This is a genomic window from Mesorhizobium sp. P2_F5, from assembly GCF_056403715.1.
This window is the reverse complement of the sequence record NZ_JBFUEY010000003.1, coordinates 232,495-347,091: the sequence shown is the minus strand read 5'-3', so window position 1 is coordinate 347,091 and position 114,597 is coordinate 232,495. Positions and strand designations below refer to the sequence as shown.

Here is a 114,597-nt window from a genome sequence, read left to right as displayed (position 1 = left end):
GCAAGGACCTCGTCGCCCGCGCCCATATGATGAGTGCGGCGGCGATGGGTGCCGCCGCCTTCCAGAAGGGGCTGGGCGCCATCCACTCGCTGTCGCACCCGATCGGCGCGCTCTATGACACCCATCACGGCATGACCAATGCGGTGTTCATGCCTTATGTCTTGGCCTTCAACCGGGACTCCATCGAGGAGCGTATCGCCCGGCTCGCCGCCTATTGCGGCATCAGGGGCGGTTTCGACGGCTTCGCCAAGGCGATCATCAAGCTGCGCAAGGAATTGAAGGTGCCGCATGCGCTGCCGGGCCTGATCAAGGGCCTCGACATGGACAAAAAGCGCAAGGGGCTGATCGCCGACATGGCGGTGGTCGATCCGACCGCCGGCGGCAATCCTGTCAAGCTGACCAAAAAAGCGGCGCTGACGCTGCTCGAGAACGCCATAGCCGGCACCGTCTGAGGCGGAGTTTGGTGCCGGAACTTGATCTGGAAACGAGGGGAAAGGAAAGGGCAAGGGGGCAAGAGACAAGGCGATAAACCATTAGCCGGAAAATTAAGTGAGGGCTAATTGCTACAGCCTGTTAAAAAGAGTTAACTTTTTGTGCGCCGGGGGCCAGTTTCAAAAAGCTTTCATCTGGCTGTCACATGAAAACGATACCCGCATCGGAGGCGTCCTGCGACGCCAGTTCAACGGAGAGGACACATGTTCAAGTTCACGGGGAAAGTGCTTTCCCTATCGGCCGTCGCCCTTATGGCGACCTCTGCTATCTCGTCGGCCCAGTCCATGGATGAACTGGTTGCCGCGGCGAAGAAGGAAGGCCAGCTCACCACCATCGCACTGCCGCATGACTGGTGCGGTTATGGCGACGTCATCGCCGGCTTCAAGGCGAAGTATCCGGAAATCACCATCAACGAGCTCAACCCCGACGCCGGTTCCGGCGACGAGGTCGAAGCCATCAAGGCCAACAAGGACAATAAGGGCCCGCAGGCTCCCGACGTCATCGACGTCGGCCTGTCGTTCGGCCCGACCGCCAAGGCCGACGGCCTGTTGATGCCCTACAAGGTGTCGACCTGGGATTCGATCCCGGATAGCGCCAAGGATGCCGACGGCGCCTGGACCGGCGACTATTACGGTGTGCTGTCGTTCGAAGTGAACAAGGATCTGGTCAAGGAATCTCCTGCCGACTGGGCTGACCTCCTGAAGCCGGAATTTGCCAACGCAGTCGCCCTCGCCGGTGACCCGCGCGCTTCGAACCAGGCCATCCAGGCGGTTTATGCTGCTGGCCTGTCGACGGGCGCCGCCGCTGGTGAAGCTGCCGGCACCGCAGGTCTCGACTTCTTCAAGAAGCTCAACGCCGCTGGCAACTTCGTTCCGGTCGTCGGCAAGGCCGCAACGCTCGCCCAGGGCCAGACCCCGATCCTGGTCACCTGGGACTACAACGCGCTTGCCGGCCGCGATACGCTGAAAGGCAACCCGCCGGTCGACGTCGTCGTGCCGAAGACCGGCGTTGTCGCCGGCGTCTACGTGCAGGCGATCAGCGCCTACGCACCGCATCCGAACGCTGCCAAGCTTTGGCTGGAGTATCTCTACTCCGACGAAGGCCAGATCGGCTGGCTGAAGGGCTACTGCCACCCGATCCGCTTCAACGATCTCGCCAAGAACGGCAAGATTCCGGCGGACGTGCTGGCCAAGCTGCCGCCGGCAGAGTCCTATGCGGCCGCGGTGTTCCCGACGCTCGACGAGCAGGGCAAGGCCAAGGAAACCATCAGCAAGAACTGGGACGCCACTGTCGGCGCCAACGTCAAGTAAAGTTTGAAATCCACCGGGCGGCCAAGCGGTCGCCCGGCCTTTCCTCGAAGACGGTAGCCGGCGCATGACCGATCTCTCGCTTTCAAATCAGGCTTTTGCCACCAAGCCGGCGTCGCCCAAAGAGGCGACCGCTTTCCGCTTTCCGACGCATTGGATCGGCGTGACGCCCTTTTTTATCTTTGTCCTGATGTTCCTGATCCTGCCCACGCTCTATCTGGTGTTGGGCGCGTTCCAGAACGGTGAAGGCCAATTCACCTTCGACAACATATTGCAGCTGGTGAGCGACCCCTCCATCAGCAATTCATATTGGGCGTCGATCTGGATCAGCTTCTGGTCGGCCATTATCGGGGCGTTTGCCGGGCTTGCGCTGGCGATTGCGATTGTGCGCGGCGGTCTGCCGAGTTGGGTGCGCTCCGCGACGCTTACCTTCTCAGGCGTGGCTTCCAATTTCGCCGGCTTGCCGCTCGCCTTTGCCTTCATAGCGACGCTCGGGCGGGTGGGCATCGTAACGATCATCCTGCGCGACGTGTTCGGCATGAACATCTATGCGATGGGCTTCAATTTTCTGACCAGTTCGGGTCTCATCGTTGTCTATCTGTTCTTCCAGATACCGCTGATGGTGGTGATCATCGTGCCGGCGATCGACGGCCTGAAAAAGGAATGGAACGAGGCCGCCGCCACGCTTGGCGCCACCCAGTGGCAGTACTGGCGCATGGTGGTGATCCCGGTCCTGTTCCCGAGCTTCCTCGGCACTGTCATTTTGCTGTTTGCCAACGCCTTCGGGGCCATTGCGACGGCCTATGCGTTCACCGGTCCGACGCTCAACATCGTTCCCATCAAACTGTATTCGCAAATCAACGGCGACGTGCTGCATAATCCGCAACTCGGCTATGCCATCGCCTTCGGCATGATCGTCATCACCGGGCTGGCCAATGTCTTCTATATCTGGTTCCGGACCCGTTCCGAGAGGTGGCTCAAATGAAGTCGGGTAAGTTCTGGGCCTGGGTCGTCTTTATTGTTTCCGCGGCCTATTTCTTCATTCCGCTGATTGCGACGTTCGAGTTTTCGCTGCGCCTGCGGCGCGGCGTCCATTCTTTCGACGCCTATCAGATCGTGCTTGGTGATCCGCGCTTTCAGGCGACGTTCCTGTATTCGGTGATCGCGGCCGTGTTCACCATCATCCTGGGCGTGCTGGTCGTGGTGCCGGCGGCCTACTGGATCCGGCTGCGCTTGCCGCAACTGCGGCCAATCGTCGAATTCATCACGCTGTTGCCGCTGGTCATTCCGGCCATCGTCATCGTCTTCGGCTATATCCGGATGTACGGCTCGAACTCGCCGCTGCCGTTCCTGGCCAGCGATTTCGGCGCCAGCGCCTTGCTCGTGATCGGCTATGCGACATTGGCGCTGCCTTATATGTATCGCGCCGTCGATACCGGGTTGCGTACCATCGACGTGCGCACGCTGACCGAGGCCGCGCAGATCCTTGGCGCCGGCTGGGGCACGATCATCACCCGCGTCATCCTGCCCAATGTGCTGATCGCCGTGCTGTCGGGCGCGTTCCTGACTTTCGCCATCGTCATCGGCGAGTTCACCATGGCCAGCCTGCTCAACCGGCCAGCCTTCGGCCCCTATTTGCAGAACATCGGCGCCAACCGCGCCTATGAGCCGGCAGCCCTTGCCGTCATCGCCTTCGCCATTACCTGGGGCTGCATGTCGTTGATCCAACTCCTGTCCCGCTTTGCGCCGAAATCGGCGAACCGCCCGAACTGATCGCCGCGAACTGATCGAAAGAAAAAGCCATGGCCGAGCCATTCCTCTCCATCCAGCATGTGCGAAAGTCCTACGGCACCAACACGGTGGTCCAGGATTTCAGCCTCGATGTCGAACCGGGCGAGTTCGTCTCGTTCCTCGGCCCATCCGGTTGCGGCAAGACGACGGTGCTGCGCATGGTCGCCGGTTTCGAGGAGCCGTCGGGCGGCAAGATCGTCGTCGCCGGCAAGGACATTACCAGGTTGAAGCCCAACCAGCGCAATGTCGGCATGGTGTTTCAGGCCTATGCGCTGTTCCCGAACCTGACGGTGGCGCAGAACATTGCCTTCGGGCTGAAGGTCGGCGGCATGAACAAGCCGGACGCCGACCGCCGCGTCGCCGAAATGCTCGACATGATCAAGCTGCCGCAAATGGCCGATCGCTATCCCTACCAGCTCTCGGGCGGCCAGCAGCAGCGCATCGCGCTCGCCCGCGCCATTGCGCCGAAGCCGAAGCTGCTCTTGCTCGACGAGCCGCTGTCGGCGCTCGACGCCAAGGTGCGCGTGTCGCTGCGCGAGGAAATCCGCTCGATCCAGAAGAAGCTCGACATCACCACCATCTTCGTCACCCATGACCAGGAAGAGGCGCTGTCGATCTCCGACCGCATCGCGGTCATGTATGGCGGCAAGGCCGAGCAGGTCGGCACGCCGTTCGAGATCTACAACCGCCCGTCGACGAAGTTCGTCGCCAATTTCGTCGGCACGCTGAATGTGCTCGAAGGCAAGGTCACCGATGCCGCGGCCGGCACGGTTCAGGTCAACACGCAAGAAGTCTCGCTCAAGGGCAAGCTCAACGGTTCGAAGTCCGGCGACATGCTGTCGCTGGCGCTGCGTCCCGAGGCGATTTCGCTGGGGCGCCAGCCCGGCCGCGACTCCAGCCTTTCGGGCGAAATCTCCGAAGTGCACTTCCTCGGCTCGGTGATCCGCGTTCGCGTCGGCATCGGCGGCAACACGGTGTCGCTCGATACGTTCAACAGCCCGGCGACGCCGCCGCCGGCAGTCGGCGAGAAGGCCGACATATCGTTCTCGTCGAGCGATATGCTGGTGCTGCACTAGTAAAAGCAGCATCCTCAGGAAAACTGAGGCGGTCGATTCAAGCCGGCGCGACGAGCGGCTGTAGGCCAGGGCCGGGAGTGCACTGGACAATCAACAGCATCTTGTCATCCAGCCACTGCCCACGATGCCGCTTCGCCGCTACCATGGGCCATGGCGCTTTTCGAACTCACCCTTGTTCTGCTGCTGACTGCCGTCGCGCTGACGGCGCTGTCGCGACAGCTGGAGATTCCCTATCCCTCCCTGCTGGCTCTGGCCGGGGTCGCGATTGCCTTCGTGCCGGGTGCGCCGACGATCGAGATCGATCCGGAACTGGCGCTTGCGCTGTTCATCGCGCCGGTGCTTCTCGACGCCGCCTATGATACCTCGCTACGGGACCTGAAACGCTACCGGCTGTCGCTGGCGTTGCTGGCGCTTGGCGCGGTCGTCTTCACCACCGTGGTGGTTGCCTTCGTCGGCTGGAAGATGGCCGGCCTGCCGATCGCGGCCGCGATCGCGCTCGGCGCCATCGTCGCGCCGCCGGATGCAGTGGCGGCTAGTGCTGTGCTCAGCCAGTTCAAGGTGCCGCACCGCATTACCGCCATCCTGCAGGGCGAGAGCCTGCTCAACGATGCCACCGCACTCTTGATCTACCGGCTGGCGGTTTCGGCGGCGCTCGGCACGATCATGCTCAGCAACGCCATTCCGGTGATTCTGCTGGCAACGATCGGCAGCGTTATCGCCGGCTATTTGTTTGGCCGCGTCTCGCTGCTGACGCTCGGCCGGATCGAGGACGCGGCGAGCAGCACGGTGGTGCAGTTTGCCGGGACCTTTGCCGTCTGGATCATCGCCGACAAGCTCGGCCTGTCCGCCATCATCACCATTGTTGTCTACGCCATCACCATCGCGCGCAGGGCGCCGCGCCGCATGTCGGCCCGACGCCGCGTCAGCACCTATTCGGTCTGGGAATCGGCGGTGTTCGTGCTCAACGTGCTGGCTTTCGTGCTGATGGGCCTGCAGGCACGCTCCATCGTCAGCCGGCTTGCCGGCGACGGGCAGGGCGAAGCCTTTCTCTTTGCCGGAACGGTGCTGGTCGTCGTCATCGTGGCGCGTCTTGTCTGGGTGGGGAGTTATGTCGCGATCATCCGATGGCTTGCCCGCCTCGGCAGCGAAGAGGCAAGGCGCGACCTGCCGACATTCGGCGGCGCCGTGCTGGTCGGTTGGTGCGGCATGCGGGGACTGGTGACGCTGGTGGTGGCGATTGCCCTGCCGGCCGATTTTCCCGGCCGCGATCCGATCGTGCTCGCCGCTTTCGCGGTGGTTCTGGGCACGCTGGTGCTGCAAGGCATGACGCTGAAGCCGCTGCTGCGCTGGATCAACTTCGATCCGGACAGAAGCGTCGACAACGAGGTCGCGCAGGCGCGCGTCGCCGTCATGCAGGCCGCACTCGACGTGCTGAGCCGCAAGACTTCGGCGGCCGCCGCCGTCGTGCGCGAGCAATATGAGGCCCAGCGTGTGATCGCGGAAAACCCCGAAGACGCTCAGGCCGCAACCGAATATGACCGGCTGCGCCTCTATGCCATCAACCGCCAGCGCGACACGCTCGAGGAGTTGCGCCGCAACGGCACGATCGGCGACGAGGCCTATCACCGGCTGGAGGAAGAAATCGACTGGGCGGAACTGGCGGCATCGCCGGCGGGGAGTTTCCAGCCGCTGACGACGTCATAGAAGCTGGACCAGTTCCGCCATCCGCCCGGCACATTGTAACCTATCCAGCGAACCGTTACTGCCATCAGCGAAAGTGAGCCGGGTAAGCAATGAAGCTGGTCAGCTACAACATTCAGTACGGGTTCGGCGGCGACGGTCGCTATGACCTTTCGCGCCCGGCGCGGATCGTTGATGGCGCCGACATCATTGCGCTGCAGGAGGTGGAGCGGCACTGGCAGCGGAGCAATGAGGACGACCAGCCAGAGATCCTATCCAGGCTGCTGCCTAGCTATTACTGGGTCTACGGTCCGGCCTTCGACATGGACGCCAGTGAGCGGCGCGACGGCCGGCTCGTCAACCGCCGCCGGCAGTTCGGCACCATGCTGCTGTCGAAACTCCCGATCGTCTGGTCGCGCCTGCACACGCTGCCGATGCGCCGCACTTTGCGGCCCCTCAACACCCGCAATGCGGCGCTTGAATGCATGATCCGAACGCCGGCCGGCCCGTTGCGTTTCCTGTCGCTGCACCTCGCCCATATCGCGGCGGAGGAGCGACTTGAACAGATCGACTATCTGCTCAACGAACATCGCCGGGCACCGTCCGAGGGCGGCCCGTGGAGCGGCGTCGATGACGAGCCTTCGCGCAACTGGACCAGTGGCGAGGTCGAGCCGGAAAATCCGCAGGCGGCGATCTGGCTCGGCGATTTCAACATGGAGCCGGGCAGCGCCGAATATCGCCGCATCGTCGGTAGCACGCCCTATCACCGTGGGGCCGCCTATCTCGACGGTTTTGTCGATGCGGCTGCCGTTGCCAGCGAGCCGGCGGCTGACTTCCACACCCATGTGAAGACCATCGACGGCAAGGTGGCCAAGCGCAGGCTCGACCATTGCTTCGTCGGCGGCTTGTTCGCGGACCGCGTCCGCTCGGTCAGCGCCGATATCGGCGAGTTGGCGTCCGACCATTTTCCGGTCCGGGTCGACATCGATCTCGAAACGCCCATGGGCTTGGGAGGCCGGTGAGCCCTCCATGACGCTTTTCGTCTTCTTCGCGGTGCTCGCCGCTGCCGCCATGCATGCGATCTGGAACGCGCTGGTCAAAGTGCATCTCGACCGCTTCCTGTCGATCACGCTGATGACGCTGGGCATGGGTTTTGCCGCGCTGTTCGTGCTCCCCTTCGTCGAGTTTCCGAAGGCCGAAGTGTGGCCCTACATCATCGCCTCGGTGATCTTTCACATGGGCTATCGGACCTTCCTGATCGGCGCCTACAAGGCCGGTGATTTCGCCCAGACCTATCCGCTGGCGCGGGGCACGGCGCCGCTGCTGACCGCGCTCGGCGGCGTTGTTGTGGTGCAGGAGATGCCGGCGCCGTTCGCCATCCTCGGCATCCTGCTGCTGTCGGCCGGCACGCTGGTGATGTCGTTTCGCGGCGGCGCGCATCTGGAGCGGATCAATCTGCGCGCCGTCGGCTTTGCGCTCGGCACTTCGCTCTTCATCTCCAGCTATACGCTCTCCGACGGCAGCGGCGCGCGGCTGGCAGCAACCGCGCAGAGCTATGCCGCCTGGCTATTCATCTGCGACGCCTTTGGCGCGCTGGTGCTCTGTCTTTTCTTCCGTGGACCGCAGGCACTGCCTGTGCTGGCGCGCGACTGGAAAGCCGGGCTGTTCACCGGAGTGCTCAGTGGTGCCGCCTACTGGATCGTCATGTGGGCGATGACCAAGGCGCCGATCGCGTCGGTGGCATCGCTGCGCGAGACCTCGATCCTGTTCGCCATGATGATCTCGGTCTTCGCGCTGGGCGAGAAAATGACGGGCTGGCGCGGTGCCGCCGCGCTCAGCATTGTTGCCGGTGTCGTGGCGCTGCGGCTTGGCTAGCCGCCGTCAGCCGAGCACCGTCATCACCTGGCCGCGCCGCTCCGGACTGAAGCGGATGACGACGATGATGCAGACGGCGACCACGCCGGCAAACAGCGCCAGCGCGTAGCCATAGCTGCCTCCAGGCGCTTCAGCGATGCCTGCCTGGTAGGGACCGCCATAGGACGCCGCGAGGTTGCCGGCCTGGTAGATGAAGCCTGGCAAGGTCGCGCGCACCGCACCGGGCGACAGCTCGTTGAGGTGCACAGGGATGACGCCCCAGGCGCCCTGGACCGCGACCTGCATGACGAAGGCGCCGATGGCCAGCATGAAGGGCGTCGAGCTGTAGGCCCAGAGCGGGATCGACGGCAGCGCGATCAGACAGGCCAAGGTGATGGCATTGACGCGGCCGATCTTCTCCGACAGCGCGCCGAACGCCAGGCCGCCGACGATGGCGCCGATATTGGCGACGATGGTGATCCAGCTCACCGTGTGCGGGTCGAAGCCATGCTGCTTCTTGAGGAAGGTCGGATAGAGGTCCTGCGTGCCGTGGCTGAAGAAGTTGAAGAACATCATCAGCACGACCGCATAGACGGCGACGCCCCAGTGCTTCTGCAGCGTTTCAAGCAGTCCCGGTTTGACGGATTTCTGCGCCTCGACGAAGGCCGGCGATTCCGGCACGTGCGAACGGATGAACAGCACGATCAGCGCCGGCAGAAAGGAGAGCAGGAACATGGCGCGCCAGCCGATCGTGTAGCCGCCGATCGTCTGCTGGTAGAGCAGGCCATAAACCACCGCCGCCAGCAGATAGCCGGTGGGATAGCCGCATTGCAGGATGCCCGAGACCATGCCGCGGGCGCTGGGCGGAATGGACTCCATGGCGAGCGAACTGCCGAGCCCCCATTCGCCGCCCATGGCGATGCCGAACAGAGCGCGCAGCGCCAGGAAAATGCCGAGATTAGGCGAGAAGGCGGCCAGCGCGCCGATCACCGAATAGCTGACGATGTTGAGCATCAGGATGGGCTTGCGGCCATATTTGTCGGCCAGCATGCCGAAGAAGAACGCGCCGATAAAGCGCGTCGCCAAGGTGAGGAACAACGCCTTGGAGACCGCCGGGACGTCGGTGTTGAATTCGGTTGCGATATCGGTGAGCAGGAAGGTCAGAAGGAAGAAATCGAAAGCGTCGAGTGTCCAGCCGAGGAAGGAGGCAAGGACGGTTTTCTTCTGCTGCGAGGTGAGGGTCACGACGGTACTCCAATGCATCCCCCGGGGAACGATATGTTCCTCGGTCCGCAAAAGAGAACAGCGATCAGCCGGCTTTCGAAAAGACGGGGGTCACTTTTTCGTAATATCCAGATCGAAGACCATCAGCCCGTCGGTGCCGCCTTCGAGCGCCGCGACCAACCGGGCGCCGGCGCGCTGATGGGCCTCATCCACCAGATAGGCGTCGCGGGCGGCGGCATCGCGGAAGTCGATGGTGAACCCATGGTTGAAACCGCGCGCGAACGGTTCCGGGCTGGCATTGGCGCTGAAATGGACCGTGTCCATGCCGTCGACAACGGAGCGAAGCGCTTCGAGGTCGGCGTGGATTGCCGTCCGTTCGGCGCCTGGAACATCGCTGCGGAATTTGACGAAAACACAGTGCCTGATCATCTGAGAGCCCTTCATGAACATTGTTACGCGGCGCGATTGCCGGAGAAAACGGCCGGCGGCAGCGGTTCGCGGCCGAGGATGATGTCGGCGCCTTTTTCGCCGACCATGATGGTCGGCGCATTGGTGTTGGAGGAGGGCACGCGCGGCATCACCGAGGCATCGCAGACGCGCAAGCCTTCGATGCCGCGCAGCCGCAGGTCCGGCCTCACCACCGCCATGGCGTCATTGCCCATGCGGCAGGTGCCGACCGGATGATGGTCGGTCTTGGCGGTGCGGCAGGCATAGTCGATCAGCTCGTCATCGCTGGCGAGCAACGGTCCGGGCAGCACTTCGCGCAGCACGTAAGGCGCTAGCGCCTTCTGCCGCATGATTTCGCGTGCCAGCCGCAGGCCCTTGATCGACATGGCGCGGTCGTAAGGATCGGACCAGTAGTTGGGATCGATCAGCGGGTGGTCGGCCGGATCGCCGCTCTTCAGCCGCACCGTGCCGCGGGAGCGCGGGCGCAGGAAGGCCGAGTTCAAGGTGACGCCCGGATTGTTCAGCTTCTCGACGCCGGCTTCGATGCCGGAGCCGAGGCCGAGATGGAACTGGATGTCGGGCGAGGCGGCTGTCGGGTCGGCGTACCAGAAGCCGCCGGTCTCGAACAGGCTGGAGGCGACCGGCCCTTTCTTGAGGAGCAGATACTGCAAGCCGGCCCATGCCGTGCGGTGCAGCTTGGCGTAGTTGTCGTAGGTGTGGTCGCCGGTGCATTCGGCGATGACGAACAAATCGAGATGGTCCTGCATGTTGGAGCCGACACCGGGCAGATCATGCACCGGCGTCACGCCGACCGATTTCAGGTGATCGGCCGGGCCGATGCCCGACTGCATCAACAGCTTCGGCGAACCGATGGCGCCGGACGAGACGATCACTTCGCGCTCGGCGCGCAGGATGGTCTTCTGGCCGCCGGGTTTGTCGACGATCTCGACGCCGATGGCGCGGCCCTTCTCGACGACGATGCGGGTGACCAGTACGTCGGTTCGGACGGTCAGGTTCTTGCGAGCGTGGATCGGCTTCAGATAGGCGACCGAAGCAGAGGAGCGCCGGGCGTCCTTCTGGGTCAGTTGATAATAGCCGACGCCTTCTTGGGCGGCGCCGTTGAAATCCGGGTTGAAGGGGATGCCCATCTCCTGGCCGGCGCGAAAATAGGCCTCGCAAATCGGCAGCGGCGAAATCGGGTTCGACACGCCGAGGGGCCCCTGGTCGCCATGAAAATCATTGGCGAAGCGCTGGTTGTTCTCGGCCCGCTTGAAATAGGGCAGCACGTCGCGGTAGCCCCAGCCGGCGAGACCCTCTTCCTTCTCCCATGCGTCGTAGTCGCGCGCATTGCCGCGCGTGTATATCTGGGCGTTGATGGAAGAGCCGCCGCCGACCACCTTGGCCTGCGTGTACCAGAAGACGCGGTCCTGCATGTGCTTTTGCGGCACGGTCGACCAGCCCCAGGAAGCGATGCCCTTGGTCATCTTGGCAAAGCCCGCCGGCATGTGGATGTAAGGGTGCCAGTCCTTGCCGCCAGCTTCCAGCAACAGAACCGAATTTGAGGGTTCCTCGCTCAACCGGTTGGCCAGAACGCAGCCGGCCGGGCCGGCGCCCACGATGATATAGTCGGTCATGACACTGTCCACCTACAGTCGCGGCACGGAGAGCGCGCCGTCGACATTGATAATCGAGCCGGTCGAAAAGCCGAGCTTGCCGGCGGCAAGCGTCGCCACCACCGCACCGATGTCGGAGGCCTCGCCCCAGCGCTTTGCCGGCACCAGCCCGCCATCGATCAGCGCGTCGTATTTGGCGGTAACGCCCGCCGTCATGTCGGTGCGGATGATGCCCGGCCGCAGCTCGAACACGCCGATATTTTCCGGCGCAAGGCGAATCGCCAGGTTCTTCACCCACATGGATAGGCCGGCCTTGGAGATGCAGTAATCCGAGCGTTCCGGTGAGGCCATTTCGGCGCTGACCGAGGTGATGGTGATTATCGAGCGCGGATGATCACCCGGTGCGGCCAGCATCGCCTTGGCGACAGTCTGGCTGAGAAAGACGGTGCCGCGCAGGTTGATGTTCAGTGCACGGTCGAAATTCTCCGGCTTCAGTTCCAGCAGGTCGCCGCGCACCACGGCGCCGACGCCGGCATTGTTGACGAGGCAGTCGATACGACCGAAGGCGCTCATTGCGGCGTCGACCAGCGGGGCATGGCCGGCGAGGTCGGCGATATCGCATCTGATGTAGGCGAACTTCGCACCGCGTGCCGCGATGTTTTCGGCCAATCCGTCTGCGGCTTTCTCGGCCAGATCGGCGACCAGAATGTCGAAGCCCGCATCGGCCAGCGCTTCGGCACAGGCCAGTCCAATGCCGCGCGCGCCGCCGGTGACAATGGCCGCCGGGCGGGTCATGCCGCGAGGTCCGTCCGGCGGATATGGTCAGCCACCCGCAGCGCCTGTGCGGCGATCGACAGCGCCGGGTTCACGGCGGCCGAGTTCGGCAAAAAGCTTCCGTCAACCACAAACAGGTTCTGATGATCAAACGCGCGGCAGAAGGGGTCGAGCGGCGCGGTCGCCGGATCGTCGCCCATTTTGACCGTGCCGCACTGATGCGAGGGCGTGCGCTTGTCGAAGGGGCGCGACAGCACGATGGGGTAACCGCAGGCGCGGAAGTGTTCGCGCATCACCTTGGTCAGTCCGTCGAGCGACTGCATGTTGGAGCGACGCCACTGCATGACGATGTCCTTGCCGTCGACCATGATGCGGCTTTCGGGATCGGGCAGATCCTCGCACATCAGGTACCAGTCAACGGCGTGGCCGGCCATGTAATCGAGCGCGAATTTCGGTACGCGCTTGACGTTGGCCTTCAACATATTGCCGTCGATCTTGCCGAGAAGCTGGACGTTGCCGAGCGGCTTGCCGCCACTGCCGTCGGACAGATAATAGTCGTTCAGCATCAGCGTCTTCTGGTAGACGGCATCGTTCCTGCGGCGCGGATCGATCGCCAGCATGGCGCTCGAATTGTGGTTCATGAAATTGCGGCCGACCTGATCCGAGCGATTGGCAAGGCCTTTGCCGTCTGATGATTGCGAGCGCAGCAGGATCACTGCGGAATTGACCGCGCCGGCGGACAGGATGACCAGCTTCGGCGCGACTTTCTTAAGCTCGCCATTCTGCCGGTAGTGGATGGCAGCGATAGTTTTGCCGTCGGAAGACGCTTCAAGATATTCGACATAGCAGCCGGTCTCGAGCCGGATGTTGCTGTCCTTTAGCGCCGCCGCCAGCGGCGCCGTCTGGGCGTCCATCTTGCCTTGGCCTGTGTTCGGGAAAGCGTCCCAGCCGGTCTTGCCCTCTTTCAGCCAGGTATCGATGTCGACGCCGAGTGGCAGCGAGGCCGGATGCAGGCCCAGCCCCTTGAGTTCGGCGCGGGCGCGCGCGATCGGCGCTTCGTCGGGCACCGGCTTGAATGCATAGGGGATCGAGTGAAACGGCTCGGTCGGGTCTTCGCCCAGCGTGCCGCGGACGCGAAACAGCTGCTCGGCTTTCGAATACCAGGGCTCGAATTCGTCATAGGAAAACGGCCAGGCGGGCGAGACGCCGCCAAAGTGCTCCATGGCGGCAAAATCTTCCTTGCGATAGCGGATCAGCACCGCGCCGTAGAATTTCGAATTGCCGCCGACATAGTAGTAATTGCCGGGATTGAAGGCAGCGCCGCCGGCTTCGCGCCACATCTCCTTGGGACGGTAATGGCCATCGACGAAGATCGAGCGCGTGTCGCGCGCATGCGGCGTTGCCGGCAAGGGTTCGCCGCGCTCCAGCATCAGGATCGAGGCGCCGCTGCCGGCCAGACCGGAGGCGATCGTGGCCCCGCCGATACCGGAGCCGATGATGACGACATCAGGATGTGTCATAGCCTAAATCGCGTCCTGACGCGCTTTAGGTTTTTTGTTTTGATGCATGTCGTTGCCCCAAAACCGGATCCACTTTTGGGCGACATACATCAGCGAATGCGGCTCTCGGTCGCCGGATCGAAGAACACTGCCTTGGTCAGGTTGAAGGCCAGCGGCGTGCTGGTGCCCGGCTGGATGTTGGCGTCGGCGCGCAGCCGTGCCACAACGGGCTTGCCGCCGAGATTGGTGACCGCGAAAGTGTCGGAGCCCGCTGGCTCGACCACTTCGATGTGCAGGTCGGCGGTGGCAATGTTCGAGGCGTTGCGTTCAGCACCCTCCGGATCGGTCAGCGCTTCGGGCCGCACGCCGAAGATGATCGGCTTGCCCTGGAAGGCCGAAAGACCCGCCGGTGCATTGGCCATCGGCAACGTGATCGGCTCGCGCGCCTCGCGCTGCAGCACCACGGACAGCGCATTGCCCGAGGTGGCGATGGTCGCCGGGATCAAGTTCATCGCCGGCGAGCCCATGAAGTCGGCGACGAACAAATTGGTTGGGTTGTTGTAGATCTCGGCCGGGGTGCCGAACTGCTGCACCTCGCCGTCGCGCATGACGGCGATCTTGGTGGCCAGCGTCATCGCCTCGATCTGGTCGTGGGTGACGTAGACGATGGTGGTGCCGGTGGTCGCGTGCAGGCGCTTGATCTCGATGCGCATGTCGACGCGCAGCTTGGCGTCGAGGTTGGACAGCGGCTCGTCGAACAGGAACAGTTTGGGGTCGCGCACCAGCGCCCGGCCCATGGCGACGCGCTGACGCTGGCCGCCGGAAAGCTGGCTCGGCTTGCGCTGCAGGAGATGGCCGATCTGCAAGACCTTGGCCACCTTGTCGATCGCCTTCTGGCGCTCGTCGGCCGGCACGCCGCGCATCTCCATGCCGAAGGAGATGTTTCCGGCCACCGTCATGTTCGGATAGAGAGCATAGCTCTGGAACACCATGGCGATGTCGCGCTTGGACGGATGCAGATCGTTGATGGCGCGGCCGTCGACACGGATCTCGCCCTCGGTGATCTGCTCCAGGCCGGCGATGGTGTTGAGCAAGGTGGACTTGCCGCAGCCGGACGGGCCGACCAGAACCAGGAAGCCGCCCTTTTCGAGCTCGACATCGATGCCCTTCAGGATTTCAACATTCCCGAAGCGCTTCTTCAGCCCATCAATTTCCAGAAAAGCCATGGGTCGTTCCTTCCTGATAGCTTAGCCTTTGACCGCACCGGCCATCAGCCCGCGCACGAAATAGCGGCCGGCGACGACATAGACGATCAGGGTGGGCAGAGCCGCGATCATCGCGGCCGCCATGTTGACGTTGTATTCGACGACGCCGGTCGAGGTGTTGACGACGTTGTTCAGCGCCACCGTCATCGGCATCACGTCGCCGGAGCCGGCATAGGCCGAGGCGAACAGGAAGTCGTTCCAGATGTTGGTGAACTGGTAGATCACGGTGACAACGATGATCGGCAGCGAGTTGGGCAGCATGATGCGGCGGAAGATCTGGAAGAACGAGGCACCGTCGACCTGTGCCGCCTTGATCAGCTCATTGGGGAACGCTTCGTAATAGTTGCGGAAGAACAGCGTGGTGAAGCCAATGCCGTAGACCACGTGGACGAAGACGAGATTGACGGTCGAATTGCCAAGGCCGAAATTGAAACCGGTCGCGTTCTGCAGGGTAACGCCGAAGCGGCCGAAGCTGCCGAGGATCGTCGCCATCGGCAAGAGCACCGACTGGAACGGGATAAAGCAGGCAAACAGCATCATCGCGAAGACCAGCGTGTGGCCGCGGAAGCGCCATTTGGTCAGCACGTAGCCGTTGAGCGCGCCGAGCAGCGTTGAGATCAGCACCGCCGGCACCACCATCTTGATGGAGTTCCAGAAATAGCCCTTCATGCCGACGCAGGTCAGGCCCGAGCAAACTTCGCTCCACGCCTTTATCCACGGGTCGAAGGTCGGCGCCTTGGGCAACGCTAGCATGTTGCCGTTCTGGATCTCGTCCATGGTCTTGAACGACGTGACCAGCATGACGAACAGTGGCATCAAATAGAACAGCGCAAACAGCGCTAGCAGCCCGTAGATGACGATGCGGTTGAGGGTCTTGGTGCTCATGCCGCCGGTGGCCTGGCGGGCAGGGGTGGCGACAGCGCTCATCGCGGCTTCTCCCTCAGTTCCGAATAGAGATAGGGGACGATAATGGCGACGATGGTCATCAGCATGATCACGGCACTTGCCGAGCCGACCGCCATTTCGTTGCGCTTGAACGTGTACTCATACATGAAGTTGGACGGCAGCCAGGCCGAGCCGCCGGGGCCGCCGCTGGTCAGCGCGACCACCAGATCGTACGACTTGATGGCAAGGTGCGCGAGCACGATGAAGGCCGACAGGAAGATGGGCCGCAGCAGCGGAATGACGATGCGGCGGTAGAGTTGGAAGGTGGTGGCGCCATCGATCTGCGCCGCCTTCATGATCTCGCCGTCGATGCCGCGCAGCCCGGCCAGGAACATCGCCATGATGAAGCCGGAAGCCTGCCAGACGCCGGCGATGACCACCGTGTAAATGACGAAATCCTTATTCTTGATCCAGTCGAAGTGGAAGCTCGTCCAGCCCCACTGATGCAGGGTCTGCTCGAGGCCGAGACCCGGATCGAGGAACCATTTCCAGGCGACGCCGGTGACGATGAAGGACAGCGCCATCGGGTAGAGATAGATCGGCCTTAGCACGCCTTCGCCGCGGATCTTCTGGTCGAGCAGGATGGCCAGGAACAGGCCGAGCGCCAGGCAGATGGCGATGTAGAGAAAGCCGAAAATGCCCATATTGACGATCGACGTGTACCAGCTCGATGGCGGGTCAGAGTCGAAAGTCCAGCCCCACAGCCGTTGATAGGCGCGCGGTCCGGTGATGACATAGGACGGGAAGGTCTTGGAGTTGGTAAAGGACAGATAGATCGTCCACAGGATGAAGCCGTAGACGAAGACGATCGTGATGGCGAAGCTCGGCGCCAGCACGATCTTCGGCAGGGCGTCCTGCAGGCGCGAGCGCACCGAGGGGCGCGACCGCTCCGGCGTCAGCTTGATCTGGGTTGTCGCTACACTGCTCATGAGGCTCCTCCCGTTTCGGGTCGTCCATGCTCTGCCGTCAGGCGGCAAGGCGGCCCCGTGCATACGGGTCTTTGGTCGGCATGGTGTTCAAGAGCGTTTTCACCGTTTCACGGAAACGGCGAACCGCTCTATCTCTTCTTTTGCGCAATTCCGGACGGAAAACCGCTCACACTTTTCCTGGAATTGCGCTAGCCGGCCAATCCTGAGGTGAAACCTTCCCCGCCGAAGCGGGGAAGGTGTTTTGTGGCTAGCGCTTACCTGGCGTCGTCGATCGCCTTGACCAGTTCGGTCACGGCCTCGTCCGAGGTCTTGATCTGGCCGTGGACGAACTTGGTCACGACATCTTTGTAGGCATTGGCGATCGCGGGCGGGGCGCCATAGCCCTGGGCCAGCGAACCGAACAACGTGCCCTTCTCGTTGGCGGCCTTAAGGTCGGCGATGCCCTTCTTGCCGCAGGCGTCGAAGTCGGTGTCCGGTACGTCGGTGCGGGCCGGAACCGAGCCCTTGACGACGTTGAAGGCCGACTGGAAGCTCTTCGACAAAGTGGCGGTGGCAAGTGCGGCTTGGGCGGCCTTGCGGTCGTCAGACACGTCGAACATGCCGAACACGTCGGAGTTGTAGACGACGCTGCCGTCGGTGCCCGGGAAGCGGTAGCACAGGAAATCGGTACCCGGGGTCTTGTTGGCGGCGTGGAACTCGCCTTTGGCCCAGTCACCCATGACCTGAACCAGTGCATCCCCCTTGATGACCATGGCGGTGGCGAGGTTCCAGTCGCGGCCCGAGAAGTTCGGGTCGACATAGGTGACCAGCTTGGCGAGGTTGTCGAACGACTTCTTCATCGTGTCGGACTTCAGCGATGCGTCATCGAGGTCGTTGAAGGCCTTCTTGTAGAACTCAGGTCCGCCGGTCGACAGCACGACCGAGTCGAACATGGTGGCTTCCTGCCAGTTCTGGCCACCAAGGGCGAGCGGAATGACGCCGGCCGCCTTGGCTTTGTCGAGCAGCGCAATAAGGTCGTCGAAGGTCTTGGGCTCGGTGCCGCCGATCTTGTCCATCACCGCCTTGTTGATCCACAACCAGTTGACCGAATGGACGTTGACGGGCACCGCGACCCATTTGCCGTCATAGACGGTAAACTTCTGCAGCGCCGCGGGAACAACCTTGTCCCAGCCCTCCTTGACGGCGATGGCGGTGATATCGCCCATCTTGCCGGCCGCCGCATAGTCGAGCGCGGTGTAGCCGAGCATCTGCGAGGCGGTCGGCGGATTGCCTGCAGCAACCATTGCCTTCAGCGCAACCATTGCGGGGTCACCGCCACCGCCGGCCACCGGCACGTCCTTCCAGGCATAGCCTTCCTTGGCCAGATCCTGCTTGAGCACGTTGAGAGCAGCCGCTTCGCCGCCCGACGTCCACCAATGCAGCATCTGGACTTCCTTGACGTCCTCGGCATGGGCCGCGAAAGTAAGGCCCGATGCGAGAGCCGTTCCGATAAGCAGTTTGCGCAACATGTACTTCCTCCCTTGTTGCAGTTACACGACCGGTGGATGTCCACCGGGTTCTTCCCAACTCAGCCGACCCACCATCCGGTGCGCTGGCCGCGATGAAACTGGATTGTCTTTTCCTCGGTATAATCCTCGACGGCGCGTTTGCCGAGTTCGCGTCCGAGACCGGACTGCTTGTAGCCCCCGAATGGCAGCTCGGGGTAGCCTTCCATGAATGTGTTCACCCAAACCGTCCCCGAACGCACCCCACGCGCCACCGACATACAGGTGTCGATGCTGGCGCTCCACACCCCTGCCGACAGACCATAAGGCGTGTTGTTGGCGATGTGCAACGCCTTTTCAATCGTTTCAAAAGTCAGCACGGAGAGCACCGGCCCGAACACTTCCTCACGCGCAATAGCCATGTCGTCGGTGACGCCGCGTATGATGGTCGGATCGAGGTATTGGCCGGCATTGGAGGCCAATTGGCCGCCTCCGCTATAGACATTGCTGCCGTCTTTTGCCGCTGCCGTGACGTAACCCGCGACTTTGTTCAGATGATCAGCGGAAATCATCGCGCCGACCTTGGTTTGGTCGTCGAGCGGATCGCCGACCCTCACCTTGGCGGTCAGGGTCTTTACAGCGGCCAGGAAATCATCGGCGATCGCCTCATGCACGATCAGCCGGCTGCCGGCATTGCAGCACTCGCCGGCGTTGAAAAAGCCTCCGAACACCGCCGCATCGGCAGCCGCCTCGAGATCGGCGTCGGGGAAGACGATCTGGCCGTTCTTGCCGCCGAGTTCCATCGAGACCTTCTTCAGTGAATCCGAGGCTGCCGCCATGGTCATCTTGCCGACGCGGGTCGAGCCGGTGAAGGACACCATCTCGACGAGCGGATGGCTGACCATCGGCGCGCCGACATCGGCGCCCAGTCCGGCCAGGATGTTGACGACGCCGGCCGGCAGGCCGGCCTGCATCAAGATGTCGCCGAGCACGAAGGTCGAGGCCGAGGTCATTTCACTGGGCTTGACCACTGCCGTGCAGCCGGCGGCGAGCGCGAAAGGCAGTTTCTGGCTGACGATGAGGAAGGGGAAATTCCACGGCGTGATGATAGAGACGACGCCGATCGGTTCGCGCAGCACGACACCCAGCATGGCGTCGCCGAGATTGGCGTAGCTCTCGCCGTGCAGCGTGCGGGCGAGCGAGGCGGCATAGCACCAGATGTCGACGGCGCCGCCGATCTCGCCGCGCGCCTGGGCGATCGGCTTGCCGGATTCCAGCGCATCGAGCCTGGCGATGTCTTCTAGTCGGGCTTCGATGAGGTCGGCCGTCTTGAGGAGGATGGCTGCGCGCTCGGCCGCTTTCATTCGCGGCCAAGGTCCGGTCTCGAACGCCTTGTGCGCGGCCTGCATGGCCGCTTCCACCTCGGCCTCGCCGGCTTGCGCATAGCGCGAAACGGTGAAGCCGTGGCCGGGGCTGTTGCGCTCCAGAGTGCGGCCATCGCGGGCATCGACGTGTTTGCCGTCGATCAGGAGCTTGTAAGCCTTTGGCGCCTTGGACGCCTCGGCCGGCATGGAAATGTTGAGCGGTGCGTTCATCGTGCTTTCTCTAGGATCTCGAAAAGGCCGGCTTCTGCTTGGCCTTGAAGGCGCTCACGCCGGCCTTGAGGTCGCCGGTGAGTGCAATGAAACCGCTGGCTAGCGCCTCTGTCGCGGCGGCACTTTCCTCGCCTTCGGCGACGGCAATCATCAGCTTGGCGGCTTCGGTTGCGAGCGGCCCGCGCTCTGCAATCTTTTGCGCCCATGTCTTGGCCTCGGCGAAGGCCTGGCCGGTCTCGACCACGCGGTCGACGATGCCGAGGGCGAGCGCCTCGGGGGCGGCAAAAACCTCACCGCCGAGCGCCATGCGGCGCACGATCTGGGCACCGAAGCGGCGTACGGCGCGCTGCGTGCCGGACCAGCCGGGCACGACGCCGATCGATGTCTCGGGAAAGCCCAATTTCACCTGTGTTTCGGCGACACGGAAGTCGCAGGCGACCGCCAGCTCCAGCCCGCCGCCCAGCGCATGGCCCGAGAGCACCGCAATGGTCGGCTGCCGCAGCCTGGCCAGCCGGTCGAAGACGCGGTGGCCATAGCGCACCCATTGCACCTGGAAGTCGGCAGCACTCATCTCACCCCAGGCCTCGACATCGCCGCCGGCGCAAAAGCCTTTGCCTTCGCCACGGACGAGCACGACGCGCACGCCATCGGCCATCTCCGCCTCGTCGAGCGCTGCTTCGAGCGCGCGCAGCATCGGAATGTCCAGCGCGTTGAATTTTTCCGGCCGGCGCAGCGTCACGGTGCCGATGGCGCCGTCCTGCTCGAAGCTGACGAGGCGCTCAGCCATGCGCGCCTCCGAGCGAAGCGCCGCCATTCAGTGACAGGCCGATCGGACGGTCATGATAGAGGGCCGTCGGCGTCACCTTGAGGTCGTTGGCAACGCCGAGCGGTGTTTCCGACTGCGCCAGCACATCGCGCTCGAGGTCGATGCCCGGCGCCAGCTCGGTCACCATCAGGCCGTCCGGCGTCAGCTTCATCACGCAGCGCTCGGTGACGTAAGTGATGTCCTGGCCTTGCGCGACGGCGCGCTTGCCGGAGAAAGAAATGTGCTCAACCTCGTTGACCACCTTCTTGACCTTGCCTTCGGCGTCGATGCGGATGCCGCTATTGGCGAGCGACAGTTTGGCGCCGGCGTTGAAGAAGCCGGAGAAGACGATCTTCTTCGCCCGCGCCGTGATGTCGACGAAACCGCCGGCGCCGGCGGTGACATGCGGCCGTGCTGAAAGCTTCGACACGTTGACCGAGCCGTGGCGGTCGATCTGCAGGAAGGACAGCAGCGAGGCGTCGAAGCCGCCGGCCTGGAAATAGATGAACTGGTGCGGCGAAGGCATGATCGCCTCGGCGTTCGAAGCGCAGCCGAACTTGAAGTCGAGCAGCGGCACGCCGCCGACCGCACCCTGTTCGATCACCCACGTGACCTTGCCGTGCTGGCCTTCCTCGAGAAGGATGCGCGGCACGTTGGCGGAGATACCGAAGCCGATGTTGACGGCCATTCCGTCGCGCAATTCCATGGCAACGCGGCGCGCGATGACCTTTTGCACGTTCATCTCGGCATTGCGGAAGCTCGACAGCGGCCGGAAGATCTCGCCCGAGATGGCCGGGTCGTAAGGCGTCAGCGTCGTCTGCAACTGATCGGGCGCAACCACGATGTGGTCGACCAGCACGCCGGGAACGCGCACGTCGTGAGGCTTCAGCGTGCCGTTTTCGACGACGCGCTTGACCTGCGCGATGACGATGCCGCCATTGTTGCGCGCGGCGAGCGCCTGTTCGAGGCCGCCGAGATAGGCGCCTTCATGCTCATAGGTGAGGTTGCCGCGCTCGTCTGCTGTGGTCGCCCGGATGATCGAAATGTTGGGCACGATCGAGCGGAAATAGAGCCATTCCTCGCCGTCGAACTGCTGCACCGAGACGATCGGCTCGCTGGCCGCCGCGTTCATGGCGCAACCCTGGTGGCGCGGGTCGGCAAACGTGTCGAGACCGACCTTGGTCAGCACGCCAGGGCGCTTGGCGGCGGCCTCGCGGTGCATGTCGAACAGAATGCCGGACGGCACATTGTAGGCGGCGACCGAATTGTCGCCGATCATCTTCCAGATCTGCGGCGGCTCGGACGAAGAGGGACCGGACGGATAAGAGCCGCACAAAGTGCGCTTCAGCAGGCCGGGCTTGGCCAGATGGTCGATGCCCTTGATGCCATACATGTCGCCGGCGGCGATCGGGTGAAGTGTGGTGATGTTCTTGGGATGACCTTCCGCATCGAAGCGCTCGCCGATGGCGGCGAGCACCGCGTCCGGGCAGCCAAGACCGCTCGACGACGAGACGGAGACGGTCATGCCATCTCTGATCAGGCCGGCTGCCTGCTGTGCTGAGACGACCTTGCTCACTTCACGCTCCCGAGCTTCGGGTCGATGGCGACCGCCTTGCCGGATTTCTCCGACTGCAGCGCGGCTTCGGCTGACGCCAGCGACCAGACGCCGTCTTCTCCGGTGGCGGAGGGCTGACCCTTGCCGCCTATGGCGGCATGGAACTGGCGCAGCGACCTGACATAGAGGTTTTCGCGGTCGAAGCCCAGTTCCTCCTCGCCCTTGGCGGTGCGCAACAGCACCGAGCCGACAGGCTTCTGCGTCATCACATTCTTGGCGATCAGCGAACCTTCCGAACCATGCACCTCGAAGCCAGTGTCGGCGTACTTCGTGGTGAAACCTTCATGCGACTGGGCAATCACGCCGGACCGGAAGCGCCAGATGCACATGGCGCCGTCTTCCAGGCCGCTGCCGGCCATGCCGGCCGACTGGGTGAAGGCCGAGATCTCGACCGGATCGTCGCCAAGCACGAAGCGCAGCGTGTCGGCATCGTGGACGGTGATGTCGAGCACCACGCCGCCGCCGGCCTCAGGCTTGGTGATGCGCCAACCCTGCAGGTTCTCCGGCAGGTAGACGGAATGGAAGACGCGGGCGGCGATTGGCTTGCCGATGCGACCGGCTGATATGGCGTCGCGCATCGTGCGGTGGGCGCCGGCATTGCGCAGATGGTGGTTGGTGCCAAGCACGATTCCGGCTGCCTTCGCCGCTGCGACCATGGTGCGCGCATCGGCGCTGGTCAGCGCCAGCGGCTTTTCACACAGAACATGCTTTCCCGCCCTGATCGCGGCCAGCGCCTGTTCGAGATGCAGTTCATTGGTGGTCGAGATGTAGACGGCGTCGATGTCGGCGCCGAGAAGGTCGTCGAGCGTCGAGACGGCAAGCGGAATGTTGTTTTCTCCGGCATAGGTCTTGGCGCGCTCCGGGCTGGAGCTCATCACCGCTGATATCTCGCCATCTGCTTGCGCTCGGATCGCGTTGATCATGAACTGTTTGGCGATCGTGCTGGCGCCGATCAGTCCCCATCGGACGCTCATGCCGCGTCTCCCATTCCTGCTGATGTGTTCTCGGCGCGGCGATCGGGACCGCAGCTTTCCCTGACGACCAGATTGACGGCGCCGATATGATCCTCGGCACGCGTGGTGCGCGACTGGATCATCTTCAGCATGACGTGGGCGGCGCGCTCGCCAAGGCCTGCCGTGTCCACCGAGACGCTGGTCAGTGCCGGCATGTAATGCTCGGCCTCGACCACGTCGTCGAAGCCGACGACGGCGAAATCAGCGCCGGGTTCCAGCCCGCGCTTGCGCAGCGCCAGCATAACGCCGAAGGCGACGGCGTCGTTGAAGCACAGGGCCGCCGTCGGCGGCTCGGCCATGGCAAGTGCGGTTTCCAGGCAGGCGATGCCGCCCCTGCGACTGGTCTCGCCTTCGACGACGAGCACGTCGCGCCTGGCAATGCCGAGTGTCTCACACGCTTCGCGAAAACCGCCCAGGCGCTCCTGATAGACGACCAGATCGGAGGTGCCGCCGAAGAAGGCCAGCCGGCGATGGCCCTTGCCGATGAGATGGGCGGCGGCGAGGTACGCGCCGCGATGATTGTCGGGCGCGATGACAGGGATGCGGCTGTCCGGCAGGCGGCGCATTGCGAAGACCACGGGCACGCCCGCCGTCTCGAGGCGGCGGAAGGCGCCCGGCGTGGTGCCGCGCGCCGGCGACACGATCAGCCCGGCGACGCCCTGTTCCATCAGCGACTTCAGCACTTCTTCCTGGCGCACCGGATTCTCCGCCGTATTGGCGATGAAAGGCACGATGCCGGCCGACTGGAAGACGCGCTCCATGCCGACCGCCAGCTCGGCGAAAAACGGGTTGGTGAGATCGTTGATGACCATGCCGATGACGTTGGAGTGGGCCTTGCGCAGATTGGCGGCGCCGCGGTTGTAGACATAGCCGACATCCTCGATCGCCTTGCGCACCTTGACCGCGGTCTCAGGCCGGATCAGCCCGCTGCCTTGCAGCACGAGCGACACCGTCGATTTGGACACACCGGCCTCGCGGGCGATGTCCAGGATCGTTGCCTTGGCCCGGCTGGCCATACGCTTGTTTCCTCCACCTGAATTGGCAAATCTATTGGAACGTTCTAATCACTGTGCCAAACGAGAGTCAATCGGAATTCTGACGAGGGCTGAAAAATTGATTGATGTGGTGCACAACAAGGGTTTTAGCCTCCTTTTGGTGTTTGGACCGGTTCAATCGCCGGAATCATAAAGGTTCTTGATTTATTGGAACGTTCCATTTATAGAGTGCCGCAAACGGAGGTTGCCATGGATATCACCCTGCCTGCGGAGAATGGCGGCCGCGTCAGCTACAAGCTCGTGGGCCACCCGGTGGAGCCCAGGATCGGTGCGGTTTTCCCACGCATCGCCTATGCCGCGGCCCATGTCGTCGCCGATCCTTTTGCCATGACCGATCCGTGGTCGCGCCCTGTGGTCGACTGGGACAAGACAATGGCGTTCCGCCACCATCTGTGGCGGCTTGGCTTCCGCATCGCCGAAGCGATGGACACCTCGCAGCGCGGCATGGGCTTCGACTGGACAAATGCCAAGGAATTGATCCGCCGTTCGATCGCCGAGGCACGCAGCGTCGAGGGCGCCGATCTGGCATCGGGCGCCGGCACCGACCATCTGGCGCCGGCGGCTGCCAGAACGCTCGATGATGTCATCGGCGCCTATGAGGAGCAGTTCGCTTTCATCGAAGGCGAGGGCGGCAAGGCGATCATGATGGCCAGCCGGGCGCTGGCCGCGGTCGCCAAAGGCCCGGATGATTATGTCAAGGTCTATGACCGCATTCTCGGTCAGGCCTCCGGCAAGGTCATCCTGCACTGGCTGGGCGACATGTTCGATCCGTCCTTGAAGGGCTATTGGGGCAGCGGCAATTTCGAGGCCGCGCTCGACACCGTCGTCGCCATCATCGGGCGACATGCCGGCAAGGTCGAGGGGATCAAGATATCGCTGCTCGATGCCGGCAAGGAAGTTGCCTTGCGCAACCGGCTGCCGGAAGGCGTCGTCATGTTCACCGGCGACGACTTCAACTATCCCGAACTGATCGCCGGCGACGGCGAACGGCATTCGCATGCCTTGCTCGGCATTTTCGACGCCATCGCCCCGGTCGCCAATGCGGCCCTGGCGAAACTGGCCGCCGGCGACCGCACCGGCTATAACGCGCTGATGGCGCCGACAGTGCCGCTGTCGCGAAAAATCTTCGAGGCGCCGACCGAGTACTACAAGGCCGGCATCGTCTTCATGGCCTGGCTCAATGGTCACCAGGATCATTTCGCCATGGTTGCCGGCATGCAGTCGGCGCGCGGCATCCTGCACTATGCCGATGTCTTCCGCCTTGCCGACCAGGCAGGCTTGCTCGCCGATCCTGAGCTTGCGCTGGCCAGAATAAAGCATTTCTGCGCGGTTGCGGGTGCCTGAGAACAACGCAATCGCTGGCTGAAAAGTATCCCCCGTATGGGGGATTTGCGTTCTCGCGCCAAATCTGTATTCGGTTGCCGGGATTTAATGCGGACGAACGCGGCAATGACGGAAAAAGTGGCGCTCATCACCGGTGTAACCGGGCAGGACGGGGCCTATCTTGCAGAACTGCTTCTGCGGAAGGGCTATATTGTCCATGGCGTCAAACGCCGCTCATCCTCGTTCAACACCGAGCGGGTCGATGATATCTATGTCGACCCGCACGAGCGCGGCGCACGCTTCTTCCTGCATTATGGCGATCTGACCGACGCCACCAACCTCATCCGCCTGGTGCAGGAGACGCGGCCCAGCGAGATCTACAATCTCGGCGCCCAGAGCCATGTCCAGGTGAGTTTCGAGACGCCCGAATATACCGGCAATGCCGATGCGCTGGGCACGCTCAGGTTGCTGGAGGCGATCCGCATCCTCGGCCTGGAGAAGACGGTGCGATTCTACCAGGCCTCGACCTCGGAGCTCTACGGCAAGGCGCGCGAAATCCCGCAAAACGAGACGACGCCGTTCCATCCGCGCTCGCCTTATGCCGCAGCCAAGCTCTACGCCTACTGGATCACGGTCAATTACCGCGAGGCCTATGGCATGTTTGCGGCCAACCGCATCCTGTTCAACCACGAAAGCCCGACGCGCGGTGAAACCTTCGTCACCCGCAAGATCACGCGGGCCGTGGCCTCGATCCATCACGGCCTGCAAGATACGCTCTATCTCGGCAACATCGATGCCAAGCGTGACTGGGGCCATGCACGCGACTATGTAGAGGGCATGTGGCGCATTCTGCAGCACAGCGAAGCCGACGATTTCGTGCTGGCGACCGGCGAGGCGCATTCGGTGCGCGAATTCGTCGAACTGGCGTTTGCCGAGACCGGCCGTAGCATAGACTGGCAAGGCGAGGGTGTGGACGAGGTCGGTGTCGATACCGACTCGGGCACTGTCCTGGTGCGCGTCGATCCGCGCTATTTCCGGCCGACCGAAGTCGACCTTTTGCTCGGCGACTCCGCAAAGGCCAAGGCAAGACTCGGCTGGTCGCACACGACCGGGTTCAGGGATCTGGTGGCGGAAATGGTGCAGGCCGATCTGGCGCGCGCGGCCGGCGGCACGCGGCAGAACAGCCGCTCTGCGTGAGGCACGCCGATGGACGCGACATTTGAACTGAAAGGCAAGCGTGTCTTCGTCGCCGGGCATCGCGGCATGGTCGGTTCGGCCGTCGTGCGACGGCTGGCGAGCGAGGATTGCGAGGTGCTCACCGTCTCCCGCGACAGGCTCGACCTGCTCGACCAGGCAGGGGTGCAGCGCTGGATGGCCGACCACAGGCCGCATGCGGTGGTGATGGCGGCTGCAAAGGTCGGCGGTATAATGGCCAATGACCGGTACCCGGTCGATTTCCTGCATGAAAATCTTGTCGTGCAGAGCAATGTCATCGACAGCGCATTTCGCAGCGAGGTCGGCAAACTGCTGTTTCTCGGCTCGTCCTGCATCTATCCCAAGCTCGCGCCGCAGCCGATCCCGGAAGACGCTCTGCTGACCGGCCCGCTCGAGCCCACCAACGAATGGTATGCGATCGCCAAGATCGCCGGGCTGAAACTCTGCCAGGCCTATCGGCGCCAATACGGGGTCGACTACATCTCGGCGATGCCGGCCAACCTCTACGGTCCAGGCGACAATTTCGATCTGCAGAGCAGCCATGTCGTGCCGGCGCTCATGCGAAAGGCGCATGCGCTGGCACTGAGCGGGGGCAACAACCTCGAGGTTTGGGGGTCGGGCACGCCGCGGCGCGAATTCCTGCATGTCGACGACGCCGCCGATGCGCTGGTCTGGCTGTTGAAGAATTATGCCGGCGACAGCCACGTCAATGTCGGCTCGGGGGAGGATGTCACCATTGCCGAGCTCGCCAAAACCGTCGCATCCGTCGCCGGCGTTGAAGCCACGATCACCTTCGATGCGACCAAGCCGGATGGTACGCCGCGCAAGCTGATGGATGTGTCGCGGCTGTTTGCAACGGGATGGCGCCCGCGATACGCGCTTCGCAGTGGATTGGAACAGACATATGCGTGGTTTCTCCAGCATGTTGAGAAAGGTGATGTCCGCCTCGGCGCGGCCTGATCCCAATTCTCAGCATGCAAAGTTGATTGCCGCGACCAGGGATGACGGGCTGGGCGGGCGGCTTCTTGCGATGGTCAACGCAAAGGCGCTTGCCGATGCGACAGGCCATCGCTTTGGTTTCACCTGGAAGAGAGCCGTTTCGGACAAGACGTTTCACATTGTCGATACGGTCGACAAAATCTTTAATCCCGACTTCATCGAAAAACACTGGCTGGGCGAAAAGATCAGAGAGACGGATCTCGAGGTTCTAAAGAAAGGGAAATTCACCCGCGCAAGCCTGACTGCGTCAGCCCGCCGAAGCTTTTTTCGTGGCTGGCTCTGCAACGATTTCAACGTTCTGGAGTCTTTTCGCGACAAGGGAAGGCCGCTCGCGACATCCGAAACGATCAGGACGATCGGCTTTGCCGAGCCGGTGAACCATGCGCTGCGCGCCGCCCAGTCCTGTCAATTTCCGGGGCAAATGGTCGGACTGCATTTGCGCAGCGGCGATATCGTTCGCGGCAAATACCGTTCGATGCTGAATTTTAACGGCAAGGTGATCCCTTCTACGCTGGCCAAGGCGATTGTCGCCGAGCTCGCGTCACAGGGCATGGCGACGCTGCTGGTCGGCCAGGATCGTGCGACGCTCGACTATCTGAGGTCGCAAACCGGCGCGTTGCTGACCGACGATTTCGGCGCCAACGAATTCGAGGATCAGACGCTGAGGGCATTTTTCGAGATGGCGCTTCTGGCGCGCTGCCAGCGCATCTATGCCGGCAGCAGCGTGTTCGCATCGGTGGCCTCGGTGATGGGTGGCTCTGCGCACGTCAGGACCACCAAGCTGTTCAGCCCGCCGCAGGCTGCGCAACTCATGCTCGGAGAGCTGGCCCAGAGTCACGCCGATTATCATCCGCGCGAGGCGGCCTTCGGCTATCTGTCGGCGTTCCTGGCCATCGAGGACGAAATCAGCCCGGTCAGGGCAAGGGAGATTCTTGGCAAAGGCTACGCGCTCGATCCTGAAAACGATGTCTATGCGCTCAAGATCGTGGCCTCCTACTTTCGCGACAAGGATTACGCTGCCGGCGAAGCCATTTTGAAATCGCGCATGACGGCACAATTCGAGGCGCGTCCCAAGGTGCCGCTGCCAATGCTTTTGGCCCTGTCGCGCAAGACAGTGCACGGCCACACCATGGGCAAGGATTTCGCGTCCTACTTTGCCGCGGCGAGGGCCGGTCATCCCTATGCCACGGCCTGCTCGGCCCATATTCTGCATGACGGGTTCGGCGAACTGAAACCGGCGCTTGAGATGATCGCCAGATCGCAGGCTGCAGAACCAGCCAATGCATTGTTCCGGACGATCAGGCGCTACATCCGGCCGATCGCGACGCGTGAATCCAGCCCGCTGCTGAAAGCGCGGCTTCGGCTTTGGAAAGCCGGGATCAGGATTTAGTCCATCACCGCCTTCGCCAGAACCAGAACGGTGCGATGCCTTGGTCGGGATGGAAAAGCGATCTCCCGGCGCTGACATCGGCAACCGCTGTCGTCGCGGGGTCGTGGCATGCGAGATCGAACAGCAATGGCTGAGCCAGATCCCTGTCGATGGTCTCAATGTCTTGCCTGCCAATATCGGCTGCAAACCGGCGCAGCGCGGTGACCAGCCCCTGTCCCTCGGCGGCCCTGTGCCGCCATAGATCGTCGCCGACCGAGGACAAGAGCCGTGCCAGGGAAGTCCAACCCTGCAAGGCGAGCATGGTGTCGTGCAGGCTCGACGTTTGGTTAAAAAGCGAGCCATCGGCTGCGATCTCGGCCGCCAGCCTTTCGCGGGCGTGGAGGCGGACCCTGGCCAGCGTTGCGCCGTCGTTCAGAAACATTGCGATCGATGCCCGTTGCAGATTGCTGACAACACCGTGATTACCAAACACCGTCGCCTGCGCGGTGGCCAGCCATTTGCCGTAGCCGCCAAGCCAGGCCCGGAAATCCTCCCGGTCCTGTCCGGTCAGCACCCCGGCCCGTTCGACAAGGCGGACGGCATCGAGGAAGAAGTGGAGATCACCAAGCTCGAAGACACCGTGCTTTGCGCGAGACGGGTTCATTCTTGTGTCGGGGGCGATGAACCATGCGCGGATCCGTCGCGCGGCATCGGCGGCAAAGCGCTGCTCACCGAGCACCGTCGCCGCCAGCGCCAACACGGTGGTGTCGTGCAGGACACGGCGCAGGCGGGTGCGATCGCCTGCTTGATGGAGATCGGTGCCAGAAGCGCGGGCGAGCACCTCGCTAGCGGCAGTTTCGAGACGGCGGTGAAGCTCGACATCATGGTTTTCGGATGCCGCGGCAAGGGCGGCATCGTCGTAAAAAACCAGGCGCGACGGGTCGAGCCTGGCTGCGGTCGCCAGGGCATCGCAGCGGTCGATCATATCGACGATCGCTTCGTCGCGGCTGGTCCAGCGGGCGAGGAAACCGGCCTTGCCGATTTCCAGATGCGAGCGCCCGGAATCCAGGCGCGCCACCCAGCCGGCATTCTGGAAAAGCCCGGCCTCGGGGGCCGGCGACGGGCGTGGGAAATCCCACGGGTCGTCGCGGAAACGGTCCCATGGTCCGGGAACGCCGAGTCGCCACAGCAGTTCGACCTTGGGCCGGCGGCCATAGGCATAGTCTTCGTCGAACAGTTCGGTCGTATCGGCGCGGAAGATGATCTGGGGCTCTTCCCTGGCCGGCGGCTTGAAATTCTCGTCGAGCAGAGCCAGGTTTTCGACGATGCGCGCCATCGGCACGATGACATAGGGCAGATACGGCCTTGCCTCGATTGCGCGGCGTATCTGCCGGAATGCCTGCTCGGTCAGAAAACAGTTTCCGTCCCACGGCATCAGCCACTTCGCTCGCTCGCGGGCGATCTCGAGCGCTTTGTTGCGCGCGCCGTTGTTGTTCATCAGATAGCGGTTCTTGCTGCGCCTGATGAGCGTTTCGTAGCGCGCCGCGGTCAGCTCAGCCGATTGGCGGCTCTTGCCGGAAAACCGGAGTTCCTTTGCCGCCAGCCTGTCGATGTCCCACGCAATCCTGCCATAGGCCTCCAGGTCGAAAGGGATGCGCAGAAAGCTCTGGCCGCGGCCCTCCAGCAGCCTGACGATGCGGGCCTCTTCATCCGGATCGGCTATCCGATTGACGATCCAGATTTTGTCGCAGTCGGGAAAGGCCGGCTCATTGTCCAGGATGAAGCGGGCATTGTCGAAAGACTGGCCTTTGCGGTGCCGCGGCTCGAGATCGTTGCCGATGATGCGGACGAGCATGAAGCTGTCCTTCGCCGCTGCAATGGGCAAGGCCGGGTATGCGTCACGCGCCGCCCGGATTCGAAGCCTGACATCGCGCCTGTGTTCGAGCGTTCGCTTTGCCGCAACCAGCACGCCGCCAGGGCTCGAGCCTGGCGATTGGAGATATTTCCTGGCCCGTTTGAGCTCAAGGTAGATGCGTTGCCAGGCCGACTTCCGCGCCGCCGGAGTTGATGTCATGGCCACCCGCCGGAGCGGGCGCGCCAATGGTCGGCGATCATCGACCATCCTGATCTAGTCATTCGCATTGTTCCCCCCGAACATCGCGTCTGCCCCAGCTTTAAAGCCATCGCGCCCGGTCGTCACGACTGAAAATTTGTCCAGGCATTGGCGCGCCTGCCTCGCCTGCGCCGGGAAGGCTTTGCCGGCGATTTCAGTTTTGCTCGTGAACCATTTCGTTGCCGCCCGCGACCAAGCGCCGTGTAGCAAACACGGTCCATCAAGGAGAACGTCCATGTTTATCACTTCAAGAAACGTCCTTCTCGCCGCCATCGCCGTTTCGGTGCTGGCGGGGTGCTAGACGGCGCCGCCGAGGGAATGCGAGAAGACCAAGCCTGGTGTCACCTATAACGGCAAATGCTGCGGCATCGGCACCCCGTGCCGTGAAGGCGACAACACTCCCTCATGACAAGCCCGACAGGCCCGATCCGCGGCCGCAATGATCCGGCCGAGAGGCCACGCCGTCCCGGCTCGCGCCGGGGCGGTTTTGCATTCCTTGAATTGGCAAGGTGGACTCGGCGGTGATCCCGTTGGTATCTGTCATACATGCCGATCAGCCCGCCCACAGGTTGGAAACCTCCTGGCAAGACACTCATTATCGCGACCTTGCAGCGATCCGGCAGCACGCTTCTTTGCGAAAAGATGCGCAGCACAGGCGTGCTGGGAAATCCGGAAGAGTACTTCAACAGGGAAGAGAAGACCCCGACCGTCGAGCGTTGCGCCCGTATCGCCGCCAGCGCTACGCCGAACGGAGTGGCCGCAACCAAACTGTTTCCGTCCCATTTCTATGAGCTAAGCAGGGATATCAGGCTTACAGAGTGGTTTCCTGACCCGGGGTGGATATACCTTGAAAGACGTGATCGGCTCGGCCAGGCAATTTCCTGGGCGAAAGCGTGGCAGGACGGCGCCTGGACCAGCAAGACTGCTGCGGTGAAAAAAGCCGAGTACTCGGCGTATGGCATCGACTTCGCCCTTGCCCAGATAGCCATCGGCACCGGTCGCTGGAATTCGTTTTTTGCCAGGACGGGGATCGAACCGCTCCGTCTTTTCTACGAAGACACGCTTGATGATTTCGACAGCATCAGCCAGCGCATCGGCCTGCTGGCGGGTTGGATGCTCCCGTGCCTCGCGAGGGCAAGGTGAGTCTCAGGCCGCAGCGAAACGAGGAAAGCGACGAATGGCGGCGGCGGTTTCTTGCCGAGTCCGGCAACCCGGATGATTTCGACAGGCCGATTGTCCGGCTTCGCAAGCGCAGAAGGTCCAAATGGATGTTCTGGAGGAAATGGTTCCGCGGCGCGGCTGCCAAACGTTGATCTTGCGCCATAGCGGAGCCATGAACAGTGAGTTCCGATGAGCGCATGCGGAACAAATCAAGCCGATTTTGGTCTGGATGGTGGGCGTGACAGGGATTGAACCTGTGACCCCTGCAATGTCAATGCAGTGCTCTCCCGCTGAGCTACACGCCCATCCGAAGCCGCGCATACACCATTTTTGATCCAGCGCGTCAATAGCCGGAAAAGGGAAAGAAAGGCTCGTTTTGTCGCGCCGCCAGGCAAGCGGCGGCATCGCGTCCGAATTGCTTCAGGCGGCCTGCAGCATTTTTTCGACCTCGTTGACGAGATCGCGCAGGTGGAACGGCTTCGACAGCACCTTGGCGTCTTTCGGCGCCTTGGAATCGGGATTGAGCGCAACGGCCGCGAAACCGGTGATGAACATCACCTTGAGGTCGGGATCGATCTCGGTGGCGCGGCGGGCGAGCTCGATGCCGTCCATCTCCGGCATGACGATATCGGTCAACAGCAGGGAGAAGGGTTCCTCGCGCAGCCGCTCATAGGCGCTGGCCCCATTGTCGAAATCGCTGACTTGGTAGCCGGCCCGCTCCAGTGCCTTGACCAGGAACCGGCGCATGTCGTCGTCGTCTTCCGCCAGCAGAATGCGTGCCATCTTGTCCCGTCCGAATCACCCCACCCAAGCCTGCCGTCCGGCAAACCCGTTAACCATCCTGTATATGAGGAGGTGACGGTAAACATCAAGTGAACGCTGGCGGCATTAATCCTGATTTGACGGGGTTCCTGACATGCCGAAATGCTGGACATGCGGCCGATGAGGTGGCAGTTTCCCATCATGATGCATTGCTGTTTCCGGGTTCGTTCAAATTGACGACGGCAGCCGAGGATTTTTCGGTCGTTCCACCCTTCGAAATCCGATCGGGCGCCGAGCAGCGCGTTCCCTTCGTCTTCAACTCACCGCATAGCGGCCGCTATTATCCCGACCGCTTCCTGGCCATGGCCAGGCTCGACCGCAACGCCATCCGCCGTTCCGAGGATTGCTATGTCGACGAGTTGTTCGGCGGCGCGGTGGCACTCGGCGCGCCGATGCTGGCCGCGAATTTTCCGCGCGCCTATCTCGACGTCAATCGCGAACCCTGGGAACTCGACCCGCGCATGTTCGCCGAGCCGGTGCCGTCCTTCTGCAACATCCGCTCGGCGCGCGTCGCCGGCGGGCTCGGCACCGTGCCCAAGCTGGTAGGCGAGGGGCTCGACATCTATTCCGGCCGCTTGCCGCTGGCGGAGGCCGTCCAGCGCATCGAGGCCGTTTACAAACCCTATCACGAGACGCTGAAGCGGCTTTTGACCCGGACCCATGCCAGGTTCGGCTATGCCGTGCTGATCGACTGCCATTCGATGCCGGCGAGCATCAGGGTGGGCGACAACGGCCTGCGGCCGGACTTCATCGTCGGCGACCGTTTCGGCATCTCGGCCACCGCCGCGCTCACCGAGACGGCGATCGGCCTGCTGATCGGCATGGGCTATACCGTCGCCCACAACAAACCCTATGCCGGTGGCTTCATCACCGAGCATTACGGCCGGCCGGCGCGCCATCTCCACGCGCTGCAGATCGAGGTCAATCGCGGGCTCTACATGAATGAGCGGACGTTCCAGAAATCGGCCGGTTTCGATGCGCTGGCCGACGATATGGCGCGCTTTTCGGCCGACCTGATGGCGATGCCCGACCATCATTTCATCGACCTGCCGCTGGCGGCCGAATGAGGCCAAAAAGGGCGACGAGTGATGGTTCTCGCGCCGAGCATGCGGCGGCGTAAAAAAAGACCGCATCGTTTGCACGACACGGTCGAAGTCTAGGGAGGAAACGCCCAAGGAGGGCATGGACAGGAAAACCTGTCCGACAACAAGGTTATTGTGCGATGCACAAATGTCAACCGACTCCACGCTTTTTTAATTCACTCTGATGTGGAAATTGCGTTTGCATGGCGCCGGCGTGACATTTTGGCAACAATTATCTCACTGATAAATCGATAAACCGGCTTGTTTTGGCGCAAAAGTGTCGGCAGACCGGCTCAGGCACTCTGCAATGCGGGAGAATCAGGTGGACATCAGCATCGATTTCATGCGCCGGATCGCGCAAGCGGCGGCGGCTGAAACCTTGCCGCGTTTCCGCGCACAAGGCGCGGTGGCCAACAAGGAAAAAGGCAGTTTCGATCCAGTCACGGAAGCCGATCGCGAGGCCGAGCGTGCCATCCGGGCGCTGATTTCAGCCGAGTATCCCGATCACGGCATTTTGGGTGAAGAGCATGGCAGCGAAAACATCTCCTCGAGGCATGTCTGGGTGATCGATCCCATCGACGGCACGCGCGCTTTCATATCCGGCCTGCCGGTGTGGGGGACATTGGTCGGGCTCACGGTCGACGGCGACGCTGTCGCCGGCATGATGGCGCAGCCCTTCACCGGAGAGCTGTTCTATGCCAACGCCTCCGGCTCCTACTATGAAGGCCCCGGCGGCCCGCGGAAGCTCTCGACCCGCAAAACGACGAAGCTTGACGAGGCGACCTTGTTCACCACCACGCCGGCGCTGTTCAAGGGCGAGGCGCGCATGCGCTACGATGCGTTCGAGAAACAGATCCAGCTCGCCCGCTACGGAGCCGATTGCTATGCCTTCGCCATGATCGCGTCTGGCAGCGTCGACATCGTCGCCGATCCCGGATTGAAGCCTTACGACATCGTCGCGCTGATCCCGATCATCGAGAAGGCCGGCGGGGTCGTCACCACCTTCGAAGGCGGTCCGGCGGAAAAAGGTGGCGACATACTGGCCGCGGCGACGCCGGAACTCCACGCGGCGGCAATGGCGGCCCTGCGCGGCTGATAACTTTTTGTTCGACGCAATTCCTCAGGGAAAGCGCTACGCGCTTTTCCCGGGAAAACCGCTTCACACTTTTCCTGGAATTGCTTTTAGCGCGGCTTGATCGAGCGCTGGAATTCCGCCGGCGTTCGTCCATAGACCTGCCTGAACGCTGAACTGAAATGGCTGTGGCTGGAGAAGCCGAGATCCATGCCGAGCGTCGTCAGATTGTCGTAGCGGCCAAGCAGGTCGAGCGCACGCGCCAGCCGCAGGCGCAGATGATAGCGATAGAGCGGCATCGCCTCGACCTGCTGGAAAACCTGCGTGAGATAAACCGGCGAGACGCCAACTTCGGCGGCAATCTCGGCCAGCGTCCAACGCCGCGACAGGTCCGAGGACAGGACGAGCTTGGCGCGGTCGACCAGCTTTTGCCGGCCAGCGCTGGCGCCGGCGGCGTGGGAGGTGCGCTCGCCGAGGGCGCGCCGCACCAGCGTCAGCGCCAGGGTTTCGGCCTCCAGCGTTTCGGCAATGTTGCGGCTCAGGCTGTGGCGCAGCACCGCCACCAGAGCCTGGGCCCGCGGGTCGATGCGGCGGCGCTGGCGACGAAACGCCAACGCGCTGCCCGAGCGCAACTGCTCCTTCGGCGTCAGTTCCTGCAATTGCGCCTGCTCAACGACGAGATCGAGGCAGGAATCGCCACCCTCGACAGGGTGGCTGATCCGGTAGGGCTCCGCCTCATTGAAGAACAGCAACTGGTTGGCTTCGGCGACCGCATCGTTGCGGCCGACATGGCGCACGAAGACACCGCGATACGGAAACACCAGATGCGTGGCCGCGGTGCATTCCTCGTCGCTCTTGTGCCGGCATTCGCCGCTGCAGACGACGTCCCGGACCCTGACGGTGCCGGTGTCCAGAAGCGTCAGTACCGCGAACTGAGACATGGTCGTTGCGTGCCCCTTTGCGCCGAAAGCTGTCCCGGCACTTTAGGCGATCGGCCTGCCCAGACCTGTCAGGAGACTTCACCTGTCAGCGCCTTCGCAACGGCCATGGCTCAGTCCCACAAATGGCGCATGTATTCGCAGTGGGCTTCGCCCCGCGACAAGCCAATGTCCTTGAGCTGCTCGTCGGTCATTTCGAGCAAGGCAAGGCGGCTTCGGCGCCTTTCCAGCTGGCGGCCGATCCAATTGGCGGCTGCAATGCCTTGTGTTCGCAAGGACCGCCAGAAAGTCGCGGTTTGAGTTGTCGGCGCGTGTGCCAGGCATTGCGCCGTCGTCGCATGATCGGGGTGCATCGCTCAGGCCTCCCCGTTGCCGACCACTGAGGCGCCGGCCACCGAGGCGCCGGCTTCGTTCAGCGCTATCGCGCATTCCTCGCAGCAGACCTCGACGGTCTTGCCGCCGACCTTGACGCGGATCGGGTTGGCGTCCAGCTGGCAATCGCAGGCAGCGCAGGTTTTCTCGGTCATGATATCATCTCCTTGGCGTTCAGTTCGACGCGCAGAGATGATCATTCCGGGGCGGCACCGGCTGTCAGAATCTTTAGCTCTTTGCGTACTGCGGGCACTGCCGGGCGGTCCTCCTGACAGAAGGCTGTCAGCAGGAATGAATTCAAAGCGCCGCACCCCTGCGGCGCTGGCGGCATCAGGCAGTCGGGTCGTCGTTGCCGGGAATGAAGGCGTCGAAGGCGGCGAGCAACTGCTCGCGATAGACATCGGCCTCCTGCAGGATCTCGTGCTGGGCGCCATCGATCATCAGCAGCGAGCCGAGGCGCAGACGCCTGGTGTAGGCTTCCACCGCCTTGGTCGAAACGACCCGATCGGCGCCGGCGGCGATCATGAGGAGGGGGACCTGAATCTTCGCCATGAAGTCCGGCTCGCTGATGGCTTCGCTTGCCTTGATGGCGGCCCGCAGCCAGCGGATCGTCGGGCCGCCGAGCGCCAGTTGTGGATATTCCTCGTAGATTTTCGTGTTGCGCTGATAGCGCTCAGGGTCCGATGTCACCTTGTTGACGGCAAAGGGCAGGGTCTGCCTGGGTCTGGGACCCCAGGCGGCATAGAGCCGGCCAAGGCCGAGAAAGCACAATATCGAGCAGACGCGGCGCACCGTTTTTACGGACAGCGGAAAATCGGGCACCGTCAGGAATGGCGCGATCAGCACCATGCGGCGCACCCGGTTGACCATCGACGGCGCGGCGAGCAGGGCAATCACGGCTCCGGCTGAGTGGGCGAGGATGTAGTACGGGCCGCGGCAGTCGGGCAGCACGATGTCCTCGAAGAACTGTTCGAGATCGCCGGTGTAGTCGTAGAAGGAGCGGACATAGCCGCGTTGCGGGTCGCGGATCAGGCGGTCCGAACCGCCCTGGCCGCGCCAGTCAAGCGTGGCGACGCCGAGGCCACGATCGGTAAGGTTGCGGATGGTCTCGAAATATTTCTCGATGCACTCGTTGCGGCCGGGCAGCAGGACGACCGTGCCCTTCAGCGGCCGGGTGACCGCGGCAAACAGGCCGTAGCGGATCTTCTTGCGGTCGCGCGTGGTGAAGAAGCCGCCGGCGATATTTTGCGGCGGCGGGTTGCCTGGCGTGGGATGGAAGAGGTCCGTCATTCGGCGCTTGCGTCTTCGTGGTGTCTCGCCTGCGGGCGTTGGCATGGTGATAGACGCCAATGGATGAAAAGCAAAGGGAGGGGCGCCAAGGGGGCGGACGAACAACGAGTAAGGCCGGAAGCAGCCTGTGGCGGCGTGCTTCCGGCCTCTGTCGATCCGGGAGGAAGGGACGTTACACCCGGTTCGGCCTCGTCGCGGCGCCTTCATCCGGCGCCGCCTGGTTCTTTATCCTGGCTGCACTCTAGCGCCGGCCGGCTGAACGGGCGCCGAAGCGGCGGTTCATTTGCCGTTCATCGACGCCTCAATTCACGGCTCTTCAAAAATCCTTGAAATGCGCTTTTGCGCTCCCCAAATGTCGAATGCAGCCGCCGATGTCGGGGCTGCTGGTCCACCCGAAACGCCTTTCACAGGGTTTCGCACCGGCCATACGCAAACCATGTTGCTCAACAGGAGAACACCTCATGCGTCACGTTGATTTTTCCCCGCTCTATCGCTCGACCGTCGGCTTCGACCGCTTGTTCACCATGCTCGACTCGCTGGCTCAGCCCGATGGCGCGCAGACCTATCCGCCCTACAATATCGAGCGCACCGGCGAGAACGCCTATCGCATCTCGATGGCGGTTGCCGGCTTCTCGGATGAAGAGATCTCGATCGAAGCCCATCGCAACGTGCTGACCGTCAAGGGTGAGCGCAAGGAAGAGGGCAATGGCGAAGGCTCCGAGCTGCTCTATCGCGGCATCGCCTCGCGTTCCTTCGAGCGCCGCTTCCAGCTTGCCGACCATGTCGAAGTCGTTGGCGCCACGCTGAAGAATGGCCTGCTCTTCGTCGATCTCACGCGCAACATCCCCGAGGAGTTGAAGCCGCGCAAGATCGCGATTACGGCGAGCTCCGAGAAGGCCAAGCAGATCGAGGCCAAGAACGCCGCGTAATCAAAACGGCGGCGTTACTCAGGATAGAAGCGTCTCCTCCCGAGACGAAAGCGGCGCCGCGAGGCGCCGCTTTTTTGTTGTGCCGAAGCCTCTGTCACCCCAACCGAAGGGCTCTGGCTCTTTTGCAGCGCGCGCCGCCTTCCCATGAAGGGCGATGTCTGATTTCTCCTTGACCCTGACAGCCACCGTTGCCGTCACCTTCCTGCTGGCCGGCATCGTCAAGGGCGTTACCGGCATGGGCCTGCCGACGCTGGCGATGGGCCTGCTTGGCACCATCATGCCGCCGGTGGCGGCGGCCTCGCTGCTGATCGTGCCGTCCTTCGTCACCAATATCTGGCAGCTGTTTGCCGGCCCCAGCTTCGCGTCGATCCTCGGGCGGCTTTGGCTGATGATGATCGGCATCGTTGCCGGCACGTTGGCCGGCGCGTGGCTCTTGGCCAGCGACAACGTCAAATGGACAACCGCCGGCCTCGGTGCGGCGCTGATCATCTATGCCGTCTATACGCTACTGGCGCGGCAATTGACGGTTCCAGTATCGGCAGAGCATTGGTCGTCGCCCATTGTCGGTTTTCTCACCGGCCTCGTTACCGGCGGCACCGGCGTGTTCGTCGTTCCCGCCGTGCCCTACATCCAGGCGCTCGGCCTGAGCCGCGACGACCTGATCCAGGCGCTCGGCCTGTCCTTCACCGTGTCGACCATTGCGCTCGCCGCCGGCCTTGCCTCGCATGGCGCCTTCCAGGTCGAGCACATCGCCATGTCGTCGCTGGCGGTCCTGCCAGCGTTGCTCGGCATGTGGCTGGGGCAGTTGCTGCGGCAGCGGATCAGCCCGGCGACCTTTCGGCGCTGGTTTCTCATTTTCCTGATCCTGCTTGGCCTGGAGCTTCTGCTGCGGCCCTTCCTGGCCTAGTGATCGGTACCGGCTGCGATAACGGCCTCGACATTTTGCCGGTGAACGGGCTCGTACAGCGCGAAATACTCGACCGCGCCGGTGGCGAACATGTCGGCGCCGAAGGTTTTCAGATCCTGCTCCGCCAGATCGGGCTCATGCCGGCAGCGGAGCAGTTTCTGGACATAGGCTTGCGTCGCCGTGATGAGGCCTTTGTCGTAGCCGCCTCGTTCTATCGTTTCGAGCGAGCCGTGGTTGGGCAGGATGCGGTCTATCGGCCAGCCGGCCATGCGTTCGAGGTCCACCAGATGTTGCGCCAGTCGATCCGCCTCGCTGACATAGGTGATCGGATCCTCCAGCGTGTCGCCCGCCAGCAGCAGGCCGGTCTCGGGCATGAACAGCACCGTGCCGTCATGGCTGTGGATCTCGACCTGGCGCAATTCGACGGCGATCGATCCAACGGTAAGGTCAAGGCTGCCTTCGAAGGTCCTGTTCGGCAGCACGAGCGGCTTGATCGGCGGAACACCACCTTCGATTTCGGCACGGTTGTTCGCCAGCGCCGAGGCAGTGAGCGTGTTGGCGATGATTTCGCAATCCTGAAACACCTCATTGCCGGCAATATGATCGTCATGCCAGTGGCTGAGCACGACGCGGATCGAGCCTACGCCCATGTCTTCGAGCGTCTGCCTGATGGTGCGCGCATGGGGCAGCGAAATATGCGTGTCGTAGACAAGCGCCTGCGGCCCGTCGACAACAGCATAGGTGCAGATGCCTAGCGCATAGGCGCCGTCATCCAGCCAGTTCGGCTCGTCCGACCAGGCGCGAACGCCGTCGATGCGGCCGTCGTAAAACCCCAGCACGTTTGGCGCCGGGCGAACCAGCCGCATGGTCGAGCCGAGGGGAGGTCTGGTCATCGGAAAAGCTCAGGTGATCATGTGGCGAAGGTGGTCGACTTCTTCAGCGGTCGTCGCGAAGCTGGCGACGAAGCGGTAGATCGCTTCATTGTCGCCGAGATGGCCGTCGAAGCTCTGCGGCACGCCCCATTCATAGAATTTGGCGCCGTCGCCTTGCATTTTTTCCGCCTTGGTGCGGTCGAAAATGGCGAACACTTCATTGGCCTGCGGCAGCCAGGCCAGCCGGCCGGACGGCGCATCCTCGATCGTCGCGGCCAGCCTTGCGGCCATCGCATTGGCGTGGCGCGCCATCCTCAGCCACAGATCGTCGGTAAAATAGGCCTCGAACTGAGCCGAGATGAAGCGCGCCTTGGAGAAGGTCTGCCCGGCGCGCTGGCGAAGCAGGCGCAGGTCGCGCGCCATGTCGGGGTTGAGGACCACGACCGCGTCGGCCATCCAGCAGCCATTCTTGGTGCCGCCGAAGGAGATGATATCGACACCGCTCTTCCAGGTCATTTCCGCAGGGCTGATGTCCGTCGCCGCAACGGCATTGGCGAAGCGCGCGCCGTCCATGTGCAGCGGCAGCTTGTGACGGCGAGCCACCTCGGCGATCGCCTTGATGTCGTCGACGGCGTAAATGGTGCCGACTTCAGTTGCCTGGGTGATCGTTACCGCCATTGGCTGGCCGGCGGGGGCGAGATCCTGCGAATAGCGCTTGATGGCCCGGTCGAGCGCCTGCGGAGTGATGCGCCCCAGAGGTCCCGGGACGGGCGACATGCGCGCGCCGCCAGTGTAAAAACCCGCGGCGCCGAATTCATCGACATTCATATGCGCTTCGGCATGGCAGAAGGCGACGCCGCCGATCCGGTTCAACGATGCCATCGACAGCGCGTTGGCCGCCGTGCCGGTGGCGACGAAGAAGACCGTGACCTCGCGCTCGAAGATCTCGTTGAAGCGTTTGTAGATGGCGCGGTCGAGGTCGCCGTCACCATAGGCGGTGGCGATGCCGGCAGCATGGCGGGTCAGGTTGGCCGAGATATCGGGATGGACGCCCGCCCAGTTGTCGGATGCAAAGAACATTCGGAAAAGTCCACGGCTGATTGCGAAAAGGAGCGCGACCATGGCTGCTTCGGGGTTTCACGCGCAAGGGCCAAAGGCTGGAAAAGCGGTAAAGCCAGCGGCGGATCACGAAGGCGTGCGAGGACCGAAGTTTTCGTTTCGGCAGCACGTCGCGTAATTTTCTGTCGCCAAACGCCCAAGATTTTTGTGAATCGGTCTTGTGTGCGCGCGGGATTTCTGCCATAAAAATTTAGGACAGTAGTGCTGTCTTATTTTGTCGCACAAGTCAGGCTGGATTGGCGTATCATTTGGGCCACTCCGGCCGTTGCCGCGAGCGACGGGTAGACGGCTCGGCTGTGGCCTGTACGATACCGGATACGAACCGGCGGCGCACCGCTCGGTTCGCCAAGGATTTCGCAAGACGTGCCGCAAGAATGAGAGCGGAAGCCAGTCGCTTCCCAAGGTAGACCAGCGCCCCAAATGCTAGACGTGCAAGGGGCCGGAACGGAGGACGGGACGATGACGGAACTGACGCCATCTGCGATCACCGGCCAGGCCGCGCAGACGAAAGCGGCAGCCGTTAAAAATCCGTCCATCACCACTGGTCTGACCAATGGCGGCCGAACCACCAACGGCCTAACCACCAATGGTATGGCTGCGCAGGGTCTCTACGATCCGCGCAACGAACACGACGCCTGCGGCGTCGGCTTCATCGTCAACATGAAGAACGTCAAGTCTCACCAGATCGTCAAGGACGGGCTTTTCGTGCTCGAAAACCTGACGCATCGCGGCGCCGTCGGCGCCGATCCGCTGATGGGCGATGGCGCCGGCGTGCTGGTGCAGATCCCGGACCGTTTCTTCCGCGAGGAGATGGCGGCGCAAGGCGTCGAACTGCCGCCGACGGGCCAATACGGCGTCGGTCATTGGTTCATGCCGCAGGACGCGGCGCTGCGCGCTCATATCGAAGACATCATTGCCGAATCGGCGCAGTCCGAAGGGCTGCCGCTGCTCGGTTTCCGTGACGTTCCGGTCGACAATTCGTCGCTGTCGAAGGCGCCCGATATCGCGGCATCCGAACCGTTCCATCGCCAGGTCTTCATCGGCCGTACGGCCGACATTACCGATGACGAGGAGTATGAGGCCAGGCTGTACCTGCTGCGCAAGGTCATTTCCGGCCGCATCTACGCCGAGAACGACAACAGGGATGTCGGCGCCTACTGCGTGTCACTGTCGGCGCGCACCATCGTCTACAAGGGCATGTTCCTGGCGTATCAGGTCGGCGCCTACTACAAGGACCTGTCGGATCCGCGTTTCGAAACCGCCTTGATCCTCGTCCACCAGCGTTTTTCCACCAACACCTTCCCGTCGTGGAAGCTGGCGCATCCCTACCGCATGGTCGCGCATAATGGCGAGATCAACACGGTGCGCGGCAACAACAACTGGATGGCGGCACGCCAGGCCTCGGTCGATTCCGAACTGTTCGGCAACAACATCTCGAAGCTGTGGCCGATCTCCTATGACGGCCAGTCCGACACCGCCTGCTTCGACAATGCGCTCGAATTCCTGTTCCAGGGCGGCTACAGCCTCAGCCACGCCATGATGATGCTGATCCCGGAAGCCTGGGCCGGCAACAAGCTGATGGATGCCGACCGCAAGGCTTTCTACGAATACCACGCCGCCCTGATGGAGCCGTGGGACGGSCCGGCCGCGGTCGCCTTCACCGACGGCCGCCAGATCGGCGCCACGCTCGACCGCAACGGCCTGCGCCCGGCGCGCTACATCGTCACCGATGACGACCGTGTCATCATGGCCTCGGAAGCTGGCGTGCTGCCGGTGCCGGAGGAGAGGATCGTCAAGAAGTGGCGGCTGCAGCCCGGCCGCATGCTTCTGATCGACCTCGCCAAGGGCCGCATCATTTCCGACGAGGAGATCAAGTCGGAGATCGCGACCAGGCATCCCTACAAGACCTGGCTCAACAACACGCAGCTGATCCTCGAGGATCTGAAGCCGGTCGAGCCGCGCGCGCTGCGCAAGGATGTCAGCCTGCTCGATCGCCAGCAGGCGTTCGGCTACAGCCAGGAAGACACCAAGCTGTTGATGTCGCCGATGGCGACCACCGGCCAGGAAGCTGTCGGTTCGATGGGCACCGATACGCCGATCTCGGCGATGTCGGACAAGTCGAAACTGCTCTACACCTATTTCAAGCAGAACTTCGCCCAGGTCACCAACCCGCCGATCGACCCGATCCGCGAAGAGCTGGTGATGAGCCTGGTCTCCTTCATCGGGCCACGGCCGAACATTTTTGACCTGGTCGGCAATTCGCGCCGCAAGCGGCTCGAAGTGCGCCAGCCGATCCTGACCAATGGCGATCTCGAAAAGATCCGTTCCATCGGCCACACCGAGGACCGTTTCGACACCAAGACGATCGACATCACCTACGGATCCAGCGAGGGTGCTGCCGGCATGCAGGGCGCCGTCGAGCGCCTGTGCGAGCGCGCGGAAGCAGCTGTCGCGGGCGGCTACAACATCATCATCCTGTCCGACCGCCAGGTCGGTCCGGATCGGATCGCCATTCCCGCACTGCTGGCGACGGCGGCGGTGCACCACCATCTGATCCGCAAGGGGCTGCGCACCGCGGTCGGCCTGGTCGTCGAATCCGGCGAGCCGCGCGAAGTGCATCATTTCTGCTGCCTCGCCGGCTACGGCGCCGAGGCGATCAATCCTTATCTCGCCTTCGACACGTTGCTCGACATGCACAAGCGTGCCGAACTGCCGGCGGAGGTCGATGCCTACGAAGTCGTCTCGCGCTACATCAAGTCGATCGGCAAGGGCATCCTCAAGGTGATGTCCAAGATGGGCATCTCGACCTATCAGTCCTATTGCGGCGCGCAGATCTTCGACGCCATCGGACTGAAGTCGGATTTCGTCGAGAAGTATTTTACCGGCACCGCGACACTGATCGAAGGTGTGGGCCTGGACGAGGTGGCGGCCGAGACGCTCAGCCGCCACACTGACGGCTTCGGCAACGATCCGGTGCTGCGCAACAGCCTCGAGGTCGGCGGCGAGTACATGTACCGCATGCGTGGCGAAGCCCATATGTGGTCGCCCGATGCCGTCGCCACCTTGCAGCACGCCGTGCGCCAGGGGTCATGGGAGACGTTCAAGGAATACTCGGCGCAGATCGACAGCGAGACGGCCCACGCCCAGACCATTCGCGGCCTGTTCAGGATCAAGCTGGCGGAAGAGACCGGCCGCAAGAAGGTCGCGATAGAGGACGTCATGTCGGCGGCCGACATCGTCAAGCGCTTCTCGACCGGGGCGATGTCGTTCGGCTCGATCTCGCGCGAAGCGCACACCACGCTGGCGCGCGCCATGAACCAGATCGGCGGCAAGTCGAACACCGGCGAGGGCGGCGAAGAGGCCGACCGCTATTTGCCGCTACCCGGCGGCGGCAAGAACCCGGAACGCTCGGCGATCAAGCAGGTCGCTTCGGGGCGGTTCGGCGTCACGGCCGAGTACCTCGTCAATTCCGATGTCATGCAGATCAAGGTCGCACAGGGTGCCAAGCCCGGCGAGGGCGGTCAGCTGCCCGGCCACAAGGTCGACGCGACCATTGCCAAGGTCCGGCACTCGACGCCCGGCGTCGGCCTGATCTCGCCGCCGCCGCATCACGACATCTATTCGATCGAGGATCTGGCGCAGCTGATCTACGACCTGAAGAACGTCAACCCGGCGGCCGATGTCTCGGTCAAGCTGGTGTCGGAAGTCGGTGTCGGCACGGTTGCGGCTGGCGTTGCCAAGGCGCGCGCCGACCACATCACCATTTCGGGCTATGACGGCGGCACCGGCGCGTCGCCGCTGACCTCGCTCAAGCATGCCGGCAGCCCATGGGAAATGGGCCTTGCCGAGACGCACCAGACGCTGGTGCTGAACGGCCTGCGCTCGCGCGTCGCGCTGCAGGTCGATGGCGGCTTGCGCACCGGGCGCGACGTTATCATCGGCGCCTTGCTCGGGGCCGACGAGTTCGGCTTCTCGACCGCGCCGCTGATCGCGGCCGGCTGCATCATGATGCGCAAGTGCCATCTCAACACCTGCCCGGTCGGTGTGGCGACGCAGGACCCGGTGCTGCGCAAGCGCTTCAAGGGTACGCCCGAGCATGTCATCAACTTCTTCTTCTACGTCGCGGAAGAGGTGAGGGGGCTGCTGGCCGAAATGGGCTTCACCCATATCGACCAGATCGTCGGCGACAGCGACCTTCTGGAAAAGCGCGAGATGATCCAGCACTGGAAGGCGCGCGGGCTCGATTTCGGCAAGATGTTCTTCAAGCCGGATGCGCCGCATGAAGCGATACACTGGACGGAGCGGCAGAAGCACCCGATCGACGACGTGCTCGACCGCAAGCTGATCGAGCTGGCGAAGCCTGCGCTCGAAAGCAAGCAGCCGGTCAAGATCGAGGTCGACATCCGCAATGTCGACCGCTCGGTGGGCGCCATGCTGTCGGGCGAAGTCGCCAAGCGTTTCAGGCACAAGGGCCTGCGCGAGGACACGATCCAGGTGAAGCTGACCGGCACCGCCGGCCAGTCCTTCGGCGCCTTCCTGGCGCGCGGCATCTCGTTCGATCTCGTCGGCGCCGCCAATGACTATGTCGGCAAGGGCCTGTCGGGCGGACGCATCGTCATTCGGCCGCCGGAAGGGTCCAAGATCGTCGCGGCGGAATCGATCATCGTAGGCAATACGGTGCTCTACGGCGCCACCGAGGGCGAGGCCTATTTCGCCGGTGTCGCCGGCGAACGGTTCGCGGTGCGCAATTCGGGCGTGGCCGCCGTCGTCGAAGGTGTCGGCGATCATGGCTGCGAGTACATGACCGGCGGCATCGTCGTCGTCATCGGCCAGACCGGCCGCAACTTCGCCGCCGGCATGTCGGGCGGCGTCGCCTATGTGCTGGACGAGGCCGGCGACTTCGCCGCGCGCTGCAACATGGCGATGGTCGAGCTGGAGCCGGTTCCGGAAGAAGACGATCTGATGGAAAGGCTGCTGCACCATGGCGGCGACCTTGACCATAAGGGCCGCGTCGACGTCTCGGGAGACATGACCACGCATGACGAGGAACGGCTCTACCAGCTGATCTCGAACCACGTCCATTTCACCGGTTCGGTACGCGGCCGCGAGATCCTCGATGACTGGACGACCTTCCGGCCGAAATTCCGCAAGATCATGCCGGTCGAGTATCGCCGCGCCTTGATCGAGATGGAACGCATGCGCATGGGCGTGGCGGCGGAATAGCTTTTGGACTTGCCGGGAGGCGCAGGCTTCCCGGCGGAACTTTCAGCGACAGTTTGACCTCGGACGCAAGGTTGCCATGGCCGCCTCAAGGGGTTAACGGGTGCGAAAACCGCACCATCTGGACAGCAGGAACTGGACTATGGGCAAGGTAACAGGCTTTCTCGAAATCGACCGGCAGGTGCACAAGTACCAGCCGGCCTCCGACCGCATCCGGCATTTCCGTGAGTTCACGCTGCCGATGTCGGACAAGGAGGTCGAGAAACAGGCGGCGCGCTGCATGGATTGCGGCATTCCGTTCTGCCACGGGCCGACCGGTTGCCCGATCCACAACCAGATCCCCGACTGGAACGACCTCGTCTACAATGGTGACTGGGACAATGCGATCCGCAACCTGCATTCGACCAACAATTTCCCGGAATTCACCGGCCGCATCTGCCCCGCGCCCTGCGAGGAAGCCTGCACGCTGAACCTCGAAGACATTCCGGTCGCCATCAAGACGGTCGAGCAGGCGATCGCCGACAAGGCTTATGAGACCGGCCATATCCGGCCCTATCCGCCGGAGAAGAAGACGGGCAAGCGTGTCGCCGTTATCGGCTCCGGCCCGGCAGGAATGGCGGCGGCGCAGCAGCTTGGCCGTGCAGGACACGAGGTCAGTGTCTATGAGCGTGAGAGCCGTCCCGGCGGGCTGATGCGCTACGGCATTCCCGACTTCAAGATCGAGAAGCACTATATCGACCGCCGCATCGAGCAGATGCAGGGCGAGGGTGTGACCTTCCACTGCGGCGTCAATGTCGGCGTCGACAAGCCCGTGGCAGAGCTGCTCGCCGAATACGATGCGGTGCTCTATTGCGGCGGTTCGGAATCGCCGCGCCCTGCCAACATTCCGGGTGACGATCTCGGCGGCGTCTATGATGCCATGCCCTATCTGGTGCAGCAAAACCGCCGCGTCGGCGGCGAGCCGATCCAGTCGGTGGCATGGCCGTCGCATCCGATCATCGCCGGCGGCCAGCATGTCGTCGTCGTCGGCGGCGGCGATACCGCGTCCGACTGTGTCGGCACGGCTTTCCGCCAGGGCGCGGTGCGGGTCACCCAGCTCGACATCCGCCCGCAGCCGCCGGAGAAGGAAGACAAGCTCTCGGTCTGGCCCTACTGGGCGACGAAGATGCGGACGTCGTCATCGCAGGCCGAAGGTGCGGAGCGCGAATTCCAGGTGGCGACGCTCGAATTTATCGGCGAGGAAGGCCAGCTGACCGGCGTCAAGTGCTGCGAGGTCGACGAGAAGCGCAAGCCGATCGCCGGCACCGAATTTGTCATCCGCGCCGATCTCGCCTTCATCGCCATCGGCTTTGCCGGACCGGCCGCCGTGGGCGTGGCGAAGGAGTTGGACGGTGAGATGAAAATCACCACCGACAGCCGACGTTCCAGGAATGTCGAAGCCAACGATCGCGACTACAAGACCAGCGTCGACAAGCTTTATGCCGCCGGCGATGTGCGCCGCGGCCAGTCGCTGGTGGTGTGGGCGATCCGCGAAGGCCGCCAGGCGGCGCGCTCGATCGACGAGGCACTGATGGGGACGACGGTACTCCCCCGTTAACGGTTGATCGCGGTCGTCGTATCCGTCGCCGCAGCTGCCTTCGGCGGCCAGGAGAAATCGTCGGCGCGGCCGGGTGACGCCTCGGGAGCCTTGCCTTCGAGGATGAGTTTTTCGCCGGGCAGATCCGGATTGGCCTTCGGCGCTGCCGCAGCACCGAGCAGTTCGGAGCCTCCGTCGAGCGCCGGATCGTTGAGCAGCATCGGAACGGTGCGGTCGACCACAATGGGTGCGGCCGGAAGCGATGGTGCTTCGACTGGGGCGCCGGCGGGTGCGGCAGCTGTCACCACGCTTCCGGGTGCTGCCAGGCCGAGGATCTTGGCCAGCGACTTTTCGGTGTAGAAGGCGAGCTTGCGCTTGCCGGCCTTCGAGACGTTGATGCCGTCGTCGGAGCGCAGCCGCACGGCCTGGCCGTTAATATCGGGGCCGGTCGAGACAAAGGCGCCGTTCTCGTCGACGAACCCGTCCCAGACGTCGACGAATTCGCCGCCATTCTTCTCGGCCGCCGAGTGGTAGATGTCGTTGAAGGCCAGCATGTCGGAGGTCATCTTCGGCGCCTTGAAGGCCGGCATGCCGACCCACAGATACGGCACTTTGGTCGACGCCAGCGCCTTGCCGAACGCCTCGGTCCGGCGTTCATATTCCTTGGTCCAGTTCTCGGAACGCGGCTGTTCGCGCACGTCGTTGACGCGCATCTGCTGGCGGTCGTTGGAGCCGAGCATGACGACCACCGCGGACGGCTTCTCGGTCTCGATCAGCGCTTTGACCTGTTCGGGCCAGTTGTAGACATCATCGCGCACAAAGCCCGACGAGCCGTTGGCGCGCTCGACGATCCTGATGGCGGGATTCGTGGCAAAGGCGGTGTCGAGGCCCTCGGCAAGGCCACTCGCCATGAAATCGCCGATCACCAGGATGGTGCGGGCATCCGGCGTCTTCTCGACAACCGGCACGGCCGGTTCAGCGGGAGCACGGGGCTTCTTCTTGACCTTCGGCTTTGCCTTGCGGACGTCGAGCGGCGGCTCGATGCGCTCGCTGCGGCGCGGGAACAACAGGTCGCGCAGCGACCAGCCGCGGTTCTGCGGTTGTTCCTGGGCCAAAGCCGGTGTGTGGAACGTGCCGGCTATTCCCGTCGCCAGGACGACGATGGCCAGAATGAGGATCGGCAAGCGGAAAACGATCACACGGATACGCGCTGCCGAAACCAAGCTCCCTCTCCATCCCTAGGTGCATGACCTCTTGGAGGGCTCATGCACAAATCCATGCTACAGCGTCCCTTGCGCGTCGAAAATGCGCGGCGCCGCAGCTGGCCCTATTTCTTTCTGAGCCATTTGAGCACTTCCATGCTCGGATACCCATCCTGGGTCAAGCCGACCGTTGCCTGATAAGTCATGATGGCGGTTTTCGTGCCGTCACCGATCTTGCCGTCGAACTTGCCGTCGTAAAGCCCGTGCTGCGACAGCCGCTTCTGCAACTCCTGCCTTTCCTCGAAGGACAGTTTGGTGAAAGGCCGCTTCCAGTCCTGCACCAGACCACTAGAGCCCGCGATTTCGTCGGCAAGAAGGCCGACGGCAAGGGCATACTTGTCAGCGTTGTTGTAGGCCTTGATGACGGAGAAGTTCTTGATCATCAGGAAGGCCGGTCCGCCGCGCCCGTCCGGCACTTTCAGCGTCGCCTTGTCGGTCGCGTTCTTGAATGGCTTGCCATTGGCCCTGGCGACGCCGAGCGCCTGCCATTGCGCCAGTGTCTTCGAGCCGGCGGGCAGTTTGCCGGCCGGAATGGTGACTTCGTAGCCCCAGGTCTTGCCGCCCTGCCAGCCATTCTTCTTCAACAGATTGGCTGATGTCGCCAACGCATCGGGGATCGAGTTCCAGATGTCGCGCTTGCCGTTGCCGTCCATGTCGACGGCATAATGCTGGTAGCTGGTCGGGATGAATTGGGTCTGGCCCATGGCGCCGGCCCATGAGCCCATGAGGTGGCTTTCGTCGATATCGCCGGTTTGCAGGATTTTCAGCGCGGCGACCAATTGGGTGCGGGCGAATTTCGAACGCTTCGGGTCGCCATAGGCGAGCGTCGCCAGCGAGCGGATGACATTGCGCATGATGTCGTCGCGCTTGAGGATCTCGCCATAGTTCGATTCCATCGACCAGATGGCGAGCAGGATGTAGCGGTCGACGCCGAACCGCGCCTCGATCCGGTCCAGCCACGGCTTCCATTTCTTGGCCATCTGCTGGCCGACGGCGACCGACTGGTCATGGACGCGGTTGTCGAAATAGTCCCAGGCCGGTGCGGTGAACTCAGGCTGGGTGCGGGCTTTCTCCAGCACCACAGGGTCGGGTTCGTTGATGCCCCGGAAAGCCTGGTCGTAGACCGCGCCGGAAACGCCGCCCGCCACGGCGGTGGCGCGGAAGCCGGCAACCCATTGCCGGAAGCCGGCATCGGCAAAGGCCGGCCCGGCAGGCATCAGCAAGGCGAGCGAGAGGCTGGCCGCCGTCAGCACGCTGGTAAAACGCTTTGCGGCACTGCGAACGGACATCTTTTCCCCTTTCTCTATCTCAGGAAAGACCATTCATCGCCGAACCGGGTTAGGAATTAGTTTACCATAGGCGGCGCCTGGAACGAAAAGACACCTGCATGCTTTACCGGTTGATGTTTCCCTCAATCGCCCGATAATCCTCAATTCCGGCGCGAAAATGTCGCGAGGCGGGATTGCCGGGCACGCCCTCAAAACGGATAATTGACGCATGAAGCGAGTTCGCAAGGCAGTTTTCCCGGTCGCCGGTCTCGGCACGCGGTTCCTCCCGGCCACCAAGGCCATCCCCAAGGAAATGCTGACCGTCGTCGACCGGCCGGTCATCCAGTATGTCGTCGATGAGGCACGCGAGGCCGGCATCGAACATTTCATCTTCGTCACCGGCCGCAACAAGGCGGTCATCGAAGACCATTTCGATATCCAGTTCGAGCTCTATGACACACTCGCCCAGCGCGGCAAGGATGAGCAGCTGGCCCGTCTGCAGCGGCTGCAGCCGGCGCCGGGGCAGACCTCGTTCACCCGCCAACAGGTGCCGATGGGCCTCGGCCACGCCGTCTGGTGCGCCCGCGAGCTGGTCGGCGACGAGCCCTTCGCGCTATTGCTGCCCGACATGATCATGCAGTCGGAAAAGAGCTGCATGAAGGCCATGGTCGAGCTCTACCAGGAGACCGGCAACAACATCATCGCCGTGCAGGAATGCGATCCGGCCGAAACCCACAAATATGGCATCGTCGGTCGCGGCGAGGACACGCATCACGGCTTCCGCATCACCGAGATGGTCGAGAAGCCGAAGACCGGCACCGCGCCGTCCAATCTCTACATCAACGGCCGCTACATCCTGCAGCCCGAGATATTCAAGATCCTCGAGAGCCAGGAAAAAGGCGCCGGCAACGAGATCCAGCTCACCGACGCGATGCTGAAGCTGGAAAGGCAACAGGCCTTCTATGGCTACCACTATCAGGGCCGCACGTTCGACTGCGGTTCGCCGGAAGGGTTCGTCGAGGCCAATGTCGCCTTCGCGCTGTGGCGCAGCGACATGAATGAGAACATGGCCGGCGTCATCCGCACGCTGCTCGACGAGATGAAGCCATCCGAGCGCCGCGGTGCGGCTTTTTAGCCTCGGTTCGGAAGCGACCGCTCTCCAGCAACGACATAGTCTGTTCCATCCCGATGGGGGTGGACTGGCTTAGCGCTGCAGCTTCAGCCCGAGATAGATGCTGTTGGCGGTGTAGTTGCGCCCGGGCAGATTGCTGGTCAGCTTTTCGGTGCGGGCGCGGCTGGTGAGGCCGACATAGCGGTTCAGCCACCAGGTCAGCCCGGCCTCGGCGCTCAGCGTCATGTCATGGCCGTCGGAGCCGGTGTAATTGCGCCAGTCGAGGCCAAGGGCGGCGTTGCCGGTCAGGTCGGCGCGGATCTGCCTCTCGCCGGTGAGGCGGCCGGAGTAGAGGATGTCGCCGCTCTCATTGGCGGCCGTCGTGCCTTCGATGGTGGTCTTGCCGGTGAGACCGATGATGGTGCCGCGCTCGGGCGACCATTTGAGGTCGGCATTTATGCTTGGACCCGCATTCGCCTCCAGGCTCTTGTCGTCGATTGCTTCACGGAGCCAGCCGGCCGAGAACTCGCCAGTCAGCTTCTCGCCGATGTCGACTTCGATGCCGGCGCGCGCGCCGAGCCGGGTCGATGACCGCTCGAAGCCCCCCGAATCGACGCGCAGGTCATAGGCGCGGCGGCCGAGTTCGACTTCGGCGAAAGGCGTGATGGCAGGCGAAATCTCGTAGCCGGTGCGCAAGGTCGCTGTGTAGAGGGTGGAATCACGATCCTTCTGCGACAATATCGTGCCGCTCGTCAGCTTGGCGTCGCCGTAGATGTCGTGGGAGACCGCGCCGGTCAGCGCAAAGCGCAGCTTGCCGACATCCTTCTTGACGGCGAGGCTGCCGTCGACGGTCTGGCGTATGGGCTGCGAGGTGACGCCGGCAATGGCGTCGGGCGAGGACGCCGATTCCGGCGCCACTTCGTAGCCGAGCTTGGCGATGGCGCGCAGCTCATTGTCGAGGTCGAGATTGAGCGTGCCTTCGATACGGCCGCGCCCTTCATTGATCTTCTGGCCCGAAATGGTGTTGCGGAAGTTGCCGTAGCCGTCGATGACAGCCGAATTCTCGCGCCAGTCGGAGGCGGCGGAGAAGCGCAGCGCCGTTTCGGACAGCACCGCCGACTTGCCGCCAGAGCTGGAATCGGCGTTCGACGAGACGGTAACGCCCTGCTCCAGCGTCGGCCGCAGCAGGAAGGAGCCGACCTTGATGCCGGTTGCCGCGTACGGGTCGTCCTCGGGCTTCTTCTTCTGGCCCTCGATGGCATCGGTGCGCTCGGCGCCAGGGTCGAGCTTCTGCCGGTCGACACTGTCGACGGTGAGGGCACGGCGGTTGGCTGTATCCTGATCCGCATCCTCTGTCGTCGTGCCGTTCGAAGTTGTTCCGGTCGCGGTCGGGTCCGTGGCTGGGCCAGGCTTCTTCTTGTCGGCAGCCTTGGTTTTGTCCTTGGTCTTGTCCGCATCGGCGGCGCGTTGTTTTGCCGTCGATGGCCGGCGTGGCTGGACGGTTGGCGGCTGGTCGGCGAACGAGTCGTCCGTGGTCGCCGGCTGGTCGAAAATGCTGTTTGCGCCGGCCTGTGACGGGTCGGTGTCGTCAGGCAAGGCGCCATCGCTGGCCGGCACATAGGCGGTTGGCGTGTTTTCCGTGGGGGTGGTGTCGGCAGGCGCCGGCTTGACCTGCGTGTTGGCCTTGCTCAATTGCCTGGCCCGGCGCTGCTGGTCGGACAGGATCGCCGATTCCGAGACTTCACCGCGCAACTCGGTTTCCTGGGCATGAAGCGCAGTTGGCCGCAGAAGAGCGAGCACGCTCGTCGCCAGAAGCAGAGCGCAAAAGGCTCCGCCCGTTCGACCTTTTTTCTTTTCAGGATGGGCCCGCGACATCGTCACCACTGCTTGCGCGGCGCAAGCGCGCCATACTTACCGAACCGTAAACGGGGATGGTTAACGGAGGGTTGAGGGGTGCCTGTCAGACTTGGCCGGACGGCAATTCTGTTGGACAGGCGAACGGCAACGCGCTAAGCGCATCAGCCATGCATGCGGGATCCCCAGAAAAGAAGCCTTTGGACAGCCAGGCTTCGATCGCCTCGGCGCTGAGAACGGTAGCCACGGAACAGGCCGGAGTGGCGGCATTGGCCGCCGCGCTGGAAAACGGACTGGCCGAACCTTTCGCCCACGCCGTCGACATCGTCTCGCGCATCGATGGCCGGGTCATCGTCACCGGCGTCGGTAAAAGCGGCCATATCGGCTCCAAGATCGCCGCCACGCTCGCCTCGACCGGTACGCCCGCCTTCTTCGTCCATCCGGCGGAGGCCAATCATGGCGACCTCGGCATGATCGCCAGGGATGATGCCATCATCGCCATGTCATGGTCGGGCGAGAGCAAGGAATTGATGGGCATCGTCGCCTATTCCAGGCGCTTTTCGATCCCGCTGATTGCGATTACCTCCGGCGCGACTTCGGCGCTGGCGCGCGCGGCCGACGTGGTGCTGCTGCTGCCATCCGTGCCGGAAGCCTGCCCGCACGGCCTGGCGCCGACGACATCGACGCTGCTGCAACTGGTGGTCGGCGATGCGCTGGCCATCGCGCTGCTCGAAGCGCGCGGCTTCACGCCAGACCATTTCCGTACCTTCCATCCTGGCGGCCAGCTGGGCGCCAATCTGACGCAAATTCACGAGATCATGCATGTCGGCGACAGGCTGCCGCTGGTGGCTTCGGGCACCGGCATGCGCGAGGCAATCCTGGAGCTGTCGAACAAGGGGTTCGGCTGCGTGGCCATCACAGCCGCTGACGGCGCATTGGTCGGCATCATCACCGATGGCGACATCAGACGCCACATCGGCAGCAATCTCATGGAGATGAGCGTCGATCAGGTAATGACCAAAAAACCGAAGACGGCGACACCCGACACGCTGGTGGCGACGGCGTTGCAGACCATCAACAACTCCGCCATCACCAGCCTGATGGTGGTCGAGGGCAGGCGGCCGGTCGGGCTGGTTCACCTGCATGATCTTTTGCGAATCGGCGCTGCCTGAAAAATTAAGGGCGCATCATGTACGCGATGCGCCCTGTTTTTCTGTTCAGAAAGCGCTGCGCTTTTAGGCGTTCAAACAGCCTCGACTGTCAGTTCCAGATCCGTGTCGGCCGAGCTGACGACACGCACCTGCGTGCCTGCCGGCAGGTCGGGCCCGGAGACACGCCACAGCGTGTCACCGAGCTTTATGCGGCCGCGGCCGTCCTTGATCGGTTCGGCCAGCGTTGCCATCTTGCCGACCAGCTGCGCGCCGCGCCGGTTGAGCAGCGGCTGGTCGCTCGGGATATGACGCCCGCCAACCAGCTTCTTGCCGGCGAACGCCGAGACCAGCGACAGCGCCAGGAAGGCGAGGACCTGGATTTCCCAGGTCCAGAAGCTTGCGTCCCAGATGAGCAGGGAAATCAAGCCGATCACCAATGCGGCGATGCCGATCCACAGCATGAAGATGCCTGGCGCGATGACTTCCATCACCAGGAGGACGAAGCCCAGAACCATCCAGTTCCATGGGCCAAGTTCGGAAATGATGCGGTCGAACATGGGAGTGTGCTCCTATGATCTCAATTCTCGCTCGGGCGAACCACCGGAGGGCGGGCAGCCTGCCGCGCGGCGCCGGCGGTGCCTTCGCTGCGGAACACTTCCTTGGCGATCTCGCTTATGCCGCCGAGCGTGCCGATCAATGCCGAGGCTTCCATCGGCATCAGCACGACCTTGCTGTTGTTGGCGGTGCCGATCTTGCCCATCGCTTCGGTGTATTTCAGCGCCACGAAGTAGTTGAGCGCCTGCACGTCGCCCTTGGAGATCGCTTCCGACACAACCTGGGTGGCGCGGGCTTCGGCCTCGGCCGAGCGTTCGCGCGCCTCGGCGTCGCGGAAGGCGGCTTCCTTGCGGCCTTCGGCCTCGAGTATCTGCGACTGCTTGAGACCTTCGGCGGCAAGGATCTGCGCACGCTTGTTGCGTTCGGCCGTCATCTGCCGACCCATCGATTCGATGAGGTTGGCAGGCGGATTGATGTCCTTGATCTCGACGCGGGTGATCTTGATGCCCCACGGGTGCGCCGCTTCGTCGACGACGCGCAACAGGCGCTCGTTGATGGCATCGCGGTTGGACAAGAGTTCGTCGAGGTCCATCGAACCCATGACGGTACGGATGTTGGTCATCGTCAGGTTGAGGATGGCGTTCTCCAGGCCGGCGACCTGGTAGGCGGCCTGCGCGGCATTGAGGATCTGATAGAAGGCGATGCCGTCGACACCCACTATGGCGTTGTCGCGGGTGATGATTTCCTGGCTCGGCACATCGAGCACCTGCTCCATCATGTTCATCTTGGCGCCGATACGGTCGACGAACGGCACGATGAGATTGAGGCCGGGGCTTAGTGTTTTGGTGTAACGGCCAAAGCGCTCCACCGTATAATTGTAGCCTTGCGGGATTGTCCGGATGCCTTTGATAAGAAGCACCAACACCAGAAAGGCAAGCGCACCAATTGCAATACCGAAACCACTGAAGTCCATTTATATCTCCCTCAGATGCCGGCCATGGCGTTGATTCCATGCAACCGACTTCACCAAACACTTAGGTGTGTTTCAATAATGTTACAATCAGGTGATCGCTGATTATTAGTGCGTGGAATAGCACAACAGCAACGATCGATCGCCGAAATGCGGCGGCCTCAGACCCAGCCCGACAGCTCGCGCCGCACCATCGCCTCGATCACCGCGATGCCCTCAGTGCTGTCGTTGAGGCACGGGATGTGGGCGAATTTCTCGCCGCCGGCATGGTGGAAGGTTTCCGCCGCCTCGCGGCCGATCTCGTCCAATGTCTCGATGCAGTCGACGGAAAAGCCGGGATTGAGGATGGCGATCGATTTCACGCCGTCCTTCGCCAGTTTCTCGACAGTCTTGTCGGTGTAGGGCTGCAGCCATTCCTGCGCGCCGAAGCGTGACTGAAAGGTGGTGATCAGCTTCTGTTCGCTCCAGCCGAGCTTTTCGCGCAGCAGGCGCGTCGTTTCCAGGCAATGCGCGCGGTAGGGGTCGCCCTTGTCGGAATAGGGTTTGGGAATGCCATGATAGGAGGTGATGACGACCTCCGGCTCGAAGTCGAGCGTTGCCAGATGCCGCTCGATCGAATGGGCAAGTGCGTCGATATAGACCGGCTCGGCATAGTAGGGCGGCACGCTGCGGATGGCGGGTGCGGCCCGCATCTTCATCAGCGCGCGAAACAGCTGGTCGTTGGCGGTGGCGGTGGTGGTCGCCGAATATTGCGGGTAGAGCGGGAACGACAGGATGCGGTCGCAGCCCTGCGCGACCAGCCTTTGCGCGACGCTCTCGGTCGAGGGATTGCCGTAACGCATCGCCCAGTCGACGACGACATCGGGCAGGTCGCGCAACGCTTCCGCCAGCTTTTCGCTCTGGGCGCGGGTGTAGGTGCGCAGCGGCGACTCGTTCCTCTCCCGGTTCCAGATTCTCGCGTAATTGGCGCCGGACTTCTTCGGTCTTGTCGTCAGCACCAGGCCGTAGAGGATCGGATACCAGATTGCCTTGTTGAGCTCGATAACGCGCGGATCGGAGAGGAATTCACGGAGGTAGCGCCACATCGGCTTGAAATCGGTGCCGTCGGGCGTGCCGAGATTGACCAGCATGACGCCGATCTTGCCGGCCTTGACCGGCGGATGTCCAGCCGGCAGCGGGCCGAGCGCTTTCGCGGCTTTGGGGTCAATCGTCATAGCGGTTCTCCGGACACGGCGCGAAACTAACGACGCCGCGCCGGTTTTCAATGCCACGTCTGGCCGCACCTTGTCCGAAAAAGCAACACCCGCCCGGCGGACCGGGCGGGTGTTTCGAATTCCAGACCTGCGCTACTTGGCAGCCGGCGGGATGGTCAGGGTCGCGCCTACAGGAAGCCGGCGCGGCTCAAAACCCTTGTTGGCCTCGGAGATCACCTTCCATTTGGTGCCGTCTCCATAGGCCTTCTTGGCCAGGTCCCAATAGGTGTCGCCGGCAACGACGACATGGCTGGCCTCGGCCGGGGCGGGCGTTGCAGGTGCAGCCTCAGCCGGTTTTGCCGGAGCAGGTGCGGCTTCGGCCGGTTTTGCCGGTTCGGCTGGTGCCGGCGTTGCCGGAGCGGTTTCCGCCGGGACAGTCGGCGGCGTGGTGGTGATGTCGCCGGATCCTGCCGGCAATGCGGGCATCGCCGGCTCTGCCTCCGCCGGTTTTGCCGGCTCGGCTGGGGCAGGGGCTGCCGCTACGGTTGCCGCGATCTCGGTGATGCGGCCGTCGAGTTTCGGCGTATAGGGCCGGTGCGCGGCGAGATAGTCGGCGACCACCTGTTCCAGGCCGGGGCCGTAGTCATAGGCGTTTTTGGCCTTGTCGGCGAAGACCTTGTAGCCGTCGCCGCCCTGGCGGACATAATTGTTGGTGGCAACCAGATAGTCCTTGTCCGGGTTGATCGGCGCCCAGGCGCCGCCTTCCATCACCTCCACCGACTTGACGCGGCCGGCATTGGGCGCGACCGACTTGTCGAAGGAATATTTGAGACCTGCAACCTGCGGGAAGCGGCCGGCGCCGTCCTCGACCTGGCTGACGCCGTTTTCCAGCCCGGCAACCAGATCCTTGCCGGAAATCTGGAAGGTCGCCAGCGTGTTCTGGAACGGCAGCACGGTCAGCACCTCGCCCATGGTGACGGTGCCCTTGTCGATCGAGGCACGTAGGCCGCCGCCATTGGAGACGACGATCTCGACGCCCTGTCCCTTGACGCGGTCGAGAATGGCGTCGGAAACGAGATTGCCCATCGCGCATTCCTTGGTGCGGCAATTCTCGCGGCTGCCGTCGATGGCCTCGGCGGTCTCGGCCACTTCCTTGTTCTTCAGCGCCTCGATCGGCGCGCCCAGCTCCTTGATGCGGGCGAGCACGGCGGGATCGGGGGTGATCGACTTGTCGAGGAAGATCGGGTCGCCGCTGGCTTCCTTGACGTTGCCATTGTCGTCGAACACGACCTTGAACTCGCCGAGATATTTCGAATAGGAGGCCGCCTGCACCACCGGCACCTTGGAGCCGTCGGGGTTGTCGACCATCGTCGGATAGGGGCCTTCCGCCTTCGGATCGGTGTTGGACAGAAGCGAATGGCTGTGGCCGCCGACGACCACGTCGATGCCGGGGATTTTGGCGATGACGTCGCGCTCGCGCCTGTAGCCGATATGGGTGACGGCGACGATCTTGTTGACGCCTTGCGCCTTGAGCTTCTCGACTTCCGCCGTGATCGACTTGACGTCGTCGGCGATGGTGATGTTGGGGCCGGGCGAAGCGAGTTCCGGAGTGTCATTGGTGACGGCGCCGATGATGCCGATCTTCTGGCCGCCGACCTCAAGCACGATGGACGGCTTGATCTTGCCCGCTGCACCGGACTTGTCGTTGGCCACGACATTGGCGCTGACGACCGGGAACTGCGCCTTGTCGAGGTAAGGCACCAGCGCGCTTTCGCCATCGTCAAATTCGTGGTTGCCGAGCGTCACCGCGTCGGGCTTGATCTGATTGAGAAATTCCTCCTCCGCTGTGCCCTTGTAGGTGATGTAGAACAGCGATCCCTGGAAGCTGTCGCCTGCATTGAGCAGCAGCACGTTCTGGCCTTCGAGCTTCTTGCGCTCCTGGGCGATCGCGGTGACCAGCCGGCCGGCGCCGCCGATGCATTCGCCCTTGGTCTCCTCCTCGGCCGAGCAGGTCGACTCGTATTTGTTGTTGCCTTCGATGCGGCTGTGCCAATCGTTGAAATGCAGGATGTTCAACGTGTAGTCGGCAAAGGATGGTGCGGCCGACAGGCCGAGCGTTGAGGCAGAAAGGGCGGCAATGGCGGCGAGCTTCTTCATCTTCATCTCCTGGATGGAACCTGATCAAAGCGTTCAACGCTCTTGCTTGACTGCAGGATAACAGCCAGCTTTTGGTCATGTTCACATCGCGGTTGTGGCGATGCAAGAAGAATCAAGGCGAGCGAAATCGGCATCGGTTTGCCGGCATAAAAAAGGCGGCGGCATCGTGCCGCCGCCTTTCTAGAAGGCTATATCAGACAGGCTCAGCCGCGCCTGGTCAGGACGAAGTTCTGTCCGGCGGAGCTGGTGCAATTCAGCTGGTTGATGGACACCAGCAGGCAGTTGAAAGCGATCGGCTGCTGCCGGATCAGCGAGGTTCCGTTGATCTCAACCGAGGTGGCGCCGGTCTTGGTGTAGCTGCCATCGGCGAATTTCTCGCCGGTCTCTGCCGAAACGGTGGTGAAGACGCCGCCGTTCAAGGTCGAGACCGCCTTGCCTTCGGCGTTCAGCCAGGAGCCTTCGACCCCGCGTGGCTGCGATCCGATCGGTGGCCCGTCGGGGCCGCCGGTGGTGCAGGCGGCAAGCATCGTCGCAAGAGCGCCCGCCGCGCCCGCTGAAAGAATTTTGCGCGCAATCGTCATATCAAATCCTCTCCTGGCGCATCGGCCCAATCGCCGAACGACGTTTGGGAAAACGATGTGCGTGGCCTCAAGTTTCCAGAGCGGTCCCTCGTGCGCCCAAAGGGGCGCACAGCGCTCTCGTCCGCATCCCTTCAATCGCCCGATTTCCGGGCGATTGCAAGGCAGTGAGGCAGGGGTATGGAACCGCTATCGGACGAGGATGTTGCGGAATTGCCACGGGTCGTTTTTGTCGAGGTCTTCGGGGAAGAGACCCGGACGGTTATCGAGCGGCGTCCAGTCGGTGTAGTAGCCCTTGACCGGCCCAAGATACTGGGACTGCACTTCCAGGCAACGTTTGTAGTCCATCTCGTCGGCCTCGACGATACCGGCCTCCGGGTTTTCCAGCGCCCAGACCATGCCGGCGAGCACGGCCGAGGTGACCTGCATGCCGGTGGCGTTCTGGTAAGGGGCCAGCTTGCGGGCTTCCGCCAGCGACAGTTGCGAGCCGTACCAGTAGGCGTTCTTGCCGTGGCCGTAGAGCAGCACGCCGAGTTCATCGACACCGTCGACCAGTTCGGTTTCGTCAAGCACATGGTGGACCGGCTGCGGCTTGCCGGCCGCGCCGAACATTTCGTCCAGCGACAGCAGCGCGTCGTTGCAGGGATGATAGGCATAGTGACAGGTCGGGCGGTATTGCACCTTGCCCTTCTTGCCACGCACGGTGAAGAAGTCGGCGATCGAAATCGCCTCGTTATGCGTCACCAGCAAGCCGTATTGCGCGCCGGGCGTCGGGCACCAGGAGCGTATGCGCGTGTTGGCGCCGGGCTGTTCGAGATAGATCGCGGCCTTGGAGCCATGCTTGTGCTCCTTGCCGTTCTTCGGCATCCATTTCTCATGCGTGCCCCAGCCGAGTTCGGCCGGCTGCAGCCCTTCCGAAATGAAGCCCTCGACCGACCAGGTGTTCCAGAACACGTTCATCGGCTTCGGCTTCTTGGTGCGCTGGGTGTCGCGCTCGGCGATGTGGATGCCCTTGACGCCGGCCTTCTTCATCAGCCTGGCCCAGCCGTCACGGTCGTCCTGCGCCGGCTCGGAAAATTCGAGGCCGAGATCGCCGGCGAGGTTGAGCAGCGCCTGCTTGACGAACCACGAGACCATGCCCGGATTGGCGCCGCAGGTCGAAACCGCGGTCGCGCCGCCGGGCTTGTCGTGCTTTTCCTTGATCATCGCCTCGCGCAGCGCGTAGTTGGTGCGGCTGGCATTGTCGGCCTTGGCGTCGAAATAGAAGCCGAGCCACGGCTCGACGACGGTGTCGATGTAGAGCACACCGAGCTTGCGGCAGAGCCGCATAAGGTCGACCGAGCCGGTATCGACCGACAGATTGACGCAAAAGCCCTGGCCGCCGCCATTGGTCAGAAGCGGGGTCAAAAGCTTCTTGTAGTTCTTCTCGGTCACGTGTTCCTGGACGAAGGCGATGCCGCGCTCGTCGAGCAGCTTGCGGTCGGTATCGAGCGGGTCGATGACCGTCATGCGCGACTTGTCGAACTTGAAATGACGCTCGATCAGAGGCAGCGTTCCCCGTCCGATCGAACCGAAGCCGATCATCACGACAGGGCCGGTGATTTCACCGTAAACGGGCCAGTTTTCATTCGCCATTTTATCGAGCACTCCTTCAAAAAACCCGGGAAATTGGGGCAAACACGCGCAAAACCGGGCATTTTTGCCCGGCAACCAAGCGCTACATCACAGATCATTGTCATAAACCAGTGAAAAGCGCCAACTCGCGGCTAGCCGTCATTGGCCATGTGGTTAAGGACGCCAATCAACCGGTCGCGGTCGGCGGTCATGCCCTTGTAGTCGAGTTGAGCCTCATCCAAGGCCAGCAATTGCGCGGCGAAAGAGGCGGCGAGCGTTGCCCGGTTGGGATGCCGCGCCAGCACTTTCAGCGGATCGAGATGGATGCGGATGGTGAACAGGATGTCGCCCGACACGGGCAGTTTGCGCAGCGTCTGGCGCTCGACGCGGATGAAGGCGTGGGCGTTGATGTCGCCATCCGGGAAGCGCGACGGGTGGTTGGTGGCGCGGTCGATGCGCTCGACATTGGAGAGCGGATGATAGAGCGCGTCGTCGGCCTGGATCGACCAGTTGAAGCGCTCGACCGCTTGGCCCTGGAGGCCGTCGAACATGCGGTTGATGAGTTCGGCTGGCCTGGTGCCCGGACCGAAACCCGGCACCGGTGCGTGAATCTCTTGCAGCGGCCGACCGAATTTTTCGACCAGCAACCAGGATGACGGGAAGCACAGCGAGCCGGCGGCGAGCCGCCAGCCGCTGTCACCGCGGCGCATCAGGATGAGGTCTTCCTGGACGAGCAGCGAGGCTGCGACAAGCGGGGCGTCGCTGAAGACATCAGTTCTGTTGCCTTCGGCGCCGATGACCTCGATCCTGGCGCTGGTACGCCTGTACGTTTCGGGAAATGTCGCCATCAGATGCGCTTCGATGAGGTCGCGCACTTCGCGCTGGGCGTCGCGCGTGCCGTCCTCCTCGACAAACACCTTGTCGGGAATTTCCATATAGAGCCGGCGCTTCTCGGCGAGATGATCGATGAGATGCCTGTCGACCTCGATCCATTTGTCGAGCTCGAGTGGCTTCAGCCCGATGGTGAAGAGCTTTGAGGAGCCATCATAGGGCGTATGAGTGGGCAGCTGCAGTGTCATGCTTCCCTTAGGGATTCCATGCCCTCGGCGACGGTGGCAGCGACGAATTCGGTGATGACATATTCCGCCGCGCCGGCCTGAACGAAGGGATCGTTCTTCAGCCTTGCTTCCAGAACGTCGCGGGACCCACGCGCCAGGATCAAACCGCCGCTCCGGGGTTTCTTCGGGCCGGATGCGACGAAGAGGCCTTCGGCATAGCAGGTCTTCAGCCAGGTTCTGTGAGCGTCCAGCAGGCGGTCGATCTCGGTCAATGGCAACAGGTAGGTGGAGGAAACGACAAACATCAGAAATCTCCTGGGCGATTTGCCCGTATTGTCAGGGATAGCGTGCCTCTTGCCTAGGCAAGAGACGCAGTGATCAGTCCGCGTAGCGAATTGCCGACGAAGATTGCCTTGGCCGATTTCAACTCGTCATAGCTGTAGATCGCTTCCCGGGCGCGGCCTTCGTCCAGAAGCTCAGCGCGCAATACGCCAGGCAGCAGGCCGCAGTCGAGCCGGGGTGTCATCAGCACGCCATCGCCGAGATCGGCGAAGACATTGGTGATGGTGCCTTCGCAGATCTCGCCGCGCTCATTGGCCAAAAGCACCTCGTCGGCGCGAGTAGCGAGGTATTCGGCACGAGCATTGATATAGACCTGTCGCCGGCTGGTCTTGTGGCGCAGCAGCGTGTCGGAGGAGGAGAGCCGAACCCGCGCCAGCTGGAGCCGCCAGACCTTGTCGGCGGCGAACGGCTCGTAGGGCTGAACCGAGGCTGTCACCTCGCCATTGCGCTGCAGGACAAGACGGGTGCGCAGCGCCGTCTGCTGCGCCCCGACAATGTTCGCCAACACCTCGCCGATGCGCTGCGGATCGCAGGCAAAGCCCAGTTCTTCCGCCGAGCCGTAAAGGCGCGCGAGATGGCGCTCGAATCGGAGGAAGCCGTGGCTCGGCTCCCAGCGCATGGTCTCGATCAGCTCGAAGTCGGCGGTGTTCCCGTCGCGAAGCGCGCCTTCAGCAGACACTCCTGATACTCCTCCTCGGCGGTCGAATCGAAGACGACGCCGCCGCCGACATTGTAGACGGCCTCGCCGCTGGAAAAGAGCGAGATGGTGCGGATCGCCACCGAAAAGCGCATCGTGCCGCCGGGCGCGATCCAGCCGATGGCGCCGCAGTAGACGTCACGAGGGGTGGCTTCCAGATCGTGCAGGATTTCCATAGCACGAATCTTTGGCGCGCCGGTGATCGAGCCGCAGGGAAACAGCGCCGCAAAGATCTGGCGGATGCCGAGATCGGGCAACAGCTTTGCCCTGACGCGGCTCACCATCTGGTGAACGGTTGGGTAGCTCTCGATGCGGAACAGTTCCGGCACCTCCAGCGTGCCGACCTCGCTGATCAGCGAGATGTCGTTGCGCAGGAGATCGACGATCATCCGGTTCTCAGCCTGGTTCTTCTCGTCATTGCGCAAGAACGCCTTCAGCCGCGCGTCCTCGGCCTTGGTCGCGCCGCGCGGCGCGGTGCCCTTCATCGGATGGGTTTCGATCATGCCCGCAGCGTCGATCTCGAAGAACAGTTCGGGCGAGCGCGACAAGACGATGGGATCACTGAGCGAAATCAGCGCGCCGTACTTTACCGGCTGGCGTTCGGTCAGCGCGTCGAAAGCGGCGAGCGGGTCGCCGGACCACTGCGCCTGGACCGGGAAGGTCAGGTTGCCCTGGTAGCAATCGCCCTTGCGGATGTGGTCGTGCAGGCGTGCGAAGCGGCCTGCGTATTCGTTCTGCGACCATGATGCTCTTGCATCGAAGATCGGGCCGTTGGTTGCCGCCCCGCCGCTCTGCGGCACGGCCTGCTCAAACGGGGCATCGAAGACACCGAGGCACACCAGCGGCGCGCGCCGACCCTCGGGCAGCAACGGCACCAGTTTCGGCTCGAGCAGGTAACCGGCTTCGTAGGAGAAATAGCCCGCCAGCCATTTGCCGGCGTCAGATGCCGCCTGCGCGGCTGCCAGCGCCGGCAGAAAATCCTTGGCATCATAGGCAACGATGATGTCGGCCGGGCGGTCGAAGACCAGCTGACGGCCGCTTTCGTCGTTGCGGAAGATGGCAGAGGGCAGGGGCATGGGGCTCGGATGCTGCGGTCGATGACGCCAGAACCGCTCTATATGGGGGGCGGGCGGCGTGCAATCGAGGGAGCGGCGTCGCAAGGCGCAAAGACGGTGGCGCTTGCGAAAACAAAAGCGGCGCCTGAGGGCACCGCCTTTTGGTTATGTGCCGATAGCAGATCAGGTGTTGTTGGCGGTCCCGGCGGTCGGGAACTGGCGCGCGAATTCCTTCTCGTCGCCGGCGGCAAGCAGCTTGGCCTGCTCGATCCACTTTTCGCGCGCGATGCGGCCGTCGAAATTCAGCGTGTCCTCGATGCGCTTGACGTCGGCAGCCGACCAGGCGGCAATCTGGGCGTAGGTCGTGACGCCAAGGCCCTTGAGCAGCTTGTCGTTGACCGGGCCGATGCCGATCAGGCGGCGCAGATTGTTGGCCTTCCCAGCTGCCGGGGCGGCCTTCTTGGGGGCTGCGGCGGGCTTTGAAGCCGCTGGCTTCGGAGCGGCGCGCGCCTTGGCAGCCGAAGGTTTGCTGGCAGCCGGTTTGGCGGCCGCGGATTTGGCCGCAGCCGGCTTGGCGGCGGCAGGTTTGGCTGGCGTGGCCGGCTTCACGGCCGGGGCGGACTTGGCCGTTGCGGATGTCGACACCAGTGCGGCCGGCGCCGAGCTGGAAGGCTTGGCAGACGGAGTCGATGTTTCGCGCAGCCGGCGTTCGAGATCGGCGCGGGTCTTGCCGCAGGCGTCGAGTTCGCCGGTCAGGCGATCGGCGTCGGCGCGCAGCCTGTCGCGCTCGCTGCGGGTGCGGTCGAGGTCACCGCGCAGGCTGTCAAGCTCACCGCGCAGCCGGCCCCAGATAAACCAGCCAACCAACACACCTACAAGGAACGCCAGGACAATGTAGAAGAAGGTCATCGTCTCTCTCCAGTCGGATCCGTCCGCCGCCGTCTCAAGTCATGACCTTGGCAGATCAGATCATCCAATGGTGGTTCGGCGGTTCAGGGAACAGCCGGTCTGTCGTCGACTGCCGGCGCTCGGCTTTCCCGCCCATTGCCAACGGCCGCTGTCGCATTCGCCAGACCGTTGCCATGGGCCGGGATGCTTGTCCGGCCTGAGCCGCGCGCCGGGCTGAGCTTCAGTCGGAAAGGCTATCATACGGATTCCGGAAAGCTAACGGAAAATTTCGCCGGAGAGTTCTTCAAGAACAGATATTTAGAACAAGAACAGAGCTGCCGTAACATGCATTCCGGCTAAACTGTTCTGCGATTTCGCAAAGTCGAGACCGCCGCCGAACCTGTCGCTCTGCGCTACCGGTCCGACGAGTGCGTGGCGTCAACTGTCGAGCGCTTCCAATTCGTCGATCAGGCCGCCGATCACGCCAAGGCCTATCTGCCAGAAAGTAGGGTCGGTGGCATCGAGGCCGAAGGGAGCGAGAAGCTCGGAGTGATGCTTGGTGCCGCCGGCCCGCAGCATCTCGAAATACTTGTCCTGGAAGCCGTGCTCGGCATTCTGGTAGACCGCGTAGAGCGAGTTCACCAGACAGTCGCCGAAGGCGTAGGCGTAGACGTAGAAGGGCGAGTGGATAAAGTGCGGGATGTAGGTCCAGAAGACCTCATAGCCCTCGCGCAGTTTGATCGCCGGCCCCAGGCTTTCGGCCTGTACCTCCAGCCAGAACTGGCCGAGTTTGTCGGAGGTCAGTTCGCCGTTCTTGCGCTCGGCATGCACCTTGCGCTCGAACTCATAGAAGGCGATCTGGCGCACGACGGTGTTGATCATGTCCTCGACCTTCTGGGCGAGCATGGCCTTGCGCTCGCGCTTGTCGGTGGTCTGGTCGAGCAGCGAGCGGAAGGTCAGCATCTCGCCGAAGACGGACGCCGTCTCGGCCAGCGTCAGTGGCGTCGAGGCCATCAGCGCGCCCTGGCCGCCGGCCAGCACCTGATGCACGCCATGGCCGAGCTCATGCGCCAGCGTCATCACATCGCGTGGCTTGCCCATGTAGTTGAGCAACACGTAAGGGTGCGCCGAGGGTACCGTCGGATGCGCGAAGGCGCCTGGCGACTTGCCGGGCCGGACCGGCGCGTCGATCCAGTTGCGGTCGAAGAAAATGCGGGCGATCTCCGCCATGTCAGGGGAGAAGCGCTGATAGGCCGACAGCACGGTGTTCCTGGCGTCGTCCCAGCGGATCACCGCCTGCGGGGTCTCGGGCAAGGGCGCGTTGCGGTCCCAGTGATTCATCACCTCCATGCCGAGCCAGCGCGCCTTCATGGCGTAGTAGCGATGCGACAGGCGCGGATAGGCCTCGCGCACGGCGGACGCCAGCGCATCGACCACGCTGCGCTCGACACGGTTGGCGAGGTGGCGTGAATCGGCGATGTCCTCGAAGCCGCGCCAGCGGTCGGAAATCTCCTTGTCCTTGGCCAGCGTGTTGGTGATCAGCGTGAAGGTGCGCAGGCTCTTGCGGAAGGTTGCGGCCAGCGCCTCGGAGGCGCGGCGACGGACCTCGCCATCGGCGTCCTGCAGGCGGTTCAGCGCCGGCTCCAGCGTCAGCTCCTCGCCGTCTATGTCGAAGCGCAGATCGGTCATCGTCTCGTCGAACAGGCGGTTCCAGGCGCCGCGCCCGGTGATCGACTTCTCATGGAAAAGCTGCTCGACCCGATCCTCGAGCTGGTAGGGCTTGTCCATGCGCAGATCGAGCACCCAGGGCCGGTAATGGGCAAAGCCTGCATCGGCGGCAAGGGCTGCTTCGAGAGCCTTGTCGTCGATCAGGTTCAGCTCCAGCGCGAAGAACAACAGATGCGCGCTGGCGTCGGTCATCTTCTCCTGGATGTCACCATAGAGCTTGGCGCGCTGCGGATCGGCGGTGTTGCCGGCATAGACGAGGCCGGCGTAGGAGACGATTCGCCCGATCAGTTCCTCCAGCGCCTCGTAGGCTGCCAGCACCTCGCCGAGCTTGCCGGCGCTGCCGCGCTCGGCCTCCGCCGCCAGCGTGCCTTTCCAGCGGTTCTCGAAGGCGATGGCATCGGCGGCCGCCTTGGCGAGGTCGCGCTTCAGTTCGGTCGCCTCCATGCCGGAATAGAGGTCGGCGAGATTCCATTCCGGCAGGTCGCCCAGCTCCGCCGCGCCCTGACCGGACGCTRCCGCCGCAAGCTGCCGACCGAGAATCCTGCGCATCAACAATTACCTTCTGGAATCAAGGGGAAGGGCAAGCCGGTCAAATCCTAAGGAATTCATTCACCGGGTTTTTTGAAACCTTATTTAGAACCCTGTGCCAAGATGATCCATGGGGATTTCCCAGGCAGGCAACTGAAATCAGTCATGACAGGTTCCATTCTCATAGTCGATGACGATCCCGTGCAGCGCCGGCTGCTCGAAGCGGCGGTGACGAAATTCGGCCACAGCGCCATCGTTGCGGATGGTGGCGAGGCCGGCCTGGAGGCCCTCGACGGACCCAATGCGCGGGATGTTTCGGCGGTCATCCTCGACCTTGTCATGCCCGGCCTCGACGGCATCGGTGTGCTGAAGGCGATGCGCGAGCGCGGCATTACTGTTCCCGTCATTGTGCAGACCGCGCAGGGCGGCATCGAGACGGTGGTTTCGGCGATGCGCCACGGCGCTTTCGATTTCGTCGTCAAGCCGGCGTCTCCAGACCGGCTGCAGACCGCGATCGGCAACGCGCTCAAGGTCGAGGCGGTCGAGGATGAGGTCAAGCGCACGTCGCGGCGGCGCGGTGGCCATCTGACCTTCAAGGACATGATCACCCACGGCCCGGCGATGGACCGGGTGATCCGGCTCGGCCAGAAGGCGGCTGCCTCCAACATTCCAATCCTGATCGAGGGCGAATCGGGCGTTGGCAAGGAGCTGGTGGCGCGCGCCATCCAGGGCACCGGGGATCGTCGTTCAAAACCCTTCGTCACCGTCAATTGCGGCGCCATTCCCGACAATCTGGTCGAATCGATCCTGTTCGGTCACGAGAAAGGGTCGTTCACCGGCGCCACGGACAAACACACCGGCAAGTTCGTCGAGGCGCATTCGGGCACGCTGTTTCTCGACGAGATCGGCGATCTGCCACTCGATGTACAGGTCAAGCTGTTGCGCGCGGTGCAGGACGGCGAGGTCGATCCGGTCGGCGGCCGTGCCACGGTCAGGGTTGATATCAGGTTGATCTCGGCCACGCACCGCAACCTTCTGCAGCAGGTCAAGGACGGCAAGTTCCGCGAGGATTTGTTCTACAGGCTTAACGTCTACCCGATTTTCGTGCCGCCGCTGCGCGACCGGCGCGACGACATCCCCTACCTGGTCAAGCATTTCATGGACAAGGTGGCGCCGGCGGGCCATCGCCTGCATGGCATTTCGGACGCCGCACTGGCCATGCTGCAGGCCTATGACTGGCCGGGAAACATCAGGCAGCTGGAAAACGCTGTGTTCAGAGCCTCGGTGCTTGCCGAGGGCGACGTGCTGACACCAGACGAATTCCCGCAGATCCGGGCGCAGGTCGACGGCACCGTCAATCTCGATGCCCACACGTCCCTGTCGGATCCCGGAATGGCCTGGAGCGGTGAATCGCAAGGCGATAGCGCCCAGACTGAGGGCGTCGGTCTCGCCGCAGCTGAGATCGAGCCTCCGGCCAGGCTGCAGCCGCGTTTCGGCACGCTGAGGGCGCTGGACGAGCGCGGCAATGTGCGCGCGCTGGCCGATGTCGAACTCGAAATGATCAAGCTCGCCATCGATCACTATAACGGCCAGATGAGCGAGGTCGCACGGCGTCTCGGCATCGGCCGATCGACGCTCTACCGCAAGCTCAAGGAATACGGCATCGACCCGGAAACCGGCCGCCTCGACCGCCTTGCCTCCTGAAGCGCGTCGCGTTTGAACGGATTCGGGCGACGCGCCTCAGGTCTTTGCATTATGCATGTCGTTCTCTCAAAACCGGGACCACTTTTGAGCGACATGCATTGGAAAACCGAATTCCACAGCTTGCCAACGCAAGGCCGGGACCAGCTTGCCAGGCAATATTCCGCACTGCATAAGGGGTTGGGGTGGGAATACGGCAGTGCGGAACAGCGCTGTTCACGCATTAAGGCTAACGGTAACAGATCGTGTAGCGGTAAAAGGCTGAATCTTGATCTAAACCAGCAGTTTACCAAGAAATCCTGTGTATTATTTTTGACGGGATATCGCCACGGTGTTACCGCATTTCGGCTTCAATAAGCGATGATTAACCATTAGGATCGATATTCGGATGTGAAAACCACGCATCCGTTTGGGCAAATCCGGGGACAAACGGCAGCCTGCAAGGCCTTTTGATTTGAACAAAGTCGAACGACACAGAAACGGGCGGCACTATCACATTGGCGTCTGGCCGAGATGGCTGGCAGCGGTGATTGTTGCGTTCGGTTTCCTTGCCGCAACTGTTGCCGGCGCCAGCGCTGAAACGCGCTCGCTCAAACTCTATCACCTGCACACGCATGAAAAGGCCGAGATCGTCTACAAGCGCAATGGCCGCTACGATCCAGAAGGCCTCAGGAAGATCAACATCATCCTGCGCGACTGGCGTCGCAACGAACCGACCAAGATGGACCCGCGCCTGCTCGACCTGGTGTGGGAAGCCTACCGGCAGGCGGGAGCTACCGATTATATCCAGGTCGTCTGCGGCTATCGCTCGCCGGCGACCAACTCGATGCTGCGCAGCCGCAGCCGGGGTGTCGCCAAGGAAAGCCAGCACATGCTGGGCAAGGCGATGGACTTCTACATTCCCGGCGTGCCGTTGAAGAAGCTGCGCAACATCGGTCTCAAGATGCAGGGCGGCGGCGTCGGCTATTATCCGTCGTCGGGTTCGCCCTTCGTCCATATGGACGTCGGCAATGTGCGCCATTGGCCCGGCATCAGCCGCCAGGAACTGGTCAGCCTGTTCCCAAATGGCAAGACGCTGCATGTGCCGAGCGACGGCAAGCCGCTCCCGGGATACGATCAGGCGCTGGCCTCCTACAAGGCGCGCAAGGGCGCCGGTTCGCCGGCCATCATGATGGCCAGCGCTGGCGGCAGCTCCAAGAAATCTGGTGGGTTCCTGTCCGCTTTCTTTGGCGGTGGCGGCGAAGACGAAGCCGACGACAGCGCCGATGTCGCGACCGCCGCGCCGTCGCCGAGAAGCGTGAAGCCGGTGCTGGCTGCCAGGAGCGACAACAACAGCAATCTGCCCGGCATCGCAATCGTGTCGCCGCAGAACGCCAAGCGCGCCAATATCCCGCAGCTTGCCGACGACAGCGCGGACGATTCCGAGCCGCAGCAGGATACGCCGGAGACGATCATCGCCGCACTCCCGGCCAAGGAAGTGCCGCTGCCAGATTTCGCGCCGCGGCCGAAAGCCGATGTCGGCGCGCAGCAGCCTGAGACGGTGCCGTTCGGCATGGCCGATGCCACCACCGAACAGACGGTGGCGACGGAGCAGGCGCCGGTCAATATGCCGTTCGGCATGGCCGATGTGAGCAGTGCTGACCAGACCCAACCGGCGCAGGTTGCTGTCAACGTCCCATTGCCGACCTGGCGTCCCGACCGCTCTACGCCGCCGGCTGAGCTTGCGCCGCAGGACAAGGGCGTGCTGCTGGCGCTGGCTGATACGGCTGCCCACGAGCAGACCGCAACGGACGCCTTCTCGGTGCTGCCGTCGCAGCGTCCGGATGAGGTCAAGGCGGTTCTCGAACAGGCCAGCGCCACCGATACCGCCGGTGTTACCGACGACTATCAGGTTGCCTCGCTCGAGCCGCGCTCGGCGTTCAACGATCCGTCAGGCGTCGATGCCGCAACGCCGCGCGGCGCGATTGCCGCCCGCCCCGCCGGTACCGATCCGGCCTCCGTGATCGGCGCCGGTGTGAAGACGACGCGCAAGGAAGCCAGGGCCTCGGCCCGCGACTTGAAGCCAGGCCCGAAGGCCGTGGTGGTGGCGGCCGAACCGCAGGCGGCGCGCTGGGCGCTGGGCAGCGGCGAGAATATCGCCACCGTTTCCAGCCCGACGACAGCGCCGCGCTACGCCTACAACATCGTGCATACGCCGCCGAGCGAGGTCTACACCGCAGGCTTCCAGTCTGATAACCAGATGGCCGACGCCAACCGCTTCACCGGCAATGCCGTGAAATTCCTCTCGGTCGCCCGCTTCCAGACGAAGTAAGGGCTCGACACGGACAGACAGGTACCAAAGCCGCGCTGGGCAACCTGCGCGGCTTTTTGCTTATTGGCGAATCTCCAGCACTGGCTTCCAGCGTCCCGGAATGCTAACCACCGGGCTGCATTCCCGCTTCGTCTAATGGTAGGACAGCGCCCTTTGAAGGCGTGAATCGTGGTTCGAGCCCATGAGCGGGAACCAACTCTCTCGATCTACGATCACTGGCAGTTATGCCAGGTCAACCAGGGCGATCACGCGCGGCTGAACTTCTCGTGAAGCCGGAACGACTGAGCCTTTTACGGGTTGGGCTGGGTTCGTTCCACCTGGGGATATCAATGAAAAACATACTTTTGGCGTCGGTCATCGCATTGGCAACGGCTTCGGCCGCCATCGCCCCGACACAGGCCGCGACCGTTGTCATCAGGACCAACAACAATATGCATATGCACAACAACCACTGCCGGACCAAGTGGGTCACGACCTGGCGGCATCACCAGAAGATCGTGAAGAAGGTTACAGTCTGCAACTGACCGTATTTTGGAAGCAGCAGACCCGGTCGACGCAAGCCGGCCGGTTTTTTTGTGCCTGCGGGACGTTACTTTCCGAGCTTGCTCGCGGCCCTCGCGAGCGCCTCGATCTCGTCCCACTTGCCGGCCTTGACCAGATCGTCCGGCGCCACCCAGGAGCCGCCGACGCAGATGACATTGGGCAGGCTGAGATAGTCGGTGGCGTTCTTGGCCGAGATGCCGCCAGTCGGGCAGAATTTTACATCGGCCAGCGGCGAGGCGAAGGCCTTCAGCGAGGCGATGCCGCCGGACTGTTCGGCCGGGAAGAATTTCAGGAAACGCAAGCCGGCCTCGCGGGCGGCCATGATCTCGCCGGGGGTGATGGCGCCGGGCAGCAAGGGGACGTCGCTGTCCTTGGCTGCTGCCAGCAATTCGCGCGTGATGCCGGGGCTGACGATGAATTTCGAGCCGGCCGCCGCTGCCTCGTCGAACTGCTTGGCATCGAGAATGGTGCCGGAGCCGACAATGGCGCCCTCGACCTCGCCGGCAACGCGGCGGATCGCTTCCAGCGCATCGGCCGTTCTCAGCGTAATCTCGATCGCCGGCAGGCCGCCGGCGGCGAGCGCCCGGGCGAGCGGCACGGCGTCCGCGACATTGGCGATCTTCAGCACCGGGATTACCGGCTGGCCGTTGAGCAGCGACAGGAGCTTTTCGGTCTTGCTGGGCATTGGCTTGTCTCTCCGGCAGGGATGATTTCAACCGATTAGCAGAAGGCAGATTCCGAGTCCACGAAACCCGGCCTGCCGCGATGTCACATCTGTCGGCAAACGGGCTGAGGGCGATTGCCGCCAAGGCTTCCTTAGCTCTGCCTTGAATCCGCTTTGACCACGGTTTAGTGGCTTGGCGATGACACTGTCCAACCATGAACCTGTGCGCGTCGCCGCGCTCTATAAATTTGCGGCGCTGGGCGACTTCGACGCGCTGCGGGAATTGCGCACGCCACTTGCCGCATTCTGCTGCGGGCGCGGCATCAAGGGCACGCTGCTTCTGGCGCAGGAAGGCATCAACGGCACGGTCGCCGGCAGCGAGACTGATATCGCCGCGCTGATCGCCTATCTGGAGGCAATCGAAGGCCTTGCCGATCTCGAGGTCAAATACAGCAACGCCGCCGAAATGCCGTTCCATCGCATGAAGGTGCGGCTGAAGCGCGAGATCGTCACCATGGGCGTCGAAGACCTCGATCCGGCGACAGGTGCCGGCACCTATGTCGCGCCGGCCGACTGGAACGCGCTGATCTCGGACCCCGGCACCGTCGTCATCGACACCCGCAATGCCTACGAAGTGTCGATCGGTACTTTCGAGCGCGCCGTCGATCCACAGACGTCGAGCTTTCGCGAGTTCCCGGCCTGGGTCGAAAAGCATCGCGACGCGCTCGATGGCCGCAAGGTCGCGATGTTCTGCACCGGCGGCATACGCTGCGAAAAGGCGACGGCCTACGTGAAGTCGCTCGGCTTCGACGATGTGTTCCATCTCAAGGGCGGCATCCTCAGATATCTTGAAGAGGTGCCGGCCGAAGACAGTCTGTGGCAAGGCGAATGTTTTGTCTTCGACGAGCGGGTCTCGGTGTCGCATGGGCTGACCGAGGGCGAGGCTGAACTGTGCCGCGCATGCCGGCATCCGCTGACGCCGGCGGACCGGCTGTCGCCGCATTTTGCTACCGGCGTGTCATGCCCGCATTGTTACGACGCCCGTTCGGACGAGGATCGTGCCCGCTACGCCGAGCGCCAGCGCCAGGTCGAACTGGCGCAGGCGCAGGGCAGGGGGCATATCGGCAGTTAGGATCCGTATTGCTGGCTTCGGTCACCAGGCGACGGAATAGCGGTCGATCACCCACAGCCAGGTGCCGTCGCTTTGCCGGCGAGCGACCTCCGAGGTTATCGAGCCGTCGGGAAGCCGGGTCGAGGTCAGCGCCAGGTCGCCATTGATGGCCGCAGGGCGCTGCTCGCCACGCTGGAATTTTCGCCCGGTCGCGGCAAATGCTTCGAACAAAGCTCGGATGGCCTCACGGCCGCGCGTCAATTCCGCTTCGCTGGTGTCGATGACGGCATCGGGTTCGAACAGCGCCACCATGCCGTCAATATCGCCCACCCACTGCCGGTCGATCAGCAGGCGCTCAAGATCCTGCGGATCACGCGCCGGCTCGCGGTCAGGCTGATCAGTCACGGCAAACTCCTTCGCCAATGTCGCGGCGACACTAACCGAAGCCGAGGCGGGTTTCGACACATCGAATTCGATTTCGGGGATTGCCGGCGCCGATAGCAAAGCGCGTACCCGTCATTGTAATGTCAATGTGCGGGCCCTACGTCTGCAACGTCCAAAACCCGCTCGTTCCTATCAGGCGCGGGCCCTTTTCTGGAGGCACTATGTTCGACCCCAAGAAGCTTCTCGACGACCTGCTCGGCTCGCAAGTCCCCGGCACAACCGGCACCGTCCGCGACAAGGCAGGACAGGCCGTGCAGATGGCCAAGGACAATCCGCTGGCCGCCGGTGCGCTGGCCGCGGTGCTGCTTGGGACCGGCACCGGACGCCAGGTGACGGGCACCGCCATCAAGCTCGGTGGACTGGCCGCGATCGGCGGTCTCGCCTACAAGGCCTACCAGAACTACAAGGCCGGCAATGCGCCCGAGCAGGCGCCGGCGGCCGGCCAGCCGGAATTGCTGCCGCCGCCGGCCGACACCGGCTTCCATCCCTCGCAGGCGCCGCAAGGCGAGGACGAGTTCACGCTGACGCTGGTGCGGGCGATGATCTCGGCGGCGAAGGCCGACGGCCATGTCGACGACGAGGAGCGCGAAAAGATCGCCGGCAAGCTCAAGCTCGCCGGCGTCGGTTCCGATGCCGAAAAATTCCTGCTGGCCGAGCTGGACAGCCCGCTCGACCTCGACACGCTGGTTGCCGGCGCCAAGACCGACGAGCAGAGGCTCGAGCTCTACACGGCGTCGCGGCTGACCATCGATCCCGACACGCGCGCCGAACGCGGCTATCTCGACCTGCTCGCCGGCCGGCTCGGCTTGCCGGATGCGCTGGTTGACCATGTCGAGGCAACAGTGTCGGCGGCCAAGGTGGCGGTCCCGGCTGGCACCGCGCCGAACCCGCGCTGGTAGCCAGCGCTGCGGCGCGGCTGAGGCGGCGCGTGCGGGCAGGAAAACAGCGTTAACGTCTCGTTTACTGAGGAAGCGCATGATTCTAGCAGTCGGATCGGCTTATCCTCCTCCCAAGCCCGGTTCAGATCAGGGGCGGTCGCCAATGGCCGCCCTTTTTGTTCAGCCGATCACTGCGTGTTCGGCTTGCCATGATCCCCGTCATTTGCGATGCCTCGGTGCACTCGGATGCATCCCGATCTGTGTCGGGGATGCGCGGTGCGCAGGAGCAAAATCATGACAGCCCTCACAGAGAAAACCGCTATCGTCACCGGCGCCGGCACGGGCATCGGCAAGAGCGTCGCCACGGCGCTGCTCAAGGCGGGCTGGAACACGGTGTTCTGCGGCCGCCGCAAACAGGTGCTCGACGCCGCGATCGCCGAGGCCGGCAAGACGGACGCCAAGGCGCTGGCGGTAGCCTGCGATATCAGCAAGGCCGGCCAAGTCGATGACCTATTCGAGACGGTGGCGGCGGCTTTCGGGCGCGTCGACCTGCTCTTCAACAATGCCGGCATGAGCTACAAGTCGACGCCCATCGACGAAATCCCGGTCGAGATCTGGAACGACATTGTCGGCGTCAATCTCACCGGATCGTTCCTGTGCGCCCGCGCTGCCTTCGGCGCCATGCGCAAGCAGCGGCCGATGGGCGGCCGCATCATCAACAACGGTTCTGTCTCGGCCTATGCGCCGCGGCCCGGCTCGGTGCCCTATACCGCCACCAAGCATGCCATAACAGGGCTGACCAAGACGCTGGCGCTCGACGGTCGGCCCTATGACATCGCCTGCGGCCAGATCGACATCGGCAATGCGCTGACCGACATGGCGTATGCCATGACCGTCGGCGTGCCGCAGGCCAACGGCTCGATTGCCGCCGAAGCGGTGATGGACGTCCAGCGCGTCGCCGACGCCGTCGTCCACATGGCCAGCCTGCCGCTCGACGCCAATGTGCTGTTCATGACGGTGATGGCGACCAAGATGCCGTTCGTCGGGCGTGGGTGAGCAGCCGGTTCGCGAAGCAAATTCATCGTGCCAGGTGGCACGATGAAAGGCCAACGAACGCCGGAACGCTGCGAAGCAGCGGGGACCCGGCCGGGCGGCCGTGACTACTTCTTCAAAAACGCCTCGATCCGCTCCAGCGCGCGCAAGATGTTCTCCTCGGAATTGGCGTAGGAGAGCCTGATGTAGCCTTCGCCGAGAATGCCGAAATCGGGGCCGCCGATCAGGGCCACGCCGGCATCCTCGAGCAGCGCCGAGGCTAGCTTCTTGGCCTTCCAGCCGGTCTTCGAGACATTGGGAAAGGCATAGAAGGCGCCCTTCGGCGTGATGCAGGAAACGCCGGGCAGGGCGTTCAGGCCCTCGACCACGATCTTCCGGCGGTTGTCGAAGGCGCGCATCATCTTGTCGACATCGTCCTGCGGGCCGTCGATGGCGGCGATGCCGGCGAACTGGCTCGGGGCGTTGACGCAGGACCAGCAATTGACCGCCAGCTTGCGCACCTTGTCGTAGAGGTGCGCGCCCTTGTCGCCGTTCGGCCAGATCGACCAGCCCATGCGCCAACCAGTCATCGCCCAGGTCTTCGACCAGCCATTGAGCACGATCAGCCGGTCGCGGATTTCGGGGAAATTGAGCAGCGAAAAATGCGTCTCGCCGTCATAGGTCATGACGTCGTAGATCTCGTCGGAAAGGATGGCGACCTGCGGGTGCGCCTGCAGTCCCTTCACCAGCTTCTCGATCTCGGCCCGTGGCGTCACACCGCCGGTCGGGTTGGCGGGCGAGTTGAGGATCAAGAGCCTGGTCTTCGACGTAATCAGCGCCAGCGTCTCCTCAGCCGAGAAGGCAAAGCCGTTCTCCTCGCGGATCGGCACTGAAATGGGTGCAGCGCCGGTGAACTCGATCATCGAGCGGTAGATCGGGAAGCCGGGGTCGGGATAGAGGATCTCCGCGCCTGGTTCGCCGAACATCAGGATCGCCGCGAACATGGTCGGCTTGCCGCCGGGCAGGATCATCACATTCTCGGGCGAGACCTCGACGCCGGTGGTGGTCAGCGTGCGCCGCACCACCGCCTCGCGCGTCGCCAGCAGGCCGTTGGCCGGCGTATAGCCATGATGGCCGTCGCGCAGCGCCTTGATCGCCGCCTCGACAATGTGCTGCGGCGTCTTGAAGTCGGGCTGGCCGATGCCGAGATTGACGATGTCGCGGCCCTGTTGCGCCAGCGCCGTCGCCCTCGCTAGCACCGCAAAGGCGTTTTCCTCGCCGAGACGGTCGAAGGCCGAAATCGTGTGGAGCATTTTTCCCGTCCGTGTGGTTCTTACTGTTGGGTCGCGTTTTTGTGAGCGTCTGCTCACAAAAGTCAAACGGATTGGAGTTTTACGTGTCCGAAAATCTCAAAGACTGGCAGGCGCGTCCACGGCCCGAGCGTAAGCCCATTGACGGCCGCTATGTCAGGCTTGAACCGCTGAGCGCCGAAAAGCATGGCGATGGGCTCTACGAAGCGTCTTCCGTGCCCGACATCGATGGCCGCTTTGCCTGGCTGCCCGACTATCCGCCGCAGACCCGCGCCGATTTCCAGCCATGGCTGGACAAGGTCGAGGCCAGCGAAGATCCGCTGTTCTTCACCGTCATCGACAAGGCCAGCGGCAAGGTCGCCGGGCGGCAGACGCTGATGCGCATCGACCCCGCCTATGGCGTTATCGAGATCGGCAACATCTATTGGGGGCCGCTGATTTCGCGAAAAGCGGCAGCGACCGAGGCACAGTTCCTGTTCATGAAGTACATTTTCGACGGGCTCGGTTATCGCCGCTACGAATGGAAATGCAACAACCGCAACGAACCCTCGAAGCGTGCGGCGGAACGGTTCGGCTTCAAGTTCGAGGGCATTTTCCGCCAGCATCTTGTGGTCAAGGGTGAAAACCGCGATACCGCGTGGTACTCGATCATCGACAAGGAATGGCCGTCCTTGCGTAAAGCCTATGAGGCATGGCTCGACCCGGCCAATTTCGACGGCGAAGGCCGGCAGAAGCGACGGCTCGAGGATTTCCGCGCCGAGTTCGGTGCGTAACAGGAGTTTCGGCGATGGCGCACGGCCATGATCACGGTTCGCATGCCGGACACAGCCATGGCGCCGGTCATGCGCATGGCTCGACCGATAAGAAGCGCGTGCTGATCGCGGCTTGCCTGACCGCCGGCTTCATGGTCGCCGAAGTGCTTGGCGGCCTGCTGACGGGATCGCTGGCGCTGCTGGCGGACGCCGGCCACATGCTCGCCGATTCGATCGCGCTCGGCCTTGCCTGGTATGCGTTCCATCTTGGCGGACGGCCAGCGACCGTGCGCCTCACCTATGGCTTCGGCCGGGTCAAGACGCTGGTTGCCTACACCAACGGCATTGCCATCTTCGCCATCGCGCTGTGGATCGTCTACGAAGCCTGGGGCCGCCTGATGACACCGGCGCCGGTGCTTGGCGGGCCGATGCTGGTGGTGGCGATTGCCGGCCTTCTGGTCAACATCGCCTCGTTCTTCGTGCTGCATGGCGGCGACCGCGACAGCCTCAACATGCGTGGCGCCATCCTACATGTGCTGGGCGACCTGCTCGGCTCGGCGGCGGCGATCGTGGCGGCGCTGGTCATCCTGGCGACCGGCTGGACGCCGATCGATCCGATCCTGTCGGTGCTGGTCTCGGTGCTGATCCTGTCCACCGCGTGGTCGCTGATGCGTGAAGCTGCCCACGTCCTGCTCGAAGGCGTACCGGCCAGCCTCGACCGCGACCTCATCGCCAAGGACATTGCCGGCACCGTCAAAGGCGTGCGCGAGGTGCATCACATGCATGTCTGGTCGCTGGATGGCTCCAGCAACATGGCGACGCTGCACGCCTGCCTCAATGACGGCGTCGATGCGCATCAGGCGGTCAGCGCCATCAAGAAGCGGCTCGCCGCCGAGCACGGCATCAGTCACGCCACCGTCGAGCCGGAATTCGGCCAGTGCGCCGACAGCCATGACGAGCACGACCACGATCATGACCACGACCATGGTGCGCCACCGCATCACGGCCATTATCACTGACAGGGAATTTCATGGCATTGGCATCCAAGTTGACGAGTTCCCGCAGCGTCGGGACGGCGTGATGGATCGCGACACGCGAAACGCGGCGATTGCCGCACTCTGGATCATGCTGCTGTTCGGCATCGCGGCGTTCTATCTGCCGACCGTGATGCTGGCTGTCGGCAGTGTCTCGACCGTACTTGCCGGCATCGTCGGCACCGCCTTCGTGCTGGCATTTTTTCTGGTGTTCTGGTTGCGCGGGCGCCGCCAGAACAAGGACAAATAAGAGGCTTTTACAAATGCGCATTCTAATCACTGGTGCAGCCGGAATGGTCGGCTGCAAGCTTGTCGCCCGGCTGGCCAAGGATGGCACGCTCAACGGCCGCAAGATCACCGCGCTCGACCTGCATGATATCGTGCCGCCGCAGGCGCCGGCGATGGACGGCGTCAGCATCGCTACGCATACAGGCGACCTTGCCGACGCCGGCGCTGCAGAGAGCCTGGTCGCCTCACGCCCCGACGTCATGTTCCATCTCGCCGGCATCGTGTCGGGCGAGGCGGAAGCCAATTTCGATCTCGGCTACCGCGTCAATCTCGACGGCACACGGGCGCTGTTCGACGCGGTCCGGCTGGCGGGCTTTGCGCCGCGCCTCGTCTTCACCTCGTCGATCGCCGTGTTCGGCGCGCCGTTCCCCGATGTCATACCGGACGACTTCCACCCGACGCCGCTGACCTCCTACGGCACCCAGAAGCAGATGAGCGAGGCGCTGCTGGCCGACTATTCCAGGCGCGGTTTCTTCGATGGCATCGGCATAAGACTGCCGACCATCTGCGTCCGGCCCGGCAAGCCTAACAAGGCGGCCTCTGGTTTCTTCTCCGGCATCATCCGCGAGCCGCTAAGTGGTCATGAGGCGATCTTGCCGGTGCCGCGCTCGGTGCTGCACACCCATGCCAGCCCGCGCTCGGCGGTGAATTTCCTGATTCATGCCGCGGGGATCGACGGTGCCACCGTCGGGCCACGCCGCAATCTCACCATGCCCGGCGTCGCCGTCACGGTCGGCGAACAGATCGAGGCGCTGGAACGCATTGCCGGCGCCGAGGTCGTGAAGCTGATCCGCGAACAGCCCGACCAAACAATCTGGGCCATCGTCAAGGGTTGGCCAACGCGCTTCGAGGCTAAGCGGTCAAGGGACCTCGGCTTCAGCGCCGAGAAGAGTTTCGACGAGATCATCCGCGCCCACATCGAGGATGAGCTGGGCGGCAAGATAGCGGGTCAGGTCTGACCCGCAGGGATCAAACGCTGCCGGTCAGGCTCGCCGACAACAGCAGCAATCCGAACAGGAAGACGAAGGCGGCGCCGCCGATCTCGACGAACGTGTGGATGCGATTGCCCATGCGGCCGTCGCCGGCAAAATAAACCGCCCAGTTCTTGGCTGTGACCGCGATCGTCGCCAGCGCCGAGACGGTGATGGCGGTGCCGAGGGACATTGCCAGCACCGACAGCAGGCCGCCGAGCCACAGGCCGTTGAGTAAGGCGAAGCTGAGCACGATCAGCGCGCCTGAGCAGGGGCGGATGCCGACTGCGGCCACCGCCGACCAGGCCGTGCGCCAGTCGAAGCGGTCGCCCGACAGCAGCGCCGGATCGGGTGCATGCGAATGGCCGCACGTATCGCAGACCTCGCCTGCCGCATGATCATGATGCGCATGATCGTGATGAGCGTGGTCGTGATGGGAATGATCGTGTGTGTCGTGGTCGTGATGATCATGCGAATGGTCGTGATCGTCATGCACATGCAAGGCATGCGAATGCGCGTGAGCCGAATGGCTGTGGGCGGCGTGGCTGTGACCGGCATGCGAGTGGCCATGGGAATGGCCGGCATGCGCCGCCGACAGGCTGTAGGCGGGCGCCTTGCCGAACCAGCGCTGGACCGTGGGGCCGAGCTTGCGCCACAACAGCCAGGCGCCGAACAGCGTGACGAAAATATAGCTCATGATTTCCATGAACCAGGCCGCGTCGGTCATCGAAATGGCGGTGCCGCGCAGGACGAAATAGGCAAGCAGCATCACCACGATCGCGGTCAGGCCCTGCAGCAGCGCCGAGACGAAGGACAACAGGATGCCGCGCTTGAGCGCCACTTCGTTGGCCACCATGTAGGACGAGATCACCGCCTTGCCGTGGCCGGGGCCGGCGGCGTGGAAAATGCCGTAGGCGAAGGACAGGCCGATCAGCAGCCACATCTTGCTGCCGTCCTCGCGCATCGCCTTCATCGCGGTGGCCAGCGCGCGGTAAAATTCCTGCTGGCGCAGATTGATCCACATCAGGATGTGGGCGAACGGTCCGGTGGTCGGCGCCATGCCGTCATTGACGCCGATGCCGAGCGAACTCTGGGCGTGGGCCTGCCCGAGAAAGTGCGTCATCACCACGGCAGCGGCGACGAGGCCGAACGCCAAACGCAGGGACGGTTTCATCACCGGATTTATCCTTCTGGCGGGCAGTTCAGTTCGAGCTTGGTGGCGAAGATCTTGCTCATGTCGGTGCCTGTCGGGTCGTTGAAGAAAGCTTCCGTCAGGGTCTTCTGGTTTTCCTTGATCGCCTCGTCCGGGTCGGGCCGGATCACCTTGCTGGTGCAGTTCGAGGGCAGGCCTTCAACGGTGATGTTGGAATCTTCGGTAAAATCGATCGCCGTATAGAAGGTCGGATCGTAGACGCCGAAATCGATCTTGCCGGCGAGCTTGATCGGCTCCTTCGGCTCGGATTCGAACAGGATGATCAACTGGTCGTTGTCGAAATTGGCCATCAGATGCGGCGGCGGCGTCATCGGCACGTCCTTGCCATCGACGGTGACGAGCTGGAAATAGTTGAACTCGGCCAATGAAGCATGGACGGTGTCGGCGACATCCTTCAGCTCCTTGTCGTCAAGCTTCAGGTCGGAGTTCTTGTCGAATTCCATCATCACCGTACTCGAAAACAAATCGTCGAAGCGCCAGAGGTGGCGCAGCGCTTTCACACTTTGGTGATCCGGGGACAGGATCACGTCGAGGCGGGCCTCGGCGAAGACATGAGGATGCGCGCCAGCCGCTCCGACGGCGGCAAAAGTCGCCGCCAAGGCCGAAGCCAGCATGATTGCGTGCTGTTTCAGGTGCATTCTCGGTCGCTGTTCCATCGGCCTCGGAGAGATTTCGAGAGGTTACCAGAAAGCGGGCGAAATTGGGACCGGTGCTGCGTGTCGCCCAAAAGTGCGAAGCGGTTTTGGGACAACGACACGCACCGGCAAAAACTCAAAGCGCAACGCGCTTTGACGGCGAAGCCAGGTCAGGCGTCCTCGCGGTTCTTGAACCACTGCACCAGGAAATCCACAAAAACGCGGACCTTGGCCGGCAGATAGCGGCGGTGCGGGTAGACGGCGAAAATACCGCTGCCCGACTGGATGCGGTCGTCGAGCAAAGAAACCAGCCGGCCGGATGCGAGGTCGGGGGCGGCGATGAAATCGGGCAGGATGGCGAAGCCCAGGCCCGACACGGCGGCGGCACGCGCGGCCATCGGACTGTTGACCTCGATCGGCCCCGACACGTTGACGCTAACGGACTCCTCGCCCTCGCCCTTGAAACGCCAGTTGGCGAGCGAACGGCCGTTGGTGTCGACGATGCAGGGCATGTTGGCGAGATCCTGCGGGCGCGTCGGCTTGCCGTGCTTGGCGATCAGCTCCGGCGATGCGCACAGCCTGACCGAAAATGGCCCGAGGCGCCGGGCGATCAGCGAGGAGTTTTCCAGCCGCGAGATGCGCACGGCAAGATCGAAGCCCTCCTCGACCAGATCGACAAAACGGTCATCAAGATGGATGTCGAGCACGATGTCGGGATGCTGCTTGGCGAAATCGATCAGCGACTGGCCGATCGGCGCATCGGCAAAGGTGCGCGCCGCCGACAGTTTGATCCTGCCGCGCACGTCGCCGGAGGATTCGCGCACCGCGTCGGCCAGGCTGTCGACCTCGCGCACGATTTCCGAAGCGCGGCTGTAATAGGTATGGCCGGCCTCGGTCATCGAGAACTGGCGTGTGGTGCGGTTGAGCAGCAGCGCGCCGAGCTCGTCCTCGAGTTCGCGCACATATTTCGACAGCAGCGCCTTGGAACGGCCGATCTTGCGCGCGGCGGCCGAAAAGCCCTCGGCCTCGACGACGTCGATGAAGGCGCGCATGCGGGTCAGTGTGTCCATGGATCAGGCCTTTCGTGCCGTATCGAGAAGCCGCCGGCCGAGCCGTATCAGGGCAATGTCACTGCCGGGAGGGCCGAGCAGCGAGAGGCCGAAAGGGGCGCCGTCAACCGAGCCGAGCGGCAGGGTGATTTGCGGAAAGCCTGAAAGACCCGAAAGGCAAAGAAGATGCAAGGCCCTTTCGCGGTAGGCCTGGAGCTGCTGCGGCTCGCTTTTGACCAGAGGAGCAGGGCCCGGAACGGTGGGGAGGACCAGAAATCCGCCCTGGCCGAGCAGAGCGGCGAGTTCGGAGCGGAAGGTCAGGCGGCGCACCGCCTCGGCCCGCGCGGTCTTTGCGTCGATCGTCCGGCCAAAGCCGAAGCGCTCCTCGACGCCCGGTCCGAGATCGCGCTCGCCCGACACGATCCAGGCGCCGTGTTGGTTCCAGGCCTCGCAGGACTGCAGACGGCGAAAGCACCAGTAGAGCTCGTCGGGGAAGGAAGCGAAGACGTATTCCACCGGCTTTGGTTCGCCGACGACAGTAGCCGCCAGCGCCCTCATCCTGGCATACTCGGCGGCCTCGGCGGGGCCGGCGACGAAGGCGTCCAGCCAGCGGATCGAAAGCGGGCGGTTGAGAAGGTGCTGGTGCGGGTCGCGGCCGAGCAGCAGTTTGCCGATCGTCTCATAGGTCTCGATGTCGTCGGCGAACCAGCCGAACGTATCGAAACTCGGCGCCAGCTTCATCGTGCCTTCAAGCGAAATGCGGCCATGCGTGGTGCGCAGTCCGATCAGCCCGCAAAAGCTCGCCGGCGCCCGGATCGAGCCGCCGGTGTCGGAGCCGGTGGCGATGTCGGCAAGCTTGCCGGCCACCGCCGCCGCCGACCCGGACGAGGAGCCGCCGGTGACGCGATCGGGCGCCGCCGGGTTCACCGGAAACGGAAAATGCGCGTTCTGGCCCATCAGCGAGAAAGCAAGCTCGTCGGTCTGCGTCTTGCCGATGAAGCGCGCGCCGGCGTCGAGAATCATCTGCACTGCCGGTGCGGTGCTGGAGGCTGCGTGCGCCTCGTTGAACTTCACCAGATTGCCGCAACCGGTGCGATAGCCGGCGACATCGTAAATGTCCTTGACGGCTAGCCGCAGCCCGGCCAGCGGCCCCAATTCCGCGTTGGCAACCGGCATTCGGCGCAGATCGAGAAAGGCGTTGAGCGGGCCGTGCGTGCCTGTCATCGTTCGATATCCGGATACGGTTGGCGCAGCATTGTTCGATGCCAGAAATTTTACAACCTGGGATACGATTTTTATTGATTGTGAAATCTTTCGATCTTATATCGCGCTTGCCCAAAGTCGCACGTGCCTGTGGGTGTCCGCCGATCCTCGAATGGTGAGGGAAATCGGTAAGGTAACTGGAGCTAACCCCTCCAGTCGGTCTAGCGGCCAACCGCCAGCCCGAGGACACCTTGAAGCAACGACGGTGCGGGCCTTTCTGGTGTTCTGCCGGTCGTCCAAAGACCGGGGTTACTGAAGAGGCACACCTTCATTGCCGGCAGTGCGGACGGGTCTCCCATCCAAGCCAAGGCAGACAAAGCGAACCGAGGCCGGGCAAGGCCAAGGTTCACCGCCGCGAGACGGCGTTTCATGGTTCCGGGGTCTCCACCGGCTGGTTCCATGAATTTCCGTCCCGCCTTTGTCCACCGCGAGTTCGCGAGGCTGACAGCCCGTGTCCCGCAGCCTTATTGCGCGCCGCAAGGCGTTTTATGGAGAGACCCGATGGCCACCCAGCGCATCCTTGACTTCCTCGCCACCCGACGTCCGTCCGGCCCCTGCCTCGTCGTCGACCTCGATGTCGTGCGTGACAATTTCCGCGCCTTCGAAAAGGCGCTGCCCGATTCCAAGATCTACTATGCGGTGAAAGCAAACCCGGCGCCGGAAATCCTGCGCCTCCTTGCTGCGATGGGCTCGTCCTTCGACACCGCTTCCGTTGCCGAAGTCGAGATGGCGATGGACGCCGGTGCGCCGGCGGACCGCATCTCCTTCGGCAACACCATCAAGAAGGAGCGTGACATTGCACGCGCCTACCAGCTCGGCATTCGGCTGTTCGCGGTCGACTGCGTCGAGGAAGTCGACAAGATCGCCCGCGTCGCTCCCGGCGCGCGTGTGTTCTGCCGCGTCTTGACCGACGGCGAGGGTGCTGAATGGCCGCTGTCGCGCAAGTTCGGCTGTGTGCCGGCGATGGCGGTCGACGTGCTGCGCCACGCCAAGGTGCTCGGTCTCGACGCCTATGGCGTGTCGTTCCATGTCGGCTCGCAGCAGACCGACCTGACGGCATGGGACCGTGCGCTGGCCGACGCCAAGAAGGTGTTCGCCACGCTCGCCGACGAGGGTATCGTGTTGAAGATGGTCAATATGGGCGGCGGTTTCCCGACGCGCTATTTGCGTGACGTGCCGGCGGCCCAGGCCTATGGCCAGGCGATCTTCTCGGCGCTGCGCAAGCATTTCGGCAATGCCATCCCGGAGACAATCATCGAGCCGGGCCGCGGCATGGTCGGCAATGCCGGCGTCATCAAGTCGGAAGTCGTGCTGATCTCGAAGAAGGCCGACAACGACAATGTGCGCTGGGTGTTCCTCGACATCGGCAAGTTCGGCGGTCTGGCCGAGACGATGGACGAGGCGATCCGCTATCCCCTCGTCACGCGTCATGACGGTTCGGAGACCGCACCTTGCGTGCTCGCCGGCCCGACCTGCGATTCGGCCGACGTGATGTACGAGAAGACACCGTATCCGCTGCCCTTGTCGCTGACCATCGGCGACGAGGTGCTGATCGAGGGCACCGGCGCCTACACGACCACCTACTCGGCGGTCGCCTTCAACGGCTTCGAACCTCTCCGATCCTACGTGATCTGACGGCTTCGGCCTTCAGATCTCCCCAGGCGGGCGTTTGCGTCCGCCCGGGTTCGCCTGTGGAACAAGCTCCGCTCGTGAAGGATCGCGGAAATGGATATTGCAAATTTCATTGACGGTGCCGTGGGATTCTCCCCCCTTGAGGGGGAGATGGCCGGCAGGCCAGAGGGGGTCGCTTCGGCTGCCTCGACTTCTTTTGCGATCAAGGGCGTTAGCGCTTCACGCGTGGCGACCCCCTCTGTCGCCTTCGGCGACATCTCCCCCTCAAGGTCTGTCGCCTTCGGCGACATCTCCCCCTCAAGGGGGGAGAGTGCCCGCGCCATTGTCATCGTCGCCGAAACCGCGGCAGACATTGCATCGCGCGAAGCCTTGCTGGACGAGGCCATGGGCCCGATGCGGCGCAAGAAGTCGTCGGAGAAGTTGCGGCGCGGCCGCCGGCCTTCGGAAGGCCTCGCCTTTGTCGTGCGCGATGCGGCCGGCGCGGTGACCGGCACCGTGCGGCTGTGGGACGTGCGTCTGGGCGAGGGCGGTCCGGCAGCGCTTCTGCTCGGCCCGCTCGCCGTCGACCCGGCCCTGAAGAACGCCGGCATCGGCTCGGCGCTGATGCGCCATGCGCTGGCCGAGGCCGCGCGTCTCGGTCATGCCGCGATCTTGCTGGTCGGCGATGCGCCTTACTACGGCCGCTTCGGCTTCTCGGCTGACAAGACCGGCGCGCTGGCCATGCCCGGTCCGTATGAGCGGCATCGCCTGCTGGCGCTGGAGCTGGTCGAGGGCGCACTCGACGGCGCGCATGGCACGCTGAAGGCGGCGGGTCGCAAGCTCAAGGCGCTGCCGCTGACGTTTGCGGCGTAAAAAGCCGGCTTTCGTCTATGTAGAAACCTTGGGGTCGACAAAAGCAAAACGCCGCCTGATGGGGCGGCGTTTTGCTTTTGCGACGGATTAGCCGAGCAACTGGCTGAGCGCCATGGCGACCGTCATGTCGCCCTCGACCTTTATCTTGCCGGACATGAACGCCATGGTCGGGTTGAGATCGCCGGCGATCAGCGAGTCCAGATCGTCGAGCGAGAGCTTGACGGTACAGTCGGTCGGCGCGTCGGTGTTCGAGACGGTTGCGCCGTCGATGACGATGACGCCGTCGCTGCCGGTATCGAACTTCACCGAATGTTCGAACCCGGCGCTCGCCACGCGCGACTTCATCTTCTCGGCAATCTCCTGAACGCTCATGACTGTTCTCCTCGTCTCGTTGCGTTTTGCCACGCGTCAGTGACCGGCCTCTGCCGAAAGTCGCTGTCTCGCGCGTGCCGCGATCCTGGTCGCTTGGCGCATATAGCTTCGAGTTGACGTAAACGTCAACGCAATGGCGATGCGTCATCTCGTTCAGTCGAAGGGAATGCGGCAGAGAAATATCCGCCCCGCGACGAAGGCTAGTGTTCCGCAGCCGGCTTGGCCGGCTCGGCCTGCGCCGATTCCGCGGGTGCCGGTTCGGTCGGCGTGGCCGGGTCCTTGCGGCGGCGCATGGCGTTGTCGCGGATCTCATCCTTGGTCAGGAAGTTGACCTGGTCGATGAGCACTTCATGCACCAGATCCGCGCCGACGCGGGCGTTGACGGTGTCGCGTATAGCCTTGCGGAAGGCGTCGAGATCGATGGTTTCCTTCTTGGTGAAGTCGATCTGCGGATTGGAATAGAGATAGGAATAGACCTGATCGGTCATCAGCGCTTCGGCCGGGATCGACATCTTCTTTATCTCGGCCGGCTCGACCGTGTAGACGAGCTTGGTGAGGAAATAGCCGTCGATTTTGGCATTGCGGATCAACGGCACCGAGATGATGTCGGTCTTGACGTAGTCGAGACCGCCCAGCATCGGCTTCGGCGTCTCGCCGACACCGCGCTCGCCCGCGGCCTGGAACGAATAGAACACGGCGCCGAGCGTGGCGGCGCAGATCCATATCGCGGCGGCGATGAATTTGATCACGGGTTCTTCCGGGGTCTTGCAGCAATCATCAGCTCGCCCATCCGAATTCGCCGGCCGAATAGGTGCCGTCGGCTTCGGCGCGCTGGATGGCGTTCTTCAACAGCGTGGCGACCTCGTTGACTGCGTTGAGGTGCGCGAGGATCGCCGCTTCGTTCTTCGCCAGCTTCTGGCGCAGCCGCGCCAGGCTGTCGCGGTGCTGCTCCAGGAATTCGACCTCGTTGGCGCCCTTCATGGCGCGGGTCAGCTCATAAAGATAGCGGCTCTTGCGGGCGTTCGAGGCCTTGAGGTCATAGCTGGTGTCGTTCTTCAGACCCGCCGTCTCTTCCTCGACCGCCTCCTCGATGCGGCCAATGATGGCGGCAAGGTTGCCCGGCCGTGCGAAAGGGATCGGCGCCTCGGAAGTACGCGCCGGCAGGTTGGAAGAGAATTTTGAAAAATCGGCCATTGAAAATCCTGGTCTAGATCTTGATGTCGGTTTTGATGGTCGTCTCGTCGCCGGTCATCGACCGGGCGGCCTTGCGCTGCAATTCCTCGACCAGCGAGGTGGAGAGCCGGGTCTGCTGGTCGATCTCGGTCTTGTGCGGCCCGGTTGATACCGGCCCGATCGGCACGGTGCGCTTGCCGTCCTTGTAGTGGTCGGCCAGCAGCGATTTTGCGATGCCGATGCCGCCGCGTTCGGCCATGACGTCGGCGACGCGCTCGGCAAGCTGCGATTTCCACATGTCGCCGGCCAGCCCCTTGCCGTAGACGCCCTCGGTGTCCTTGGGCAGCATGTTCTGGATGAAGGTCTGCAAGACCATCGCCTCGAACTTCTTGAACTTGCTGGCGGGATCGGCGCCTGCTGCGGCCTTGTCGGCCGTGGCGCGCGACAGGATCGAGCCGGCGTCGACCGAAGCCGCCATGTCGACGGAGAAGGCGCCGCCAACGCCGTTGGCCCGCTTGGTGAGCGCGGCACGGGCAGCCTCGATATCCGTCGGGTCGACGGCTCGGGCAACATCGAGAACGATGTCGCTGGGTGGAGAAATCGCCAAGAAAGTCCGCCTCTTTGCCGGGTTTCCTAAGCGACCATGCCGCAACAAGCTTGTGGCAGGCTTGCGCGGGAGAGGGGAGGCGGAATGCGGATTGTTTGTCTGTTGCGCGGAAGCATCTCGACCCGCGTGCGGATATGCTCGACGGTACCCTCTGCATCACCCCAACGCCTCATTCGGTTGGTCAATGAGCAGCGCTACTTGACGTCAAAAGCCCGGAACAGGCTGGGTCTTTCCACTCAATCGAGCGCCAAGTGTCAAAGCCGCCGGAAAATTCTTGATCACGGCGCGCATAGCCGTCGCGCCGCCAGGCCCAAGCGCTATTCGGGCAATCAAGGCTGCGGCACGCAGACGGGTCGAGAATTGTCGACGCCATTCCCTTTCGTAGCGATGTCCGGCCCCATCGTGGCCCTCGTGGCCTTTACCCGACGCGATCAGTTCTCTCGCAAGGAGCCAGCCGGATTGCAGCGCCATCGAAATGCCTTCAGCGATTACAGGATGTGACTCACCTGCGATGTTGCCGACGCGGAAGATGCCTTGATCATAGCCAGCTCGAATACCGGGATGAATCGGTCCTGCTGCGAGCCATGGGCCATCCAGTTCGGCACCGGCGAGCACAGTTCCTATGCCTCGGCACGAGGCCAAAACGTGGCGCCACAACGCATCGGCGGCCGCAGCGTTTCCAGAGCGCTGGCGCAGCCCGGACAAAACGTCCCGGCGAATACAGCAGGAAATTGAAACCCGGCCATGGTCTGCCGTTACCATTCCTCCATAGCCGCCTGGGAATACCAGCAACGGCATCAGGTCGGGCGCCAGTGCGGCGCCGGTGAAATGCGCCTTGAAACCGAAAAGGTCGGAAGGTTTGCTTGTTCTTGCAATGTGGCTTGGGAGCTTCCCGGTTTCCCAGGATCCATGCGCGGCAACTACCACAGGTGCGCTCAAAACCTTTTGCTGCTGTCCCTCTTCCACCGTCACAAATTGCAAATCATCGCGCCGGCGAATTGCGACAGCCTTGCAAGGCTGGAGAACTTCGACACCCGCACGTTGGGCGGCCTGTAACAGCATGTAGTCCAGACGATCGCGGCCGAGCGCGCGGCCAGGACCCGCCTTGGCGCCCGGCATTCGCGCCTCGGCCGAGACATCGCCCGAAAAGAACCCGACGCGACGTATTTCCGGGCCGGCTTCCGCGCGCCAAATCTCGCCGACGCCCAACCGGTCAAGCAAGGCAAGGCTGGTCCCTGACATGAATTCGCCGCAGACCTTTCGACGCGGAAACTCCACCTTCTCCACCATTGCCACCGACCAGCCATGTTGGGCCAGCGCTATGGCGGTAGAGCTGCCGGCGGGGCCAGCACCGATGACAATTGCGTCGTGCATCATCTGGCGCCGGGCACGCTGGCACCGACGAAAGCTTGAGTGAACAGGCCCCGGCGGCCCTCAATCACAGGCGTTCCCCCTGACAGTTGCCACAATTGTGAAAGTTCCGTGCCGCGAAAACCGGCGCGGACACTTTGCGCCGCGTCGTTCAGTGTCACCGCGCAGGCGCCGATCAATGGCAGCAATCGTGTCGCGACAAGTGGCACCTTGGCCCTAAGCGGCTCCGTCGCGACGAGCATCGGAGCCATCGTCATGATCCGGGCAAGCAGCTCCAGGAGGCGCGTGTCGTCGAAGTGATGGAGGATAAGGTTGGCGCAAACAAGATCGAAGGGCTTGTCCACTGTCCAATCGAATATATCGGCGGTTACGGGTTGCGCCCGCCAACCAAATTTGGCGAAAGAGTTGCACACATCCTTGCCGATCAGGCCGATCCTGTCGACCATAACGATCTCGACGTTGGGCCAACGCCGCGCCATCAGCCGCGCCACCGTCAGCATGAACTTTCCGTCACCGGCGCCTATTTCGAGGATGCGCAGCGGCGGCGTTTGCACGTTCGCCCGAAAGAGCGACGCCATGAACCTGGCCTGGAACATCAATGCATTGATGCGAACGAGATCACGACGGGATGCGATCGCACGAGGATCATCGGCCGGGAGGCCGTCGAGGAGCTCTGGCTCCAGATGCCTGATGTTTATGTCGGTCATGCGATGCATCGGAAATCTAGGCTTCAGCCGGCAATCCGGCAAATAGAATTCGGTCTTACCTTTATGGCTGAGCGCTGTTCATGGCGGAGCTCGCATGTGAACTCAATCCGGATAACGAAGCCGAACGTCGGTCCCTTTCATACAAGATTGGAGGCTGGTATCACAGTTTGCTAATGAGAAATATCGGCGCCGCGCAATAAAATACCTTATGCCGACGTTTACCTCAGGAGACGCTTCCCCAATTCCTAGACCTCTTATGAGACCCGATTGGGCTCATTGTCGGAGCAATTTTGTCCCCTCAAGCGTATCTGAACCGCATTGCCACGTCAGTTCCAGAACACGACGTGCATCAGTTCTACCTCCGCTATGGAGCTTTGCTGCTTGAAGACGATGCCCAGCGCCTTACGCTCTTCGAACGAATGGTCGCTCTCGCCGGGATCGAACATCGCTATTCCTGCTTTGCGCCCGCCGACGATCCGCGCGGTGGGGCAATTGACCGCGACGGCACCTCGGTCAGGGGCTCGTTCGCCAGCACCGCAATCCGTATGGAGATGTACGAGGCCGCCGCGCCGGAGCTGGCGCAGAAGGCCGTCGACAAGCTTCTGGTCGATGACGACCGCTCGCTGATCACGCATTTGATCGTGACGAGCTGCACCGGCTTTTCGGCGCCTGGCATCGACCTCGAACTGGTGCAGCGATGCGGCCTGGCAACGTCGGTCGAGCGGACCATCGTCGGCTTCATGGGATGCTATGCCGCCATCAACGCCCTGAAGCTGTCACGCCACATCGTGCGCTCCGACCCGAAAGCCCGCGTGCTGATCGTCAACATCGAGTTGTGCACGCTGCATTTCAGAGAGGCCACCGAGCTTGAGAAGCTGATCTCGTTCTGCCTATGGGGCGACGGCTGCGCAGCCGCGCTGGTAACGGCCGAACCGCTCGGAATCCTGCTCGAAAGTTTCCACGCCATCGTGGCAGTGGAGCGCAAGGAGTTGATGAGCTGGCACATCCGCGACGACGGCTTTGACATGGTGCTGTCCGGCCAGGTTCCCGGCGCGGTCCGTGAGACGCTGCGCAACGAGCATCCGGCCATCCTCGGCGGCAGGCCCGCCAAGGAGATCGATTTGTGGGCGGTGCATCCCGGCGGCCGCTCCGTGCTCGACGCGGTCGAGCGGGCACTCAAACTGGAGCCCACCGCGCTCGCCGTATCGCGCGAAGTGCTGCGGCAATACGGCAACATGTCGTCGGCAACCGTGATGTTCGTGATGGCCGAAATGCTGAACGAGCCGTCGGGCCTGCTCGGCTGCGGCATGGCGTTCGGGCCGGGATTGACCACCGAAACCATGATGTTCCGGACTGCCTGATGAGGGCCCTTCACGAAAACTTCTCGCTCGCAGCCCGTCGGCTGGTGCCCTATCTGCCGTATCCGCACTTTATGTGCGTGGCACCTCTTGACGCAGTGATGCGGATCCTGTGGCGCGCAGAAGGCCGGATCCCTCCCGCTTACTGGCCGCGCCTGGCGCTCCTGCTGCTGATTTCCGGCATCAACACGATCGCCTCCCTGCCGGAGCGCTTGATCCTTGGGGCATGGCTGCGGCTACAACCTCCGCGGATGGAGCGGGATAACGCGCCGGTGTTCGTTCTTGGCTACTTCCGATCCGGGACGACTTTTTTGCAGAACCTGCTGGCGGCCGATCCGAGCCTAAGATCGCCGAGCTGGCCGCAGGTCCTGGCCCCTCAGACATTCGTCCTTGGCTGGGTTCTCCTGCGCTACCTTTTCGTACCCTTGCTACCGTTGACGCGCCTCAACGCAGTGGTGCCGGTGGGCGCCAGGTTGCCAGCGGAGGATGACTTCGCGTTGAACAATATGGGTGGGATGTCCGTCCTCACAGGACGCGCGATACTTCCCCGCCGGCAGGCCTTCTTCAATCGATTTCACGATCTCGACGCGCTTTCGGCGGACGAGTTTAGCCGCTGGCGCTCACATCAGTTGGCTTTCGTCCAGAAGCTTGCTCTCGTTGCGGGCGGGCGGCGACTTCTGCTCAAGTCGCCGAGCCACACGGCGCGCGTCCGCTACCTCCTGGAATTGTTTCCTGGCGCCAAGTTTGTCCACATCTCCCGTTCGCCGGAAGTCGTGTTCCGGTCCAACCTCTTTCTGGCGCGCGAACTGCAACGTGCATTCGCCCTGCAGCCGCCACTGCCCGAGGATGAGCAGGAGGAGATCATCGCTCACGAATATCTCGCCACAGAGATGCACTATCTGGCGGACAGAGACCAGATTCCAGCTGCCGACCTCGCGGAAGTGCGGCTGCAGGATCTCAGTGACGACCCCGTGGGCGAGATGAAGCGTATCTACGGCGAACTCGGCCTGCCATTTTCCCGCGGCTGTGAGGAGCGGATGTTGCAGGTCGCCGCGACGTTCGGCAAACAGGTGCGCAGCCGCCATGCCGACCTGACGGAAAGGCAGAAAGCGCGCGTAGCTCGCCTCGCACCGCTGGCAGCCGCTTTTGGGCATGCGCCTGCGCGGGCTCCTGGGACGCTCGATGTTGACAGCCAACAGCGCATTGGATGACATAAGGATCATGACAGCAGCCCTATGGTCGCACGCAAGCTGGGTAGCTTTGGCCCGGCTGTTGCTCGTCTCCGCGCTACTCGCGATCTGCGCCCCACCGCTTTCGGCAGCGGCTGATGAGCAGAGTGACGCGGTCAAGTTGGTTGAGACTGTGCGACAGGCGGCAATTGCGCTTGGGCACGGTGGATCCGCCGAGGGGCAGCTCCGCTCCATCTCAGCGGCGTTCGATGGCAAGGGAATCGCCCAAGCCGTGCTCGGGACGTATTGGCGACGCGCGAGTGCAGACGACCGCGCCTCGGTGGTCGATGCGCTTCTCTACGCTATTGCGCACCGGCTGGCCGACAGGCTGGAGCGGACGCAGGACAAGACTCTCACCGTGCTCGGCACAAAGGCTCTGGCTAATGGCGACATCCTAGTGCGCAGCCAATTCCGCCGGCCGCTCCACGGCCCGACGTCCGTGGACTGGCGTGTCCGCCACTGCCGCGGACAGCTTTGCATCGGCGATGTCTTTGTCGACGGCGGCTCCGTGACCGTGCAGCAGCGGGACCGCGTTGCCCAGCTGCTCGCCGGCAACGGCGGCTCGATCCCGGCACTTGTCGCCGATCTCAGGAAAGGCCGAGTATGACTCCTCGTTCGTGCTCATGTCCCTCCTCGTCGAATTGAGCAATGTCGGCCGCGACTTTGACGGCGGCCGCATTGTCGCCGTTGACGATGTGTCGCTTGCGATCCAGGATGACGAGACCGTCGCCATTGTCGGCCGGAGCGGGAGCGGCAAGTCCACGATCCTGAACCTGGTCTGTGGGCTCGACCGGCCGACGCGCGGCGAAGTTCGGTTCGAAGGAAGGGCCATCAACGGAAGGGCTGCATGGGCAGCCGTCCGGGCAAGCAAGATCGGCATCGTTTTCCAGAACTTCTTCCTGCTCCAGTCCTTATCGGCGCGCGAGAACATCGAGGTGGCTTTGCTGGGGAACCTCGGCGGAGCGCGGCAGCGTCGCGATCGCGCGCTCGAGCTTCTGGCACATTTCGGTCTTGCCGAGCGCGCTACGCTCCGGCCGGCTGAGCTTTCGGGCGGCGAACGCCAGCGGCTTGCAATTGCGCGGGCGCTTGCAAACCGTCCGAAGCTTCTCGTTGCGGACGAGCCGACAGGAAGCCTCGACGTGCAGACGAGCCAATCCGTGATGAGCATCATCGGCAACGTGCATCGCGAGTTCGGCACCGCAGTGATCGTGGTGACCCATGACGAGGACGTGGCCGCACTGTGCGGTCGGCGCGTTGAGATTTCGGATGGCCGCATTCGGTCGGACAGCCGAATAGCGGCGGTGTCGACGCCTGCGCCGACGTCGGGGATGCGCTAACCATGACAGAGCTGACTCTGCCCTTGCGCGGTCTCATTGCACGTCCGCTTCGCACCCTCCTCACGATTCTCGGCATCGCTTTGGCGGTCGCGGGGTTTGTGGCGCTTACCGGCCTGACCGCCGGCGTCCAGCATTCGTTCGCATCGGGAATCGATGAGAACGGTGCGGACCTGGTGGTAAGCCAGCGCGGCGCGTTCAACCTGGTGAGCAGCACCGTGCCCAGGTCGCTGGGCTCCGGGCTTTCCGCGGTGCCAAACATCGAGGCCGCGTCGGGCGTTCTCCTGAACATCACCACCGCTGATGACGCCGCCAATATTGTCATGGCCGGCTGGCCGAGCGGCAGCTTCCTGTGGAAAGACATGCACCTCGTAGCGGGGCGGCTCCCCGCATCAGGGGACCAATGGCCCGTGGTCCTTGGCGAGTCGATCGCCAGCGCTTTGGACAAGCGGGTCGGTGATACGGTCGAGCTCCAGTTCCAGCCCTATCAAATTGTCGGCATCGCGTCGTTCTCGTCCATGCTGAACCAGAACAGCGCCATCGTTCCGCTCGAAGGGCTGCAGCAACTCCTGTCGCGGGAGGACGTGTTTACCTTGTACGAGGTGAGGCTGAAGCGGCCGCTGGACAAGAACGACATCGCCGTTGCTCGAACCCGGCTCATCGTGGCCGCGCCGGGGTTCGAGGTAGGCGACACCGAGCAGTTTGCCAACAGCATCCGCATCTTCGATCTGCTTCAGGCGATTGCCCAGACAATTTCACTGGTCGTCATGGCGATGGCCTCTGTCGCCGTTGCCAATACACTTCTGATGGCGGTAAACGAACGGACGTTCGAGATTGGCGTTCTCGCAGCGCTAGGCTGGTCTCCGCGGCGTATTCTTCGGCTCATTCTCATCGAAGGCGTCTTCATGAGCGCGGCCGGCGGGGTCATAGGGATCATTCTCGGCGCCCTTGCCATGGAATTGGCGGCGAAGACAAAATTCGCGGCGGGCCTGATCGTGCCCTACCTGTCGGGCTGGTCGATCGTGCAGGCGCTGATCTTCGTCTTCATTGCCGGGCCTCTCGGTGCGCTCTACCCGGCCTGGCGCGCCACGCGCCTTCTCCCCGCCGACGCGCTCCGCAGGATCTGACGCGACTGCCTCGTCCGGGAAGGCGCTCAGGCCGCTACTCCCGGCTCCGCTTCTGCGCGATCAGATCCAGCCGGTCGCGGTCGGAGCGTTCGCGCTCGTCGCGGCTTCGCACGTCCTTGTAGGCGCGCTCCACCATATTGGTGCGCGCCGTCGCGGTGGCGATCAGGCCGACCTCCTGCCTGGCGCTCTCAAGGCTGGATTCCTGGCGCACCAGGGCGTTGGCGATGCGGCGATGGTAGAGGTCAGGAAACAGCACCGCCATCGACTGGTCGGCGTCGAAATGCTGGACCAGTTCCTTGGCCTCGGTCTCGGCGGATGCCGCCGCTGCCAGGAAACTCGCATGGCGGGTCTCATGCAGCGCCTTCAACTGCTCCTGTACCTTGACCAGTTTCTTCAACCGTTCCTTGCGCGTGCTCATCTCACCTCGCCAACGTCAGGTCGACGAAGCCGTCGACGAACAGCGACAGCATGGTGCCGATGGCGAAGTAGAAGATGATCATGCCACCGGCAATGACGAAGGGCAGCGAGATGAAATAGACCGGAATCTGCGGCGTCAGCTTGTTGACAAAGCCGATGGTCAAGTTGACCAGGATGGCATAGGCGATGAACGGGCTGCCAAGCCGGATGACCAGGAAGAAGGCGTCGGACACGGTGTCGGTGACATCGACAAGGGCCGCCTGCGGGTTGAAGAAGACGTTGACCGGCGCCACCGTGTAGGAAGCGACCAAGGCACGGATGATCTCGTGGTCGAAATCGAAGACGAAGAGCAGCAACAGCGCTGAAAATGAAATTATGGCGGCGAGCGCTGCCTGCGGCTCCGGCTCCTCGATCGCCGGCCCGCCAGTGCCGCCATAGCCGATCAGCATGGCGATGGCCGAGCCCATGAAGCGCAACGCCTCCATATAGAGCCTGGTCATGGCGCCGATCAGTCCGCCAACCAGCAGTTCCGAAATGATCATCGGCGCCAGCACCTGCGGACGCGCATCGACGAAGGGAAAGATCTTGTCCCACAGGAAGGCGAGCAGGCCACCGGTCGCGGCGATCGACACGAACAGCCGGACCTGGACCGGCACGCGGGCGCTGGACAGGCCCGGCATCAGCATGAAGCAGGCGCCGATGCGGCAGAAGGCGAGGAAGGCGGCGATGACGACGCCTTGCGACAGTATGTTCACGAGATTGTCCCGAGCACCTTGATCTCGACGCCCTTGGCGATTTCGACATGGGAGAGAACCGGAAGCGTCGTGAACAGGCGCTCGATGATCATGCGCACATAGGGACGGGCATCGGGCGCCGTAACGAGGACAAAACGCTCGCCGGCCTCGAGATGCTTGCGGATCGCCTTGGTCGCGTCCTGGCCGAATTCTTCCAGCTGGCGTGGGTCGATGTCGAATTCGCGCACCTCGCCCTTGGCGTCGCGCTTGAGGCTCTGGTGGAAAGCGAGGTCCCAGCGGTTGCCGAGGCGCAGCACCTTGAGCATGCCGCCTTCGGAAAGGTCGCCGCAGATCTGCTGGGCCATGCGGATGCGGACATGCTCGACGATCTGTTCGGTGCGACGCACATGCGGCGCGATCTCGGCGATGGCCTCGATAATCAGGTGCAAATTGCGGATCGAGACGCGCTCGGCCAGCAGCAGTTTCAATACCGCCTGCAGGCCAGGATAGGAGATGTGCGAGGTGCAGATCTCGTCGGCAAGCTTGCGGTATTCCGGGTCCTGGCGTTCGAGCAGCGCCTTCATGTCCTTGTAGGACAGAAGCTGCGGCAGGTTGTTGCGAATGACCTCGGAGAGATGGGTGAGCAGCACCGACATGTTGTCGGCAAAAGTGTAGTTCTCGCGCTTCAGATCCTCGGCGAAGGTCTCGAGCACCGAGAAGGCGCGCATGCCGAAGGCCGGCTCGCGGATTTCCTCGCCGGGAACGTCGGGCAGGTCGCGGGTGCCGAGCAGCACCATGATCTCGCCGACGCGCATCTGGTATTCGGCGACAACGGTGCCATGGACCTTGATCTGGTAGCTCTTCGGCGGGATACCGAAATCGTCGGCGACACGCACTTCCGGCACGACGAAACCATATTGCGTGGCGAACTTCTTGCGCATCTTGGCCATGCGGAAGACCAACTCCTGATGCGACACCAGCAGCCGCGTCGACAGCTGCTTGCCGATCAGAAGCTCGATCTCGGCGGTGGTCAGCGAAGCCTTGACCGAGTTCTTCTCTTCCTCGACCTTGTTGGCCTTCTCCAGGTCCTTGATCGCCTCGGCGGCGGCTGCCTCCCGGTTGGCGCGCATCGGGATGACGTAGCCGAGGCCGGCCATGCCGGCGGCCAGCGTGAAGAACGGGAAGAACGGCAGGCCGGGCATCAGGCCGAGCAGCACCAGCAGCGACGCCGCGACATAGAGCGCGCGCGGGTGGGCGCCGAGCTGGCCGAACACCGCCTGGTTGGTCGAGCCGCGTGTGCCACCCTTCGACACCAGCAGGCCGGCGGCGAGCGAGACAATCAGCGCCGGGATCTGGGTGACGAGGCCGTCGCCGACCGACAGCTTGATGAACACATCGGCGGCTTCGCCCATGCCCATTCCGTGCCTGATATAGCCGATGGCGATGCCGCCGACGATGTTGATGGCGGTGATGATGAGGCCGGCGATGGCGTCGCCACGCACGAATTTCGAGGCGCCGTCCATCGAGCCGAAGAAGGACGATTCTTCCTCCAGCTCCCTGCGGCGCAATTGCGCGGTCTTGTCGTCGATCATGCCGGCGGACAGGTCGGCGTCGATCGACATCTGCTTGCCGGGGATGGCGTCGAGAGTGAAACGGGCGCCGACCTCGGCGATACGGGTGGCGCCCTTGGTGATGACGATGAAGTTCACCACGATCAGGATCATGAAGACGATCAGGCCGATGACGAAATCGCTTGCCATCACCAGCCTGGAGAAGCCGGCGATGACATAGCCGGCGGCGTGCGTGCCCTCATTGCCATGCGACAGGATCATGCGCGTGGTCGCGATGTTGAGGGATAGCCGCAGCATGGTGGCGATGAGCAGCACGGTCGGGAAGGACGAGAAATCGAGCGGCCGCTGGATCCACAGCGCCACCATCAGGATCAACACCGACAGCGCGATCGAGAAGGCGAGGCCGATGTCGATGAGGAAGGCCGGGATCGGCAGAAACAGCACCGCCAGGATGATGACGATGCCGATGGCGAAGAAGACATCGCGGCCGTTCTTGGCCCCTGTTCCCGTCGCTAAGCTTTCGCTGATCGCCATATCGTCCCCGAGCCATGGACTGCCCGAACTTGAGGGCAGCCCTTCGAGCCTAACCGGCCAAGCTTGCGCGAGGGTGGGAGGACTGGTTACTGCTTGGGAACACAGAGGCCTGAGGAGAACGATCATGCTGGTGATCATCGGCACCATCCGGCTGCCGGCGGAGAAACTTGCCGAGGCAAAGCCGGCCATGCAGCGCATGATTTTGGGCAGCCGCGCCGAGCCCGGCTGCGTCGAATACTCCTATGCGCAGGATGTGCTCGACGCCGGGCTCATCCATGTAACGGAGGTGTGGAGCGACAGGGCAGCACTCGACGCGCATTTCCGCTCGCCGCACATCGCCGACTGGCGCGCGAGCTGGGCAGCGCTCGGCATCGGCGAACGCTACCTCATGCTCTATGAGGCAGGCGAGCCCAAGCCGACCTGAGTGATTGGCATCGGCTACGAAGGCCTAGCAGGCGTTGACCTGTCTGCAGGACCAACCCCCGCCATCGGTATCGTGACAGTCTTCATAGCTGCCGTAGCAGGTGTTTGTCGAATTGCGATACCAGGGATAGCCGCCAGGGCAGCACACATCTTGCTGCGCAGTCTGAATAAGCTCTTGTGTCGGTCGGCTTTGTTTTTCCGGATTGCCTCTCGGCAAAAGAGACACTGGGTACGAAATCCTCAATTTCGTCGGCATATCGATGCTTGAGTTGCTCATTGCAGACGAACTTAAAAAAATCATGCAGGCAGCTAATGAAAAAAATCCCCGCGCACTCATCTTCTCCTCCGTGAGGGAAATCGAGACGGGCGAAAATACCATAGGTGCGCCGCTTGCGTAAGCGACCTCTCATATAGTTCGACAGGCTCGCAAGAGAATTGAAGCGGAGGGCGAGCTGCCGTCTTTCGCGGCTCGCCGCACCGCCAAAATGGCGCCACAGGCAGTCGGCATTGCGATTGCCACGCAATGCAGCCGAGCGTATCAGGCACGGCAGCTTTCATCCCTCGCACCCGGCGAGCCGCTCCGTTGCCTAACGAACCCCAGGTCTATGCCCGTCGCCTGCGCGCGGTGCTGATCCGATCGATCCCGCTGCTCGAAGCGCGTGGCATCGTCATCGTTGCGCTGGCCGGTGTCGTCGGGGTGATCTCGGCGGTGCTGGTCACCGGCATGAGCGAGGCCGTACAGGGCATGCATTTCCTGCTGTTCGGCGTCCAGCCCGGCGGCCGTCTCTCCGGGATGTTTTCCCTGCAAAGCCCGTTCCAGGCACTGATGCCGGCGATCGGCGGCATCCTGCTCGGCCTGACGGTGATCTGGCTGCGGAAGCGGAAATTCCGCACCCCGGTCGATCCGATCGAGGCCAATGCGCTCTATGGCGGGCGCATGTCGCTCACCGATACATTTATCATCGCCGGGCAGACGATGATCTCCAGCGGCTTCGGCGCTTCGGTCGGCCTGGAGGCCGGTTATACCCAAGTCGGCTCCGGCCTGGCGTCGCGGCTGGCGCGCGCCTTGCGGCTGCGCCGCAATGATGTCCGCATCCTGGTCGGCTGTGGCGCCGCCGGCGCCATCGCCGCCGCCTTCGATGCACCGCTGACCGGCGCCTTTTATGGTTTCGAGCTGATCATCGGCATCTATTCGGTCGCCAATGTCGCGCCGGTGATGACGGCTGCGATCTGCGCGTCGCTGACCGCCGAGATGTTCGGCGTGGTGCCGTTTCCGATGGAACTCTCCGGCCTGCCGGAGCTGACCGCCAGCCAGTATCTGCCGTTCCTGCTGCTCGGGCTGCTGGGCGGTGCTGCCTCCATTGCCATCATGCATCTGGTTAGCCTGGTGGAACGCGGCTTCGCGCGTCTGGCAATCGACGGTTCGCTTCGGCCGATGATCGGTGGCCTGGCCGTTGGAATGCTGGGGCTGATCACGCCGCAGGTTCTGTCCTCAGGCCATGGTGCGCTGCATCGCGAATTCGCGATGAATTACGGGCTCGCCGTCGTTGCCAGCGTCTTCGTGCTCAAGCTGGCGGCGTCGGCAATCTCGCTCGGCTCCGGCTTTCGTGGCGGCCTGTTCTTTGCCTCGCTGTTCCTCGGCGCGCTGCTCGGCAAGGCCTTCGCGGGCGTCATGGCCATCATCTCGCCGGCGACCGGCATCGACCCTTCCGTCGCCGCCGTCGTCGGCATGACGTCACTTGCCGTCGGCGTCGTCGGCGGGCCGCTGACGATGACCTTCCTGGCGCTGGAATCGACCCGCGACCTGACGCTGACCGGCGTCGTGCTGGCGGCCTCGCTGATGGCGGCGATCCTGGTGCGCGAGACCTTCGGCTACTCCTTCTCGACCTGGCGCTTCCATCTGCGCGGCGAGACCATCCGCAGCGCCCATGATGTCGGCTGGATGCGCAACCTGACGGTCGGGAAAATGATGCGCCAGGATGTCCGCACCGTCGATGCCGCAAAGACGCTTGCCGCGTTTCGCAAGGATGTGCCGCTGGGTTCCGCACAGCGTGTCATCGCCGTCGATGAAGACCAGCACTATGTCGGCGTGCTGATCGTCGCCGAACTGCACAGCGACCCCACAGACGGCGAGACGCCGGTGCTGGCGCTGGCCAAGTTCAGGGATGCGGTGCTGGTGCCGACCATGAACGTCCAGTCCGCCGCCGAAACCTTTCAGCGCGCCGGCGCCGAGGAACTGGCCGTGGTCGAAGATTTCGACAACCGGGCCGTGGTCGGGCTTCTGACCGAGGGCCATCTGATGCGGCGCTATGCCGAGGAACTCGACAAGGCGCGGCGCGACCTGTCGGGCGAAGAGTAGGCCTCAGGCTTTCCAGAATTCATGAGGCGGGTCGGCGGCTCGCTTGATTTGCTCCGCCCGCCGCGGCTTTCGCCCGGCGCCGCAGTGCGTTGCCGGCACCTCAAATTCTCCATCACTCAGCGCTTGCCAGCTGTACAGTGTCACTGTACAAATTGTTCAGTGGGAGAAAAAGACGAGATGAGCAGCGACCAGGCTCCGGTCAAGAACGGCGTCGCCTCTACAGCGACGCATGCCCATCAGATGCTGGGCCAGCGGCTGAAGAGCCTGCGCCTCGGCCGCCGGCTTTCGCTCCGCGAGCTCGCCGAAATGACCGGAACCAGCGCCAGCTTCATCAGCCAGCTCGAACGCGGCCTGACCGGCGCCAGCACTGCTTCGCTCAACCAGATGGCCTCGGCGCTGGGGGTAAGCGTGGCGATGCTGTTCGAGGACAGCGCGGCCGGACAACACGGAGTGCTGCGACGCAGCGAACGGCCGAGCCTGCCGCCCAGCGACGGCTGTCGCAAGATGCTGCTGTCGCGCCCTCCCTTGAGCGACATGGAAGTCTATATCGGTGAGTTCGACATTGGCGGTTCGACCGGCCCCGCGCTCTACACGCATGGCGACGCGCACGAGATGCTGGTCGTGCTGCGCGGTATTGTCGAGGTCTCGCTCGGCGAGGCGCGGCATGTCCTCGAAGAAGGCGACAGCGTCGAATACACGACCTCGACTCCACATCGCACCGAGAACATCGGCAGTGGCCGAGCCGAGGTGATGTGGATCATCGCGCCGCCGACGTCGGTGCGCGCCGAACTCGATCAATACACGGCCTGGAAACCGCTCGCAGCCAGGTAGGTTCATGCCAATGCGGGCCACAAATGGGAGAATGACAATCATGCTGAAAACAAAAGCTTTGTATCTCAGCGCCGTGCTGGCGCTTGGCGTTCTGGCAACGGCCGCGATGGCGCAGGAAAAGCCGGTCGCAGGCGAGGTCAAGGAAGGATCGCTCAAGGGCAAGACGCTGACGCTCGTTTCCTATGGCGGCATCTACCAGGACGGTCAGGCAGCGGCGCTCAAGGAGTTCGTCGAAAAGTCCGGCGTCACCTTGCTCAATGACGGGCCGACCGAGATCGCCAAGCTGCAGGCGCAGGTCGAATCCGGCAACGTCACCTGGGACGTCGTCGATACCGACGACCTGCCGCCTTACGTCTATTGCGGCAAGCTGTTCCAGAAGCTGGATCTGACGAAGCTTGACGTCTCGAAAATCCCGGAAGGCCAGGTCGGCGAATGCTCGGTGCCGGCGATGAACTACGGCGTCGTGCTGATGTACAACACCGAGAAGTACAAGGATAATCCGCCCAAGAGCTGGGCCGACTTCTTCGACACGGAGAAATTCCCCGGCGTGCGCGGGATCGACGGCTCCGGCAGCCCGACCGGCGGCTTGCTCGAACAGGCGTTCAAGGTCGCCGGCGGCGACCCGAAGGCGATGACGGTGGCTGATATCGACAAGGCCATCGATGTGGTCCGCAAGCTCGGCCCCGATACCATTTTCTGGAAGACGGGTGCGGAATCGCAGCAGCTTGCCGAGTCCGGCGAGGCCGACATGCTGATGATGTGGACGGGCCGCGCCATGACGGCGGTGAAGAACGGCGCCAAATATACGCCGGCCTGGCAGGATTGGCTTGTGGTGATGGACCAGATGACCATCCCGGTCGGCGTCAAGGATACGGACGCATCCTATGCGCTGCTCAATGCCTATCTCGGCAAGGGGGCGCAGGAGATTCTGGCGCAGCAGACCTCCTATACGCCGATCAACAACGACGCGCAGCCCAAGGTCGACGCTTCCGTCGCCGCCTTCCTGACCAATACGCCCGAGCGCCAGAAGCAGGGCTACAAACAGAACTTCAAGTTCTGGGTCCCGAACTTTGCGGTGGCGCAGGAGAAGTGGGCGGCGCTGATGGCCGGTAACTGAACAAGCGCGTGAGAGGCAGACCGTGAGCGCGTCCGACCCCATCGCCCAACCCGCCGCCGATGCGCGGCCGGGACGGGCATGGCGGCCGTTCGCGCTCACGGCGCCGGCGCTCATCCTGCTCATCGGGGTGATCGGTTATCCGCTGCTCACCATCGTGCTGCGCAGCCTGTCGGAGCCTGAGTGGGGCCCGCAGAACTATGCCTGGTTCTTCGGCGCGCCGGTGAACCTGACGGTGCTGCAGCGGACCTTCACCATTTCGGCCTGGGTGACGCTGGTTTGCGTTATCGCGGCCTATCCCTATGCCTATCTGATGACCGCGGTCGGGCCGCGTGTGCGGCTGGTGCTGGTGCTTTGCGTGCTGATCCCGTTCTGGGTGAGCGGCGTGGTGCGCACGCTGTCCTGGGTCATCCTGCTGCAGGATTCCGGCGTTATCAATTCATTGCTGCGCGCGGCCGGGTTCAGCGGCGTCAAGCTGATCCGCACCCAGACGGGCGTGGTCATCGGCATGGCGCAAGTGCTTTTGCCGTTCATGATCCTGCCGCTCTATTCGGTGATGCAAGGCATCGACCTCAGGCTGATGCGGGCGGCGCAAAGTTTAGGCGCACGACCTTCCCGAGCGTTCTTCACCGTCTACCTGCCGCTGTCGCTGCCAGGCGTCTATGCCGGCGCGATCATCGTCTTCATCCTGTCGCTCGGTTTCTACATCACGCCGGCTTTGCTCGGCGGGCCGCGCTCGACCATGCTGTCGACGCTGGTGCAGACGCAGGTGCTCAGCCTGCTGCAATGGGGCAGGGGCGGCGCCATGGGCGTTGTGCTGCTGGTCACCACCTTCGTGTTGTTGGCGCTGGCTGCACCGGTGATGCGGTCCAGGCACCGGGAAGCGGGGCGACGCTGATGGAGATGAAGCCGCTCACCCGCGTTCTTCTCGGCCTCGTCTGCCTGCTGGTGGCGATATGGCTGGTGGCGCCGACGCTGGTCGTGGTGCCGATGTCGTTCAACGAGAACAAGTCGCTGGCATTTCCGCCACAGGGCTTCTCCTGGCAGTGGTACGAGAATTTCGCCACCAATCCGGACTGGTCGAACAGCTTTCTCAATTCGCTGAAGGTCGCCTCGATCGTGGCGGTGCTGGCAACTGTGCTGGGCACGCTGGCAGCCTTCGGCCTCGACCGCATGAAGGCGCGGCCGGCGAACCTTTTGCGCATGCTGATGCTGACGCCGATGGTGGTGCCGGGCGTGGTGCTGGCGATCGGCATCTACGCCGTCTATCTCGACACGCAGCTTGTCGGCACGCTGCTCGGTTTCGTGCTTGCCCACACCATCCTTGCGCTGCCCTTCGTGCTGATCGCCGTCTCGGCCAGTCTCGAAGTGTTCGACAGACGGCTGGAGACGGCCGCGGCGAGCCTCGGCGCCGGCGCGCTCACCACGTTCCGCACGGTGACGCTGCCGCTGATTGCGCCCGGCGTGGCGTCCGGCCTGCTGTTCGCCTTCGCCACCTCCTTCGACGAGATCGTGGTGTCGCTGTTCATCACCAATCCCTATCTCAAGACTTTGCCGGTGCAGATCTTCGCCTCCATCACGCGCGACGCCGATCCGACGGTCGCGGCCGTCGGCACCATCCTGCTTTTCGCCACCATGATCCTGATCGGCGGCGGCATGCTTCTTCTTGGCCGCGAGCGGAAAGGACGCCCATGAACCCGAAGCCGACAAGCAGGGGCGCGGCGATCGATCTGGAAGCGATCAGCAAGGCCTATGGCGGCTTCAAAGCGCTGGACGGCGTGTCGTTGCGCATCGAGCCGGGCGAGTTCATGACGCTGCTCGGGCCCAGCGGGTCGGGCAAGACGACGACGCTCAACGTGATTGCCGGCTTTACCGACGTGACCAGCGGCAAGCTTCTGGTCGGGGAAAAAAGCGTCGTCGGCGTGCCGGCGCACAAGCGCAACATCGGCGTCGTCTTCCAGCACTATGCGCTGTTCCCGCATATGAGCGTCGGCCGCAACGTCGCCTATCCGTTGACGCTGCGCGGCGTCGACCAGGCGACGCGGCAGGCGCGCGTGGCAAGGGCGCTCGACATGGTCAAGATGGGCGATTTCGCGCATCGCTATCCCAGCGAATTGTCGGGCGGCCAGCAGCAGCGCGTGGCGCTGGCGCGCGCCATCGTCTTCGACCCGCCGCTGCTGTTGATGGACGAGCCGCTCGGCGCGCTCGACAAGAAACTGCGCGAATGGCTGCAGCTCGAGATCAAGCGCATCCACCGCGAGCTCGGCACCACCTTCGTCTATGTCACGCACGACCAGGAAGAGGCGCTGGTGCTGTCGGACCGCATCGCCGTGTTCAATCGGGGGCGCATCGAGCAGGTCGGCACGGGCCGCCAGCTCTATGACGAACCGGCGACGCTGTTCGTCGGCCGCTTCATCGGCGATTCCACCGTGCTGCGCGGCGAAGCCCGAAGCGATGGCAACAGCACCTCGCTGAGCATTGCCGGCGAGACGGTGACGGCGCCGCGGCGGCTGGCGGGAGAGGCCAGCCCGGTGATGCTGCTGCGTCCTGAAAAGCTCGCGATCCGCCGGCCCGGCCAAAATGCCGCCGATGGCGCCAACCGGCTGTCGGGGACGATCGCGGAAGCCATCTACCTCGGCTCGGAATCGAAATACGAAGTGAAGCTCGCCGACGGCTCCGCCGCGATCGTGCGTTCAGCGCTGACCGGCGAGAGCTTTGGCCTGGGCGACAAGGTCGAGCTTTGTTTCGACGGCACCGATGCCAAGCTGCTGGCGGACGACAGCACCGCTGACACCACCCTTACTTGACCCATCTGAAAGTCATTCCATGCAAGCCAAGCGCAACGGCGACATATCGTTCTGGTATGCGGATCTGGGAGCGGTTCCCGCACCGCGGCCGCCTCTGCCCGGAAATATCGAGGCCGATGTCGCCATTGTCGGCGCCGGCTATACCGGCCTGTGGACCGCCTACTATCTGAAGAAGGCGAAACCGTCGCTGCGCGTCGTCATCATCGAGCGCGAGTTCGCCGGCTTCGGCGCTTCGGGCCGCAATGGCGGCTGGCTGTCGGGCGGCTTCAGCTGGTCGCGCGAAAAATATCTCAAGACATCGAGCCGGCAAGGCGTGATGGCGATGCAGGCGGCGATGGCAGGTTGCGTCGACGAAGTGATCCGGGTGGCAAGCGAGGAAGGCATCGACGCCGACATTCGCCGCGTCGACAATCTGACTGTTGCCACCAATGCAGCGCAGCTCGAACGTGTGCGCGAAGAATGCGAGACAATCCGCTCGTGGGATTTCGATCCGAACCGCGTCGAGATGCTGGGCGCCGCCGAAACGCGGGCGCGCATCAACATCCGCAATGTCCTGGGCGGCTTCGTCGTTCATGGCCAGGCGCGGGTGCAGCCGGCCAAGCTGGTGCGTGGGCTGGCTGATGCCGTCGCGCGGCTGGGCGTGCCGATCTACGAGAAGACGACGGTGACCGCTATCGCCAAAGGCAGGGTGACGACGGACCGAGGCACGGTGCGGGCGGAAACCATCATCCGCGCGACCGAGGGGTTCACCGCAGGCATTCCCGGCGAAGAGCGGACCTGGCTAGCGCTCAACAGCGCGCAGATCGTGACCGAGCCGCTGTCGCCGGAACTGTGGCGCGACATTGGCTGGGAAGGGCACGAGCTGCTTGGCAATGCGGCGCACGCCTACTGCTATGCCCAGCGCACGCGCGAGGGCCGCATCACCATGGGCGGCCGTGGCGTGCCTTACCGCTATGGCTCGCGCACCGACATCAACGGCCAAACGCAGCAGGCGACGATCGACCAGCTGCACACGATCCTGACGACGCTGCTGCCCCAGACGGCGGGATGCCGCATCGATCACGCCTGGTGCGGCGTGCTCGGCGTACCGCGCGACTGGTGCACGACGGTCGGCCTCGACCCCTCGACCCGCATCGGCTGGGCCGGCGGCTATGTCGGACTCGGCGTGTCGAGCTCCAACCTTTCGGGGCGCACGCTTGCCGATCTTGTTCTCGGGGCAAAAACCGAGTTGACGCAGCTGCCCTGGGTCAACCGCAAGGTCAGGCCATGGGAGCCGGAGCCCTTCCGCTGGTTGGGGGTGCACTCGATGTATCAGCTCTACAGCATCGCTGATCGCCGCGAAGCTGCCGGGCTTGCGCACACATCGAAACTGGCCGCGATCGCCGACAGCATCACAGGCCACTAACGCCATTTGTTTTCACGCAATTCCTAGGGAAACCAGCTTCCTGGAATTGCTCTGATTGACGGAGTCCGACTTGATCGACCTTTCGACCTTCCACGATCTCGCCAAGGCCGAGATCGGCACATTCTCACCCAAGCCGACCTGCATCGAAGGGGATCAGGTCGAGGCTGTGCGCTCGTTCTTCCAGTCGCCGGACGGTACCCTCGATATCGGCATCTGGGAGTGCACGCCCGGCCGCTTCACCGCGGATCGTTCGGACTCGTCGGAGATCTGCCATATCATCTCGGGGCGCGTGGAACTGAGCCGCGCCGATGGCGAGGTGCGGGAACTCGGCCCAGGCGATCTCCTCGTCCTGCCGCAGGGCTGGAAAGGTGAGTGGCGGATACGCGAGACCACGCGCAAGCTCTACATGATCCAGTCAGCCAGCTGAGGGGCGCCTTCCGACTCAGATGAAATCAGTGGTCGATCGGGCCCTTCGGCGAGACCAGTGCGGTGCCAGCCGTCGTCGGGCGCTCGATCAGGCGGCGCACGCGCGGCGGTTCATCGCCGCTGTGCAGCGCCCGCACCCGCTCGCCGACGACGGCGTCGGCATGGGTGGCGCGCCGGTTGTGGCGGATGTATTCCAGCCAGGTCGGCGTGTGGTAGTGCTCGATCCAGACGGATGGATTTTCAAGGTCGCGCGCCAGCGTCCAGTTGCGGGCACCGTCGCGGCGGCGGATGCGCCCGCGCTCGGCCATGGTGGCGAGGAATTCGGGCACGTCCTCGTCGCGAATGACATACTCGATCATGATCGCGATCGGGCCGCTGCGCGGCTTGAGGTCGAGGCCGAGATGCGGCTCCTTGAAGCGGTTGAGCGGATCGAGGTTGAGCGCGGCCTGTTGCGGCAGGGGCAGGAGCAGGCCGATGGCGCCGCCGACAAGCATCGCGATGGCGGCCGCAATCAGCGCTGTTTCGGCGCCATGCGCGTCAGCAACGACGCCCCACACCCAGCTGCCCAGCGCAATGCCGCCGAAGGTTGCCGTCTGGTAGACCGAAAGCACCCGGCCGACGACCCAACGCGGCGTCGACATCTGCACGGTGACGTTGAAATGCGACAGCGCGATCACCCAGCAGGCGCCGCCGATCAGCAAGCCCGCCGAGGTCTGCCAGGCATTGTGGCTCATTGCGGCGTTGAAGGCGCAGACGGCGAAGCCGGCGAAGGCCATGCGCACCATCGTCTCGCTGGACAGCAATTGCCGCAGGCGCACGCTGATCAGCGCGCCGCCGACGGCGCCGATGCCGAAGGCGCCGAGCATGATGCCGTAGGTCAAGGCATCGCCCTTGACGACGTCGCGCGCCACCAGCGGCAGCAGCGCCAGTACCGCACCGGCGCTGAAGCCAAAGGCCGAGCCCCTGACCAGCACCTTGCCGATGTTGGGTGACATGGCGACATAGCGCAGGCCGGCGCCCATGGCCGCGCCCAGCGTCTCGCGCGGCAGGGTCGAGACCGGCAGGTCCGGCTTCCAGCGGAAGAGCACGATGATAAGGCCGATATAGCTCAGCGCATTGGCGGCAAAGGCAGCGGCCGCACCGGCAGCGGCAACGATGATGCCGCCGATCGCGGGACCGACGCTGCGCGTCAGGTTGAAGCCGAGGGAATTCAGCGCGACGGCCGCCGGCAGCTTGTTGCGCGGCACCATGTCGCCGACCGATGCCTGCCAGGACGGGTTGTTGAGCGCCGTGCCGCTGTCGATCAGGAAGGTGAAGGCAAGCAGCGTCCACGGCGTCATCCAGCCGTTCCAGGTGAACAGCGTCAAAAGCGCTGAAACAACCAACATGAAGACCTGGGCGATCAGCATCACCTTGCGCCGATTGAAGCTGTCTGCGATGGCGCCCGCCACAAGCGCAAACAGCATGATCGGCAAAGTGGTCGAGGCCTGTACCAGCGCCACCTGATAGGGCGAGGTGGCGATGGTGGTCATCATCCAGGCAGCGCCGACGCCCTGGATCAGGCCACCGAAATTCGACACCAGGCTGGCCGACCAAACGGCGCGGAAGATGCCATGCCGGAACGGCGCCAGCGCCGAAACGCGTTCGCTGTCCGGCTCGTCATCGATCATCAGATCTGTCCCACCTTCATGCGCTGGTTTCGTCCGCCGGGACGACAATCAGGGCATTCGCTTGAAATAGAGCACGACATCCAAAAGGGCGAACGCGCCTTCGAAAAACATCATGGTCCAACAACAGGATAGCAAGGCAAAAATACGTCAGCCGGCAAGGGGTCCGCTGCCCAGAGCGATGTTCTCTTTGGTCCACCGCGCCGGGGTATCGGCCGGGCGAAGTCAGCTTCTGTCCCGGGCGGCGGAATGCAGGGCTTCGGTCAGCGCGCCTGTCGTCTCGCCGCCGGCGTGAAGGCGCAGGAAAAGCTCCATGCCGACAAGCCGCAGCCTGGAGGGCTGCTCGCGCCGTGCGAGTTGGATCATGTCCTCCACGCTGGCTGCGGGCCACTTCATGGCATCGCGCAGGAAGCCGCCGCGCAGCAAAGTCTCCGTGCCGGCCGAAAATTCGGACGACATGTCGAAGCCGATTTTGCGCGCCTGGACGTTCTGGCTCGGGATATGCTTTTGCGCGACCTTTCGCAAAAGCCACTTTCCTGTTTTGTCGCGGTATTTTTGCCGCCGCGGCAAATGGATCGCAAAATCGATCAGCCGGTTTTCCAGGAACGGGACCCGCAGCTCCACGGACGCCGCCATGCTCAGGCGGTCGTGCCGGTGCAGGATGTCCTGCAGATGCGAATAGAGGTCATAGAGGCAGCTTCCGAGAAAGGCGCGATCGGCGGGCGGCGTCACCGGCTCCAGGCGGTCGAAGATCTCGGTCTGCAGGAAATTCAGCTCCGGCGACAAAGCACGCAGGACCATGCTGCGCTCCATTTGTGAGTGGCCGCCAACCGAGAGCTTGTAGGGGGCGCGGCGCTGTTGTTCGAATCTCCGGTCGAGCGAGCGTTTCGAATGCAACAGACGCCGGGGCCACGACCAGGAGCGCCACTTCTTCATGCTCAAGGCCTGCAGGGGGTAGCCGCCGAACAATTCGTCGGCGCCTTCACCGGTCAGCAGCACCTTGACGCCGTCGGCCCGGCACTGTTCGGCAAGCGCCAGCAGCCCGACATGGCTGGCATGCCAGCCATCGCTTTCCAGATGCCAGATTACTCTTGGCCAAAGTTCGAAGAACCGGTTCTTGTCGACCGGAATCCGGCGCAAGGGCACGCCGACATGGCGGCCGGTGCGTTCGGCGTCTTCGGCCTCGCTGCGGCCGAGCTGCGGGTCGACGACATAACCATGGATCTCTGGTCTGAACGGCTTCGCCAGCGCCGTGATCAGACCGGAATCGACGCCGCTGCTGCACGCTGTGGCGACGTTGGTATCGGCGATGCAGTGAAGTCCGACACTGTCCTTGAGCAATGCCTCGAGCGTCGCCATGTGCTCTGCATCGGAGGATCCGTCGCCGGTGATGCGTGCGGTCTCCAGCACGTCCAGCACATGCCAGAAGCGGCGCTTTTCAATACCACCATCGGTGATCCTCCACAGGCCGGCAGGCGGCAGCCGCTCGATGCGGTCGAACAGGCTGTAGCTGGAATCGCGGCTCTGCCAGGCCAGCCGCAGGGTCATTTCGCGCCTGTCGATATCGCGCGGGAAACCGTTGCAGGCGAGGATCGCCTTGTCCTCCGAGGCAAACAGGATTCGCTCCGGCGTATCGGCCACCGACATCGGCTTGATGCCGAGGCGATCGCGAGCGAGCCACAGCGCACTGTTGCGGGCGTCGAAATAGGCGAAGGAAAACATGCCGTCGAACAGCGGCACGGCCTTTTCGGGACCCCAGTGATGCAAGGCTTCGAGCACCACTTCGGCATCGCAGATGGTTCGAAAGACGACCCCTTGCGCCTGCAGCGTCTCGCGGAGCGACCGGTAATTGTAGACCTCGCCATTGTAGACGAGGACGCCCTGACCGGATGCGGTCAGCATCGGTTCGCGGGCGGCGGGCGAGGGGTCGATGATGGTCAGCCGGCGATGCCCGAGGGCCAGCCGATTGTTGCTCCAGCTGTCATGATCGTCGGGGCCGCGATGCACCAGCGCCTGCATCATGCGGATGACATCCGACAGGTCGTTGGCGTCGATCGGGTTTCGCTTACGCCAGACGCCGGCTATTCCGCACATGGCCTGCCGGTCGATGCTGCCTGGGTCATGACTCGCAATCTAGCCGTAACACAGCCGCCTGCAAGCGGGACTCCTCACTACGCAATTCCTCAGGGAAAGCGCTGCGCGCTTTTCCCGGGAAAACCGCGAAACACTTTTCCTGGAATTGCTTCTAGAACCCGTTTTCGATGCGCTCGAAGATGACGTTGGTGAAGGCCGAGATCTGGCTGCCGATGAACGGGCCGGTCAGCGCCACGACCAGCATGATGGCGACGATCTTGGGCACGAAGGTCAGGGTGATTTCCTGGATCTGGGTCAGGGCCTGGATCAGCGCGATGCCGATGCCGACCGCCATGGCGACCAGCACCACCGGCGCGGAAGCGGTGAGCACCGTCCACACCGCGTACTGGACGATGTCGAGCGC

At 63.3% G+C, this 114,597-nt stretch carries 104 protein-coding genes and 2 tRNA genes (2 of these 106 cut by a window edge); 49 read left to right on the top strand and 57 right to left on the bottom strand.

Annotated features, from left to right (window positions below):
• From AC1DYO_RS05655 to AC1DYO_RS05620, 8 genes are all read left to right on the top strand, one after another.
• Positions 1–452, top strand: partial view of an iron-containing alcohol dehydrogenase gene (locus tag AC1DYO_RS05655; protein WP_477261109.1) — the 3' end only. 721 nt of this gene lie to the left of the window's left edge; the window shows 452 of its 1,173 coding nt (coding positions 722–1,173); the start codon falls outside the window, past its left edge; it ends in the stop codon at positions 450–452.
• 243 nt (positions 453–695) lie between these two features.
• A complete protein-coding gene (locus AC1DYO_RS05650) occupies positions 696–1,802 on the top strand; it encodes an ABC transporter substrate-binding protein (protein ID WP_477261107.1) in 1,107 nt (368 codons plus the stop codon).
• A 64-nt stretch (positions 1,803–1,866) separates the two neighbouring features.
• Positions 1,867–2,784 carry an ABC transporter permease gene (locus AC1DYO_RS05645; protein WP_181057419.1) on the top strand — a complete coding sequence of 306 codons (918 nt, stop codon included), beginning with the start codon at positions 1,867–1,869 and terminating at the stop codon, positions 2,782–2,784.
• Positions 2,781–3,572 carry an ABC transporter permease gene (locus tag AC1DYO_RS05640; protein ID WP_477261105.1) on the top strand — a complete coding sequence of 264 codons (792 nt, stop codon included), beginning with the start codon at positions 2,781–2,783 and terminating at the stop codon, positions 3,570–3,572. The genes AC1DYO_RS05645 and AC1DYO_RS05640 overlap by 4 nt, the downstream gene beginning before the upstream one ends.
• A gap of 29 nt (positions 3,573–3,601) precedes the next feature.
• Positions 3,602–4,666: an ABC transporter ATP-binding protein gene (locus AC1DYO_RS05635; protein WP_477261103.1), complete on the top strand. Its 1,065-nt coding sequence runs from the start codon at positions 3,602–3,604 to the stop codon at positions 4,664–4,666.
• Between the two features lie 150 nt (positions 4,667–4,816).
• Entirely contained in the window at positions 4,817–6,370 is a 1,554-nt protein-coding gene (locus AC1DYO_RS05630; protein WP_477261101.1) for a cation:proton antiporter, read from the top strand.
• Positions 6,371–6,459: 89 nt separating this feature from the next.
• On the top strand, positions 6,460–7,368 hold the full coding sequence (locus tag AC1DYO_RS05625) for an endonuclease/exonuclease/phosphatase family protein (protein ID WP_477261099.1): 909 nt from the start codon (positions 6,460–6,462) through the stop codon (positions 7,366–7,368).
• A 7-nt stretch (positions 7,369–7,375) separates the two neighbouring features.
• Entirely contained in the window at positions 7,376–8,221 is an 846-nt protein-coding gene (locus AC1DYO_RS05620; protein WP_477261097.1) for an EamA family transporter, read from the top strand.
• 6 nt (positions 8,222–8,227) lie between these two features.
• On the opposite strand, the gene AC1DYO_RS05615 is transcribed toward AC1DYO_RS05620, so the two are convergent.
• The 14 genes from AC1DYO_RS05615 to AC1DYO_RS05550 form a co-directional block, all read right to left on the bottom strand.
• Positions 8,228–9,445 (bottom strand): MFS transporter, encoded by a 1,218-nt coding sequence (locus AC1DYO_RS05615; RefSeq protein WP_477261095.1) that lies wholly within the window; start codon positions 9,443–9,445, stop codon positions 8,228–8,230.
• A 90-nt stretch (positions 9,446–9,535) separates the two neighbouring features.
• Positions 9,536–9,853: a Dabb family protein gene (locus AC1DYO_RS05610; RefSeq protein ID WP_477261093.1), complete on the bottom strand. Its 318-nt coding sequence runs from the start codon at positions 9,851–9,853 to the stop codon at positions 9,536–9,538.
• Between the two features lie 23 nt (positions 9,854–9,876).
• On the bottom strand, positions 9,877–11,505 hold the full coding sequence (locus AC1DYO_RS05605) for a GMC family oxidoreductase (protein ID WP_477261091.1): 1,629 nt from the start codon (positions 11,503–11,505) through the stop codon (positions 9,877–9,879).
• Between the two features lie 12 nt (positions 11,506–11,517).
• Positions 11,518–12,279, bottom strand: a complete 762-nt coding sequence (locus AC1DYO_RS05600; protein WP_477261089.1) for a 3-ketoacyl-ACP reductase — start codon at positions 12,277–12,279, stop codon at positions 11,518–11,520.
• Positions 12,276–13,778 carry an FAD-dependent oxidoreductase gene (locus AC1DYO_RS05595; protein WP_477261087.1) on the bottom strand — a complete coding sequence of 501 codons (1,503 nt, stop codon included), beginning with the start codon at positions 13,776–13,778 and terminating at the stop codon, positions 12,276–12,278. Before AC1DYO_RS05595 ends, AC1DYO_RS05600 begins: the two co-directional genes overlap by 4 nt.
• An 89-nt stretch (positions 13,779–13,867) precedes the next feature.
• A complete protein-coding gene (locus AC1DYO_RS05590) occupies positions 13,868–14,983 on the bottom strand; it encodes an ABC transporter ATP-binding protein (RefSeq protein WP_112559250.1) in 1,116 nt (371 codons plus the stop codon).
• A 21-nt stretch (positions 14,984–15,004) separates the two neighbouring features.
• Positions 15,005–15,949 carry a carbohydrate ABC transporter permease gene (locus AC1DYO_RS05585; RefSeq protein ID WP_477261085.1) on the bottom strand — a complete coding sequence of 315 codons (945 nt, stop codon included), beginning with the start codon at positions 15,947–15,949 and terminating at the stop codon, positions 15,005–15,007.
• Positions 15,946–16,896 (bottom strand): carbohydrate ABC transporter permease, encoded by a 951-nt coding sequence (locus tag AC1DYO_RS05580; RefSeq protein WP_477261083.1) that lies wholly within the window; start codon positions 16,894–16,896, stop codon positions 15,946–15,948. Before AC1DYO_RS05580 ends, AC1DYO_RS05585 begins: the two co-directional genes overlap by 4 nt.
• Positions 16,897–17,150: 254 nt before the next feature.
• Complete coding sequence (locus AC1DYO_RS05575; RefSeq protein WP_477261081.1) at positions 17,151–18,404, bottom strand: ABC transporter substrate-binding protein; 1,254 nt, start codon at positions 18,402–18,404, stop codon at positions 17,151–17,153.
• Between the two features lie 59 nt (positions 18,405–18,463).
• Entirely contained in the window at positions 18,464–19,975 is a 1,512-nt protein-coding gene (locus AC1DYO_RS05570; protein ID WP_477261079.1) for an aldehyde dehydrogenase family protein, read from the bottom strand.
• A 10-nt stretch (positions 19,976–19,985) separates the two neighbouring features.
• Positions 19,986–20,762 (bottom strand): enoyl-CoA hydratase/isomerase family protein, encoded by a 777-nt coding sequence (locus AC1DYO_RS05565; RefSeq protein ID WP_477261077.1) that lies wholly within the window; start codon positions 20,760–20,762, stop codon positions 19,986–19,988.
• On the bottom strand, positions 20,755–22,356 hold the full coding sequence (locus AC1DYO_RS05560; RefSeq protein WP_477261075.1) for an acyl CoA:acetate/3-ketoacid CoA transferase: 1,602 nt from the start codon (positions 22,354–22,356) through the stop codon (positions 20,755–20,757). Before AC1DYO_RS05560 ends, AC1DYO_RS05565 begins: the two co-directional genes overlap by 8 nt.
• On the bottom strand, positions 22,353–23,369 hold the full coding sequence (locus AC1DYO_RS05555) for a Gfo/Idh/MocA family protein (protein WP_477261073.1): 1,017 nt from the start codon (positions 23,367–23,369) through the stop codon (positions 22,353–22,355). Before AC1DYO_RS05555 ends, AC1DYO_RS05560 begins: the two co-directional genes overlap by 4 nt.
• Entirely contained in the window at positions 23,366–24,424 is a 1,059-nt protein-coding gene (locus tag AC1DYO_RS05550) for a LacI family DNA-binding transcriptional regulator (RefSeq protein WP_477261071.1), read from the bottom strand. Before AC1DYO_RS05550 ends, AC1DYO_RS05555 begins: the two co-directional genes overlap by 4 nt.
• A 228-nt stretch (positions 24,425–24,652) precedes the next feature.
• Here AC1DYO_RS05550 and AC1DYO_RS05545 point away from each other — a divergent pair, with 228 nt between their 5' ends.
• The 4 genes from AC1DYO_RS05545 (at position 24,653) to AC1DYO_RS05530 (ending at position 29,390) form a co-directional block, all read left to right on the top strand.
• Complete coding sequence (locus tag AC1DYO_RS05545) at positions 24,653–25,807, top strand: dihydrodipicolinate synthase family protein (RefSeq protein WP_477261070.1); 1,155 nt, start codon at positions 24,653–24,655, stop codon at positions 25,805–25,807.
• 105 nt (positions 25,808–25,912) lie between these two features.
• Complete coding sequence (gene gmd, locus AC1DYO_RS05540; RefSeq protein ID WP_477261068.1) at positions 25,913–26,983, top strand: GDP-mannose 4,6-dehydratase; 1,071 nt, start codon at positions 25,913–25,915, stop codon at positions 26,981–26,983.
• A gap of 9 nt (positions 26,984–26,992) precedes the next feature.
• A complete protein-coding gene (gene fcl, locus AC1DYO_RS05535; protein ID WP_477261066.1) occupies positions 26,993–27,961 on the top strand; it encodes a GDP-L-fucose synthase in 969 nt (322 codons plus the stop codon).
• Positions 27,939–29,390: an O-fucosyltransferase family protein gene (locus AC1DYO_RS05530; RefSeq protein ID WP_477261064.1), complete on the top strand. Its 1,452-nt coding sequence runs from the start codon at positions 27,939–27,941 to the stop codon at positions 29,388–29,390. The genes fcl and AC1DYO_RS05530 overlap by 23 nt, the downstream gene beginning before the upstream one ends.
• Before the next feature lie 4 nt (positions 29,391–29,394).
• Here the strand turns inward: AC1DYO_RS05530 and AC1DYO_RS05525 are convergent, their stop codons facing one another.
• Positions 29,395–31,443 carry an alginate lyase family protein gene (locus tag AC1DYO_RS05525; RefSeq protein WP_477261062.1) on the bottom strand — a complete coding sequence of 683 codons (2,049 nt, stop codon included), beginning with the start codon at positions 31,441–31,443 and terminating at the stop codon, positions 29,395–29,397.
• Between the two features lie 585 nt (positions 31,444–32,028).
• Between AC1DYO_RS05525 and AC1DYO_RS05520 the strand changes: the two genes are divergently transcribed.
• Positions 32,029–32,625 (top strand): Stf0 family sulfotransferase, encoded by a 597-nt coding sequence (locus AC1DYO_RS05520; RefSeq protein ID WP_477261060.1) that lies wholly within the window; start codon positions 32,029–32,031, stop codon positions 32,623–32,625.
• A 248-nt stretch (positions 32,626–32,873) separates the two neighbouring features.
• On the opposite strand, the gene AC1DYO_RS05515 is transcribed toward AC1DYO_RS05520, so the two are convergent.
• Both AC1DYO_RS05515 and cpdR read right to left on the bottom strand, forming a co-directional pair.
• Positions 32,874–32,948: transfer RNA gene (locus AC1DYO_RS05515), tRNA-Val, on the bottom strand.
• 115 nt (positions 32,949–33,063) lie between these two features.
• Positions 33,064–33,426: a cell cycle two-component system response regulator CpdR gene (gene cpdR, locus AC1DYO_RS05510; RefSeq protein WP_006199474.1), complete on the bottom strand. Its 363-nt coding sequence runs from the start codon at positions 33,424–33,426 to the stop codon at positions 33,064–33,066.
• Positions 33,427–33,590: 164 nt separating this feature from the next.
• Between cpdR and AC1DYO_RS05505 the strand changes: the two genes are divergently transcribed.
• Positions 33,591–34,532 (top strand): N-formylglutamate amidohydrolase, encoded by a 942-nt coding sequence (locus AC1DYO_RS05505; RefSeq protein ID WP_477261058.1) that lies wholly within the window; start codon positions 33,591–33,593, stop codon positions 34,530–34,532.
• Between the two features lie 337 nt (positions 34,533–34,869).
• A complete protein-coding gene (gene hisN / locus AC1DYO_RS05500; protein WP_477261056.1) occupies positions 34,870–35,643 on the top strand; it encodes a histidinol-phosphatase in 774 nt (257 codons plus the stop codon).
• 86 nt (positions 35,644–35,729) lie between these two features.
• Here hisN and AC1DYO_RS05495 read toward each other — a convergent pair whose 3' ends face one another.
• From AC1DYO_RS05495 to AC1DYO_RS05480, 4 genes are all read right to left on the bottom strand, one after another.
• Entirely contained in the window at positions 35,730–36,560 is an 831-nt protein-coding gene (locus AC1DYO_RS05495) for a helix-turn-helix domain-containing protein (RefSeq protein WP_477261054.1), read from the bottom strand.
• 110 nt (positions 36,561–36,670) lie between these two features.
• Positions 36,671–36,910, bottom strand: coding sequence for a DUF1127 domain-containing protein (locus AC1DYO_RS05490; protein ID WP_477261052.1), 240 nt, complete (start codon positions 36,908–36,910; stop codon positions 36,671–36,673).
• Between the two features lie 3 nt (positions 36,911–36,913).
• Complete coding sequence (locus AC1DYO_RS05485; protein WP_181057448.1) at positions 36,914–37,084, bottom strand: hypothetical protein; 171 nt, start codon at positions 37,082–37,084, stop codon at positions 36,914–36,916.
• 175 nt (positions 37,085–37,259) lie between these two features.
• A complete protein-coding gene (locus AC1DYO_RS05480; protein WP_477261050.1) occupies positions 37,260–38,219 on the bottom strand; it encodes an alpha/beta fold hydrolase in 960 nt (319 codons plus the stop codon).
• A 461-nt stretch (positions 38,220–38,680) separates the two neighbouring features.
• On the opposite strand from AC1DYO_RS05480, the gene AC1DYO_RS05475 reads away from it, so the two are divergent.
• Both AC1DYO_RS05475 and AC1DYO_RS05470 read left to right on the top strand, forming a co-directional pair.
• Positions 38,681–39,148, top strand: coding sequence for an Hsp20 family protein (locus AC1DYO_RS05475; RefSeq protein ID WP_112559269.1), 468 nt, complete (start codon positions 38,681–38,683; stop codon positions 39,146–39,148).
• Between the two features lie 154 nt (positions 39,149–39,302).
• Positions 39,303–40,055, top strand: coding sequence for a sulfite exporter TauE/SafE family protein (locus AC1DYO_RS05470; protein ID WP_477261048.1), 753 nt, complete (start codon positions 39,303–39,305; stop codon positions 40,053–40,055).
• Here AC1DYO_RS05470 and AC1DYO_RS05465 read toward each other — a convergent pair.
• Entirely contained in the window at positions 40,052–40,948 is an 897-nt protein-coding gene (locus AC1DYO_RS05465; RefSeq protein ID WP_477261046.1) for an MBL fold metallo-hydrolase, read from the bottom strand. The genes AC1DYO_RS05470 and AC1DYO_RS05465 overlap by 4 nt on opposite strands.
• A 9-nt stretch (positions 40,949–40,957) precedes the next feature.
• Positions 40,958–42,007 carry a threonine aldolase family protein gene (locus AC1DYO_RS05460; protein WP_477261044.1) on the bottom strand — a complete coding sequence of 350 codons (1,050 nt, stop codon included), beginning with the start codon at positions 42,005–42,007 and terminating at the stop codon, positions 40,958–40,960.
• A 498-nt stretch (positions 42,008–42,505) separates the two neighbouring features.
• Here AC1DYO_RS05460 and gltB point away from each other — a divergent pair, with 498 nt between their 5' ends.
• Both gltB and AC1DYO_RS05450 read left to right on the top strand, forming a co-directional pair.
• Positions 42,506–47,269, top strand: coding sequence for a glutamate synthase large subunit (gltB, locus tag AC1DYO_RS05455; protein WP_477261042.1), 4,764 nt, complete (start codon positions 42,506–42,508; stop codon positions 47,267–47,269).
• Between the two features lie 139 nt (positions 47,270–47,408).
• Complete coding sequence (locus AC1DYO_RS05450; RefSeq protein WP_477261040.1) at positions 47,409–48,863, top strand: glutamate synthase subunit beta; 1,455 nt, start codon at positions 47,409–47,411, stop codon at positions 48,861–48,863.
• Here AC1DYO_RS05450 and AC1DYO_RS05445 read toward each other — a convergent pair.
• Complete coding sequence (locus AC1DYO_RS05445; protein ID WP_477261038.1) at positions 48,860–50,065, bottom strand: SGNH/GDSL hydrolase family protein; 1,206 nt, start codon at positions 50,063–50,065, stop codon at positions 48,860–48,862. The genes AC1DYO_RS05450 and AC1DYO_RS05445 overlap by 4 nt on opposite strands.
• Before the next feature lie 104 nt (positions 50,066–50,169).
• A complete protein-coding gene (locus tag AC1DYO_RS05440; protein ID WP_477261036.1) occupies positions 50,170–51,393 on the bottom strand; it encodes a lytic murein transglycosylase in 1,224 nt (407 codons plus the stop codon).
• A gap of 208 nt (positions 51,394–51,601) precedes the next feature.
• On the opposite strand from AC1DYO_RS05440, the gene galU reads away from it, so the two are divergent.
• Positions 51,602–52,507: a UTP--glucose-1-phosphate uridylyltransferase GalU gene (galU, locus tag AC1DYO_RS05435; protein WP_477261034.1), complete on the top strand. Its 906-nt coding sequence runs from the start codon at positions 51,602–51,604 to the stop codon at positions 52,505–52,507.
• Between the two features lie 69 nt (positions 52,508–52,576).
• On the opposite strand, the gene AC1DYO_RS05430 is transcribed toward galU, so the two are convergent.
• Entirely contained in the window at positions 52,577–54,358 is a 1,782-nt protein-coding gene (locus AC1DYO_RS05430; protein ID WP_477261032.1) for an outer membrane beta-barrel protein, read from the bottom strand.
• 149 nt (positions 54,359–54,507) lie between these two features.
• Between AC1DYO_RS05430 and AC1DYO_RS05425 the strand changes: the two genes are divergently transcribed.
• Positions 54,508–55,509 (top strand): KpsF/GutQ family sugar-phosphate isomerase, encoded by a 1,002-nt coding sequence (locus tag AC1DYO_RS05425; protein ID WP_477261030.1) that lies wholly within the window; start codon positions 54,508–54,510, stop codon positions 55,507–55,509.
• A 71-nt stretch (positions 55,510–55,580) separates the two neighbouring features.
• Here the strand turns inward: AC1DYO_RS05425 and AC1DYO_RS05420 are convergent, their stop codons facing one another.
• The 12 genes from AC1DYO_RS05420 to AC1DYO_RS05365 form a co-directional block, all read right to left on the bottom strand.
• Positions 55,581–56,045: an NfeD family protein gene (locus tag AC1DYO_RS05420; protein ID WP_477261028.1), complete on the bottom strand. Its 465-nt coding sequence runs from the start codon at positions 56,043–56,045 to the stop codon at positions 55,581–55,583.
• 20 nt (positions 56,046–56,065) lie between these two features.
• Positions 56,066–57,016, bottom strand: coding sequence for an SPFH domain-containing protein (locus AC1DYO_RS05415; RefSeq protein ID WP_112559280.1), 951 nt, complete (start codon positions 57,014–57,016; stop codon positions 56,066–56,068).
• Positions 57,017–57,174: 158 nt separating this feature from the next.
• Positions 57,175–58,227, bottom strand: coding sequence for a ferrochelatase (gene hemH, locus AC1DYO_RS05410; protein ID WP_477261026.1), 1,053 nt, complete (start codon positions 58,225–58,227; stop codon positions 57,175–57,177).
• A gap of 132 nt (positions 58,228–58,359) precedes the next feature.
• Positions 58,360–60,363, bottom strand: a complete 2,004-nt coding sequence (locus AC1DYO_RS05405; protein WP_477261024.1) for a 5'-nucleotidase C-terminal domain-containing protein — start codon at positions 60,361–60,363, stop codon at positions 58,360–58,362.
• 203 nt (positions 60,364–60,566) lie between these two features.
• A complete protein-coding gene (locus tag AC1DYO_RS05400; protein WP_477261022.1) occupies positions 60,567–60,944 on the bottom strand; it encodes an Omp10 family outer membrane lipoprotein in 378 nt (125 codons plus the stop codon).
• A gap of 186 nt (positions 60,945–61,130) precedes the next feature.
• Positions 61,131–62,576 carry a homospermidine synthase gene (locus AC1DYO_RS05395; RefSeq protein ID WP_477261020.1) on the bottom strand — a complete coding sequence of 482 codons (1,446 nt, stop codon included), beginning with the start codon at positions 62,574–62,576 and terminating at the stop codon, positions 61,131–61,133.
• Positions 62,577–62,707: 131 nt separating this feature from the next.
• On the bottom strand, positions 62,708–63,634 hold the full coding sequence (locus AC1DYO_RS05390; RefSeq protein WP_477261018.1) for a heme-dependent oxidative N-demethylase family protein: 927 nt from the start codon (positions 63,632–63,634) through the stop codon (positions 62,708–62,710).
• Positions 63,631–63,918 (bottom strand): YciI family protein, encoded by a 288-nt coding sequence (locus AC1DYO_RS05385; RefSeq protein ID WP_477261016.1) that lies wholly within the window; start codon positions 63,916–63,918, stop codon positions 63,631–63,633. Before AC1DYO_RS05385 ends, AC1DYO_RS05390 begins: the two co-directional genes overlap by 4 nt.
• A gap of 53 nt (positions 63,919–63,971) precedes the next feature.
• A complete protein-coding gene (locus AC1DYO_RS05380; protein WP_477261014.1) occupies positions 63,972–64,634 on the bottom strand; it encodes an aminotransferase class IV family protein in 663 nt (220 codons plus the stop codon).
• Positions 64,583–65,728: an aminodeoxychorismate synthase component I gene (locus AC1DYO_RS05375; RefSeq protein WP_477261012.1), complete on the bottom strand. Its 1,146-nt coding sequence runs from the start codon at positions 65,726–65,728 to the stop codon at positions 64,583–64,585. The genes AC1DYO_RS05380 and AC1DYO_RS05375 overlap by 52 nt, the downstream gene beginning before the upstream one ends.
• Before the next feature lie 162 nt (positions 65,729–65,890).
• Positions 65,891–66,616, bottom strand: a complete 726-nt coding sequence (locus AC1DYO_RS05370; protein ID WP_477261010.1) for a proton-conducting membrane transporter — start codon at positions 66,614–66,616, stop codon at positions 65,891–65,893.
• A gap of 417 nt (positions 66,617–67,033) precedes the next feature.
• Positions 67,034–68,872, bottom strand: coding sequence for a M3 family oligoendopeptidase (locus tag AC1DYO_RS05365; RefSeq protein ID WP_477261008.1), 1,839 nt, complete (start codon positions 68,870–68,872; stop codon positions 67,034–67,036).
• Between the two features lie 144 nt (positions 68,873–69,016).
• Here AC1DYO_RS05365 and AC1DYO_RS05360 point away from each other — a divergent pair, with 144 nt between their 5' ends.
• From AC1DYO_RS05360 to AC1DYO_RS05345, 4 genes are all read left to right on the top strand, one after another.
• Complete coding sequence (locus AC1DYO_RS05360) at positions 69,017–70,555, top strand: sigma-54-dependent transcriptional regulator (RefSeq protein WP_477261006.1); 1,539 nt, start codon at positions 69,017–69,019, stop codon at positions 70,553–70,555.
• 493 nt (positions 70,556–71,048) lie between these two features.
• The gene (mepK, locus tag AC1DYO_RS05355; protein WP_477261471.1) at positions 71,049–72,863 is read left to right on the top strand and encodes a peptidoglycan L,D-endopeptidase MepK; all 1,815 of its coding nucleotides are present in this window, start codon (positions 71,049–71,051) and stop codon (positions 72,861–72,863) included.
• 121 nt (positions 72,864–72,984) lie between these two features.
• Positions 72,985–73,058 (top strand) — tRNA-Gln (locus AC1DYO_RS05350).
• Between the two features lie 134 nt (positions 73,059–73,192).
• Positions 73,193–73,387: a hypothetical protein gene (locus AC1DYO_RS05345; protein ID WP_477261004.1), complete on the top strand. Its 195-nt coding sequence runs from the start codon at positions 73,193–73,195 to the stop codon at positions 73,385–73,387.
• Between the two features lie 65 nt (positions 73,388–73,452).
• Here AC1DYO_RS05345 and AC1DYO_RS05340 read toward each other — a convergent pair whose 3' ends face one another.
• A complete protein-coding gene (locus tag AC1DYO_RS05340) occupies positions 73,453–74,091 on the bottom strand; it encodes a 2-dehydro-3-deoxy-phosphogluconate aldolase (RefSeq protein ID WP_477261002.1) in 639 nt (212 codons plus the stop codon).
• 178 nt (positions 74,092–74,269) lie between these two features.
• On the opposite strand from AC1DYO_RS05340, the gene trhO reads away from it, so the two are divergent.
• Complete coding sequence (gene trhO / locus AC1DYO_RS05335) at positions 74,270–75,202, top strand: oxygen-dependent tRNA uridine(34) hydroxylase TrhO (protein WP_477261000.1); 933 nt, start codon at positions 74,270–74,272, stop codon at positions 75,200–75,202.
• Between the two features lie 21 nt (positions 75,203–75,223).
• Here trhO and AC1DYO_RS05330 read toward each other — a convergent pair whose 3' ends face one another.
• Positions 75,224–75,586 carry a YybH family protein gene (locus AC1DYO_RS05330; protein WP_477260998.1) on the bottom strand — a complete coding sequence of 121 codons (363 nt, stop codon included), beginning with the start codon at positions 75,584–75,586 and terminating at the stop codon, positions 75,224–75,226.
• 200 nt (positions 75,587–75,786) lie between these two features.
• Here AC1DYO_RS05330 and AC1DYO_RS05325 point away from each other — a divergent pair, with 200 nt between their 5' ends.
• Both AC1DYO_RS05325 and AC1DYO_RS05320 read left to right on the top strand, forming a co-directional pair.
• Positions 75,787–76,524, top strand: coding sequence for a tellurite resistance TerB family protein (locus tag AC1DYO_RS05325; RefSeq protein WP_477260996.1), 738 nt, complete (start codon positions 75,787–75,789; stop codon positions 76,522–76,524).
• 273 nt (positions 76,525–76,797) lie between these two features.
• Complete coding sequence (locus AC1DYO_RS05320) at positions 76,798–77,559, top strand: SDR family oxidoreductase (protein ID WP_477260994.1); 762 nt, start codon at positions 76,798–76,800, stop codon at positions 77,557–77,559.
• Between the two features lie 104 nt (positions 77,560–77,663).
• Here the strand turns inward: AC1DYO_RS05320 and AC1DYO_RS05315 are convergent, their stop codons facing one another.
• Entirely contained in the window at positions 77,664–78,848 is a 1,185-nt protein-coding gene (locus AC1DYO_RS05315) for a pyridoxal phosphate-dependent aminotransferase (protein WP_477260992.1), read from the bottom strand.
• An 83-nt stretch (positions 78,849–78,931) separates the two neighbouring features.
• On the opposite strand from AC1DYO_RS05315, the gene AC1DYO_RS05310 reads away from it, so the two are divergent.
• Genes AC1DYO_RS05310 through denD form a run of 4 tightly spaced genes read left to right on the top strand, consistent with a single transcriptional unit; the run spans position 78,932 to position 81,878 of the window.
• On the top strand, positions 78,932–79,618 hold the full coding sequence (locus tag AC1DYO_RS05310) for a GNAT family N-acetyltransferase (protein ID WP_477260990.1): 687 nt from the start codon (positions 78,932–78,934) through the stop codon (positions 79,616–79,618).
• Between the two features lie 14 nt (positions 79,619–79,632).
• Positions 79,633–80,616, top strand: a complete 984-nt coding sequence (locus AC1DYO_RS05305; RefSeq protein WP_477260988.1) for a cation diffusion facilitator family transporter — start codon at positions 79,633–79,635, stop codon at positions 80,614–80,616.
• A gap of 58 nt (positions 80,617–80,674) precedes the next feature.
• Positions 80,675–80,881, top strand: a complete 207-nt coding sequence (locus tag AC1DYO_RS05300; RefSeq protein ID WP_477261469.1) for a hypothetical protein — start codon at positions 80,675–80,677, stop codon at positions 80,879–80,881.
• 13 nt (positions 80,882–80,894) lie between these two features.
• On the top strand, positions 80,895–81,878 hold the full coding sequence (denD, locus tag AC1DYO_RS05295; RefSeq protein ID WP_477260986.1) for a D-erythronate dehydrogenase: 984 nt from the start codon (positions 80,895–80,897) through the stop codon (positions 81,876–81,878).
• A 10-nt stretch (positions 81,879–81,888) separates the two neighbouring features.
• On the opposite strand, the gene AC1DYO_RS05290 is transcribed toward denD, so the two are convergent.
• The 4 genes from AC1DYO_RS05290 to AC1DYO_RS05275 all read right to left on the bottom strand — a co-directional run bounded on the left by AC1DYO_RS05290 (position 81,889) and on the right by AC1DYO_RS05275 (position 86,011).
• Positions 81,889–83,064 carry a nickel/cobalt transporter gene (locus AC1DYO_RS05290; protein WP_477261467.1) on the bottom strand — a complete coding sequence of 392 codons (1,176 nt, stop codon included), beginning with the start codon at positions 83,062–83,064 and terminating at the stop codon, positions 81,889–81,891.
• A gap of 8 nt (positions 83,065–83,072) precedes the next feature.
• Complete coding sequence (locus AC1DYO_RS05285) at positions 83,073–83,741, bottom strand: DUF1007 family protein (RefSeq protein WP_181057482.1); 669 nt, start codon at positions 83,739–83,741, stop codon at positions 83,073–83,075.
• A 167-nt stretch (positions 83,742–83,908) separates the two neighbouring features.
• Positions 83,909–84,808, bottom strand: a complete 900-nt coding sequence (locus AC1DYO_RS05280; protein ID WP_477260983.1) for a LysR family transcriptional regulator — start codon at positions 84,806–84,808, stop codon at positions 83,909–83,911.
• A 3-nt stretch (positions 84,809–84,811) separates the two neighbouring features.
• Positions 84,812–86,011, bottom strand: a complete 1,200-nt coding sequence (locus tag AC1DYO_RS05275) for an amidase (RefSeq protein WP_477260981.1) — start codon at positions 86,009–86,011, stop codon at positions 84,812–84,814.
• Between the two features lie 540 nt (positions 86,012–86,551).
• Between AC1DYO_RS05275 and odc2 the strand changes: the two genes are divergently transcribed.
• The gene (gene odc2 / locus AC1DYO_RS05270) at positions 86,552–87,685 is read left to right on the top strand and encodes an ornithine/lysine decarboxylase (RefSeq protein WP_477260979.1); all 1,134 of its coding nucleotides are present in this window, start codon (positions 86,552–86,554) and stop codon (positions 87,683–87,685) included.
• 147 nt (positions 87,686–87,832) lie between these two features.
• Positions 87,833–88,534, top strand: a complete 702-nt coding sequence (locus tag AC1DYO_RS05265; RefSeq protein WP_477260977.1) for a GNAT family N-acetyltransferase — start codon at positions 87,833–87,835, stop codon at positions 88,532–88,534.
• Between the two features lie 87 nt (positions 88,535–88,621).
• Here AC1DYO_RS05265 and AC1DYO_RS05260 read toward each other — a convergent pair whose 3' ends face one another.
• The 6 genes from AC1DYO_RS05260 to AC1DYO_RS05235 form a co-directional block, all read right to left on the bottom strand.
• Positions 88,622–88,906 carry an SCP2 sterol-binding domain-containing protein gene (locus AC1DYO_RS05260; RefSeq protein ID WP_477260976.1) on the bottom strand — a complete coding sequence of 95 codons (285 nt, stop codon included), beginning with the start codon at positions 88,904–88,906 and terminating at the stop codon, positions 88,622–88,624.
• Positions 88,907–89,106: 200 nt separating this feature from the next.
• The gene (locus AC1DYO_RS05255; RefSeq protein ID WP_477260974.1) at positions 89,107–89,655 is read right to left on the bottom strand and encodes a hypothetical protein; all 549 of its coding nucleotides are present in this window, start codon (positions 89,653–89,655) and stop codon (positions 89,107–89,109) included.
• A gap of 28 nt (positions 89,656–89,683) precedes the next feature.
• Positions 89,684–90,100, bottom strand: a complete 417-nt coding sequence (locus AC1DYO_RS05250) for a hypothetical protein (RefSeq protein ID WP_477260972.1) — start codon at positions 90,098–90,100, stop codon at positions 89,684–89,686.
• A 13-nt stretch (positions 90,101–90,113) separates the two neighbouring features.
• Positions 90,114–90,686: a rod-binding protein gene (locus tag AC1DYO_RS05245; protein WP_477260970.1), complete on the bottom strand. Its 573-nt coding sequence runs from the start codon at positions 90,684–90,686 to the stop codon at positions 90,114–90,116.
• 204 nt (positions 90,687–90,890) lie between these two features.
• Positions 90,891–92,060: an NAD(P)/FAD-dependent oxidoreductase gene (locus tag AC1DYO_RS05240; protein WP_477260968.1), complete on the bottom strand. Its 1,170-nt coding sequence runs from the start codon at positions 92,058–92,060 to the stop codon at positions 90,891–90,893.
• On the bottom strand, positions 92,060–92,764 hold the full coding sequence (locus AC1DYO_RS05235; RefSeq protein WP_477260966.1) for a class I SAM-dependent methyltransferase: 705 nt from the start codon (positions 92,762–92,764) through the stop codon (positions 92,060–92,062). The genes AC1DYO_RS05240 and AC1DYO_RS05235 overlap by 1 nt, the downstream gene beginning before the upstream one ends.
• 344 nt (positions 92,765–93,108) lie before the next feature.
• Here AC1DYO_RS05235 and AC1DYO_RS05230 point away from each other — a divergent pair, with 344 nt between their 5' ends.
• The 5 genes from AC1DYO_RS05230 to AC1DYO_RS05210 all read left to right on the top strand — a co-directional run bounded on the left by AC1DYO_RS05230 (position 93,109) and on the right by AC1DYO_RS05210 (position 97,812).
• The gene (locus AC1DYO_RS05230) at positions 93,109–94,125 is read left to right on the top strand and encodes a type III polyketide synthase (RefSeq protein ID WP_477260964.1); all 1,017 of its coding nucleotides are present in this window, start codon (positions 93,109–93,111) and stop codon (positions 94,123–94,125) included.
• Positions 94,125–95,333 carry a sulfotransferase family protein gene (locus AC1DYO_RS05225; RefSeq protein ID WP_477260962.1) on the top strand — a complete coding sequence of 403 codons (1,209 nt, stop codon included), beginning with the start codon at positions 94,125–94,127 and terminating at the stop codon, positions 95,331–95,333. Before AC1DYO_RS05230 ends, AC1DYO_RS05225 begins: the two co-directional genes overlap by 1 nt.
• Positions 95,275–95,958, top strand: coding sequence for a Tgt2/MlaC family protein (locus tag AC1DYO_RS05220; protein ID WP_477261465.1), 684 nt, complete (start codon positions 95,275–95,277; stop codon positions 95,956–95,958). Before AC1DYO_RS05225 ends, AC1DYO_RS05220 begins: the two co-directional genes overlap by 59 nt.
• An 88-nt stretch (positions 95,959–96,046) precedes the next feature.
• Positions 96,047–96,688 carry an ABC transporter ATP-binding protein gene (locus AC1DYO_RS05215; RefSeq protein ID WP_477260960.1) on the top strand — a complete coding sequence of 214 codons (642 nt, stop codon included), beginning with the start codon at positions 96,047–96,049 and terminating at the stop codon, positions 96,686–96,688.
• A 2-nt stretch (positions 96,689–96,690) separates the two neighbouring features.
• Positions 96,691–97,812, top strand: coding sequence for an ABC transporter permease (locus tag AC1DYO_RS05210; RefSeq protein ID WP_477260958.1), 1,122 nt, complete (start codon positions 96,691–96,693; stop codon positions 97,810–97,812).
• Between the two features lie 34 nt (positions 97,813–97,846).
• Here AC1DYO_RS05210 and AC1DYO_RS05205 read toward each other — a convergent pair whose 3' ends face one another.
• Genes AC1DYO_RS05205 through flhA form a run of 3 tightly spaced genes read right to left on the bottom strand, consistent with a single transcriptional unit; the run spans position 97,847 to position 101,068 of the window.
• Entirely contained in the window at positions 97,847–98,230 is a 384-nt protein-coding gene (locus AC1DYO_RS05205) for a hypothetical protein (RefSeq protein WP_477260956.1), read from the bottom strand.
• Position 98,231: 1 nt separating this feature from the next.
• The gene (gene fliR, locus AC1DYO_RS05200) at positions 98,232–98,984 is read right to left on the bottom strand and encodes a flagellar biosynthetic protein FliR (RefSeq protein ID WP_477260954.1); all 753 of its coding nucleotides are present in this window, start codon (positions 98,982–98,984) and stop codon (positions 98,232–98,234) included.
• Entirely contained in the window at positions 98,981–101,068 is a 2,088-nt protein-coding gene (gene flhA, locus AC1DYO_RS05195; RefSeq protein WP_477260952.1) for a flagellar biosynthesis protein FlhA, read from the bottom strand. Before flhA ends, fliR begins: the two co-directional genes overlap by 4 nt.
• A 124-nt stretch (positions 101,069–101,192) precedes the next feature.
• On the opposite strand from flhA, the gene AC1DYO_RS05190 reads away from it, so the two are divergent.
• The 10 genes from AC1DYO_RS05190 (at position 101,193) to AC1DYO_RS05145 (ending at position 110,434) form a co-directional block, all read left to right on the top strand.
• The gene (locus tag AC1DYO_RS05190) at positions 101,193–101,492 is read left to right on the top strand and encodes a putative quinol monooxygenase (protein ID WP_477260950.1); all 300 of its coding nucleotides are present in this window, start codon (positions 101,193–101,195) and stop codon (positions 101,490–101,492) included.
• A gap of 259 nt (positions 101,493–101,751) precedes the next feature.
• Positions 101,752–101,889: a hypothetical protein gene (locus AC1DYO_RS05185; protein ID WP_477260948.1), complete on the top strand. Its 138-nt coding sequence runs from the start codon at positions 101,752–101,754 to the stop codon at positions 101,887–101,889.
• Positions 101,890–102,014: 125 nt separating this feature from the next.
• Positions 102,015–103,850: a chloride channel protein gene (locus AC1DYO_RS05180; protein WP_477260946.1), complete on the top strand. Its 1,836-nt coding sequence runs from the start codon at positions 102,015–102,017 to the stop codon at positions 103,848–103,850.
• A 177-nt stretch (positions 103,851–104,027) separates the two neighbouring features.
• Positions 104,028–104,681: a helix-turn-helix domain-containing protein gene (locus AC1DYO_RS05175; protein WP_477260944.1), complete on the top strand. Its 654-nt coding sequence runs from the start codon at positions 104,028–104,030 to the stop codon at positions 104,679–104,681.
• Between the two features lie 40 nt (positions 104,682–104,721).
• A complete protein-coding gene (locus AC1DYO_RS05170) occupies positions 104,722–105,798 on the top strand; it encodes an extracellular solute-binding protein (RefSeq protein WP_477260942.1) in 1,077 nt (358 codons plus the stop codon).
• Between the two features lie 22 nt (positions 105,799–105,820).
• Positions 105,821–106,693 carry an ABC transporter permease gene (locus tag AC1DYO_RS05165; protein WP_477260940.1) on the top strand — a complete coding sequence of 291 codons (873 nt, stop codon included), beginning with the start codon at positions 105,821–105,823 and terminating at the stop codon, positions 106,691–106,693.
• A complete protein-coding gene (locus AC1DYO_RS05160) occupies positions 106,693–107,490 on the top strand; it encodes an ABC transporter permease (protein WP_477260938.1) in 798 nt (265 codons plus the stop codon). The genes AC1DYO_RS05165 and AC1DYO_RS05160 overlap by 1 nt, the downstream gene beginning before the upstream one ends.
• On the top strand, positions 107,487–108,602 hold the full coding sequence (locus AC1DYO_RS05155) for an ABC transporter ATP-binding protein (RefSeq protein WP_477260936.1): 1,116 nt from the start codon (positions 107,487–107,489) through the stop codon (positions 108,600–108,602). Before AC1DYO_RS05160 ends, AC1DYO_RS05155 begins: the two co-directional genes overlap by 4 nt.
• A 19-nt stretch (positions 108,603–108,621) precedes the next feature.
• A complete protein-coding gene (locus AC1DYO_RS05150) occupies positions 108,622–110,007 on the top strand; it encodes an NAD(P)/FAD-dependent oxidoreductase (protein WP_477260934.1) in 1,386 nt (461 codons plus the stop codon).
• 70 nt (positions 110,008–110,077) lie between these two features.
• Positions 110,078–110,434 (top strand): cupin domain-containing protein, encoded by a 357-nt coding sequence (locus tag AC1DYO_RS05145; RefSeq protein ID WP_477260932.1) that lies wholly within the window; start codon positions 110,078–110,080, stop codon positions 110,432–110,434.
• Positions 110,435–110,459: 25 nt separating this feature from the next.
• On the opposite strand, the gene AC1DYO_RS05140 is transcribed toward AC1DYO_RS05145, so the two are convergent.
• The 3 genes from AC1DYO_RS05140 to fliQ form a co-directional block, all read right to left on the bottom strand.
• Complete coding sequence (locus AC1DYO_RS05140) at positions 110,460–112,103, bottom strand: MFS transporter (RefSeq protein ID WP_477260930.1); 1,644 nt, start codon at positions 112,101–112,103, stop codon at positions 110,460–110,462.
• A 222-nt stretch (positions 112,104–112,325) separates the two neighbouring features.
• Positions 112,326–114,194 carry an asparagine synthase (glutamine-hydrolyzing) gene (asnB, locus tag AC1DYO_RS05135; RefSeq protein ID WP_477260928.1) on the bottom strand — a complete coding sequence of 623 codons (1,869 nt, stop codon included), beginning with the start codon at positions 114,192–114,194 and terminating at the stop codon, positions 112,326–112,328.
• A 151-nt stretch (positions 114,195–114,345) separates the two neighbouring features.
• A protein-coding gene (fliQ, locus tag AC1DYO_RS05130) for a flagellar biosynthesis protein FliQ (protein ID WP_127853917.1) crosses the window boundary here: on the bottom strand, positions 114,346–114,597 show its 3' portion. The gene runs 15 nt beyond the window's last position; 252 of the gene's 267 nt are visible here — the last part of the coding sequence; its start codon lies off the right edge, out of view; it ends in the stop codon at positions 114,346–114,348.

Bases quoted from the DNA above. Each gene is read 5' to 3' on its own strand.
- AC1DYO_RS05315 (WP_477260992.1), bottom strand. From the start codon at position 78,848: ATGCTCCACACGATTTCGGCCTTCGACCGTCTCGGCGAGGAAAACGCC.
- AC1DYO_RS05465 (WP_477261046.1), bottom strand. From the start codon at position 40,948: ATGACCAGACCTCCCCTCGGCTCGACCATGCGGCTGGTTCGCCCGGCG.
- AC1DYO_RS05650 (WP_477261107.1), top strand. From the start codon at position 696: ATGTTCAAGTTCACGGGGAAAGTGCTTTCCCTATCGGCCGTCGCCCTT.
- AC1DYO_RS05580 (WP_477261083.1), bottom strand. From the start codon at position 16,896: ATGAGCAGTGTAGCGACAACCCAGATCAAGCTGACGCCGGAGCGGTCG.
- AC1DYO_RS05395 (WP_477261020.1), bottom strand. From the start codon at position 62,576: ATGGCGAATGAAAACTGGCCCGTTTACGGTGAAATCACCGGCCCTGTC.
- AC1DYO_RS05385 (WP_477261016.1), bottom strand. From the start codon at position 63,918: ATGTTTGTCGTTTCCTCCACCTACCTGTTGCCATTGACCGAGATCGAC.
- AC1DYO_RS05405 (WP_477261024.1), bottom strand. From the start codon at position 60,363: ATGAAGAAGCTCGCCGCCATTGCCGCCCTTTCTGCCTCAACGCTCGGC.
- AC1DYO_RS05240 (WP_477260968.1), bottom strand. From the start codon at position 92,060: ATGCACGACGCAATTGTCATCGGTGCTGGCCCCGCCGGCAGCTCTACC.
- AC1DYO_RS05175 (WP_477260944.1), top strand. From the start codon at position 104,028: ATGAGCAGCGACCAGGCTCCGGTCAAGAACGGCGTCGCCTCTACAGCG.
- asnB (WP_477260928.1), bottom strand. From the start codon at position 114,194: ATGTGCGGAATAGCCGGCGTCTGGCGTAAGCGAAACCCGATCGACGCC.
- AC1DYO_RS05570 (WP_477261079.1), bottom strand. From the start codon at position 19,975: ATGAACGCACCGCTCAACATTTCCATGCCGGCCGAGGCGTCCAAGGCG.
- hemH (WP_477261026.1), bottom strand. From the start codon at position 58,227: ATGACGATTGACCCCAAAGCCGCGAAAGCGCTCGGCCCGCTGCCGGCT.
- AC1DYO_RS05520 (WP_477261060.1), top strand. From the start codon at position 32,029: ATGCCGATCAGCCCGCCCACAGGTTGGAAACCTCCTGGCAAGACACTC.
- AC1DYO_RS05205 (WP_477260956.1), bottom strand. From the start codon at position 98,230: ATGAGCACGCGCAAGGAACGGTTGAAGAAACTGGTCAAGGTACAGGAG.
- AC1DYO_RS05260 (WP_477260976.1), bottom strand. From the start codon at position 88,906: ATGAGCGTTCAGGAGATTGCCGAGAAGATGAAGTCGCGCGTGGCGAGC.
- AC1DYO_RS05460 (WP_477261044.1), bottom strand. From the start codon at position 42,007: ATGTTCTTTGCATCCGACAACTGGGCGGGCGTCCATCCCGATATCTCG.
- AC1DYO_RS05430 (WP_477261032.1), bottom strand. From the start codon at position 54,358: ATGTCGCGGGCCCATCCTGAAAAGAAAAAAGGTCGAACGGGCGGAGCC.
- AC1DYO_RS05555 (WP_477261073.1), bottom strand. From the start codon at position 23,369: ATGAGCGTCCGATGGGGACTGATCGGCGCCAGCACGATCGCCAAACAG.
- AC1DYO_RS05490 (WP_477261052.1), bottom strand. From the start codon at position 36,910: ATGCACCCCGATCATGCGACGACGGCGCAATGCCTGGCACACGCGCCG.
- AC1DYO_RS05420 (WP_477261028.1), bottom strand. From the start codon at position 56,045: ATGTTCGACCGCATCATTTCCGAACTTGGCCCATGGAACTGGATGGTT.
- AC1DYO_RS05150 (WP_477260934.1), top strand. From the start codon at position 108,622: ATGCAAGCCAAGCGCAACGGCGACATATCGTTCTGGTATGCGGATCTG.
- AC1DYO_RS05320 (WP_477260994.1), top strand. From the start codon at position 76,798: ATGACAGCCCTCACAGAGAAAACCGCTATCGTCACCGGCGCCGGCACG.
- AC1DYO_RS05440 (WP_477261036.1), bottom strand. From the start codon at position 51,393: ATGTCCGTTCGCAGTGCCGCAAAGCGTTTTACCAGCGTGCTGACGGCG.
- AC1DYO_RS05185 (WP_477260948.1), top strand. From the start codon at position 101,752: ATGCTTGAGTTGCTCATTGCAGACGAACTTAAAAAAATCATGCAGGCA.
- odc2 (WP_477260979.1), top strand. From the start codon at position 86,552: ATGGCCACCCAGCGCATCCTTGACTTCCTCGCCACCCGACGTCCGTCC.
- AC1DYO_RS05285 (WP_181057482.1), bottom strand. From the start codon at position 83,741: ATGCACCTGAAACAGCACGCAATCATGCTGGCTTCGGCCTTGGCGGCG.
- AC1DYO_RS05645 (WP_181057419.1), top strand. From the start codon at position 1,867: ATGACCGATCTCTCGCTTTCAAATCAGGCTTTTGCCACCAAGCCGGCG.
- AC1DYO_RS05415 (WP_112559280.1), bottom strand. From the start codon at position 57,016: ATGGACTTCAGTGGTTTCGGTATTGCAATTGGTGCGCTTGCCTTTCTG.
- AC1DYO_RS05585 (WP_477261085.1), bottom strand. From the start codon at position 15,949: ATGAGCGCTGTCGCCACCCCTGCCCGCCAGGCCACCGGCGGCATGAGC.
- AC1DYO_RS05495 (WP_477261054.1), bottom strand. From the start codon at position 36,560: ATGTCTCAGTTCGCGGTACTGACGCTTCTGGACACCGGCACCGTCAGG.
- denD (WP_477260986.1), top strand. From the start codon at position 80,895: ATGCGCATTCTAATCACTGGTGCAGCCGGAATGGTCGGCTGCAAGCTT.
- gmd (WP_477261068.1), top strand. From the start codon at position 25,913: ATGACGGAAAAAGTGGCGCTCATCACCGGTGTAACCGGGCAGGACGGG.
- AC1DYO_RS05280 (WP_477260983.1), bottom strand. From the start codon at position 84,808: ATGGACACACTGACCCGCATGCGCGCCTTCATCGACGTCGTCGAGGCC.
- AC1DYO_RS05190 (WP_477260950.1), top strand. From the start codon at position 101,193: ATGCTGGTGATCATCGGCACCATCCGGCTGCCGGCGGAGAAACTTGCC.
- AC1DYO_RS05470 (WP_477261048.1), top strand. From the start codon at position 39,303: ATGTCTGATTTCTCCTTGACCCTGACAGCCACCGTTGCCGTCACCTTC.
- AC1DYO_RS05235 (WP_477260966.1), bottom strand. From the start codon at position 92,764: ATGACCGACATAAACATCAGGCATCTGGAGCCAGAGCTCCTCGACGGC.
- AC1DYO_RS05160 (WP_477260938.1), top strand. From the start codon at position 106,693: ATGGAGATGAAGCCGCTCACCCGCGTTCTTCTCGGCCTCGTCTGCCTG.
- AC1DYO_RS05625 (WP_477261099.1), top strand. From the start codon at position 6,460: ATGAAGCTGGTCAGCTACAACATTCAGTACGGGTTCGGCGGCGACGGT.
- AC1DYO_RS05345 (WP_477261004.1), top strand. From the start codon at position 73,193: ATGAAAAACATACTTTTGGCGTCGGTCATCGCATTGGCAACGGCTTCG.
- AC1DYO_RS05565 (WP_477261077.1), bottom strand. From the start codon at position 20,762: ATGGCTGAGCGCCTCGTCAGCTTCGAGCAGGACGGCGCCATCGGCACC.
- AC1DYO_RS05525 (WP_477261062.1), bottom strand. From the start codon at position 31,443: ATGACATCAACTCCGGCGGCGCGGAAGTCGGCCTGGCAACGCATCTAC.
- AC1DYO_RS05250 (WP_477260972.1), bottom strand. From the start codon at position 90,100: ATGGCCGATTTTTCAAAATTCTCTTCCAACCTGCCGGCGCGTACTTCC.
- AC1DYO_RS05360 (WP_477261006.1), top strand. From the start codon at position 69,017: ATGACAGGTTCCATTCTCATAGTCGATGACGATCCCGTGCAGCGCCGG.
- AC1DYO_RS05545 (WP_477261070.1), top strand. From the start codon at position 24,653: ATGGATATCACCCTGCCTGCGGAGAATGGCGGCCGCGTCAGCTACAAG.
- AC1DYO_RS05225 (WP_477260962.1), top strand. From the start codon at position 94,125: ATGAGGGCCCTTCACGAAAACTTCTCGCTCGCAGCCCGTCGGCTGGTG.
- galU (WP_477261034.1), top strand. From the start codon at position 51,602: ATGAAGCGAGTTCGCAAGGCAGTTTTCCCGGTCGCCGGTCTCGGCACG.
- AC1DYO_RS05595 (WP_477261087.1), bottom strand. From the start codon at position 13,778: ATGACACATCCTGATGTCGTCATCATCGGCTCCGGTATCGGCGGGGCC.
- AC1DYO_RS05325 (WP_477260996.1), top strand. From the start codon at position 75,787: ATGTTCGACCCCAAGAAGCTTCTCGACGACCTGCTCGGCTCGCAAGTC.
- AC1DYO_RS05480 (WP_477261050.1), bottom strand. From the start codon at position 38,219: ATGACGGACCTCTTCCATCCCACGCCAGGCAACCCGCCGCCGCAAAAT.
- AC1DYO_RS05530 (WP_477261064.1), top strand. From the start codon at position 27,939: ATGTCCGCCTCGGCGCGGCCTGATCCCAATTCTCAGCATGCAAAGTTG.
- AC1DYO_RS05620 (WP_477261097.1), top strand. From the start codon at position 7,376: ATGACGCTTTTCGTCTTCTTCGCGGTGCTCGCCGCTGCCGCCATGCAT.
- AC1DYO_RS05170 (WP_477260942.1), top strand. From the start codon at position 104,722: ATGCTGAAAACAAAAGCTTTGTATCTCAGCGCCGTGCTGGCGCTTGGC.
- AC1DYO_RS05370 (WP_477261010.1), bottom strand. From the start codon at position 66,616: ATGACCTTCTTCTACATTGTCCTGGCGTTCCTTGTAGGTGTGTTGGTT.
- trhO (WP_477261000.1), top strand. From the start codon at position 74,270: ATGACACTGTCCAACCATGAACCTGTGCGCGTCGCCGCGCTCTATAAA.
- AC1DYO_RS05210 (WP_477260958.1), top strand. From the start codon at position 96,691: ATGACAGAGCTGACTCTGCCCTTGCGCGGTCTCATTGCACGTCCGCTT.
- AC1DYO_RS05400 (WP_477261022.1), bottom strand. From the start codon at position 60,944: ATGACGATTGCGCGCAAAATTCTTTCAGCGGGCGCGGCGGGCGCTCTT.
- AC1DYO_RS05550 (WP_477261071.1), bottom strand. From the start codon at position 24,424: ATGGCCAGCCGGGCCAAGGCAACGATCCTGGACATCGCCCGCGAGGCC.
- fcl (WP_477261066.1), top strand. From the start codon at position 26,993: ATGGACGCGACATTTGAACTGAAAGGCAAGCGTGTCTTCGTCGCCGGG.
- AC1DYO_RS05140 (WP_477260930.1), bottom strand. From the start codon at position 112,103: ATGATCGATGACGAGCCGGACAGCGAACGCGTTTCGGCGCTGGCGCCG.
- AC1DYO_RS05450 (WP_477261040.1), top strand. From the start codon at position 47,409: ATGGGCAAGGTAACAGGCTTTCTCGAAATCGACCGGCAGGTGCACAAG.
- AC1DYO_RS05305 (WP_477260988.1), top strand. From the start codon at position 79,633: ATGGCGCACGGCCATGATCACGGTTCGCATGCCGGACACAGCCATGGC.
- AC1DYO_RS05485 (WP_181057448.1), bottom strand. From the start codon at position 37,084: ATGACCGAGAAAACCTGCGCTGCCTGCGATTGCCAGCTGGACGCCAAC.
- AC1DYO_RS05265 (WP_477260977.1), top strand. From the start codon at position 87,833: ATGGCCGGCAGGCCAGAGGGGGTCGCTTCGGCTGCCTCGACTTCTTTT.
- flhA (WP_477260952.1), bottom strand. From the start codon at position 101,068: ATGGCGATCAGCGAAAGCTTAGCGACGGGAACAGGGGCCAAGAACGGC.
- AC1DYO_RS05475 (WP_112559269.1), top strand. From the start codon at position 38,681: ATGCGTCACGTTGATTTTTCCCCGCTCTATCGCTCGACCGTCGGCTTC.
- AC1DYO_RS05290 (WP_477261467.1), bottom strand. From the start codon at position 83,064: ATGAAACCGTCCCTGCGTTTGGCGTTCGGCCTCGTCGCCGCTGCCGTG.
- AC1DYO_RS05590 (WP_112559250.1), bottom strand. From the start codon at position 14,983: ATGGCTTTTCTGGAAATTGATGGGCTGAAGAAGCGCTTCGGGAATGTT.
- AC1DYO_RS05180 (WP_477260946.1), top strand. From the start codon at position 102,015: ATGCAGCCGAGCGTATCAGGCACGGCAGCTTTCATCCCTCGCACCCGG.
- AC1DYO_RS05630 (WP_477261101.1), top strand. From the start codon at position 4,817: ATGGCGCTTTTCGAACTCACCCTTGTTCTGCTGCTGACTGCCGTCGCG.
- AC1DYO_RS05575 (WP_477261081.1), bottom strand. From the start codon at position 18,404: ATGTTGCGCAAACTGCTTATCGGAACGGCTCTCGCATCGGGCCTTACT.
- AC1DYO_RS05605 (WP_477261091.1), bottom strand. From the start codon at position 11,505: ATGACCGACTATATCATCGTGGGCGCCGGCCCGGCCGGCTGCGTTCTG.
- AC1DYO_RS05340 (WP_477261002.1), bottom strand. From the start codon at position 74,091: ATGCCCAGCAAGACCGAAAAGCTCCTGTCGCTGCTCAACGGCCAGCCG.
- AC1DYO_RS05600 (WP_477261089.1), bottom strand. From the start codon at position 12,279: ATGACCCGCCCGGCGGCCATTGTCACCGGCGGCGCGCGCGGCATTGGA.
- AC1DYO_RS05155 (WP_477260936.1), top strand. From the start codon at position 107,487: ATGAACCCGAAGCCGACAAGCAGGGGCGCGGCGATCGATCTGGAAGCG.
- AC1DYO_RS05425 (WP_477261030.1), top strand. From the start codon at position 54,508: ATGCATGCGGGATCCCCAGAAAAGAAGCCTTTGGACAGCCAGGCTTCG.
- AC1DYO_RS05640 (WP_477261105.1), top strand. From the start codon at position 2,781: ATGAAGTCGGGTAAGTTCTGGGCCTGGGTCGTCTTTATTGTTTCCGCG.
- AC1DYO_RS05610 (WP_477261093.1), bottom strand. From the start codon at position 9,853: ATGATCAGGCACTGTGTTTTCGTCAAATTCCGCAGCGATGTTCCAGGC.
- cpdR (WP_006199474.1), bottom strand. From the start codon at position 33,426: ATGGCACGCATTCTGCTGGCGGAAGACGACGACGACATGCGCCGGTTC.
- AC1DYO_RS05635 (WP_477261103.1), top strand. From the start codon at position 3,602: ATGGCCGAGCCATTCCTCTCCATCCAGCATGTGCGAAAGTCCTACGGC.
- AC1DYO_RS05375 (WP_477261012.1), bottom strand. From the start codon at position 65,728: ATGCCCCTGCCCTCTGCCATCTTCCGCAACGACGAAAGCGGCCGTCAG.
- AC1DYO_RS05275 (WP_477260981.1), bottom strand. From the start codon at position 86,011: ATGACAGGCACGCACGGCCCGCTCAACGCCTTTCTCGATCTGCGCCGA.
- AC1DYO_RS05220 (WP_477261465.1), top strand. From the start codon at position 95,275: ATGCGCCTGCGCGGGCTCCTGGGACGCTCGATGTTGACAGCCAACAGC.
- AC1DYO_RS05390 (WP_477261018.1), bottom strand. From the start codon at position 63,634: ATGACACTGCAGCTGCCCACTCATACGCCCTATGATGGCTCCTCAAAG.